Annotated in this window: 117 protein-coding genes, 8 pseudogenes and 1 riboswitch (2 of these 126 running past the window's edge); of the genes and pseudogenes, 90 read left to right on the top strand and 35 right to left on the bottom strand. The window is 39.9% G+C overall.

Annotation, left to right across the window (positions count from 1 at the left end; genetic code table 11):
• Positions 1–415, top strand: the 3' end of a protein-coding gene (ppdK, locus tag EHLA_RS08150) for a pyruvate, phosphate dikinase (RefSeq protein WP_096240195.1). The gene continues 2,213 nt to the left of window position 1, outside the view; the window shows 415 of its 2,628 coding nt (coding positions 2,214–2,628); its start codon lies beyond the left edge, outside the window; it ends in the stop codon at positions 413–415.
• Positions 416–641: 226 nt separating this feature from the next.
• Positions 642–866, top strand: coding sequence for a hypothetical protein (locus EHLA_RS08145; RefSeq protein WP_096240193.1), 225 nt, complete (start codon positions 642–644; stop codon positions 864–866).
• A gap of 244 nt (positions 867–1,110) precedes the next feature.
• Here EHLA_RS08145 and EHLA_RS08140 read toward each other — a convergent pair whose 3' ends face one another.
• The 4 genes from EHLA_RS08140 to EHLA_RS08130 all read right to left on the bottom strand — a co-directional run bounded on the left by EHLA_RS08140 (position 1,111) and on the right by EHLA_RS08130 (position 4,380).
• A complete protein-coding gene (locus EHLA_RS08140) occupies positions 1,111–2,334 on the bottom strand; it encodes an IS256 family transposase (RefSeq protein WP_416791028.1) in 1,224 nt (407 codons plus the stop codon).
• Between the two features lie 143 nt (positions 2,335–2,477).
• Complete coding sequence (locus tag EHLA_RS16225) at positions 2,478–2,627, bottom strand: hypothetical protein (protein ID WP_157908566.1); 150 nt, start codon at positions 2,625–2,627, stop codon at positions 2,478–2,480.
• 26 nt (positions 2,628–2,653) lie between these two features.
• Positions 2,654–3,967: a glucosaminidase domain-containing protein gene (locus EHLA_RS08135; RefSeq protein WP_096240189.1), complete on the bottom strand. Its 1,314-nt coding sequence runs from the start codon at positions 3,965–3,967 to the stop codon at positions 2,654–2,656.
• Entirely contained in the window at positions 3,967–4,380 is a 414-nt protein-coding gene (locus EHLA_RS08130) for a phage holin (RefSeq protein WP_096240187.1), read from the bottom strand. Before EHLA_RS08130 ends, EHLA_RS08135 begins: the two co-directional genes overlap by 1 nt.
• 117 nt (positions 4,381–4,497) lie before the next feature.
• On the opposite strand from EHLA_RS08130, the gene EHLA_RS16620 reads away from it, so the two are divergent.
• Both EHLA_RS16620 and EHLA_RS08125 read left to right on the top strand, forming a co-directional pair.
• Positions 4,498–4,845 (top strand): transposase, encoded by a 348-nt coding sequence (locus EHLA_RS16620; protein WP_229097941.1) that lies wholly within the window; start codon positions 4,498–4,500, stop codon positions 4,843–4,845.
• Positions 4,835–5,653, top strand: a complete 819-nt coding sequence (locus tag EHLA_RS08125; protein WP_242970654.1) for an IS3 family transposase — start codon at positions 4,835–4,837, stop codon at positions 5,651–5,653. Before EHLA_RS16620 ends, EHLA_RS08125 begins: the two co-directional genes overlap by 11 nt.
• A gap of 64 nt (positions 5,654–5,717) precedes the next feature.
• Here EHLA_RS08125 and EHLA_RS08120 read toward each other — a convergent pair whose 3' ends face one another.
• The 5 genes from EHLA_RS08120 to EHLA_RS08100 all read right to left on the bottom strand — a co-directional run bounded on the left by EHLA_RS08120 (position 5,718) and on the right by EHLA_RS08100 (position 9,674).
• Positions 5,718–6,158 (bottom strand): SH3 domain-containing protein, encoded by a 441-nt coding sequence (locus EHLA_RS08120; protein ID WP_096240186.1) that lies wholly within the window; start codon positions 6,156–6,158, stop codon positions 5,718–5,720.
• 170 nt (positions 6,159–6,328) lie between these two features.
• On the bottom strand, positions 6,329–6,832 hold the full coding sequence (locus tag EHLA_RS08115) for a putative ABC transporter permease (protein ID WP_096240184.1): 504 nt from the start codon (positions 6,830–6,832) through the stop codon (positions 6,329–6,331).
• Between the two features lie 65 nt (positions 6,833–6,897).
• Complete coding sequence (locus EHLA_RS08110) at positions 6,898–7,722, bottom strand: ExeA family protein (RefSeq protein ID WP_330399951.1); 825 nt, start codon at positions 7,720–7,722, stop codon at positions 6,898–6,900.
• Positions 7,709–9,127 (bottom strand): DDE-type integrase/transposase/recombinase, encoded by a 1,419-nt coding sequence (locus EHLA_RS08105; protein WP_096240180.1) that lies wholly within the window; start codon positions 9,125–9,127, stop codon positions 7,709–7,711. The genes EHLA_RS08110 and EHLA_RS08105 overlap by 14 nt, the downstream gene beginning before the upstream one ends.
• Before the next feature lie 73 nt (positions 9,128–9,200).
• A complete protein-coding gene (locus EHLA_RS08100; RefSeq protein ID WP_123864850.1) occupies positions 9,201–9,674 on the bottom strand; it encodes a DUF6431 domain-containing protein in 474 nt (157 codons plus the stop codon).
• Here EHLA_RS08100 and EHLA_RS16615 point away from each other — a divergent pair.
• Positions 9,643–9,990: a transposase gene (locus EHLA_RS16615; RefSeq protein WP_229097941.1), complete on the top strand. Its 348-nt coding sequence runs from the start codon at positions 9,643–9,645 to the stop codon at positions 9,988–9,990. The genes EHLA_RS08100 and EHLA_RS16615 overlap by 32 nt on opposite strands.
• Positions 9,980–10,798 (top strand): IS3 family transposase, encoded by an 819-nt coding sequence (locus EHLA_RS08095; RefSeq protein WP_242970654.1) that lies wholly within the window; start codon positions 9,980–9,982, stop codon positions 10,796–10,798. The genes EHLA_RS16615 and EHLA_RS08095 overlap by 11 nt, the downstream gene beginning before the upstream one ends.
• An 83-nt stretch (positions 10,799–10,881) precedes the next feature.
• On the opposite strand, the gene EHLA_RS17125 is transcribed toward EHLA_RS08095, so the two are convergent.
• Together EHLA_RS17125 and EHLA_RS08090 are read right to left on the bottom strand one after the other, a co-directional pair.
• The gene (locus tag EHLA_RS17125) at positions 10,882–11,067 is read right to left on the bottom strand and encodes a DUF6431 domain-containing protein (RefSeq protein WP_420313765.1); all 186 of its coding nucleotides are present in this window, start codon (positions 11,065–11,067) and stop codon (positions 10,882–10,884) included.
• A 486-nt stretch (positions 11,068–11,553) separates the two neighbouring features.
• Positions 11,554–12,030: a DUF3800 domain-containing protein gene (locus EHLA_RS08090; RefSeq protein ID WP_157908565.1), complete on the bottom strand. Its 477-nt coding sequence runs from the start codon at positions 12,028–12,030 to the stop codon at positions 11,554–11,556.
• 162 nt (positions 12,031–12,192) lie between these two features.
• On the opposite strand from EHLA_RS08090, the gene EHLA_RS08085 reads away from it, so the two are divergent.
• The 18 genes and pseudogenes from EHLA_RS08085 to EHLA_RS07995 all read left to right on the top strand — a co-directional run bounded on the left by EHLA_RS08085 (position 12,193) and on the right by EHLA_RS07995 (position 28,226).
• Complete coding sequence (locus EHLA_RS08085; RefSeq protein WP_207653484.1) at positions 12,193–12,558, top strand: Ig-like domain-containing protein; 366 nt, start codon at positions 12,193–12,195, stop codon at positions 12,556–12,558.
• A gap of 551 nt (positions 12,559–13,109) precedes the next feature.
• Entirely contained in the window at positions 13,110–13,493 is a 384-nt protein-coding gene (locus EHLA_RS08075; protein ID WP_242970696.1) for an acyltransferase, read from the top strand.
• A 4-nt stretch (positions 13,494–13,497) separates the two neighbouring features.
• A complete protein-coding gene (locus tag EHLA_RS08070; RefSeq protein WP_008393853.1) occupies positions 13,498–14,337 on the top strand; it encodes an aldo/keto reductase in 840 nt (279 codons plus the stop codon).
• A 791-nt stretch (positions 14,338–15,128) separates the two neighbouring features.
• The gene (locus EHLA_RS08060; RefSeq protein WP_096240170.1) at positions 15,129–16,094 is read left to right on the top strand and encodes a ParB/RepB/Spo0J family partition protein; all 966 of its coding nucleotides are present in this window, start codon (positions 15,129–15,131) and stop codon (positions 16,092–16,094) included.
• Positions 16,095–16,108: 14 nt separating this feature from the next.
• Complete coding sequence (locus tag EHLA_RS08055; RefSeq protein ID WP_173854276.1) at positions 16,109–16,894, top strand: ParA family protein; 786 nt, start codon at positions 16,109–16,111, stop codon at positions 16,892–16,894.
• Positions 16,884–17,795, top strand: a complete 912-nt coding sequence (locus EHLA_RS08050; RefSeq protein WP_096240166.1) for a ParB/RepB/Spo0J family partition protein — start codon at positions 16,884–16,886, stop codon at positions 17,793–17,795. The genes EHLA_RS08055 and EHLA_RS08050 overlap by 11 nt, the downstream gene beginning before the upstream one ends.
• Positions 17,796–17,873: 78 nt before the next feature.
• Positions 17,874–18,872: a DUF6017 domain-containing protein gene (locus EHLA_RS08045; protein WP_015514765.1), complete on the top strand. Its 999-nt coding sequence runs from the start codon at positions 17,874–17,876 to the stop codon at positions 18,870–18,872.
• 9 nt (positions 18,873–18,881) lie between these two features.
• Positions 18,882–19,178: a hypothetical protein gene (locus tag EHLA_RS08040; protein WP_096240164.1), complete on the top strand. Its 297-nt coding sequence runs from the start codon at positions 18,882–18,884 to the stop codon at positions 19,176–19,178.
• A gap of 7 nt (positions 19,179–19,185) precedes the next feature.
• On the top strand, positions 19,186–19,590 hold the full coding sequence (locus tag EHLA_RS08035) for a hypothetical protein (protein WP_096241593.1): 405 nt from the start codon (positions 19,186–19,188) through the stop codon (positions 19,588–19,590).
• 134 nt (positions 19,591–19,724) lie between these two features.
• Positions 19,725–20,702, top strand: coding sequence for a choloylglycine hydrolase (gene bsh, locus EHLA_RS08030; protein WP_005347230.1), 978 nt, complete (start codon positions 19,725–19,727; stop codon positions 20,700–20,702).
• Between the two features lie 38 nt (positions 20,703–20,740).
• The gene (locus EHLA_RS08025) at positions 20,741–21,421 is read left to right on the top strand and encodes a GTP pyrophosphokinase (protein WP_005360232.1); all 681 of its coding nucleotides are present in this window, start codon (positions 20,741–20,743) and stop codon (positions 21,419–21,421) included.
• 35 nt (positions 21,422–21,456) lie between these two features.
• The gene (gene cls / locus EHLA_RS08020; protein ID WP_096240161.1) at positions 21,457–23,016 is read left to right on the top strand and encodes a cardiolipin synthase; all 1,560 of its coding nucleotides are present in this window, start codon (positions 21,457–21,459) and stop codon (positions 23,014–23,016) included.
• Positions 23,017–23,305: 289 nt separating this feature from the next.
• Positions 23,306–24,739 carry a phospholipase D family protein gene (locus EHLA_RS08015; RefSeq protein ID WP_055195602.1) on the top strand — a complete coding sequence of 478 codons (1,434 nt, stop codon included), beginning with the start codon at positions 23,306–23,308 and terminating at the stop codon, positions 24,737–24,739.
• Entirely contained in the window at positions 24,718–25,428 is a 711-nt protein-coding gene (locus EHLA_RS08010) for a response regulator transcription factor (RefSeq protein WP_055195604.1), read from the top strand. The genes EHLA_RS08015 and EHLA_RS08010 overlap by 22 nt, the downstream gene beginning before the upstream one ends.
• Positions 25,428–26,471: a HAMP domain-containing sensor histidine kinase gene (locus EHLA_RS08005; protein WP_096240159.1), complete on the top strand. Its 1,044-nt coding sequence runs from the start codon at positions 25,428–25,430 to the stop codon at positions 26,469–26,471. The genes EHLA_RS08010 and EHLA_RS08005 overlap by 1 nt, the downstream gene beginning before the upstream one ends.
• Before the next feature lie 31 nt (positions 26,472–26,502).
• Positions 26,503–27,552 carry an FUSC family protein gene (locus tag EHLA_RS08000; protein ID WP_096240157.1) on the top strand — a complete coding sequence of 350 codons (1,050 nt, stop codon included), beginning with the start codon at positions 26,503–26,505 and terminating at the stop codon, positions 27,550–27,552.
• A pseudogene (locus EHLA_RS16090) lies at positions 27,537–27,620 on the top strand (CDP-alcohol phosphatidyltransferase family protein); the annotation flags it as partial. The gene EHLA_RS08000 and the pseudogene EHLA_RS16090, both read left to right, overlap by 16 nt.
• Before the next feature lie 132 nt (positions 27,621–27,752).
• Positions 27,753–28,226, top strand: coding sequence for an erythromycin esterase family protein (locus tag EHLA_RS07995; RefSeq protein ID WP_242970695.1), 474 nt, complete (start codon positions 27,753–27,755; stop codon positions 28,224–28,226).
• A 286-nt stretch (positions 28,227–28,512) separates the two neighbouring features.
• Here EHLA_RS07995 and EHLA_RS07990 read toward each other — a convergent pair whose 3' ends face one another.
• The 5 genes from EHLA_RS07990 to EHLA_RS07965 form a co-directional block, all read right to left on the bottom strand.
• Positions 28,513–29,664, bottom strand: coding sequence for an IS91 family transposase (locus EHLA_RS07990; protein ID WP_005343049.1), 1,152 nt, complete (start codon positions 29,662–29,664; stop codon positions 28,513–28,515).
• Complete coding sequence (locus EHLA_RS07985; RefSeq protein WP_005343052.1) at positions 29,657–30,508, bottom strand: tyrosine-type recombinase/integrase; 852 nt, start codon at positions 30,506–30,508, stop codon at positions 29,657–29,659. The genes EHLA_RS07990 and EHLA_RS07985 overlap by 8 nt, the downstream gene beginning before the upstream one ends.
• A 541-nt stretch (positions 30,509–31,049) precedes the next feature.
• Positions 31,050–32,201: an IS91 family transposase gene (locus EHLA_RS07980; protein ID WP_096240156.1), complete on the bottom strand. Its 1,152-nt coding sequence runs from the start codon at positions 32,199–32,201 to the stop codon at positions 31,050–31,052.
• The gene (locus EHLA_RS07975) at positions 32,194–33,042 is read right to left on the bottom strand and encodes a tyrosine-type recombinase/integrase (protein ID WP_096240155.1); all 849 of its coding nucleotides are present in this window, start codon (positions 33,040–33,042) and stop codon (positions 32,194–32,196) included. Before EHLA_RS07975 ends, EHLA_RS07980 begins: the two co-directional genes overlap by 8 nt.
• Before the next feature lie 1,152 nt (positions 33,043–34,194).
• A complete protein-coding gene (locus tag EHLA_RS07965; protein WP_096240153.1) occupies positions 34,195–34,644 on the bottom strand; it encodes a GNAT family N-acetyltransferase in 450 nt (149 codons plus the stop codon).
• Positions 34,645–34,939: 295 nt separating this feature from the next.
• On the opposite strand from EHLA_RS07965, the gene EHLA_RS07960 reads away from it, so the two are divergent.
• Positions 34,940–35,980, top strand: a complete 1,041-nt coding sequence (locus EHLA_RS07960) for an ATP-binding protein (protein ID WP_096240152.1) — start codon at positions 34,940–34,942, stop codon at positions 35,978–35,980.
• Positions 35,981–36,099: 119 nt separating this feature from the next.
• On the opposite strand, the gene EHLA_RS07955 is transcribed toward EHLA_RS07960, so the two are convergent.
• Genes EHLA_RS07955 through EHLA_RS07945 form a run of 3 tightly spaced genes read right to left on the bottom strand, consistent with a single transcriptional unit; the run spans position 36,100 to position 38,984 of the window.
• Positions 36,100–37,536, bottom strand: coding sequence for a M20/M25/M40 family metallo-hydrolase (locus tag EHLA_RS07955; protein WP_096240151.1), 1,437 nt, complete (start codon positions 37,534–37,536; stop codon positions 36,100–36,102).
• Positions 37,537–37,540: 4 nt separating this feature from the next.
• A complete protein-coding gene (locus EHLA_RS07950; protein ID WP_096240150.1) occupies positions 37,541–38,218 on the bottom strand; it encodes a hypothetical protein in 678 nt (225 codons plus the stop codon).
• 19 nt (positions 38,219–38,237) lie between these two features.
• Positions 38,238–38,984, bottom strand: a complete 747-nt coding sequence (locus tag EHLA_RS07945) for a DUF5058 family protein (protein ID WP_096240149.1) — start codon at positions 38,982–38,984, stop codon at positions 38,238–38,240.
• Between the two features lie 474 nt (positions 38,985–39,458).
• Here EHLA_RS07945 and EHLA_RS07940 point away from each other — a divergent pair, with 474 nt between their 5' ends.
• From EHLA_RS07940 to EHLA_RS07920, 5 genes and pseudogenes are all read left to right on the top strand, one after another.
• Entirely contained in the window at positions 39,459–39,743 is a 285-nt protein-coding gene (locus EHLA_RS07940; RefSeq protein ID WP_096240148.1) for a hypothetical protein, read from the top strand.
• A pseudogene (locus tag EHLA_RS07935) lies at positions 39,721–39,873 on the top strand (linear amide C-N hydrolase); the annotation flags it as partial. The gene EHLA_RS07940 and the pseudogene EHLA_RS07935, both read left to right, overlap by 23 nt.
• A pseudogene (locus EHLA_RS07930) lies at positions 39,870–40,352 on the top strand (sensor histidine kinase); the annotation flags it as partial. The pseudogenes EHLA_RS07935 and EHLA_RS07930, both read left to right, overlap by 4 nt.
• Positions 40,353–40,383: 31 nt before the next feature.
• Positions 40,384–41,448, top strand: coding sequence for an FUSC family protein (locus EHLA_RS07925; protein ID WP_096240147.1), 1,065 nt, complete (start codon positions 40,384–40,386; stop codon positions 41,446–41,448).
• A complete protein-coding gene (locus tag EHLA_RS07920; RefSeq protein ID WP_006427153.1) occupies positions 41,438–42,010 on the top strand; it encodes a CDP-alcohol phosphatidyltransferase family protein in 573 nt (190 codons plus the stop codon). The genes EHLA_RS07925 and EHLA_RS07920 overlap by 11 nt, the downstream gene beginning before the upstream one ends.
• A 177-nt stretch (positions 42,011–42,187) precedes the next feature.
• Here the strand turns inward: EHLA_RS07920 and EHLA_RS07915 are convergent, their stop codons facing one another.
• Together EHLA_RS07915 and EHLA_RS07910 are read right to left on the bottom strand one after the other, a co-directional pair.
• The gene (locus tag EHLA_RS07915) at positions 42,188–42,712 is read right to left on the bottom strand and encodes an ImmA/IrrE family metallo-endopeptidase (RefSeq protein WP_242970694.1); all 525 of its coding nucleotides are present in this window, start codon (positions 42,710–42,712) and stop codon (positions 42,188–42,190) included.
• Positions 42,713–42,795: 83 nt separating this feature from the next.
• Positions 42,796–43,254 (bottom strand): helix-turn-helix domain-containing protein, encoded by a 459-nt coding sequence (locus tag EHLA_RS07910; RefSeq protein ID WP_096240145.1) that lies wholly within the window; start codon positions 43,252–43,254, stop codon positions 42,796–42,798.
• Between the two features lie 214 nt (positions 43,255–43,468).
• Here EHLA_RS07910 and EHLA_RS07905 point away from each other — a divergent pair, with 214 nt between their 5' ends.
• From EHLA_RS07905 to EHLA_RS07850, 13 genes are all read left to right on the top strand, one after another.
• On the top strand, positions 43,469–44,791 hold the full coding sequence (locus EHLA_RS07905; protein ID WP_096241590.1) for a DNA repair protein: 1,323 nt from the start codon (positions 43,469–43,471) through the stop codon (positions 44,789–44,791).
• Positions 44,792–44,805: 14 nt separating this feature from the next.
• Positions 44,806–45,222: a hypothetical protein gene (locus tag EHLA_RS07900; RefSeq protein WP_242970693.1), complete on the top strand. Its 417-nt coding sequence runs from the start codon at positions 44,806–44,808 to the stop codon at positions 45,220–45,222.
• A gap of 234 nt (positions 45,223–45,456) precedes the next feature.
• Positions 45,457–45,684, top strand: coding sequence for a hypothetical protein (locus EHLA_RS07895; protein ID WP_005334838.1), 228 nt, complete (start codon positions 45,457–45,459; stop codon positions 45,682–45,684).
• Positions 45,685–46,303: 619 nt separating this feature from the next.
• The gene (locus EHLA_RS07890) at positions 46,304–46,987 is read left to right on the top strand and encodes a sigma-70 family RNA polymerase sigma factor (RefSeq protein ID WP_096240141.1); all 684 of its coding nucleotides are present in this window, start codon (positions 46,304–46,306) and stop codon (positions 46,985–46,987) included.
• Between the two features lie 448 nt (positions 46,988–47,435).
• Positions 47,436–52,697 carry a SpaA isopeptide-forming pilin-related protein gene (locus EHLA_RS07885; protein WP_096240138.1) on the top strand — a complete coding sequence of 1,754 codons (5,262 nt, stop codon included), beginning with the start codon at positions 47,436–47,438 and terminating at the stop codon, positions 52,695–52,697.
• Positions 52,698–52,765: 68 nt separating this feature from the next.
• Positions 52,766–52,912 carry a hypothetical protein gene (locus EHLA_RS16365; protein ID WP_162290843.1) on the top strand — a complete coding sequence of 49 codons (147 nt, stop codon included), beginning with the start codon at positions 52,766–52,768 and terminating at the stop codon, positions 52,910–52,912.
• The gene (locus tag EHLA_RS07880) at positions 52,899–53,177 is read left to right on the top strand and encodes a hypothetical protein (RefSeq protein WP_055297478.1); all 279 of its coding nucleotides are present in this window, start codon (positions 52,899–52,901) and stop codon (positions 53,175–53,177) included. Before EHLA_RS16365 ends, EHLA_RS07880 begins: the two co-directional genes overlap by 14 nt.
• Positions 53,178–53,741: a PcfB family protein gene (locus tag EHLA_RS07875; protein ID WP_055163285.1), complete on the top strand. Its 564-nt coding sequence runs from the start codon at positions 53,178–53,180 to the stop codon at positions 53,739–53,741.
• Complete coding sequence (locus EHLA_RS07870) at positions 53,738–55,561, top strand: VirD4-like conjugal transfer protein, CD1115 family (protein ID WP_096240136.1); 1,824 nt, start codon at positions 53,738–53,740, stop codon at positions 55,559–55,561. Before EHLA_RS07875 ends, EHLA_RS07870 begins: the two co-directional genes overlap by 4 nt.
• A 127-nt stretch (positions 55,562–55,688) precedes the next feature.
• Positions 55,689–55,847 carry a Maff2 family mobile element protein gene (locus EHLA_RS07865; RefSeq protein ID WP_096240134.1) on the top strand — a complete coding sequence of 53 codons (159 nt, stop codon included), beginning with the start codon at positions 55,689–55,691 and terminating at the stop codon, positions 55,845–55,847.
• 155 nt (positions 55,848–56,002) lie between these two features.
• Positions 56,003–56,275, top strand: coding sequence for a helix-turn-helix domain-containing protein (locus EHLA_RS07860; protein WP_002593556.1), 273 nt, complete (start codon positions 56,003–56,005; stop codon positions 56,273–56,275).
• The gene (locus tag EHLA_RS07855) at positions 56,235–56,612 is read left to right on the top strand and encodes a TnpV protein (RefSeq protein WP_005335912.1); all 378 of its coding nucleotides are present in this window, start codon (positions 56,235–56,237) and stop codon (positions 56,610–56,612) included. The genes EHLA_RS07860 and EHLA_RS07855 overlap by 41 nt, the downstream gene beginning before the upstream one ends.
• 29 nt (positions 56,613–56,641) lie before the next feature.
• Positions 56,642–57,604: a DUF3658 domain-containing protein gene (locus EHLA_RS07850; RefSeq protein ID WP_005335911.1), complete on the top strand. Its 963-nt coding sequence runs from the start codon at positions 56,642–56,644 to the stop codon at positions 57,602–57,604.
• A 61-nt stretch (positions 57,605–57,665) separates the two neighbouring features.
• On the opposite strand, the gene EHLA_RS07845 is transcribed toward EHLA_RS07850, so the two are convergent.
• A complete protein-coding gene (locus EHLA_RS07845) occupies positions 57,666–58,472 on the bottom strand; it encodes a helix-turn-helix domain-containing protein (RefSeq protein WP_008372835.1) in 807 nt (268 codons plus the stop codon).
• Between the two features lie 482 nt (positions 58,473–58,954).
• Between EHLA_RS07845 and EHLA_RS07835 the strand changes: the two genes are divergently transcribed.
• The 35 genes and pseudogenes from EHLA_RS07835 (at position 58,955) to EHLA_RS07660 (ending at position 94,195) form a co-directional block, all read left to right on the top strand.
• Complete coding sequence (locus EHLA_RS07835; RefSeq protein WP_002304353.1) at positions 58,955–59,143, top strand: hypothetical protein; 189 nt, start codon at positions 58,955–58,957, stop codon at positions 59,141–59,143.
• A complete protein-coding gene (locus EHLA_RS07830; protein WP_005335900.1) occupies positions 59,140–59,481 on the top strand; it encodes a DeoR family transcriptional regulator in 342 nt (113 codons plus the stop codon). The genes EHLA_RS07835 and EHLA_RS07830 overlap by 4 nt, the downstream gene beginning before the upstream one ends.
• Positions 59,474–59,770, top strand: coding sequence for a DUF3847 domain-containing protein (locus EHLA_RS07825; RefSeq protein ID WP_005335898.1), 297 nt, complete (start codon positions 59,474–59,476; stop codon positions 59,768–59,770). Before EHLA_RS07830 ends, EHLA_RS07825 begins: the two co-directional genes overlap by 8 nt.
• A gap of 317 nt (positions 59,771–60,087) precedes the next feature.
• Positions 60,088–60,285 carry a helix-turn-helix transcriptional regulator gene (locus tag EHLA_RS07820; protein ID WP_002595107.1) on the top strand — a complete coding sequence of 66 codons (198 nt, stop codon included), beginning with the start codon at positions 60,088–60,090 and terminating at the stop codon, positions 60,283–60,285.
• 2 nt (positions 60,286–60,287) lie between these two features.
• Positions 60,288–60,704 carry a hypothetical protein gene (locus tag EHLA_RS07815; protein WP_002595106.1) on the top strand — a complete coding sequence of 139 codons (417 nt, stop codon included), beginning with the start codon at positions 60,288–60,290 and terminating at the stop codon, positions 60,702–60,704.
• Between the two features lie 103 nt (positions 60,705–60,807).
• Complete coding sequence (gene mobQ / locus EHLA_RS07810) at positions 60,808–62,382, top strand: MobQ family relaxase (protein WP_002595105.1); 1,575 nt, start codon at positions 60,808–60,810, stop codon at positions 62,380–62,382.
• A 66-nt stretch (positions 62,383–62,448) separates the two neighbouring features.
• Positions 62,449–63,093 carry a CHC2 zinc finger domain-containing protein gene (locus EHLA_RS07805; RefSeq protein WP_002595104.1) on the top strand — a complete coding sequence of 215 codons (645 nt, stop codon included), beginning with the start codon at positions 62,449–62,451 and terminating at the stop codon, positions 63,091–63,093.
• Positions 63,062–64,399: a virulence-associated E family protein gene (locus EHLA_RS07800; RefSeq protein ID WP_007047420.1), complete on the top strand. Its 1,338-nt coding sequence runs from the start codon at positions 63,062–63,064 to the stop codon at positions 64,397–64,399. Before EHLA_RS07805 ends, EHLA_RS07800 begins: the two co-directional genes overlap by 32 nt.
• Positions 64,400–64,640: 241 nt before the next feature.
• Positions 64,641–64,838 carry a hypothetical protein gene (locus EHLA_RS07790; RefSeq protein ID WP_002595102.1) on the top strand — a complete coding sequence of 66 codons (198 nt, stop codon included), beginning with the start codon at positions 64,641–64,643 and terminating at the stop codon, positions 64,836–64,838.
• Positions 64,839–66,509, top strand: coding sequence for a recombinase family protein (locus tag EHLA_RS07785; protein WP_005335872.1), 1,671 nt, complete (start codon positions 64,839–64,841; stop codon positions 66,507–66,509). It abuts the gene before it with no gap.
• An 89-nt stretch (positions 66,510–66,598) separates the two neighbouring features.
• Positions 66,599–66,682: pseudogene (locus EHLA_RS07780) on the top strand (Maff2 family mobile element protein); the annotation flags it as partial.
• 19 nt (positions 66,683–66,701) lie between these two features.
• On the top strand, positions 66,702–67,574 hold the full coding sequence (locus EHLA_RS07775) for a VirB6/TrbL-like conjugal transfer protein, CD1112 family (protein ID WP_015514791.1): 873 nt from the start codon (positions 66,702–66,704) through the stop codon (positions 67,572–67,574).
• Positions 67,575–67,596: 22 nt separating this feature from the next.
• Positions 67,597–67,986 carry a PrgI family protein gene (locus EHLA_RS07770; RefSeq protein ID WP_055163308.1) on the top strand — a complete coding sequence of 130 codons (390 nt, stop codon included), beginning with the start codon at positions 67,597–67,599 and terminating at the stop codon, positions 67,984–67,986.
• Complete coding sequence (locus tag EHLA_RS07765; RefSeq protein ID WP_242970765.1) at positions 67,937–70,024, top strand: VirB4-like conjugal transfer ATPase, CD1110 family; 2,088 nt, start codon at positions 67,937–67,939, stop codon at positions 70,022–70,024. Before EHLA_RS07770 ends, EHLA_RS07765 begins: the two co-directional genes overlap by 50 nt.
• 718 nt (positions 70,025–70,742) lie before the next feature.
• Positions 70,743–72,671 (top strand): group II intron reverse transcriptase/maturase, encoded by a 1,929-nt coding sequence (gene ltrA, locus EHLA_RS07760; RefSeq protein WP_242970684.1) that lies wholly within the window; start codon positions 70,743–70,745, stop codon positions 72,669–72,671.
• A 94-nt stretch (positions 72,672–72,765) separates the two neighbouring features.
• Positions 72,766–73,182: pseudogene (locus EHLA_RS07755) on the top strand (VirB4-like conjugal transfer ATPase); the annotation flags it as partial.
• A complete protein-coding gene (locus EHLA_RS07750) occupies positions 73,169–73,627 on the top strand; it encodes a hypothetical protein (RefSeq protein ID WP_055183032.1) in 459 nt (152 codons plus the stop codon). The pseudogene EHLA_RS07755 and the gene EHLA_RS07750, both read left to right, overlap by 14 nt.
• Positions 73,628–73,678: 51 nt before the next feature.
• A complete protein-coding gene (locus tag EHLA_RS07745) occupies positions 73,679–75,922 on the top strand; it encodes a CD1108 family mobile element protein (protein ID WP_096240129.1) in 2,244 nt (747 codons plus the stop codon).
• A gap of 26 nt (positions 75,923–75,948) precedes the next feature.
• Positions 75,949–76,257, top strand: coding sequence for a DUF4315 family protein (locus tag EHLA_RS07740; RefSeq protein WP_005334805.1), 309 nt, complete (start codon positions 75,949–75,951; stop codon positions 76,255–76,257).
• Positions 76,232–76,972 (top strand): CD1107 family mobile element protein, encoded by a 741-nt coding sequence (locus tag EHLA_RS07735; protein WP_096240127.1) that lies wholly within the window; start codon positions 76,232–76,234, stop codon positions 76,970–76,972. Before EHLA_RS07740 ends, EHLA_RS07735 begins: the two co-directional genes overlap by 26 nt.
• A gap of 72 nt (positions 76,973–77,044) precedes the next feature.
• Positions 77,045–79,156 (top strand): DNA topoisomerase 3, encoded by a 2,112-nt coding sequence (locus EHLA_RS07730; RefSeq protein WP_096240124.1) that lies wholly within the window; start codon positions 77,045–77,047, stop codon positions 79,154–79,156.
• 28 nt (positions 79,157–79,184) lie between these two features.
• Positions 79,185–80,234, top strand: a complete 1,050-nt coding sequence (locus EHLA_RS07725) for a DUF5688 family protein (protein ID WP_096240122.1) — start codon at positions 79,185–79,187, stop codon at positions 80,232–80,234.
• 81 nt (positions 80,235–80,315) lie between these two features.
• Complete coding sequence (locus EHLA_RS07720; RefSeq protein ID WP_096240120.1) at positions 80,316–82,337, top strand: YodL domain-containing protein; 2,022 nt, start codon at positions 80,316–80,318, stop codon at positions 82,335–82,337.
• Positions 82,334–82,594 carry a transposon-transfer assisting family protein gene (locus EHLA_RS07715; protein WP_096240118.1) on the top strand — a complete coding sequence of 87 codons (261 nt, stop codon included), beginning with the start codon at positions 82,334–82,336 and terminating at the stop codon, positions 82,592–82,594. The genes EHLA_RS07720 and EHLA_RS07715 overlap by 4 nt, the downstream gene beginning before the upstream one ends.
• Entirely contained in the window at positions 82,584–83,468 is an 885-nt protein-coding gene (locus EHLA_RS07710) for a YodL domain-containing protein (RefSeq protein WP_096240115.1), read from the top strand. Before EHLA_RS07715 ends, EHLA_RS07710 begins: the two co-directional genes overlap by 11 nt.
• A 3-nt stretch (positions 83,469–83,471) precedes the next feature.
• A complete protein-coding gene (locus tag EHLA_RS07705) occupies positions 83,472–83,747 on the top strand; it encodes a molecular chaperone (protein WP_096240113.1) in 276 nt (91 codons plus the stop codon).
• A gap of 507 nt (positions 83,748–84,254) precedes the next feature.
• A complete protein-coding gene (locus tag EHLA_RS07700) occupies positions 84,255–84,470 on the top strand; it encodes a hypothetical protein (protein ID WP_096240111.1) in 216 nt (71 codons plus the stop codon).
• Between the two features lie 36 nt (positions 84,471–84,506).
• Positions 84,507–86,375: a hypothetical protein gene (locus EHLA_RS07695; protein ID WP_096240109.1), complete on the top strand. Its 1,869-nt coding sequence runs from the start codon at positions 84,507–84,509 to the stop codon at positions 86,373–86,375.
• The gene (locus tag EHLA_RS07690; protein WP_096240107.1) at positions 86,359–87,225 is read left to right on the top strand and encodes a hypothetical protein; all 867 of its coding nucleotides are present in this window, start codon (positions 86,359–86,361) and stop codon (positions 87,223–87,225) included. The genes EHLA_RS07695 and EHLA_RS07690 overlap by 17 nt, the downstream gene beginning before the upstream one ends.
• Positions 87,209–87,946 (top strand): DUF6339 family protein, encoded by a 738-nt coding sequence (locus tag EHLA_RS07685; protein WP_123864849.1) that lies wholly within the window; start codon positions 87,209–87,211, stop codon positions 87,944–87,946. Before EHLA_RS07690 ends, EHLA_RS07685 begins: the two co-directional genes overlap by 17 nt.
• A gap of 2 nt (positions 87,947–87,948) precedes the next feature.
• Positions 87,949–90,705 carry a DNA-directed RNA polymerase subunit alpha C-terminal domain-containing protein gene (locus tag EHLA_RS07680; RefSeq protein WP_096240103.1) on the top strand — a complete coding sequence of 919 codons (2,757 nt, stop codon included), beginning with the start codon at positions 87,949–87,951 and terminating at the stop codon, positions 90,703–90,705.
• Positions 90,706–90,726: 21 nt separating this feature from the next.
• Positions 90,727–91,713, top strand: coding sequence for a hypothetical protein (locus tag EHLA_RS16505; protein WP_197702349.1), 987 nt, complete (start codon positions 90,727–90,729; stop codon positions 91,711–91,713).
• A complete protein-coding gene (locus tag EHLA_RS16500; protein ID WP_197702348.1) occupies positions 91,683–92,339 on the top strand; it encodes a hypothetical protein in 657 nt (218 codons plus the stop codon). Before EHLA_RS16505 ends, EHLA_RS16500 begins: the two co-directional genes overlap by 31 nt.
• Positions 92,340–92,437: 98 nt before the next feature.
• Positions 92,438–93,412, top strand: a complete 975-nt coding sequence (locus EHLA_RS07670; protein ID WP_096240101.1) for a DNA cytosine methyltransferase — start codon at positions 92,438–92,440, stop codon at positions 93,410–93,412.
• A 351-nt stretch (positions 93,413–93,763) separates the two neighbouring features.
• Positions 93,764–94,195: a hypothetical protein gene (locus tag EHLA_RS07660; protein WP_096240099.1), complete on the top strand. Its 432-nt coding sequence runs from the start codon at positions 93,764–93,766 to the stop codon at positions 94,193–94,195.
• 130 nt (positions 94,196–94,325) lie between these two features.
• On the opposite strand, the gene EHLA_RS07655 is transcribed toward EHLA_RS07660, so the two are convergent.
• Genes EHLA_RS07655 through EHLA_RS07630 form a run of 6 tightly spaced genes read right to left on the bottom strand, consistent with a single transcriptional unit; the run spans position 94,326 to position 98,051 of the window.
• Positions 94,326–94,604 carry a helix-turn-helix domain-containing protein gene (locus EHLA_RS07655; RefSeq protein WP_096240097.1) on the bottom strand — a complete coding sequence of 93 codons (279 nt, stop codon included), beginning with the start codon at positions 94,602–94,604 and terminating at the stop codon, positions 94,326–94,328.
• A 4-nt stretch (positions 94,605–94,608) separates the two neighbouring features.
• Entirely contained in the window at positions 94,609–95,022 is a 414-nt protein-coding gene (locus tag EHLA_RS07650) for a dUTP diphosphatase (protein WP_096240095.1), read from the bottom strand.
• Positions 95,012–95,791 (bottom strand): FAD-dependent thymidylate synthase, encoded by a 780-nt coding sequence (locus tag EHLA_RS07645; protein ID WP_096240093.1) that lies wholly within the window; start codon positions 95,789–95,791, stop codon positions 95,012–95,014. Before EHLA_RS07645 ends, EHLA_RS07650 begins: the two co-directional genes overlap by 11 nt.
• Positions 95,778–96,104, bottom strand: a complete 327-nt coding sequence (locus EHLA_RS07640) for a hypothetical protein (RefSeq protein ID WP_029471619.1) — start codon at positions 96,102–96,104, stop codon at positions 95,778–95,780. The genes EHLA_RS07645 and EHLA_RS07640 overlap by 14 nt, the downstream gene beginning before the upstream one ends.
• Positions 96,105–96,133: 29 nt before the next feature.
• Positions 96,134–97,687 carry a relaxase/mobilization nuclease domain-containing protein gene (locus EHLA_RS07635; protein WP_096240091.1) on the bottom strand — a complete coding sequence of 518 codons (1,554 nt, stop codon included), beginning with the start codon at positions 97,685–97,687 and terminating at the stop codon, positions 96,134–96,136.
• The gene (locus EHLA_RS07630; protein WP_096240089.1) at positions 97,665–98,051 is read right to left on the bottom strand and encodes a plasmid mobilization protein; all 387 of its coding nucleotides are present in this window, start codon (positions 98,049–98,051) and stop codon (positions 97,665–97,667) included. Before EHLA_RS07630 ends, EHLA_RS07635 begins: the two co-directional genes overlap by 23 nt.
• 381 nt (positions 98,052–98,432) lie before the next feature.
• On the opposite strand from EHLA_RS07630, the gene EHLA_RS07625 reads away from it, so the two are divergent.
• From EHLA_RS07625 to EHLA_RS07595, 7 genes are all read left to right on the top strand, one after another.
• Positions 98,433–98,858 (top strand): GNAT family N-acetyltransferase, encoded by a 426-nt coding sequence (locus EHLA_RS07625; RefSeq protein WP_054705468.1) that lies wholly within the window; start codon positions 98,433–98,435, stop codon positions 98,856–98,858.
• Between the two features lie 31 nt (positions 98,859–98,889).
• Positions 98,890–99,267, top strand: coding sequence for an SdpI family protein (locus EHLA_RS07620; protein ID WP_003864540.1), 378 nt, complete (start codon positions 98,890–98,892; stop codon positions 99,265–99,267).
• Between the two features lie 110 nt (positions 99,268–99,377).
• The gene (locus EHLA_RS07615) at positions 99,378–99,905 is read left to right on the top strand and encodes an LPXTG cell wall anchor domain-containing protein (RefSeq protein ID WP_096240087.1); all 528 of its coding nucleotides are present in this window, start codon (positions 99,378–99,380) and stop codon (positions 99,903–99,905) included.
• A gap of 92 nt (positions 99,906–99,997) precedes the next feature.
• A complete protein-coding gene (locus EHLA_RS07610) occupies positions 99,998–100,321 on the top strand; it encodes an LPS biosynthesis protein (RefSeq protein ID WP_096240085.1) in 324 nt (107 codons plus the stop codon).
• 264 nt (positions 100,322–100,585) lie between these two features.
• A complete protein-coding gene (locus tag EHLA_RS07605; RefSeq protein ID WP_003864535.1) occupies positions 100,586–100,762 on the top strand; it encodes a helix-turn-helix domain-containing protein in 177 nt (58 codons plus the stop codon).
• Between the two features lie 118 nt (positions 100,763–100,880).
• Positions 100,881–101,870 carry a helix-turn-helix domain-containing protein gene (locus EHLA_RS07600; protein ID WP_096240083.1) on the top strand — a complete coding sequence of 330 codons (990 nt, stop codon included), beginning with the start codon at positions 100,881–100,883 and terminating at the stop codon, positions 101,868–101,870.
• A gap of 1 nt (position 101,871) precedes the next feature.
• Positions 101,872–103,263, top strand: coding sequence for a tyrosine-type recombinase/integrase (locus EHLA_RS07595; RefSeq protein WP_173854274.1), 1,392 nt, complete (start codon positions 101,872–101,874; stop codon positions 103,261–103,263).
• Between the two features lie 332 nt (positions 103,264–103,595).
• On the opposite strand, the pseudogene EHLA_RS16085 reads toward EHLA_RS07595, so the two are convergent.
• The 5 genes and pseudogenes from EHLA_RS16085 to EHLA_RS07575 form a co-directional block, all read right to left on the bottom strand.
• Positions 103,596–103,835: pseudogene (locus EHLA_RS16085) on the bottom strand (IS4 family transposase); the annotation flags it as partial.
• Positions 103,836–103,956: 121 nt separating this feature from the next.
• The gene (locus EHLA_RS07590; RefSeq protein ID WP_242970654.1) at positions 103,957–104,775 is read right to left on the bottom strand and encodes an IS3 family transposase; all 819 of its coding nucleotides are present in this window, start codon (positions 104,773–104,775) and stop codon (positions 103,957–103,959) included.
• Positions 104,765–105,112: a transposase gene (locus tag EHLA_RS16610; RefSeq protein WP_229097941.1), complete on the bottom strand. Its 348-nt coding sequence runs from the start codon at positions 105,110–105,112 to the stop codon at positions 104,765–104,767. Before EHLA_RS16610 ends, EHLA_RS07590 begins: the two co-directional genes overlap by 11 nt.
• Positions 105,113–105,201: 89 nt before the next feature.
• Positions 105,202–106,341: pseudogene (locus EHLA_RS07585) on the bottom strand (IS4 family transposase); the annotation flags it as partial.
• Between the two features lie 979 nt (positions 106,342–107,320).
• Positions 107,321–107,674, bottom strand: a complete 354-nt coding sequence (locus tag EHLA_RS07575; RefSeq protein ID WP_015530645.1) for a cupin domain-containing protein — start codon at positions 107,672–107,674, stop codon at positions 107,321–107,323.
• Positions 107,675–107,814: 140 nt separating this feature from the next.
• On the opposite strand from EHLA_RS07575, the gene EHLA_RS07570 reads away from it, so the two are divergent.
• The 3 genes from EHLA_RS07570 to EHLA_RS07560 all read left to right on the top strand — a co-directional run bounded on the left by EHLA_RS07570 (position 107,815) and on the right by EHLA_RS07560 (position 110,482).
• Positions 107,815–108,135: a winged helix-turn-helix transcriptional regulator gene (locus EHLA_RS07570; protein ID WP_096240080.1), complete on the top strand. Its 321-nt coding sequence runs from the start codon at positions 107,815–107,817 to the stop codon at positions 108,133–108,135.
• 431 nt (positions 108,136–108,566) lie between these two features.
• Positions 108,567–110,045, top strand: coding sequence for a DNA methylase (locus EHLA_RS07565; protein ID WP_096240078.1), 1,479 nt, complete (start codon positions 108,567–108,569; stop codon positions 110,043–110,045).
• The gene (locus EHLA_RS07560; RefSeq protein WP_096240076.1) at positions 110,045–110,482 is read left to right on the top strand and encodes a hypothetical protein; all 438 of its coding nucleotides are present in this window, start codon (positions 110,045–110,047) and stop codon (positions 110,480–110,482) included. Before EHLA_RS07565 ends, EHLA_RS07560 begins: the two co-directional genes overlap by 1 nt.
• A 429-nt stretch (positions 110,483–110,911) precedes the next feature.
• On the opposite strand, the gene EHLA_RS07555 is transcribed toward EHLA_RS07560, so the two are convergent.
• Both EHLA_RS07555 and EHLA_RS07550 read right to left on the bottom strand, forming a co-directional pair.
• Positions 110,912–111,388, bottom strand: a complete 477-nt coding sequence (locus EHLA_RS07555) for a pyridoxamine 5'-phosphate oxidase family protein (protein ID WP_096240074.1) — start codon at positions 111,386–111,388, stop codon at positions 110,912–110,914.
• A gap of 135 nt (positions 111,389–111,523) precedes the next feature.
• Positions 111,524–111,856 carry a hypothetical protein gene (locus tag EHLA_RS07550; RefSeq protein ID WP_005350571.1) on the bottom strand — a complete coding sequence of 111 codons (333 nt, stop codon included), beginning with the start codon at positions 111,854–111,856 and terminating at the stop codon, positions 111,524–111,526.
• A 95-nt stretch (positions 111,857–111,951) separates the two neighbouring features.
• Between EHLA_RS07550 and EHLA_RS07545 the strand changes: the two are divergent.
• Positions 111,952–113,430: pseudogene (locus EHLA_RS07545) on the top strand (IS1634 family transposase); the annotation flags it as partial.
• 270 nt (positions 113,431–113,700) lie between these two features.
• Positions 113,701–113,776, top strand: a riboswitch (cyclic di-GMP riboswitch).
• A gap of 174 nt (positions 113,777–113,950) precedes the next feature.
• Positions 113,951–115,343 carry the beginning of a response regulator gene (locus EHLA_RS07540; RefSeq protein WP_096240071.1) on the top strand. It continues 1,460 nt past the right edge of the window, so the window shows 1,393 of its 2,853 coding nt (coding positions 1–1,393); the start codon lies at positions 113,951–113,953; the stop codon falls past the right edge of the window.

The raw sequence follows: 115,343 nt of genomic DNA, 5'->3' as shown, positions 1-115,343 counted from the left end.
CGAAGTTGGTACTATGATTGAGATTCCTCGTGCAGCATTATTAGCTGACGAAATCGCTAAAGAAGCTGAGTTCTTCTGCTTTGGTACAAACGACTTAACACAGATGACATTCGGTTTCTCACGAGATGATGCTGGTAAGTTCTTAGACGCTTACTATGATGCTAAGATTTTCGAGAACGATCCATTTGCTAAACTTGATCAGAATGGTGTTGGTAAGTTAATGGATATGGCAGTTAAATTAGGAAAAGGTCAGAGACCTGAATTACACTGTGGTATCTGTGGAGAACATGGTGGAGACCCATCATCCGTAGAATTCTGTCATAGAATTGGATTAGATTACGTTTCCTGTTCACCATTCCGTGTACCTATCGCAAGATTAGCAGCAGCACAGGCAGCGATAAGCATGAAACATTAATCAAAAATCCTTTATTTATCGGGGCATTTACTATTCCAAGAAATCTTACAAAAGATACTCTTGAGTATTATTATAAGAATTCTCAGTTTAATATCCCCGATAAAATGGAAATAAAAGTCTACTTAATATAAGGGATAGGAGAACATTCTATCCCTTATATTTTTAATTTATTAAATAAATTCCATTCCAGATGTACCTTAATAAATAAAAGAATGGAGAACATAATATGCCTAGAAAACCTAAAAGTGTATATACTAGAATTGAAGAAAAAACTGCTCAAATAAATAAGTTAAAAGAAAAAATATCTATATGTGAAACAGAGTTGATTGCATTAAATAAAGAACGGGAAAGTATTGAAATGGAACAGATTTTTTCTGCCGCAAAGGAGAAGAATCTCAGTTTTCAAGAAGTTCTTGATTTAATATCACGTTCAAATAAAAGAATTAAATAATTTTAAATCGTAAAAAATAGGGAAGAACCGAAATAGATGGTAGTGTAAATTATTCTGTGTAAACCTCTCAGATTGATGATAAAATCATAGGTTTATAGAATACAAAAATATAATGTAATGGGCTGAATGGCATACTTTGCTATTCAGCCTGTTGTTTATTTCGTAGCATGGATTCTATTGCATGTCAAGGGCGCCCGAGAAAATCGGGCGTTTATTTACCCTTGATATGCGATTGAATCTGTGCTTAATCGATATCCTCTGGCTGGATCCGATCCCCAAAATAAATGCATAACTGATCCAGTGTCAGACCCCAGTCCCAAGCCTTTCCGGTCCATTTTTTTGTAGCATCCATCATTGCCAGATAGAGCATCTTGAAAAGTGCATCATCCGTCGGAAAAATAGTCTTGGATTTCGTAACCTTGCGTAGCTGGCGGTTAAAATTTTCGATGGAATTTGTAGTGTATATTAATTTACGTATCTCAGATGGATATTTAAAATATGTGGATAATTGTGTCCAGTTATTTCTCCAGGATCCAATGGAAGCAGGGGATTTTTTGCCCCATTTTTCTTCCAGATCTTCCAAGGCTGTGAGTGCAAGATCTTCTGTATCCGCTTTGTAAACCAGCTTTAAATCCGCCATAAATGGTTTTAAATCTTTGTAAGAGATAAATTTTGTAGAATAACGGATCTGATGCACAATACACCTTTGGATCTCCGCCTGTGGGAATACTGCATGAATTGCATCCCCGAATCCGGTCAATCCATCTACGGATACGATCATGATATCTTCCACACCTCTGTTTTTTATCTCGTTGAGAACGGACAACCAGTATTTCGCACTTTCATTTCCTCCTACCCACATGCCGAGAACCTCACGTTTTCCATTCAGTTTAACACCTATAGCAACGTAAACCGCTTTTTTTACCGTTCGATTGTCTTCTCGAACATGGAAATGTACCGCATCCATAAAAACAATGGCATATTTTCTTTCCAGCGGCCGATTTTGCCATTCTTTTGCGATAGGAAGGATTCGATCTGTCATATGTGATATCATTTCTGCTGATGCATCCACACCATAAACATCTTTGAGATGAGAGGAGATATCCCTTGTCGTCATTCCCTTCGCATACATAGAGAGTACCTGATCTTCAATGTTTGAGATATCTGTCTGATTCTTTTTCACAATCTGCGGTTCAAAATCTCCCTTTCGATCTCGTGGTATATCCAGATCGATCGTTCCCATTGAAGAGGTGACTGTTTTAGGACTATAACCATTACGGCTATCGTCTGTCTCTTTGTTCTTGTAGTCATACTTGGAATATCCAAGGTGATCATCCATTTCAGCTTCTAACATACCTTGCAGCGTTTCGCCTAACAAATCCTTGAGCATGTCCTGGATATCCTGAGCATCCTTTGGTTGATAGTGTTCCAACAAGCTGTTGATGAACGCTTTGCGTTCTGGATCCATTTTTCTTCTTCGTGCCATAAAAAATCCTCCTGAATTGATATTTATTTTAACATCAATCCAAGAGGATATACAGCTCTTTTAGAGTTTACACAGAATTAATTACAGTCTCAAATAGATTCTTCCCTTAAATATTAATGTATATTTTATCTAATTGACAATAACTTACCTGCCTTTTTACAAGACTCTAAAAACTCTTGTGAGACTTTATTCTTGTTAAATTTTTTAATAAATTCAGCAGATTCCTTAGTTTTAATGATAGTCATTCTATTTATAGGTTTTGTTACTGCTGCCATATATACTATCCCCATTTTCTTTTTACTTAATTGATATTTACCCCTGCAATACCCTCAGCAATCAACTTACCAATCTTATCATAATTCTTACCAATCTTATAGTCAGATTTTGAATCACAGAAGAAGGATTCTACTAATGCTGATGGGCAATCTGTTTTCGTTAAGAAATATAACTGTGCCGTTTTAACACCTCTATCTGTAAATACCGTACCTAATTTTTTATCAATTCTCTGGGCAATTTCCTTACCTTTAGAACTCACATAATATACTTCACATCCATGTGCTTTACCGTTTGCACAATTCAAATGTAATTCGATAGCCATATCATATTTATGTCCATTAATCTTCTCAAGCTTATATGTCTTTTCAGAACTTTTGCTTGTATATTTCTTTTCTGGAACATTAATAATGTCAACTGTGCATCCAACTTTTTCAAGATATTTCTTGATATATGGCGCAAGCTTTTTATTGTATTTATATTCATTTACAACACCACTGGCAGAAGTACATTCACCATTTTTTAAAATACTATGTCCGATGCTAAGTGCGATTTTCTTATTCACTTTTTTATTTGAAGTAACAGGATTTGCTGTATTTACAGAAACAGTGGTAGATGTAGAAACTTTTTTAACAATACCCTTCTTTAAATAATTACAAGCCTGTTTATTCGCAGTATTCTTTACAGGAAGTCCAACTTGTTTGAGATATGCTTTGAACATTTCAGCAGTTTTTGTACCCCAAATTCCATCCGTAGATAACTTATCTAAATTTCCCTTATAACAAGCATTTAATCGCTTTTGAAGCCACTGAACATCAATTCTATCAGATTTATTTGATACAGCAGTAGGAGTAACTGTGAGTACATCATATTGTGTCAATTTATATTTTTCAATAAGATTACATAACATATTCGCATAATTACTATATGAGCTATATCCTGCATTTTGTAAAGCTTGTGTTGCTTTCTTATAATTACATTCACCAACTACTTTACTATAAGTTAAATTCTTACCATCTACTTTTCTTGTCATTAAATAAAGACTATGATCCGTAATACTATCTGCATAAGAATCATATTTTCTAAACACAGACGTCTTCCATACAAGCTTTCCATTTATCTCTTCTTTAGATTTAACAGTATATGTTTTACCTGTCCATCCGTTCTTTTTAATGCCAAATAATGCATTTGCTTTTTTAGCCAATTCACTTGTACCATAACCTGATTCCAAAATGGCTTGAGCAGTTGTAATAGAAGCTAAGATATGGGAAGTCTGCATATCTTTTTTTGCAGACTCTCCAATCACTTTAATAAAATTTTTCTGTTTTTCAGTAAGTGCCATTATTCATCACTTCCTTCATCAATCTCATCATCCACATCATCTTCTGGTACTTTTTCAATATCATCAAAATCTGCTTCTGTATCTAAATCTGTTTCGGAATATCTTGCAATAAAATCCTCTAATTCAGAAATAGTGATTCTTCCGTCTTTAAGGATTTTCATAATATCATCAGCTACCTGCGCAGGGTGAGTAATACTTTGATTTTTATACCAAGAATAAATAATGCCGACAACACCAACAATAGCAGTGACCCATGCGGCAATTTCATTTTCATTGATATTGATTACAGGTTTCCCCATAATATTTAACACATAATTCACCATCGTAAAAATAAGAACAACAGCACTGACATATGTACTCGCCTTAATATCTTTTACATTAATCTGTTCTAAAAAATTCTTTACTTTATTCATGATAATTCCTCCTAAAAACAAAAAAGTATAATGGTCTCATAAATTAAGACACTTTTTCGGACAGTTTTTAATGAATCTGATATACTTAAACCAGTATGAAAGAAAGGATCCATTATCATGTCCAGACAAAGAAGAAATTTTAATGCCAAATTCAAATCAGACCTTGTAATTGAGCTGCTTAAGGGTGAGAAAGATCTCAATACCCTTGCAACTGAAAATAACATCCAACCAAATCTGCTCCGCAACTGGAAAAAAGAGTTCTTGAACAATGCTTCGGTTGTGTTCGACGACAAGCGTGAGGAAAACCTCAAAGAAAAGCTTGCCGAAGAGCGTAAGGAGAAAGCGGAGTATGCCAAAAAGGTTGGTCAGTTAACCATGCAGGTTGACTGGCTCAAAAAAAAATCTGAAGAAATTTGTGGACCTGACTACGAGAGTAAGTTTAGTCCAAAACCTTTTGACGACTAAGGAAATTCCGGCTTCTGTTGGCGCCAGGTTGCTTGACATCAACCGTACAAGCATTTATTACAAGGGTGCCCCTATTTCAGATGAGGAACTGGCCTGCAAAGAGATCATTGATCATCTCCATACAGATAATCCCACTTGGGGCGCAAGACAAATGTCTGCACAGTTAAAAACCCGTGGTTACCAGGTTGGACGCCGCAAGGCAAGACGCTACATGAATGAGATGGATATTTACCCGATTTATCCAAAGATGAATCTTTCCAAGCGAATGCAGCAGGCGAAAGTATGTCCATATCTTCTTCGTAATGCGGTCATAGACAAACCAAATCAGGCATGGTCTATTGACATTACATATATTCCGATCAAGCGCGGATTTCTGTATCTGACAGCCGTGATCGACTGGTATAGCCGTTGTATTGTCGGCTGGGAAGTGGATGACACACTTGATACCAGAATGGTTATCAGTGCCCTGAAAAAAGCTTTCAAAGTGGCAAAACCTCAGATCTTGAATTCAGATCAGGGTTGTCAGTTTACAAGTCAGCAATACATTGACTTTGTAAAGGAAAACGGTATCCGCCAGAGTATGGATGGAAAAAGCCGCTGGGCAGACAACATCATGATTGAGCGCTGGTTCCGCAGCTTCAAGTATGAGGAAGCCTATCTGACACAGTACAACAACATCAGGGAAGCAAGGGCTGCTATCAGACAGTATATCCACACCTACAACTTTGAGCGACGCCATTCTGCACTTGATTACCAAACACCGGCTGAATGCTACTATCCGGCAATGTTGATGCCATATGTAGCTTAGCATATATTGGATCTGGGGAGTGCTCCACTGTTCTCTCCATGTTCCTTGTAACTTGTCCACCATATCAGTTCATTATAAAAATCTTAGATTTTTGTCTTGACAACTGAGCCACTATATCCGCAGGAGATTTCAAAATTCCTCTAAATTGCAAAGCGATAGTAGCAGCTGCCATAGAACATCCATGTTTCTGACAGAACGCACCAAATTTAGTTTGCTGTGGAATCTTAATCCTTCGTGAAGCTCGTCCAGATGCAATAACCGCTAACTTAGGATATTTCGCATTATCTCGACCTTTTACCTTTAGAACTAAACCTCTAAGATATCTGCCGTTAATAAATCCTTGATGTCCATTATATGTCGCTTTTACAAATGGAACATTATCTTTCCAAATGATTTTAGTTCCGATAATTGTAACATCTGTATTTGCAGGAACAATATATTTAACAGGCGCAGTTTTAGAAGCCGACTGTCGAAGATTAATTCGAGAAATTGTTTGTAAAACCATAATAATCACCATCCTTTATATAATAAAAAAGACTCTACCAAAAAGTAGAGCCATTAAATCATTATTTATTTCTATATCCAACTCTTTCAAGATCCTTCACCAATTCCTTTTTCACATCTTTCGCAATCTTCTGTATGAATTTATCCCACAATCTTTTCAGCATACCCACATCACCTCCATTTATATCTCGGCTTTTCTTCGCCAAACCATTTCCATCTAATAAAATCATCAACAATAATAGCAATCGCACTTAACGGTAAAAACAACAGAGCAAACTGCGGACAAGTCTGACCCAAAATATTTCCCGGCAAATCGCTATAATCCCATACATTCAACCCAAGCCAAAGATTTACAATACACCCTGTAATAAACTCAGCACTTAGTATAAACGCTTCAACTCTTAATACTTGTTTCCAGAACGGATAATCCCATTCAACTTGTTCATTCTGTAACCCTGCGTAAATAAAGCAGATTCCTCCGCATATAATCATGCTATAGTGAGAATAGCCGCGCCAGAGGATTTCAATGCCGTAATATGTATAACCTCCAAGCAGAAAGAGTATAAGGTATTTAATAAAGATTTTAATGTTATGCGTTTGAATCACCTGCTTTCTGAAACATAAAGTGTTAATGATTTCATGAGCTGTCACCAGACTGCTCACACGAATTGTCATCAGATTGCTTAACTGCCTGTCATAGATAATGGTGGATTCGCCGCCCGAAAACGGGCGGCTGACTTTTACTTAGTTGTGACCGTGAGCATTTCATGCTCTACTACAAACTTGATCATATAGTCATCGACCAGACGTCTCTGCTGTTGGAAGGCATACATCAGTGCCTTTTCGCAGATCCGGTTGATCATACGGGGAATTCCGGCAGATGCCTTGTGGATCTCATCCACTGCTTTTTCAGTAAAAACCTCCTGAGAACATCCAGAATACGCCATATGACTTCCGATGTACTGTTCTGTTTCCGATCTGTCCAGATGTGGAAGCGTACAATACATATCGATTCTCTGGCGAATAGCAGCGTAACGCTGTAACTTCAGTTTGTTTTCCCAAAGTTCTGTCTGCCCGACAAGGACTACTGCCATGGGACTGACAGAATCAAATTTGTAATTCAAAAGAAATCGGAATTCTTCCAGCGTTTCTTTTTCCAATAGATGAGCTTCATCAAGGATACAGACAACTTTCTTGTGCTGTACTCCACGGATGATTTCAATTTCCTGCTGTAGCTGGCGTTCGGAATCTCCCCGATAAAACCTTGATTCCAGACCGAGCTGATCCAGCAGCCCCTTATAAAACCATCTTGGAGTCAGCTTTGAGTCTGAAAGATAAAGAACGATGTAATCCTCTTTAGGAAGCTCTGAGTAAAACCGGCGGATCAGCGTTGATTTCCCACATCCGGAATCAGCGGTTACAACCGCAAACATCTGGCGGTCTGCCACATAGGATAAACGCCCTAATGTCTCGCGAAAAGCAGATGATTCATACAGCTTTTCAGGCGGAACATCACGGACAAAGGGTGTGTGTTCCATACCGAAGAATGCCTCATACATTGTCATTCGCCTCCTTCCGATAGGATGCAAATGAAATCGCGTCAGCTATGTGACGCTGTGTCTGTGCATGGCGGTTTTCTAAAGCATCAAGAAAACGGGATGTGCTCGGTTTCTGTTCCTGCATGGATGCCGGTAATACGGGACGTTTGTCACAGTATGAGCTGATTTTTATAGGCTGTGCTGTAAAAGGTTCATAGCCTGGATAAGAAACCGTGATCGTTTCAGGCGCGGCAGGGTCATAAGAAATTTCAACTTTATGCCCAATCAGTGATGGTTTTGTCTCGTATTTTATTCCGCGGAAACTGATACATCCGCCTTTGTCAACTTTGCGTTCTTCGTGATGAAGGAAAGCTTCCGCTACGACTGAAACATCCAGGAAAGTGAGCGGGCGGCTGTCGCGGTTCCACTCCTGAAGAGGTGTGATCCCTTCTTCCGGGACCGCAGCTCCAAGGCTTTCATAGTACTCACTGATCCCTTCATGAGATTTCTTGTGATAATACTCGTCTGCGAAGATCTCCCAGAGACGGTTTAATTCATCCAGGCTTTTGATACCCTTCAGCTTCGATTCGCGGATAAAATCATCCACGACCTGGTGGAACTTTTCGATCTTGCCTTTGCTTTTTCCGCTTCTCGGCTTTGCATGAATGACACGGATGCCGAGTTTGGAAAGGGAAAAACGGATTTGCTTTGCGATATACTGTGATCCGTTATCAAAGTAACAGGCATCAAAAGTTCCGTGACGCAGGATCGCCTGGTGAAAGGTATCCTCGATGATCGCTTCTTCCTGATTATCATAGAACCGGGAGAATAGCAGCCGTCTGGAATGGTCATCAATAGCCGAGGACAGATAGGTCTGTACTTTGGCACCGTTTTTTCCAATAGGAAGTTTGGGACCATACTTGATATCTCCCTGGATCAGCATCATGCGGTGTGGTTTGCAGAAGCGTTTCGATGAACTCTCACGGGCTTCTCTGTACATCTGCATATGTTCACGGCCAAACCCTGCTTTATAAAGATGTCTTTCCAGGGTTGGGCGTTTTAATACCCCCGGTGCTACAAAGCCTTCTGCTTCCAGAATGAAGATGATCTGTGCAACAGACCGTTCCGGGACCTCTTTCCTGAGCTGGATTGCCTGTTCCAGAAGAAAATCGAAATTGTCCGGAAGTCTCTGGGATCTGTGTTTTTGCCGGTCTGCCGGTTTGAGTCCAGAGAACTGGCTTTCTGCATATGCTTTCTCGTAACGATAAAGAGAGCGGACGGAGATGTTATTCTCCTGTGCAATCTGCCTGCGCAGCTGCAGACGTTTTGCGTCATCCATATCTTCCCTGAGAAGGGGAGATATAAGCTGAAAGCGTTTGAGTGCTTCCTGTTCCTGCCACTGTTGTTTCATAAGATTTTTGCTTGTATTCATAGTATAGCGACCTCCTTTGAGACCACTATACAGAAGCAGCCGGTGACAGACGAACCAAAGTAGGTGCACAGTGCTACCAGGGGATCGGCACCAGGAATCCCCCGCTGTTATAGATCAGGCGGAGAATGATCTCCAGCCAGCTTTGATATTTTTTTCGTATAGCTTCGAGCAGTGAACCTTTGGAGAAGAGGACTCCTTCCCCAAGTCTGAAGATACTGTAGCCGGCACTTCTAAGGTAGCCTTCTATGTTGGTCAGATTGACCTGCAACCACAGGAGCCAGCGCTGCATGGTCTGCATGGACGGATAGTCCTCGGAATCAGCATCTTCAGGAGTGACAACTCCATCAAGAACTCCTGATATAACCTCAGTTTCATAATGCTTATACGGGGAGAGGCAATCCGGAAGTTCATTATGATAGGAATGTATAATGGTCTCATAAATTAAGACACTTTTTCGGACAGTTTTTAATGAATCTGATATACTTAAACCAGTATGAAAGAAAGGATCCATTATCATGTCCAGACAAAGAAGAAATTTTAATGCCAAATTCAAATCAGACCTTGTAATTGAGCTGCTTAAGGGTGAGAAAGATCTCAATACCCTTGCAACTGAAAATAACATCCAACCAAATCTGCTCCGCAACTGGAAAAAAGAGTTCTTGAACAATGCTTCGGTTGTGTTCGACGACAAGCGTGAGGAAAACCTCAAAGAAAAGCTTGCCGAAGAGCGTAAGGAGAAAGCGGAGTATGCCAAAAAGGTTGGTCAGTTAACCATGCAGGTTGACTGGCTCAAAAAAAAATCTGAAGAAATTTGTGGACCTGACTACGAGAGTAAGTTTAGTCCAAAACCTTTTGACGACTAAGGAAATTCCGGCTTCTGTTGGCGCCAGGTTGCTTGACATCAACCGTACAAGCATTTATTACAAGGGTGCCCCTATTTCAGATGAGGAACTGGCCTGCAAAGAGATCATTGATCATCTCCATACAGATAATCCCACTTGGGGCGCAAGACAAATGTCTGCACAGTTAAAAACCCGTGGTTACCAGGTTGGACGCCGCAAGGCAAGACGCTACATGAATGAGATGGATATTTACCCGATTTATCCAAAGATGAATCTTTCCAAGCGAATGCAGCAGGCGAAAGTATGTCCATATCTTCTTCGTAATGCGGTCATAGACAAACCAAATCAGGCATGGTCTATTGACATTACATATATTCCGATCAAGCGCGGATTTCTGTATCTGACAGCCGTGATCGACTGGTATAGCCGTTGTATTGTCGGCTGGGAAGTGGATGACACACTTGATACCAGAATGGTTATCAGTGCCCTGAAAAAAGCTTTCAAAGTGGCAAAACCTCAGATCTTGAATTCAGATCAGGGTTGTCAGTTTACAAGTCAGCAATACATTGACTTTGTAAAGGAAAACGGTATCCGCCAGAGTATGGATGGAAAAAGCCGCTGGGCAGACAACATCATGATTGAGCGCTGGTTCCGCAGCTTCAAGTATGAGGAAGCCTATCTGACACAGTACAACAACATCAGGGAAGCAAGGGCTGCTATCAGACAGTATATCCACACCTACAACTTTGAGCGACGCCATTCTGCACTTGATTACCAAACACCGGCTGAATGCTACTATCCGGCAATGTTGATGCCATATGTAGCTTAGCATATATTGGATCTGGGGAGTGCTCCACTGTTCTCTCCATGTTCCTTGTAACTTGTCCACCATATCAGTTCATTATAAAAATCTTAGATTTTTGTCTTGACAACTGAGCCACTATAATGGCAGTTTTTACATCTGAAACGTCGTATCATCAGACGCTCCTTACGTCCGCCTTCTTTCCTTCGGATACGTACGCGTGAATCCCGGTAGGCAAGAATCCCCTGACATCTGGGACATATATGGCTGGTCACACTGCTCTCAACAAAAAACACCTGAATTCCCCTTGAGGGTTAACGTATAGTCTGATATAATAACCATGGTTTTAGCGACCAGGTCTCAGAGTACACGACTTTCCAGGGAAGGTGCTCTGAGACTTTTTTCTTTCTGTAAACTAATGACAGTATACAGAACAATCCAGAGACACGCAAGCTAATCATTATTACGCTATTTTAAGAGGTCAATAACAATAAAGAAATTGATTAATATATATATATATATATAGCAAATAAAGATAAGAAATTGTATGATTAATAAGAAATGAACATGAATAAAACTATATTAAACATTCTTATAACACAAAAGAGCCACCTAATACGGTGACTCTCTTGGTATAGGGTTCGATTACAGCTATATACTTATTAGTATATTCGAGCTTTAGGCTCTAGTTTTGATACATGACAAAGCATGACAAAACCACCTCCCAATCCCTACACATATATTAATATATGTAATTACTTTTGTCAATATGCTTTTTTAAATTATGGCATATATTTTACTCCATAACGGTCTTGATTTCCATCTACTCCTCCATAGCGATAATATTTCAATTTATTTATTAAGGTTTTATCTGAATCTAATTGTTCAAATCCTGCGTGTTCTCTAGCAAAAGCATTAGGGATAAAATCTGCTATTTGCAAACCTATATTGTTTTCTTCTTTCTTTATGAAATTGATTCCCAACAAATGATCGTCCATTGCCTGTTTAGTAATATACATTGAACCCATCAGTTTTATTTGATAAAATTTAGAGGTAATTCGTTCATTGTCTATTTCACTAATATGCTCATATACAATTCTACCTTTAGCGTTATGAAGAGCTAAGAAATGACAGTAATTTTCTAACATCAGTTGCAATGTTATTAAATATTTATTTGTTTCATTTCTAAATTTAACAGGACAGTTATTAGGAGTTGGTTTTATTATGTTATAATGTTTTTTCATGTAATCTACATTCATACTTCCTCCTACAATTTTGATTTTTTGACAATCAAATACTTTAGAAAACCTCTTTTCCCCTGTACTGAAAGTTGGGATAAAACTATAAGTTGTAATATTTGCCACCAAGTTGTATATCGGAAAATTATTCCTGCTCTTGGACATGATATTAGTGATTGGATAGTGGTAAATAATCCTACATCTTCACAGAATGGACTTAAAGAAAAAATATGTAATAGATGTGGAGTTGTTTTACAATCACAAACTATCCCCAAATTAATATCTACATCCAAGCTTAAATTAACCCCTACATCTAAGCTTAAATTTAAGAAAAAATCCATTACAATTAAAAAAGGAAAATCCATAAAACTTAAATATACAAGAAAACCTGTAAACGCTCAGGATATATTGTCTTGGAAATCATCCAAACCAAAAGTTGTAAAAATTCTCAAAAATGGTAAAGTAAAGGGGATCAAAAAGGGAAAATCTGTAATTACATTAAAAACGAATACTGGAAAGAAAGCTAAAATTACGATAAAAGTTAAATAATAATCTATTGATAGGGGTTCAAAAAAAGAACTCCTATTGTTATCTAATTTTATTTATTATAATAATTCAGTATCATCAAAGATCATAATCCAAAGCATAAATTAAAATATCCCCCATCTGAACATTAACAGAATAGCCATCTATAGGAGCAATTCTGAAATCTATAGTATCTCCCTCGGATAAATATAGTATATAGTTGTTTAAATAAGTCATTGTATAATTAACTGGGGTAGTATAACCTGATGCATATGCTGCGTATCTATCTCCATTTTTAAATAACGCAACTTCAACTCTCTTATTTCCAGTTGGAGAATTAACATGGAGGCGAGTTTGAAAACTATATACTCCATTCCCATTTATTTTAATTTGATAGTCTGATTTCTTGTCATAAGGAAATACGTGTTGATGTAAGAACTGCGTCAATAAAAGAAAGTACAGAAGGGCAACGTCAGACAAAAATATTATTTCAGATTAATCATACAATGCCTTTTACTGATGAATATAATCATTTATTAAAGGAATTGTTTGGAAATAACCTAGGAGATGGGAGTATGATATCACCACCGCTTAATGGAGCATGTGTTGGAAGCGTAAAGATTGGCAGGAATGTATTTATCAATTGTAATCTTCTTGCAATGGCAAGAGGTGGAATAACAATTGAAGATAATGCTATGATTGCTGCAAATGTACAGCTTATTTCCAATAATCATGATCCATATGATTTGTGTACTCTGACTTGTAAGCCTGTTCTGATAAGAGAATATGCCTGGGTAGGAGCTGGAGCTACGATACTTCCGGGAGTATGTATCGGAAGACACGCAATTGTGGGAGCTGGATCTGTAGTGACAAAGGATGTACCGGATTATGCAGTAGCAGTTGGAAATCCGGCAAAAGTAATAAAAATGTTTGATAAAGAAAAATTTCAGGAGGACTAAAAAGATGGAAAATATGAAGTTGAATAACAATTTGGAATGTCCAATGCTTGGACTAGGAACTTTTATGTTATCACCAGAGGATGCCTACACAAGTACATTAGAGGCATTAAAAATGGGATATTCCCTAATTGATACAGCAAATGCTTATGTAAATGAGCGTGCAGTTGGAAGAGCAATCAAGGATAGTGGAATTGACAGAAAAAATATATTTCTATCAACAAAAATATGGGCTAGTGAATATGAAAATGAGAATACTGTAGAAGAAACTCTAGAAAGACTTGGTGTTGATTATGTGGATTTACTTTATATACACCAGCCTGCAGGCAACTGGCTTGCCGGATACAGAATGCTTGAAAAAGCGTATAGAGAGGGCAAAGCAAAATCCATTGGTATCTCGAATTTTGAAGGAAAATATATGGAAGAGTTGGAAACAAAGTGGGAAATTGTACCTCAGTTTATTCAGGTGGAAGCACATCCATATTTCACACAGAAAGAACTTCGTGTAACTTTAGACAAATATGGAATTAAGCTTATGAGCTGGTATCCGCTGGGACATGGAGATACAGCATTAATGAATGAGTTGGTATTTGCAGGACTTGGCAAAAAATATGGAAAAACACCTGCACAGGTTATTCTCCGTTGGCATACTCAGATGGGATTTGTTGTAATTCCTGGAAGTAAAAATGCAGAACACATTAAGGACAATATGGATATCTTTGATTTTGCATTAACAGATGAAGAAATGGAACAGATTGCAAAGCTGGACAAGAATGAAAGATATTATCACCGCACGGATGAACAGCTTGTACAGTTTGCAAACTGGAAACCAGAGTTTGAAAAATAATATGGGGAAAATAGTATGAGCAAAAATGATGTATGGCTGAATCAGTAAAATGGGGAAGTACGGAGCAACTGCTTCAATCTTTTTATCTAGAAGTAGCAGTAAGTAAATCCGAGTAAAATATGGTCAAAAAATCATCGACATCCAACCCCATGCACGTTATAATATAGTTAATCTAATAAGAAAACCAAGTGAGTATTGTTGCGATGCCGAATCGTAATCGTGGCCAACCAAGTGAACTCGATGGAACGCAATAGTTACATCCTCCGGTTGCTCCGAGCATCGGACGAGCACCGAAAGATGATTTACTAAGATGAATTCGGGTTTTCTTATTTTGACATGAAATGACAGAATAGTTAGTAAAATCAAGGCTTTCCTTGACTTGTATTAACTCAAAATTATATAGGTTTCCTGTGCGGACGCGAACTCCTAAGCGAGGGGTCGGAGGTTCAAATCCTCTTGGCGACGGGCTTCAAAGCGTTCGAAAATGTTAGCTGGATTAGCTGACAACGAACGCTTTTGTTATTTTCAAATCACGTTCGTGACACAAAATTCCATTCAAAATGATCAATTTCCAGCTAACGCAATCCGATTTTTGTTAGCTGACAGCTAATCAAAATTACCGGTTTGCAAACATAGGTTTTAAGAAGTCCAGCTAACATTTGGGTTCCGCTCCGTTGTCACCCCTTATTCGGGGATGTAAATCAGAGAAAAGGCGGGAAAAGAAACAATCTCTCCCAAACTTGCAAACATGAATTAGCTGAAACAGTATTCAATTCTATTAGCTACAGCTAATGGTCAAACAGCAATGTCTGTTTGGAACTTTACTATCTATAAAAGTTCCAGGCAGGCATTTTTTATTTCCTGAATCCTGGAGGAAAGGAGTCGAGATGAATGAGCCAAATAGACAATCAGGAGAAAACGAAGAAAGAATCATAGAAATTGAGATTGAGCGTCTTCGTCCGTTCAAAGAGCACCCGTTTCAGGTAAAAGATGATAAGGAAATGTTTCTTTTGCAGGAAAGCATTGAGAAGTATGGAATTTTAAATCCGCTAATCGTCAGACCAGTACCGGATGGATACTATGAGATCATATCCGGTCACAGAAGAAAACATGCTGCGGAGAAACTGGGATACCGTAAAGTACCGGTAATCATCCGGGTATTAAGTGAAGATGATTCCATCTTGAGCATGGTAGATTCCAATCTTCACAGAGAACGGATTAGTTACAGTGAAAAAGCTTTTGCTTACAAACTGAAGAATGACGTATTAAAAAGAAAAAGTGGTCGAAAAAAGAGCCAAGTTGACCACAAAAAAACAAGAAAACGTTCGATAGATATTATCAGTGAGGATTGTGGTGATAGCCCAAAACAAGTGCAGCGTTATATTTCACTGACAAAGCTGATACCGGAAATGTTGCAGAAACTGGATGATGAGATTATTTCTTTTTGTCCGGCTGTAGAGATAGCTGCATTGAGTGAAAAAGAACAAAGAGAACTGCTTGTAGCAATGGAGTATGCACAGGCAATCCCATCACTCTCACAGGCCCAGAGGATCCGGCAACTGAGTAAAGAAAAACAGTTGTCACTGGAAAAGATGGAAGAGATCATGTGTGAAGTGAAAAAGGGTGAGATCACAAGAGTGGCATTCACAAACGAGCAGTTGCACAAGTATTTTCCAAATTCTTATACACCGGCAATGATGAAACGGGAAATACTGGCACTGTTGAAATTATGGAAAAAAGAATCATGGGAAAGTTAAAGGAGGAAGAAATCATGTGTAAAGTTATATCCGTAGTAAACCAGAAAGGTGGCGTCGGAAAGACCACCACAACCGTAAATGTAGGCATTGGACTGGCAAGAGAAGGTAAGAAAGTGTTGCTGATCGACGCGGATCCACAGGGAAGTTTAACCGCAAGTCTTGGATATGAGGAACCGGATGATCTTCGCATCACATTGGCAACGATCATGATGGATGTCATCAACGAAGAAGAAATCTCTCTGGAAGATGGGATTTTACATCACCAGGAAAATGTAGATTTTCTCCCGGCAAATATTGAGCTTTCCGCACTGGAAGTAACGATGGGAAATGTTATGAGCAGAGAAATGATCATGAAAGAATATATCGATGCGATACGATGCCGATACGATTATATCCTGATCGACTGTATGCCGAGCCTTGGTATGATAACAATCAATGCACTGGTCTCTTCCGATTCTGTGTTGATACCTGTGCAAGCCGCATATCTGCCGGTGAAAGGACTTCAGCAGCTGATCAAGACCATTCTTACAGTAAAGAAAAGACTGAACCGGAAACTGGCGATTGAGGGCATTCTCCTGACCATGGTAGATTTCAGAACCAATTACGCAAGGGATATTGCATCGAGAGTACATACAACCTACGGAAGTCAGATCGAGGTATTTGAAAATGTGATCCCGATGTCTGTAAAAGCTGCTGAGACCAGTGCAGAGGGAAAAAGCATCTACATGCACTGCCCGAAAGGAAAAGTTGCCGAAGCATATAAGAACTTAACACAGGAGGTTTTGAAAAATGAAAAATAGAAGTGGCGAAAAGATTAAACTGGCAAGCATTGATGAACTGCTGGGTGTGGTAAATGAAGAATCTGCAATGGAGATAGAAATCAGTAAGATCCATCCGTTTAAAAATCATCCGTTCAAGGTGCTGGATGATGAAAAGATGCAGGATCTGGTTGAAAGTGTAAGGATCAATGGAGTACTGACACCGGTACTGCTTCGAATGGATGATAATGAAGAATATGAAATGGTATCCGGTCATAGAAGAATGCATGCAGCACAGCTTGCAGGACTTACGACTATTCCGGCAATCGTAAGAGAATTATCGGATGATGATGCCATTGTGGCCATGGTGGACGCTAACATTCAGCGAGAGGAACTGTTGCCAAGTGAGAAAGCTTTTGCTTATAAGATGAAACTTGAGGCAATGAAAAGACAAGGAAGCAGGACAGATATAACTTCTGGTCAAAATGACCAGAAGTTGAAACCAGTAATATCGAGAAATATACTTGCAGATCAAGTTGGAGAAAGTTCTAAGCAGATTCAGCGTTACATCCGACTGACAGAGTTAATACCAGAACTTCTTGATCTGGTAGATAACAAAAAGCTTCAGTTCACGGTTGCCGTAGATATTTCCTACATCGATAAGGAAGTACAGGAATGGATTTATGAATATATCAGCGACACCGGATTTATCAAGCCAAAACAGATTGCAGCACTCAGAAATCAGCTGAATGATGGACCAATCAATCAGATCCAGATGTTATCAATTTTCAATAACTGTGTGATGGCAAAGAAAGTATCCAGGTCTCTCACTTTCTCAGAAAAGAAACTGACAAAGTACTTTCCGGATGATTATACAGCCAAAGATATGGAGCAGGTGATTGAATCATTATTAGAAAAATGGATGCAGGAACAGTCCTATTAAGGATAGAAAAAGCTAAGAAAACAAAGTCAAAGAAGTTTAAAAAGAGGACTTCTTAGCAGAAAATGAAAGGAGGAAATTATGGAGAAAAAAATGACATTTAATTATTTTTACGGTACCGAAGCTGATCAGTTCAGCTTCTACCGCATACCAAAAGCATTATTTACAGACAGTTACTTTAAAGATTTATCGAGCGATGCTAAAATTTTATATGGACTGATGTTGGATCGAATGTCTCTTTCCATCAAGAATCAGTGGTTTGATGACAAAAACAGAGCATATATCTATTTTTCCATCGAAGATATCATGGAATTACTGAACTGTGGCAGAAATAAAGCCATCAAATCCATGAGAGAACTGGATGACGAAACAGGAATTGGTTTGATTGAAAAACGCAGACAGGGATTTGGAAAGGTGAACGTTATCTACGTGAAAACCTTTATGCCCGAGAAAACAGATGAGAAAAAATTTGAAGAGGAATTAAAGAAGTTTAAAAAACAAACTTCTTTGGAAAATGAGGAACCTACAGAAGTTTACAATTCAAACTTCATGAAGTCCCAAAATCAAACTTCTAGAAGTCCCGAAAACAAACTTCAAGAAGTTTACATTTCAAACCCTAATAATACTAATCTTAGTGATACTGAAATGAATGATAATAAATCTAATCATATCATATCTGTGGATGAGAAAAGATTTGATAGCGATAACCGCTCTGAGGATTATCAGGCTTATGAAAACCTTGTCAAAGAGACCATTGATTATGAATCACTGGAAGTAACCCATCATGACGATATGCGGCAGGTAGATGAAATCGTGAACCTGATTGTAGAGACTGTGATGTGTAAAAATGACAAGATCTTGATTGCCAGCAACTGGTATCCGGCATCACTGGTGAAGAAAAAATTTCTGATGCTGACCTATTCACATATCGAGTATGTCTTACACTGTATGAGTGGTAACACCACAAAGGTGAAGAACATCAAGAAATATTTATTAGCAGCCCTGTTTAATGCACCGTCAACGATGAACGGGTATTATCAGGCAGAGGTGAACCATGATATGCCAGGACTGGCAAGATAGGAGGTGCACATGTTTATTTTAAAACTTGCTGGGAAGATATTATTACTGCCGGTATGGCTGATCCTTTTTGTGATCGGCCTGGCAGTAAAGATGACAGTACAGACTTATGCGGTTGTCAGAGGGATCCTTGGGTTTATATTCACTTTGTTGATTATAGCGACTGCATACTGTTACCATGACTGGGCACAGGTTGCATTTCTGTTTTCGCTGAGTGTAATTCTGTATCTGATCCTTTTTGCAGGAGTGTTCGTAGATACTGTACTGGACATGACAAGAGAACGTATTATTGATTTTATTATATCGTGAGGAGGACATGAAAATGAGCGAAAACAATGATTATATTCAGTTACCACCACTTAAAAAAGACACACCGTCCGATGTGATAGCATTTATGTGGGAGTACATGAAAGTACCGGAGGATTCAAGAGAAAAAGTTAAGAATCTGCTTAAAGATGCAAATGAAAATGGCGTAAAATTAAGTCATCAGGCACCAACACTGTATGATGTTGTCCCAAAAGAAGAAATTGCTGAATTTGAAGAGCTTATGCGCAAAACCATAGCTGACATTGTATCAGAAGCCAGTAGCGTTGCCTGTTGGGTGTATGTGCAGAAATATGTGAAGCACAAAACCCTAAACGAAATGCTGCAAGAATTGCCAGACGTAGGTCAATTCATCCTAGCTATGGATACCTGGTTTGAAAAACTGATGGAGAAATAATCTAGGAAAATAGTTTAAAGTTTACATGTTATGATCATGTATGAAGTTGGAACAAAATAAAAGAATTGTGATATAATATTGTTCAAGAAAAAGCTCATTGACATATTTCAATCTATTTAGGAGGATAAACGATCATGTGTACAGCAGCAACTTATAAAACAAAAGATTTTTACTTTGGACGAACCCTCGATTATGAATTCTCTTATGGTGATCAGATAGTAATTACACCACGTAATTATGCGTTTAATTTTCGCCATGTTGGCGATATGAAAAATCATTATGCAATTATTGGAATGGCTCATGTTGCTGAGGATTATCCTTTGTATTATGATGCTATGAATGAAAAAGGAGTGGCAATGGCAGGACTGAATTTTGTCGGAAATGCTGTTTACGCCGCGATTAAGCCAGATGTGGAAAATATTGCACAGTTTGAATTTATTCCGTGGATTTTAAGTCAGTGTTCTTCTTTAGTTGAAGTTCGCGAGCTTCTTGAACGAATTAATATTGTTAATACTCCTTTCAGCGAGCAATTACCATTAGCACAATTACACTGGATCATTTCTGATGAGAATGAGTCAATTACGGTAGAATCTATGTCAGATGGTTTGCATATTTATGATAATCCAGTAGGAGTGCTTACGAATAATCCGCCATTTCCACAGCAGATGTTTCAACTAAATAATTATATGTATTTATCTCCTAAACAGCCCAGAAATACTTTCTGCGAAAATTTGGCTCTTGATGCATATAGTAGAGGTATGGGAGGATTAGGTCTTCCGGGAGATCTCTCATCTTCCTCACGCTTTGTACGTGTAGCTTTTACAAAGGTAAATGCAATTTCAGGTGAATCAGAGGAAGAAAGCGTTAGCCAATTCTTCCACATTCTCGGATCTGTGGATCAGCAACGAGGATGTTGCGAAGTAGCGGATGGAAAATATGAAATCACATTGTATACGTCGTGTTGTAATGTTACAAAAGGTATTTATTATTACAATACTTATGAAAACCATCAGATCAGTGCAGTAGATATGCATGTAGAAAATCTGGATAGTGATAAAATGATTTGTTATCCAGTAATTCAAGGAGAACGAATCAACTATCAAAATAAATAATGTTTTGAAATCAGGGATGAGGTAGAAAGGAAAGTTCCATGACAAAAGATGAAGTAAAAAAACTCAGGATGAACAGTCCGGAATCACTACAGTTTTTAAATAATGCTACAAAATTTTATAATTTAATGATGATGTATCGTTGTGCTATTCGGGAGATACAAACTAAACTTGAGGTTTTGGATGATGAATTTTCAGTTGAGAACAATCGAAATCCTATTTCTTTTATAAAAACAAGAATTAAGCAGCCCAATAGTATTTACGATAAACTACAGAAGATGGGATATGAATTTACAACAGAAAATATACAGACATATCTCAATGATGTAGCAGGCGTTCGAATAGTTTGTGCGTTTATTGACGATATTTATATGATATCAGATTTGATTACCCAACAGGATGATATTAAAGTTATTGAAATAAAAGATTATATAAAAAATCCAAAATCGAATGGTTATCGAAGCTATCATATGATTGTTGAAATACCAGTATTTTTTGCTAAGGGTAAAACACCTATGCGTGTAGAATTACAGATTCGAACCAATGGTATGGATTTCTGGGCAACATTGGAACATCAACTTCGCTATAAAAAAGGAATTGAAGAAATGCCTGGCTATGATGAGATAAGTGAAGAATTACTTCATTCTGCAAGAGCTATCATTGAAGCAGATAATGAAATGCAGAGAATAAAAGACAAAATTGGTATGTTCCACGAAATTTAGGGTGAAAACTGAGCAAGTAGGAAGGTGGAATATATATGAAACAAGATACTTTAGAAGGCAAAGCAAAAACAAAAAATGGGGTAAAACGGCTGTGTTTTTCCATAATCTGCATTCTTCTGGAAGTGATTTTTATTATTACTATCGTAACACGCTTGAATGAATATGCAGAAATCATAAATTTATTTACAAGGATTTTGAGTGGGATCTTGGTTTTGGGATTGTACGCATCAAATAAGACATCCTCTATGAAAATGCCTTGGGTCATCTTAATTCTAATTTTCCCAATTATGGGTGTAGGCCTGTATTTGTTGATTGGTTTGAATGGTGGCACACATAAAATGCGTGAGCGATACGCAGAAATTGATAGCAAATTGTTACCAATGCTTCCGGACAGTCAGGAGTGTTTGAGCAAAATAAAAGAAACAATTCCGAAAGCAGGAAATATAGCAAGTTACATACAAAGAAATTCGCAGTATCCAATCTATCAGAATACGGACATTGTGTATTTTGATAAAGCAGTGAAAGGACTAGAGGCACAGCTTAAGGATTTGGAGAAAGCACAGAAGTTTATCTTTATGGAATATCATGCGATAGAAGACGCTGAAGCATGGCATAAGATTCAAGATGTTCTGGAAGAGCGAGTAAAAGCAGGTGTGGAAGTTAGAGTATTCTACGATGATATGGGTTCTATAGGCTTTATTAACACAGATTTTGTGAAAAAGATGGAAGCAATAGGAATTCATTGCCGTGTATTCAATCCGTTTATGCCAGGTTTAAATCTGTTTTTGAACAATCGTGATCATAGAAAAATAACAGTTATTGATGGAAAAGTCGGATTTACAGGTGGATATAATCTAGCAAACGAATATTTTAATTACACACACCCGTATGGACAGTGGAAAGATACAGGTATTCGTTTAGAAGGAGATGCTGTTCAGTCGCTTACGGTGACATTTTTGGAAATGTGGAATGCAGTAAGTGATAAGGATGCTAATGATTCTGATTTTAGTAAATATCTTTTCCATTATGATTATGCGGCACAGCAAACTGGGTTTGTTCAACCTTATGCAGACAGCCCTATGGATAATGAGCAAGTAGGAGAAGAAGTTTATATCAGTATGATAAATAAAGCTGAAAAATATTGTTGGTTTATGACTCCATATCTAATCATAACAGATGAAATGACGCATGCGTTATGTCTGGCTGCTAAGCGAGGGGTAGACGTAAGAATTATCACACCTGGTATCCCTGATAAAAAATTCATTTATAATATAACTCGTTCTTTTTATCATGGATTAGTTAAACATGGTGTTCGTGTTTATGAGTGGACTCCTGGTTTCTGCCATGCAAAAATGAGTGTGGCAGATGACTGTATGGCAACTTGTGGAACAATTAATCTGGATTATCGAAGTTTATATCACCATTTTGAAAACGGCTGTTTTATGGCAGATTGTCAGGCAGTTGTGGAAATAAAAAATGATCTGATAAGAACGATGGGAGAATGTCGTGATGTGACAGACCAATATCAAACCGGACGAAGTGCATATTTGCGACTGGGACAATTATTTATGAGATTATTTGCTGGATTGCTATAAGAATCTGATGAAACGACCTTTCAAAAAACAGTTGATTTAGAAGTTAACTGTTTTTGAAAGGCCGTTTTTGCTATATCTAACAGTCTGTTGTACAAAGAAGATTTTGCATGGATAGTGATTAATACAACGGAGTAAGAAAAGCTCCTTCATATATTAGAATAAAAATATGACTGTTTCATTAAAAAGAAGCCGGTCATATTTTTTATGAAAAATAAATTTTGTTGAGGTTAAATTGAGATTGACTTTGTATTGTATAAGTATGAAATAAAAAGGAATCAGGTGATGTACAATGAAAAAGCATAAAATATGTAAAATCCTTCTTGTTATACTGGCAATTTTTTTATGTGTGGCTTTTTATGAATTGCTCGGAATCTGCGTTGCATATAAAAAGCAGCCGGAAGTGTCCAATACAACCAAAAAAGAAACAAAAAATGGGTCATGGAACGAATGCAGTGAAAATACAGAACGGGCAGTAATCATAGAAAAGAATCCAGAAGCGCTTTTACAAAGAGTGCGTTTGATTAAGAATGCAAAAAAGGAAATTATTCTTTCTACTTTTGCATTTCAATCCGATGAAAGTGGAAAATTGATTTTAGGAGCACTGCATGATGCGGCAGACAGAGGTGTACATATTCGTCTGTTAGTAGATGGAATGGAGAGCTGGATTGATATGGAAGGAAATCCGTATTTCTATGGATTATCTTCCCATGAGAATGTTGAAATTAAACTGTATAATAAGGCCAATCCGTTGAAACCGTGGAAAATGATGGGTAGAATGCATGATAAATATTTGATTGCAGATGGAAAGAGATATATTCTTGGGGGAAGAAATACATACAATTATTTCCTGGGTGATTTTCCGGGACATAAGAACTATGACAGAGACGTGTTAGTGGTTTGCGATGAACCTGAGAAAGAAAATTCAGTTAACCAGTTGTCAGAGTATTTTGAAACCATATGGAATCAGGAAGACAGTGATTATTTTCATGACAATAAAAAACTGGCAAATAGAAAATCTGTAAAGAACGCAGTTTTAGAGCTGCAGAACGGCTATCAGAAATATTTTGAAGAGAATAAGGAAAGAATCTGCGATACTGATTACACGGACGAAACTTTTGAGACAGAAAAGATTGCATTAGTGTCAAATCCTATTCACACAGGTTCCAAAGAACCAGTAGTGTGGTATCAGTTGGGAGAATTGATGAAAAATGCAAAAAATCGTGTGAAGATCCACACGCCATATATTATCTGTAATGATATGATGTATAATACATGGGAGGAGATTGCAGAGAACGTTTCAGATTTTTCTATCATGACAAATTCAGTTGCGAATAATGGGAATCCATTTGGGTCTGCCGATTATGCGAAAAACAGAAATAGAATCTTAAGTACAGGAATTAATATCTGGGAATATGAAGGCGGTTATTCATACCACGGAAAAAGTATTCTGATTGACGATGATCTGTCTGTAATCGGTTCCTTTAATATGGACATGAGAAGTGCATATCTGGATACGGAACTGATGCTTGTAATACGCAGTAAAGATATTAATAAACAGTTGGAAGAGGGCATGATGGAATATGAAAGAGTGTCCCGCCAGGTATTGGAAGATGGAACCTATCGTGATCCATATCATGTAGAGCCAATCGAATTAACAAAGAAACGTCAGAGAAAAATATTTTTGGTACAGCATCTGCTTGGATGGGCAAGGTATCTGTTTTAATAAGGAGGAAGGAAAACGTGTTTCAAATATTGATTGTAGAAGATGATAAAGAATTAAGCCAGCTATTCCAAAAAGTGCTTGAGAAGAATGGATATCAAGTCAAAAGTGCATCGGATGGAGCACAGGCATTAGAAGTATTGGATAAGGAATATATTGATCTGATCATTTCTGATATTATGATGCCGGTTATGGATGGCTATGAACTGGTGTCAGAACTTCGCTCAGCAGGATATCAGATACCAGTGCTTATGATCACTGCGAAAGGTTCCTTTGATGATATGCGCCAGGGATTTCTTTCGGGAAGTGACGATTATATGGTAAAACCGGTAAATGTGAATGAAATGGTTTTAAGAGTCGGAGCACTGCTTCGCCGTGCACAGATACTGAATGAACACAAAATTGTGATCGGTTCAACAGAGTTTGATTATGATGCAATGACGGTTACAACTGATAAGGAAAGTCTTGTTTTGCCTAAAAAAGAATTCCTGCTTTTATATAAGCTTGCAACTTCGCCAGGCAGAACATTTACAAAACAACAGTTGATGGATGAAGTATGGGGATACGAGACGGAGGCAGACCCACATACGATAGAGGTACATATAGGAAGAATCAGAGAGCGTTTTAAAGATAACCCGGATTTTGAAATTGTAACAATGCGTGGAATTGGATACAAGGTGGTGAAAAAATAATGGAACAAAAGAAAGAAAAAGGATTGCGGATCCGATCCTGTCTGACTGGTGCAATCTGGCTGGCACTTGTATTTTCAACAGTTATATCTGCTTTATTATTTGCTTTTTTGAATCATTTTTTTAATCTGCCGGGCAGCATACCTGTGCTTGGCTGGCTTTTGATTTTCAATACATTGATTGCAGGGCTGATCACTTCCTTTATTAATGCAAAGTTACTGGAACCAATTACTAGGCTTAGTAAAGCAATGAAGGAAGTTTCTCGGGGAGATTTTGAACAGCATTTGGAAACGAACAGCCGTATAGCAGAAGTTGGAGAATCTTATCAAAGTTTTAACGTTATGACAAAAGAACTTCGTGCAACAGAGGTGCTGCAGATGGATTTTGTATCTAATGTTTCTCATGAGTTTAAGACCCCGATTAATGCCATTGAAGGATATACAATGCTGCTTCAGGGAGAAGAACTGTCTCCGGATCAAGAGGAATATGTAGAAAAAATCTTATTTAACACCCAAAGACTTTCCGGATTGGTTGGTAATATTTTGCTGTTATCCAAGTTAGAGAATCAGAATATACCAATGAAAAAAACAGAATATCGTCTGGATGAACAGATCCGCCAGGCATTTCTTTCATTGGAAACAAAATGGACAGAAAAAGAAATTGGTTTTCAGGTAGAATTGGAGGAAGTTAAATATACTGGGAATGAAGGACTTTTTATGCATATCTGGATAAATCTTTTGGATAATGCGATTAAGTTCAGCCCTTCAAAGGGGATAATTACGATGTTTCTGAAACAAGAACAGGATTCTGTTAAGTTCATTCTGGAAGATGAAGGACCAGGAATAGAGGATGATGTAAAATCCAGAATATTTGACAAGTTCTATCAGGTAGATGGATCTCATAAAGCAGAAGGAAATGGCCTAGGTCTTGCACTTGTAAAACGGATTGTAGATAGTGCCGGAGGAACAATCAAAGCAGAAAACCGTGAATATGGTGGATGCAGATTTGTTGTAGAGCTTCCAATACAGAAAGATGAGGCCATATAAGTTTAAGAAAAACAGATAGAGGAGGAATTACATGACATTTTATCAGGAATTGCAGTTAAATCAGGCAGGTTCTAAAAATCTGTTGAAAAAGAGTGAAACAGTGAAAGAAAAATCATATCATATGTGGGTATATCTGGTGAAGATAGCTGTTACAATGGCATTTTGTTTTTTATTTGTTACTATTTTCAGTATCTTATTTGGAAATGAGAATAGTATTGTGGGTGTAGTAGTTTTATTATGCCTTATGGTATTTCGGAATGCGGATCTGGGGATCCACACCGGACAATCTACGATGCTTTTGGCTTTGTTCTTTGTAATTATGACTGTATGTCCGCATTTAGCAAATCAGTTTTCACCGGTATTGGGAATGCTGTTAAATATTGCGGCACTGGCTGTGTTGATTCTGTTCGGATGCCATAATCCATTCATGTTTAATCAATCTACATTGGTTCTTGGGTATCTGCTGCCATATGGTTATGATGTTACGGGAAAAAGCTATCAGACGCGATTAGTCGGAATGGCTTTAGGTGCAGCACTTACCTGCTTCGTATTTTATCGAAATCATAAAAACAAAACTTATAAAAGAAATCTGAAAGATCTGATACAAGAATTTGATATCACTTCTTCCAGAACAAAATGGCAGATATGTCAGATTTTATGCGTACCGATTGTCCTTTGCATTGCAGAACTTTGTAATATGCCACGTGCAATGTGGGCTAGTATTGCGGCCATGTCCGCGATTTTGCCGTTTAGGGAAGATATGCACTACAGAGTCCGTAAAAGGATTGTCGGAAATATTGCAGGTGTTATATGTTTTACAGTATTATATTTTCTGCTTCCTTCGTCAATCTATGCATATATAGGAATTCTTGGTGGAATCGGTGTAGGATTTTCAGCACAATATGGCTGGCAGGCAGTATTTAACACATTTGGTGCTTTAGCCATTGCTGCAGAGACTTATGGACTACAAGGAGCGGTTAGTCTTAGAGTGATTCAAAATGTTTTTGGTGTTGTGTTTGCTTTAGCATTTTGTGTTATATTTTATTGGTTTATGTCTAAAAAAAAGGAAAGTGCGCTATAATGATGGTCATATTGGTCGCTCTGTATATTATCCAGAATACCAGGACTCTTAAGGGAGAGACTGTATAAGCAATTTTATATTGCAATGACTAGAAAAATATTTAGGAGAACTGATTCATTATAAAGGGCTATCAGATATGAAGAATAAAAAGACAAGAAGAGTTTTTAGCTTATGCTGAACTCGTGGAAAATATAAAGCAGATGGTAAAAAATAATGGTGTTAGGGCGTTTGCCCTTGAAGGTGACTACGGCGGCTGCGGGCAGGTAAACCGATATATACACGGCGGTGAGGGGACAGCACAGGAAGCAGCTGCAGCGATTGGATTTTCCATTTATAGAACGGAAGAGATGGCAGAACTTATCTCCTATATGCGCCAGTACAATGAAAGTGAAAAGCGTACAATTCAGGTGTTTTATTCCCATGACCCTTTAGCAAAGGCGGCAAAACTGGCGGGATTTGATATTTGTTGGTTGGATTTTACTAAAGTCCCGGAAAATTCTGAACTGGGTAGGCAGGCTTCTGAATACACCTATATGGGAACACTTGGAGAAAGCTACTCAATCATTATGCGATTTCTTCCTCCAAGTTATCGAATGTTTCAACCTCCTGCGGTGCTTTATGATAGTATGATATTTGTAACGGATGCGAACCCTACAAAAATATTAGAAGAATAGCGTATGCAAAACTTCTTTAGGCTACAATCAATAGCAGCGTAAACGAAAAAGCAGTCTTGAAATATAGAAAAACTGCCCTTTCGTTTGCGCTGCGTTTGATTTTGCCAAAGTGAACAAAGTAAGCGTCTGTGTAGCCGATCTGTATGGACTTTCAATTCTTGCTCTTTTCACGAAGATTATGAAGTTCCTGTGCGGATTGTAAAACTTCAGGTTGTTTTTTGCAAAATCAAGGCACGACAAATAGACCTCATCGCTGAGGTTTTTGAAAAAATATAAATAGAGCTCTTTAAATCCGTAGAGGTATTCTCTGCTGTGGTTTGCCAAGATGTCCGCCACAACATTTACAAACAGTGACATTGATACCATAGAGTGTTTCAAGTATCTGGGGTGCTTCCATATCTTTAAGTTTTGAAAGATATTGTTTGCAGCCAAGCAGGTTTCGGCATAATGTAATGTGCTTGGTCTTGCTTCTGGTACAAAGTAAACCGTAGTGTCTAATTCTTACGAAGCGCTTTGGCGGCACATGCATAAGAAATCTGCGGATAAATTCGATTCCGGAAATGGTATATTCTTTCCATTTACCTTCTTCACGATAATCCTTCACATAGTAAGTAACAGTATTTTCGTCCATGCGAATGATACGATGATTGCTGATGGCAATTCTATGTGTATACTTACCGAGATAGTTAATGACAGACTGTGCCCCATTGAAGGTTTTCTTGCAATGGGGAATCCAGTCTTTTTCATAACAGGTATTCAGCAATTCTTTGAAAGCATAATGATTGCGATATTTTTCACTACTCCCATGAAACTGAAGCTTCTTCTCATTCCACAAGCGTTTCAGCTCATCCATATATTTACCACGGAACAGCTTTGACAAAATTTTTACCGGAAGGAAGAATTCTTCACCTTTATCACGCCACTGATTTTTAGCAGTCAGTCCACCGCCAAGAAGGATAACATGAATATGAGGATGATAATTCATTTCAGATCCCCAGGTGTGTAACACACAAATATATCCCACCCTTGCACCGAGATGCTTTGTATCGGCTGTTAACTCATTGATAGTTGCAGAAACAGAATGATACAGTGCATCATACAGAAGTTGCTGGTTGCTGTAGATTAAAGAGTTTAATTCCTGTGGGACTGTAAATACCACATGGAAGTAAGGAGCTTCGAGAACATCTTCACGACGTTTATCCATCCATTTTTCTTTTGGGAGCGCCTGGCACATGGGACAGCATCTATTACGACAGGAATTATAGTGAATCTGTGGATGTCCACAGTCTTCACAGAATTGTACGTTAGCACCATAAGCTCCGGTTTTGCAATTGATAATACAATGAGCCACCTTTGCTTGCTGAGGAGAAGGAGAATACTGCTCTAAATAGAGTGGATAAAACCGGTGAAATATATCCTGTACTGTAGGATTAACCATTTATTTCACCAGCTCTCTTATCAAAAGGGCTCTGAACACCTAATAATGCCTTGTTGCTAACATGAAGATAGATTTCGGTGGACTTAGGGGAACGATGTCCTAACAAGGTTTGAATATATCTTATATCAACACCATCTTCCAAAAGATGAGTTGCATAGCTGTGTCGCAGAGAATGCATGCGTATACTGTGTGGAAGGCCGGCAATCTTTAAAGACTTTTTGAAAACAAGTCTTGGACCGGAAGTTGTGAGATATTCACCAGTCCACTTGTTGGGAAAAAGAATTCCGGTAGGTCTTCCACAAGTGAACCAATATTCAGTAAGAATATCGAGAGCTCTCTTGGACAATAGTGCATAACGAGCTGTATGAGTTTTAGAGTCTCGTATATAAATCTGCATATTTTTTCTTGAAATATCTTCATAGTGCAAATGTAATACTTCTGAAATGCGTAAGCCGGAGGAATACATGATTGCAAAAATAGCTTTGTATTTTAAATCTTCCGTTGCATTTAAAAGTTTCTCAACATCATGAAAAGAAAGAACTTCCGGAACAGCATAATCGTTAATGGCTCTAGGTACTAAGTTATCATCCCATAGCTTACCTAAGACACGTTTATAAAAAAATACAAGCGAACCATTGTTATTGTTAAGTGTAGAAGCTTTGTCTCCTTTGCCTTGTAAATGGAGAAGATAATTTCTGGCATCTTCGCAAGTCAGTTCTTCGGGATTTTTTTGGATGTAATTCAAAAAACGAGAAACATTTTTCTGGTAAAGCGTAATAGTTTTAGGCTTAAGATTTCTAAGCTTTCCGACATCTTCGATTTTATTAATATATGATTCGTACATAAAAAACCTCCATGAAATAAAAGTAGTAATAATAACAGTAACTACCTATCATGGAGGCGCATTTGCAAAATAAAACTGCTTGTGAAAGCAGCCTAAAGATGATATTCTTTTCATAGGCAGTTGCTGGGACTAAGCCCGTGTTTGAAGTTTGTTTTTAGGTCGTGCTTTAACAATACTATCTTGGGACAATCCTGTCACTGCCTTTTTTAGAAAAAGTAGAAAACTGCGCCACAGCCTTGGCAGGCCATCGCGCAGCGATTTTGTTCAATTCTTTAGGTTACAATCGCTGATGGTGTAAACGAAAAAGCAGTTTTGACATTGCAGTGAACTGCCCCTTCGTTTACACCATTTGCGATTTGACCTAATTGAACAAAGTGAGCGTCCTGTTAGCTGTATACTATGGACTTTCAATTCTTTGTTCCCATTCATGAGTATATAGGATTTTCAGTATGAAAGCTACAATAATTCATGGACTCCCGGAAAATAGGCATGACAATAAAACCTCAGAAACTGAGGCATTTGAAAGTATGGAAACTGCTCTTTAGCAGCGTAGCGGTATTTTCATCTGCGGTTTTCCAAGATGTCCGCCACATGCTTTACACACACAGACTTTGATGCCGTAAAGATGTTCCAGTACTTCCGGCATTTCCATGTTACGAAGCTTTGAAAGATATTTCTTGCATCCAAGGAGATTTCTGCAAAGAGTGAGCTTCTGATTCTTAGTACGGGAACACAGCAGCCCATAGTGCCTGATACGGACAAAACGCCTTGGTGGTACATGCATGAGGAACCGCCGGACAAACTCCACACCGGAAATGGTCAGTTCCTTCCACTGCCCCTCATTACGGTAATCCTTTACTGAGAATGTAACGGTATCATCATCCATGCGGATAATACGGTGATTGCTGACAGCAATGCGGTGAGTATACTTGCCAAGGTAATTAATTACTGACCCGGCACCATTGAAAGTCTTTTTACAATGAGGGACCCAGTCCGTACCATAACAGGAATCCAGGAGTTCCTTGAATTCATAATGGTTACGGAACTTTTCGGCAGTACCATGAAAAACCAGCTGATCCTCTTCCCACAGTTTTTTCAGCTCCTCCAGATATTTTCCGCGGAACACTTTGGAAATGACTTGAATGGGAAGAAAGAAATTTTCTCCTTTGTCCTTCCATTGATTGTCAGAGGTCAGACCGCCACCGAGCAGAATGGTATGAATGTGGGGATGAAAATTCATTTCAGAGCCCCAGGTATGTAAGATGCAGATGTATCCAACCTTTGCACCGAGATGTTCCCGGTCGGCAGCCAGTTCGCTGATGGTTGCAGAAGCTGCATGGTATAAGGTATCATAAAGAAGCTTCTGGTTGCTGTAAATGACCGGATTTAAAAGATCGGGAACAGTAAAAACCAGATGAAAATAGGGAGCATCAAGGACATCCTCCCTGCGTGCGTCCATCCACATCTCTTTGGGAACGGCCTGACACATGGGACAGCAGCGGTTGCGGCAGGAATTATAATGAATCTGTACGGAACCACAATCCTCACATATACATACATTTGCACCATAGGCACCGGTTTTACAGTTCATGATGTTATGTGCAACCTTTGCCTGTACAGGGGAAGGTGAATACTGATCGAGGTATGCCGGATAAAAACGGTGAAAAATATCCTGTACTGTGGGTTTATCCATTGACTGTACCATCCTTTTTGTCAAAAGGGCTACGGATGCCCATAAGGGATTTGTTGCTGACATGAAGATAAACTTCTGTGGATTTCGGATCACGGTGTCCAAGCAATGCCTGAATATTCCGCTGTTCCACTCCCTGCTCCATAAGGTGAGTGGCAAAGCTGTGACGGAGGCAGTGGGGTGTGACACCGGATAACCCGGCAGCCGCTGCAGAACGGCGGATCACCTGTTCCAGTGTACTTACGGTAAGATACTGTCCTGTAAACTGATTTGGAAACAGAATGCCTTTTGGCCTTCCTTTCCGAAACCAGTATTCCGTAAGAAGCGCAAGGTTTCTTTCAGACAGAATGGTATAACGGTCCATCCGGTTCTTTGTATCCCTGATATGAATCTGCATGTTAGTGCGGGAAATATCATCATAGTGAAGATGGATCACTTCGGAGACCCGCATTCCAGAAGAATACATGGTGGCAAACATGGCTTTATATTTCAGGTCATCCGTAGCATCAAGAAGCCGCTCTACTTCATCAACAGAAAGTACGGTAGGGAGCTTGTGCTCTATCATCATGCGAGGAACGGTGATATCATCCCACAGAACATGAAGTACATTCCGATAGAAAAAACGGATGGCAGAATTATAAAGATTAAGCGTGGTTGCTTTCAGGCCATCGTCCTTCCGGGCAAGAAGAAAGCCTCTGACATCCTGACAGGTAAGTTCTTCCGGGTTCTTTCCCATGTAGTTAAGGAAATAGGAAACATAGTTTTTGTAGCAATCGATAGAACGCTCTTTAAGGTTACGGATCTTTCCGGCCTCTTCAAGCTGTAATAAATATTTTTCGTACATAATAAATCCTCCATGTAAAGTCAGTAATCTCAGGTATCACTGCTTACATGGAGGTGCATTGGAATAATAAAACCGCTTGCTAATTAAGCGATAAGGTGTTAATCTTGTCATAGGCAGTGGTAATGTCGATCCTGTTTGATTGTTGGTTGTGGTGACTTAACAATACTACTATTAGGACTTGGTTTCCACTGCTTTTTGATTTAGAGAAAGAAAAACTGCGCCACAGCCTTGGCAGGCCATCGCGCAGCGATTTTGTTCAATTCCAGTTTGTCGAGATGTTTCAAGTAAGTGTAAAAAGCTACGCTGAGAGGATGCCGCGGATTGCTGTTTGTTCCGGGCTACGGCACTAACAGCTTCTAAGCAGCTCTGCCGATGGGCTGGTTCTTGACGCACCGCTGCGGACGGCCATCCATGGCCTATCCTCGCTAGCCCCGGCCATCCGTGGCCGGGCTTGCTGAGAACGAAGACCTGCCAAGAAGCTGTAAGCACCTCCGGAGTCACAATCTGCAATCCGCGACATCCTCTCAGCTTGGTTCTTGGCTGTATGTATTTGTAAAAATCCTGACTTCACTCCCATAGCTCACTTCGTTCGCAAATATAAGTTGCACATAATCAAAAGTAATCTTTGAAATATAACATAATGAGCATAGGGATTATAATATCCTATATTCAATCTCTAAAATAATCTTAATGCTACAACATAATGAATCTAAGGATTAAAATATCTTATAACCTCCCTATATCTAAGAGCAAAAGTAATCCTTGCAGAGTCATATAATGAACATAGAGATTAAAATCTCTCATGCATAAGCTAAAAAATAATTCTTACCATGCAATATAACAAGTACAAAGATTAAAACATCACCTGCGAGCGTAGCTCGCTACTGTAGTGAAGTCGGAATTCTGCTTGCATCGCAAAAATTTTTCCTACGAATATAGATTGTGTAAATGGCGGGGAGAGGTGGATGTGATTCTCGAGGACAAAATTGCAACTGCCCCGTTAAGAAATCGGCCGGTAACGCCCGGTCGATTTTAGAGGTTGACTTGCAATTTTTCTGAGAGAATCAGCATCCGCCTCTCCCCGCCCTACCACAACCTATATCCATAAAAACACCCGCAAGCAGAATCTCGACAAACGGAAATTTATGAATCTTAATTCTTATCCATTTCTTTGGTCATAAGACGATATTCGGACATCCCATATCCACTCTTGTGATATGCTTCGATAGCGGAAGTATTTTCCATCTCCACCTGAAGCTTAAATCTTACCGCCTCCCGGTATGTGTCTTCAAGAAACTTGAAATATACGGAGGCATATCCCTTTCCTCTTGCCTTTTCCTTAAAGTAAAGATCTTCTATCCAGATGCAGAGACCGCCATATTCCGTGGTGTAATTCTTGGAAATCATGGAATATCCAATCACAGAATCATTTTCTTTCAATACATACCCCTCTATGAAGGGATTATCCGATATGCAATCGTCGATATCTTGCGTAAGAATTGCATCAGACGATTTATGAATGACCGCAGAGGAAGCGTAAAATACTTTCATCATGCGAAATACTTCCTCTTTGTATTCGTTTGTTAATTTAATGATTTGCATTTTCCTCTCCTTGTCAAAAACAACCTCATTTTACCTATTTTCTGCAAAATTGTTCATTCTCTTTGTGCCACTTCTACCACTTTGTAAAGAAATTCTCTTGCGATTCCCTATATTTGCATTATACAGGAAGTTCTTCTGCAAAGTAAAGATATGCATTTTTTATAAGCATGTGAGCATGTATCTCGGATCACTAGAATATTGACAAAAAGTTATATAAACTTATATAATAAAGAAAAAGTTATATAAACTTATATAAGACTATATAATATAATAAAAGTTATATAAGGGGGCAAAGATGAGCAATCCATTTACATTGTCATTCGGGAAAAAACCAGCACAGTTTATATCACGTATCACGCAGACAAATGAAATTGTTGAGAATTTCAGAGCAGATGTGCCATCGAATCAAATTTATATGCTTACCGGAGTCAGAGGTTCCGGTAAAACGGTGATGATGACAACTGTATCAAATATAATTGCAGAAGATAATAATTGGATTACGCTTGAACTCAATCCAGCCCGGGATCTTCTGCAAAGTCTTGCCGCAAAATTGTATGGAATTCCGGAGCTTCATACGCTTTTTTTGAAGGCAAAATTTGATTTTTCCGCATTTGGGCTGGGGGTATCCATTGAGAATGCAGCTCCTGTGACAGATATAGAAACGGCAATTTCCCTTATGCTGGGAGTGTTGAAAGAAGAGGGAAAACGTCTGCTCATTACCATAGATGAAGCCACCAATAGTGATAACATACGGGTATTTGCCAGCTCTTTCCAGATATTCCTCAGGCAGGATTACCCTGTATTTCTTTTGATGACCGGTCTCTATGACAATCTCTACGATTTGCAGAATGAGAAATCCCTCACCTTTTTGTATCGTGCACCCAAAATAGTGCTGGATCCTCTCAATTATACGGCAGTTAAGAAGCATTACATGGACATTTTCGGGTTAAGCGTACAGGATGCAGAATATATGGCACTTCTGACAAAAGGTTATCCATTTGCATTTCAGGTTCTGGGGTATCTTTATTGGGAGAACAGAGAGCATATGACCATTGAAGAAATTCTCCCTGAGTATGACCAGTATCTCGAAGAATATGTTTACAGCAAAATCTGGTCAGAAATGTCGGAGCTGGATAAAAAAATTGTTTACGAAATGTCGGTTAGTGGGGAAACAAAGATAAAAAATATTCGGGAAAAACTTGGAATGAAGTCAGAATTATTTTCCGTATATCGTGACCGGTTAAAAAGAAAAGGGGTTGTCAATACGCAGGAATATGGACATTTGTCACTGGCACTACCCCGGTTTGATGACTTCGTGAAGGCTCGCCTGATTTAATGAATTATGAAAAAGCTTATGGGAATGTCTCGCTCAAAATTGCGCGAGACACTCCCACTTAACATACTATCACACCACTATTCCCTCAGAATCCGTTTTATTCAGCAAGCGTTTGTGCTTCATTGGCATCGTCCGTGGAATTTTATCAAATTCTGATAAAAGCGAACTGCTCCCGGAAGACAGTCATACTCAATATTTTCATCCAGTCCATGCATGCCCTTCATCTGCTCAGGTCCGTAGATCACCGGTGCAAAACGGATACAGCTTTTGCAGACCTGCTGGTAAACAAAGGCATCCGTAGCTCCCGTCACCACATAAGGACTTGCTGCCAGTCCCGGAAATGTCTCGTCAATCACATGCATCACCACTTGGAATGCCTCTCCATTCAGATCCACCGGCTTGGAATAATCATTGGAATAAAGCACCTCGGTCTTCAGACCATGCTTCTTTGCAACTTTTTCCACAAGCTCCAGACTTTCCTTCTCGCCCTGATGCGGGATAAAACGCATATTGGCACCAAGGGTTGCCTCCTGCGGAATCACATTGTACGCATCGGAACCGGACTGTTTGGTAAATGCAATGGTCGTTTTCAGCATTGCGCCGGCCTGTGCACTGATTTTTGGAAGCACCACCTTTAACAGTGGTCCAAACAGCCATAGATTTCCCAACACAAATTTCAACCCAAAGGATGCGTATGGTGCGAGAGTTTTAAACATTGCAGCCACTTCCGGCAGTATTTTCTTTTTGAATGGTGAATGATGCTCCATCTCATTTACGAAGGAGGCCAGCCTTGCAATTGGTGTATTTTGCGCCGGGGCGCTTGCATGTCCACCGGTACTTCTTGCAGTAAATTTCACATCTGCCTTACCCTTTTCAAATACACCTACCATGGCAAAGTTGCCTGGAATTCCGCCGATTGGCTCCGTAATGATTCCACCACCCTCATCACATACAAGGAAAAGCTCAACACCACGGTTTTGCAGTTCTTTTACAATCTTTGGTGCGCCATCACCGGCCCATTCCTCTGTGCAGGAGGAAGCCAGATACACATCCATTTCCGGCACATAATTTTCTGCCAGCAATTGTTCCACAGCCTCAAAAAATGCCATCAGTGAGCACTTCGTGTCTGCAGCACCTCTGCCCCACACCTTACCATCGGCAATATCTCCCGAAAATGGTTCGTGTGTCCAGGTTCCCTCTGCCGGAACAACATCCTGATGACTCATCAGAAGAATTGGTTTTTTACTGCTTTTCCCCTTCCAGTAGTAGAGCAGATTGCCGTCAATCTCTGTTTTTTCCAGATGGTTGTGCACCAGAGGGAAAAGCTCTTCCAATAGCTGGTGGAACTGTAAAAATCGTTCTCTGTCCGCTACATGAGGGTATGAGGTGGTGTCACACTGAATCATTCTGGACAGTTTTTTCGCCAGACGAAGGGTTTCTTTTTCATCCTCCTTCGGAACATAATCCGATTTTTTTGACGGTGTCATCAGCGTATGCAGTACGGCGATGAGCAGTAAAGCAATGATCAGAACAGGTATTAACAATAAATATTTCATTTTCTTATTTCCTTCCCTTTTTATATGTTAAGTAAGCCACCCCAATAGCGATAGCACCCGATGGAATAATCATAAAACTTGTGGAACCGATCAGGCTCGGAAGTAGCACAAAGAGCACACTCATGATCACCAGCGGAAAAAGGGCAATTTTCATATTTCCACGATAATATTTGTATGCCATCGCTCCAAATAATGCAGGAACCACATTCTCAAATGCAGGCTGCAGCACCGGGTTCTGCAGAATTGGCTGAAGAGGTACCAAAAGAAGCACTCCCAGTGCCAGAACAAGGATCGTCACCAGAGACGAGGTTGCGATGGAAATGGTGGAAATAATCTCATTTTCCGGAGTTCCGCTTTTGGCATCCACCATATCCCTTGCATTCATTGCGCAGGGAATCTTCATGTTGATGAGATTACCGGTGATAAATGCAAGATATCCTCCGCCCGATCCAAGCATCGGAGTATAAATCAAAAATTCCGCAACGCTGCTCACCAGCCAGACTAAGCCAACTGACAAAAAGCCGCCTGCCACAGCTTTCAGATCCGGAAATGCTCCCAAATATTTTCCAATCAGAAACGGCGCAGCCAGAAGCATAAGCAGCACGATTGTGCTGGTAATCCGCCCGATTACATGTGTGCGTTTCCTGTAATTTTCCCATAAATCCATATTTTTCTCTTCCATATCGTTTACCTTCCTTCCATTATAATAGCGCAACAAATACGGCTGCTGTCATTCCAAGTAGCATACTTCCTGCCAGAGAAAAGCTGTCCAGCCAGGCCACTTTCTTTTTCTCGATAAAGAACGTAAACACTGCCATGACAACCGCCGACACAATCATAACGATAATCGGTATGTAATCCCCGGTAAATGTAAATACCCCATTTTCAGATACAAACTGTCCCAGATAGCGTCCCACATAAGTGCTGACAAGACCAATAAACATTGCTTTCATGGCCATATCCCCAAATCCTGCCCCGGAACTGTTCTTCTGGTCACTGAGTTTTCTGGTGTATTTTTTGTTAAAGAAAATAGAAAGCACCATTCCCCAGATGATGCATACGCTCATCAGAAGCGCAATCGTTGTAAAGGCAGTGGGTGTCATTTCCGCGGCGGACAGGGATGACATTCCTACCTGCTCTGCCGCTGCCTCTGCAATCTGCGTCTCATAATGAAGCGCACCGATCACCGATAACCTAAGCCATGGCCACGGTGTTCCCAGACAACCGGACAAGGCAATCACACCAAGCAGAATTCCCACACTGGGCAGTATGGAAAAGGTGATACTTGATATAATCGCCCGATTCATATTTGTGGTATCCATGCCGATTGCCTTTCCCGCCCGATAAGCCCGCACAAGGAAAATGATACAGACAATTGCAACAAATGCCACAATGCATCCGCATATAGCATACATTGGTATGCTGTTCAATTGATTCAAAATAGACATATAGATTTCCTCCTAAGTGTATTGTTTAACTTTATTTTCTTTACTACTTGCTTACTAATTATACAGGCATGGCGTAACTTCTTCAACGAATGTTTCCGAAGAAGGTAATGGAATTTCAAGTTAGATAAATAAACATTGGGATATATGGTTAAAATCAACAAAAAATCGGCGGATATGACAAATAAATTGACAAAACTGTATAATTTTGATATAATAACAATATTCTAATAGGAAGGACTTGACAGCTATGGCAAAAGAAATTAGACTTTGCACAGCACAGCACAGCACAGCACAGGCTGTTTTCTGCCGTGTTTTAATTTAGGTTCTTTTATAAATCTGAATAGGTATCGTAGCGTCTTCTGACATATTTTAGTATGTTAGAAGACTTTTTTTGTTTGAAGCAGTTTGGTGAGAAACTGATTTCATTGCACAAAAACATGGTCGTAAATAAATTTTAAAAGCGAGGGTATCATTATGGAATTAAAAAGCATAAAAAATGAAGAGAAATTTATGAATTCAATTATGTTTCTGACAAATGCTGTAGTGCCAATTGCTGCATTTGCTTTTGTCATGTTATTCATTAACGGCAATAATAAAGATTGTATGGTTTTGATTATGATTTTGTTTGCCGGTTTAACAAAATTATTTGAAAAGAAATTGGAGAAATATGCAAAATATATATATGCATGCATTATACCTGTATGTGGTGCAATAACTATTGCATTTGCAAACGATCATGTGTACAGCAGCAACTTATAAAACAAAAGATTTTTACTTTGGACGAACCCTCGATTATGAATTCTCTTATGGTGATCAGATAGTAATTACACCACGTAATTATGCGTTTAATTTTCGCCATGTTGGCGATATGAAAAATCATTATGCAATCAGAATATACCAATGAAAAAAACAGAATATCGTCTGGATGAACAGATCCGCCAGGCATTTCTTTCATTGGAAACAAAATGGACAGAAAAAGAAATTGGTTTTCAGGTAGAATTGGAGGAAGTTAAATATACTGGGAATGAAGGACTTTTTATGCATATCTGGATAAATCTTTTGGATAATGCGATTAAGTTCAGCCCTTCAAAGGGGATAATTACGATGTTTCTGAAACAAGAACAGGATTCTGTTAAGTTCATTCTGGAAGATGAAGGACCAGGAATAGAGGATGATGTAAAATCCAGAATATTTGACAAGTTCTATCAGGTAGATGGATCTCATAAAGCAGAAGGAAATGGCCTAGGTCTTGCACTTGTAAAACGGATTGTAGATAGTGCCGGAGGAACAATCAAAGCAGAAAACCGTGAATATGGTGGATGCAGATTTGTTGTAGAGCTTCCAATACAGAAAGATGAGGCCATATAAGTTTAAGAAAAACAGATAGAGGAGGAATTACATGACATTTTATCAGGAATTGCAGTTAAATCAGGCAGGTTCTAAAAATCTGTTGAAAAAGAGTGAAACAGTGAAAGAAAAATCATATCATATGTGGGTATATCTGGTGAAGATAGCTGTTACAATGGCATTTTGTTTTTTATTTGTTACTATTTTCAGTATCTTATTTGGAAATGAGAATAGTATTGTGGGTGTAGTAGTTTTATTATGCCTTATGGTATTTCGGAATGCGGATCTGGGGATCCACACCGGACAATCTACGATGCTTTTGGCTTTGTTCTTTGTAATTATGACTGTATGTCCGCATTTAGCAAATCAGTTTTCACCGGTATTGGGAATGCTGTTAAATATTGCGGCACTGGCTGTGTTGATTCTGTTCGGATGCCATAATCCATTCATGTTTAATCAATCTACATTGGTTCTTGGGTATCTGCTGCTATATGGTTATGATGTTACGGGAAAAAGCTATCAGATGCGATTAGTCGGAATGGCTTTAGGTGCAGCACTTACCTGCTTCGTATTTTATCGAAATCATAAAAACAGAACTTATAAAAGAAATCTGAAAGATCTGATACAAGAATTTGATATCACTTCTTCCAGAACAAAATGGCAGATATGTCAGATTTTATGCGTACCGATTGTCCTTTGCATTGCAGAACTTTGTAATATGCCACGTGCAATGTGGGCTGGTATTGCGGCCATGTCCGCGATTTTGCCATTTATGGAAGATATGCACTACAGAGTCCGTAAAAGGATTGTCGGAAATATTGCAGGTGTTATATGTTTTACAGTATTATATTTTCTGCTTCCTTCGTCAATCTATGCATATATAGGAATTCTTGGTGGAATCGGTGTAGGACTTTCAGCACAATATGGCTGGCAGGCAGTATTTAACACATTTGGTGCTTTAGCCATTGCTGCAGAGACTTATGGACTACAAGGAGCGGTTAGTCTTAGAGTGATTCAAAATGTTTTTGGTGTTGTGTTTGCATTAGCATTTTGTGTTATATTTTATTGGTTTATGTCAAAAAAAAAGGAAAGTGAGGCGACCGTACATGCAGAGTGAAGTGAATCAGGAAGAAAATTTGAATAGAATTATTACGGTTCCTAATCTTCTTTCTTTTTTTCGGCTTTGCCTGATTCCGGTAATTATATGGAGCTATTGTGTAAAGAAAAATCCTCTGTTAGCTGGAGAAATCTTATTGCTGTCTGGTCTTACGGATCTTGCTGATGGATATATCGCAAGAAGATTCCATATGATTAGTAATTTGGGAAAAATACTTGATCCGGTGGCCGATAAGCTGACACAGGCAGCGATGTTAATCTGTCTGTTTACTCGGTTTCCGCATATGCTTCTTTTAATCGTAATAATGGCAGGTAAGGAGCTGTATATGGCAGTCAGTGGATGTCTTGTGATACGAAAGACAGGAAAAGTACACGGTGCAGACTGGCATGGAAAGATAGTAACCTTTTTATTATATGGAACTGCAGCGGTGCATATTATATGGTTCCACATTACACCTATGGTATCAGATCTGTTGATTGGTTTGTGCGCTATAATGATGGTCATATCGGTCGCTCTGTATATTATCCAGAATACCAGGACTCTTAAGGGAGAGACTGTATAAGCAATTTTATATTGCAATGACTAGAAAAATATTTAGGAGAAGATAGATATAAACAGTAAGTCAAACACACAAACTATGGAGTCTTTAGTCGGTTTAATAAAATTTTAGATAGAAAATAAATCATTATAAAAAGATCCTGTTCATACTATGATATATAGAACAGGATCTTTATTTACTTTATTTCGCCAGGAAATTACTCTGTATCTCCATAGGCATATGGTAAGCCTGGCCTCGTTTTGTCAGGCTGTATAGTTTAAAGCTCATGAGTTCCGGAGTCGCATTCAAAGAGCTGCAGAGTCCGAAATAATCCAGGTCTTCGTTCTGAACCATATCTTCGATCTCCTCATCATTAATCAGAAGATCGGCAGCAAACAGATTGGCCTGGTATTCTGTATTATCCGTCATATTGTAGAGGGTATCATCTTGCATTGGAGCCATTTTCAGCTGGGAACGATGCAGGATGATATGCCCTAATTCATGGGCGGCAACGATCATCTTTTCTTCTTCTGAAAGGAAACTGTTGATCATGACATAGATTGTCTTACAGCTCATAAAACAGTATCCTTTCAGTGTCTTATATCTGGAAGTTTCACCGACCACAATGTTCATCTGATCCATGATCTCAAATGGATCTCGGGTTCCATATTTCTTGATTAATTTCTTTGTTTCTGTATATATGTAAGTGTTTCTCAAATAAATCACCTCAAAAGTAAAAAATAAAAAGGGCAGAAATATCCTTGTAACTATAAGGTAACAGATTAGGTGTACAATAATCCCGCCTTCTATTATTTTTCCTCTTGGTTTTTCAGATATTTTTTCGGTGTAAATTTCTTTGCACGTCTTTTGGAATCCAGATAAAGGCTCTGGATCTCATCCATAAAAGCTATTTTATCTTCGTCTGTCAGTGATCCACCAGCAAACATAGCTGCAGCCTGTTCCAGAATCTGCTGAGCCTGTTTGGCACCGCGGTTACCAAACTGTTCGGATGCCTCTGTGATAAAAGCTTCATTCTCACTCATGAGATAAGAAACATCACACTGTAATGCATCTGCCAGTTTCTGATACAGAACATTTTGTTTTGGGAAACGTCCTTCTACTTCCCAGGATCGAATGGTCCTATATGAAACACCAACCATGCTGGCCAGTTCCTGCTGACTCATCTTTTTTTCTTTTCTTAATGATCTTACTTTTTCACCGAATGTCATAAACATACCTCTTTCTAAGCCTTGTCTTATAAGTTTCATTAGCCGCTTCAAGGCAAAACGGGAAATGTGTCTCCTAAAAAATAAAAATTAATCTTGACAAAGGGAAATATCTCTCCTATAATGTGAATCACAGATAAGGGAAACATCTTTCCTATAAGATACACAATATTTCCTCTTTTGTCAATGAATATGTGGAATGAATTTCCTATATTTTAAAGAAAACAGAAAGGATGCACAGTCATTGACAGTTAAAATGGGATACATGTTACAAAAAGAGGAAAGACGTATGGGAGGTGACAATGTGAGTCAGGATCAGACTTCTATTATCTGTATTGATCTAAAGTCCTTTTATGCTTCTGTAGAATGCGTAGAACGTGGACTGGATCCGTTTAAAGCAAACCTGGTGGTTGCAGATCCGACCAGATCAAAGTCAACAATCTGCCTGGCAATCACTCCAGCTATGAAGTCTCTTGGCATCAAGAACCGGTGCCGGATCCATGAGATACCGGATTGTGTGAAGTACATTACAGCCATGCCGAGGATGCAGTTGTACATGGATTATTCCGCAAAGATCTATGGAATCTATCTGCGGTATATCTCAAAAGAAGATATCCATGTGTACAGTGTTGATGAGTGTTTTATTGATGTGACAAACTATCTGCAGCTTTATCATCTCACTGCAAAAGAAATGGCGGTAAAGCTTATGCAGGCAGTCATGGAGGAAACTGGCATCACTGCAACTGCAGGTGTGGGAACCAATCTGTATCTTGCTAAGATCGCAATGGATATCGTAGCAAAGCATGTGGATGACCATATCGGAATCCTGGATGAATTCTCTTACAGAGAGAAGCTATGGGATCATAAACCATTAAGTGACTTCTGGAGGATTGGATCCCGGACTGAAAAAAAACTGGCCGGTTATGGAATCCATACGATGGGCGATATTGCAATGGCTTCTTTAAGATCCGAAGACTGGCTGTATAAGATGTTTGGGATTGATGCAGAGCTGTTGATCGATCATGCATGGGGCTATGAAACATGCCGGATGAGTGACATCAAGAACTATCATTCGGAAGAGCACAGCCTTTCAAATGGTCAGGTGCTGATGCGAAACTATTCTTTCGAAGATGCACTTGTGATCGTAAGGGAAATGACAGACAACCTGGTCCTGGATCTGTTTGAAAAGGGACTGGTGACAAGTTCTATCACCTTATGGATTGCATACGACCACAGGTATGAGCATGAGGTATCTAAAGGAACCGTAAAACTTGAAAGAGGAAGTAACAGTTCCAAAAAAATCATAGATGCAGTGGCAGATTTATATCTCAGGATTGCAGACAAATATACCGGAATCCGAAGAATCGAGGTGTGTGCGAACAGGGTTGCTCCTGAAAGTTATGTGCAGTACAGCCTGTTTGATGATCCCAAACAGACCGATAAGGAACGGCATTTACAGGAAGCAGTATTGAATGTAAAGCAGCGTTATGGAAAGAATGCGATCATGCGTGGATCCAATCTGCTGGAGTGTTCCACCTATAGAGAACGCAATGAACAGATTGGTGGTCACCGTGCTTAGAGGAGGTGCAAAAAGTGCTGGCAAGTGCATATCAACCGTATTTATATTTACCAAGACCGGTTTCCAGGAGGCATCCCATGGATGTAGGACGCAGGGCAAAACAGTTTGCTCCATTTGCGGCACTTCGTGGACTGGATGAAACGATCCGGCAACAGGAAATCATTTACGAACCAAAAAGAGATTTATCTGAGGAAAAGAAAAATGAGCTGGATATGAAATTAAGAATCCTGGCATATGGAATGAAGATACAGGCAACTTATTTTCAAAAATCCTGGAAGGATCCATTAATTGGTCAGTACCATACATTATCTGGAACCGTAGAATTTTTTGATCCATCAGTCCACTTACGGATCGATGATACTGAGATTCAGATCCAGGACATCTGTGATCTGACTGGGGATGTATTTGAAACTATAGAAATATCATGTTAATTAATCACAGCGGAATTTTTTATACTGGAAAGAGTGAGTGGTAGCTGGTGGAAGGATAAAAAAGGATGCACAGATTGACAAAGCAGATCTGATCAGAATAGAAATCGTGCTGTTCGTGCAGCTTTGGCACTTACGGAATGGATGGCATGATGCTCATAAGGCGGATTTGATTTCCCTTTGGTCCGTTGAGTAATAAATGGAGAAATATCTTATTGCTTAAAGGAGGAAGCCTATATGGGATCAGGTGCTATTAAATGGCATGTACACTGCTCTGTATGTGGAGCATTTATTGAAAAGAGCGCACAAAGCGATTCAGAAGTGGAGTGCAAAAAATGTCGCAGTACATTGGAAATATTTGTAAAGGATGATATGGTGTCGGTTCGTCCGATCCACATCCGAGATGAACAATTAAAGTCCAGGATGCGGACGTATTCCCGAAAGATGATGAATCAGGGATCATAACAGAATAGAATGAGCTGTCTGTAGTAAGCGTTGGATTTGGCAGGAACCATCAAGAACGCACCAGACAGCAAGAGTTTGTCAAGGAGCTGAACCTGACTGGAATCACTAAGAGCCCGGCAAAACATTTACGGATACACTGCAAGATCAGAAGTATTTTCTGGTTTTGGAGATTGTTGAAGTATTTGTTTTGTCGGGCTTTTTTGACGTATTTCGAAAGATTTTTAAATTTTTTGTCGTACCCCACTGTAAAACAGGCTCTCAGCGTTTCGTTATATAGAGGTTGAATTCTTTTTTGCAAAAATAATTGTAAATAGAGATTTTGATAATATGACACAAAGGAGGAAACAAAGATGACTGAAATCGAATACCAGGAATTTGTAAGGCATTGTCCTTACGATGCTATGGGCGATTATTCCATGTTTCGCAAAGAGCAAACAGAGAATAAATCAGAAGGTGCACATAGCAACTGAATAAGCCAGGCAATCTGGCAAACCTAATCTAAACGCAGATACATGCGTTACAAAGGAGTCACGGACTCCCGTTCAAAAAAAACGGGTGAGTTCGTGATCTCTTGTGCTGCAGTTCTTTATGTCTGTGCAGGAATTTTATAAAAGATGGAATGGACCACCCGGAGCCGAAAGGCAGAAAGGTGGTCATTATGTTGACATTAAAAGAACTGAAGAAAATCGTGAAAGTTGCTGATATGGAGAAAAGAATCCCAAGCGTGAAATCCTTGAAAGAACACAAAGTTGTAGTAAAAGAAATGATCAATGCAGATACAACGATCTCTGTTTATGATCACGGATATGTGCTTTATACAGCGGGAAATCAATCAACCGTATTTCCGCTTCATAGTTGTGATGACTATGAATATGTGAGTGTAACTGGCGATAACAAGGAATTCAATAAAGAGTTCTTTGATAACGAGAACTGGTATATCCGTCTGCTGATGGAGGCTGAAGACCGTATGACATACAGCCAGAGCAAAATCAGCACCAATCATGGTGTATTTTCTAACAGCGATGTTACAGATGATGCGGAGATTATGAGAGGATCTTCAAAAGATTTTGTTGACGATGTTATCGACAGAGAAATTCTGCATGCGCTGATCAAGGAATTGACAGAGAGGCAAAAGATGGTACTCAATCTGGTTTATTTCGAAGAAATGCGTCAGCAGGATGTCGCAGATTATCTGGGAATCAAACAACAGAGTGTAAATGACCTTCTGAACAGAGCATTAAAAACGATGAAAAAAAGGCGGAAAACGAAGAATTTTAAAAAAATTTCAAAAAAATTGAATTAGACCACTGTAAAACAGGCTCTGAGCGTTTCGTTATATGAAGGGTTTGCATAGAACACCTTCATGTACCTTGAAAAATGAATAGCCTGCCCGGAGTGATATTTGATTTGAACATGCATAGAGCGAAAAGCTGCGTGTCTGCCAGAAGAAAACGTATCAGAGATGGAAACTGATATAGGAACGGATCCGGGAAAGAAAACAGGAAAACGCTTAAATCTTAAATCAAAATAAAATGTCTGAATCTAAAAAGAGGATGACAGTAGAAATCATGTGGCGGTATTTGTGACAAACAGGTACCGCCATATATTTGTGCTGTTATCTCAGCTTGTGCTGACTGTCCCAAATAGCACAAATTTCAGGAAAGGAGGCGATCATCTTCGTATAAAAGATAATATGCAGAAACTAACAGATAACCATACACAAAAGAATCAGAAAGGAAGGATTTAAGAGAATGAACGTGAAAAAGAAAGCACGCAGGGTGATGTCCGGTTTACTGACTGCAGTAACGGTTCTATCGACGGTACTCTCTCCCGCTGTTGCCTATGCTTCTGATGATGCTGGATCTGTAAAAAAGATTCCGTATTATGAGGAGATCAAGGATCAGTTGGATGAAGATGAAGTGGTAACTGCAAAGGATTATGAGATCAAGGTTGGAGACAATTTCGATGTAAAGAGTGATTATACCGGTCTTACGATCCAGGATGACAGCAAAGTAAAAGTTACATTTCAGGAAGCAAAAGATGCGGACGGGAATGATTTTTCTACCGATTATGCCAATTCCTATAAGGCAGTCTATTATGTAGAACCACAGACAACGGATCACCCAACCTACCAGATCAATCGAAAGATCGTGGTAAAAGAAGCGGATCAGCAGAAAGATTCGCAGTCAGAAAGTTCTTCTGATCAGGATGCTGGTTCTTCCGATAAGACAGAAACTGAGGATTCTGAGGCTGACTCGTCTACAGAGGAAACTGGTGCTGCTGAAACGGAGAGCAAAACAGAACTGACAGAAAAAGAATTTGATGCAGAGATCGAAGCAACTGAAGACCAGGAGACCGTTGATCCGGAAACAGGGATCACACTCTCTGAGGTCATGCAGGAAGCGGTTGACCAGGAAGTTGCTCTTGCAGATCTTGAAGCAGGCGAAAGTATTACTTTCGATATGCCAATGATGCTTGCTTCTGGTGAGACAGGAACAAAATCAGTCACCGTCACAGCCGGTTCCTGGTACTATTACGCAGATTATGGATTAGGTTCTTATCTGACTTGTCCATATTATGTGAAATGGGGAAGCATCAATGCGACAGCATACTGTGTTGAACCATCAAAAAAAGGACCGGGAAATGGAACTTATACGATCCAGAAACTTGCCGATGGAAAGACACTTGCAAAGGTCTGCTATTACGGAACAAAAGCAAGTGATGAGAATGGTTTCTTCGATGAGAAACATCCGAATTTTCCAGCAGGAAAGAGATTCATTATTACGCATCTTGCAGCGGCTTATGCAAATGGATCCAGTGACTGGGCATCCGGAACCAATGCAACAGGAAAGAACCTGGCAATGGAGCTTTACAATTATTGTGTAAATATGCCGGACATTCCGTCTGTAGATATGAGCTTTTCCGAATCTAATGTAAAGGCTTATGTGGAAGGAAACAGCCAGCGAACAAGCGTGATCACATTCAAAGCAGATAAACTGCAGACAATCACATTTAAGTTGCCAAGCGGTGTAAAGCTTGTAAATGTGACAACCGGTAAAACCAGTGCTGCAGGAGCAAGTGTAGAAATCAGTGGAGGTACACAGTTTTATCTGACAGCACCACTTGATCAGGCAGAGAGCGTCAGTGCTACATTTTCTTCTCAGATGAAGGGAAGTATTGATAAAGAATACTCTGCTTACAAGATTGTGACAGGATCCGGAACACAGGATCTGGCTCTTGTTTTCGGTGAAGGTGTCGGAAATGAGAAATATGTGGATTTTAAAGTAACCTGGACAAAAGAATGTAAGGTATCCATTGTAAAGAAAGACCAGGATACAGGCAATGCACTGGCTGGTGCAGTGTACGGGATCTATTCCGATGCTGCATGTACAAAGCTGATTGCAGAGATGCCTGCAACAGATCAGAATGGTGCTTCACAGCTCACAATGGAAAAGACACAGGAAGTTGTTTATCTGAAAGAAATCTCTGTTCCAACAGGATATCAGATTGATACAAAGTCTTATAATGTGACTCTTGCTATCGGAAAGACAACGACTAAAAATGTAACAGACAAACGTGTAAATGCAAAGATCAACATTGCAAAACAGGATGCTGAGACAGGGAATGCAGCACAGGGGGATGCAACGCTGGAAGGTGCAGTATATGGCCTTTATGCAAGGGAAGATATTGTTCATCCGGATGGAAGAACCGGAACGATCCATAAGAAAGACAGCCTGATCACATCCCTGACAACGGATAAGAATGGCGAAGCTTCTGTATCGGATCTCTATCTTGGAAAGTATTATCTGAAAGAGCTTAGTGCTCCGGTGGGATACGTACTGGATCTGACAGAACATGAGGTGGACTGTACTTACGAAGGTGCTACTGTTCCGACAGTAGAAAGAACTTCTGTATGTAAAGAAACCGTCATCAAGCAGCCGTTCCAGATTATCAAGGCAGCAAACAACGGGAAGACCGATGCAGACCTTCTGCAGGGAGTTGGTTTTTCGGCATGGCTTGTCAGTGATCTGAAAGTAAAAGCAGATGGAAGTTATGATTTTGATTCAGCCAGACCAGTTGTACTGACTGCAGATGGCCAGACAGAAATGTTTACCGATGAAAAAGGATATGCAAGATCGATTCCGCTTCCATATGGAACTTATGTGGTAAGAGAGACCACAAGCAAACACAACTATGCACCGGTCGATGATTTTGTAGTGAAGATCACAGAGAATTATCCGGATACACCGCAGACATGGCGAGTGCTTCTGGATAAAGAATTCAAAGCAAAATTAAAGATCATCAAAAAGGATGCAGAAACACAGAAATCTGTACTCCTGGCTAATACTGAGTTCAAGGTATACGACCTGGATAATCAGAAATATGTGGAACAGACAACATCCTATCCGAAGCCAACGGTACACAAATCCTATTTCACAAATGAGGAAGGATACCTGGTACTGCCGAGAAATCTGAAACCTGGTAACTACCGGATTGAGGAAGTGACGGCACCCGATGGGTACACAATATCCAAAAACTATGTGACAGTTGCAGTTGATACAGATACTGCTTATCTGACCGATCCTGTCACAGGAGATGCAGTCATTGATGTGGAATATACCAATGCCCCGGTCAAAGGTCAGTTAAAGATCTATAAACAGGGTGAAGTGTTAAAGAGATTTGATAAGGACTTCCAGTATGAAATGGCTGGACTTGCAGGTGCTGAATTTGAAGTCTATGCGGCAGAGGATATCTATACTGCCGATCATCAGGTAGATGCAGATGGACAGAGAACTTTGTATTTTGCAAAGGATGCACTGGTGGCAACCGTTACAACGGATACAGATGGTTATGCAACTGTAAAGAATCTTCCACTTGGCAGATACTATGTCAAAGAGAAGAATGCACCGGACACTTATGTGTTAAATACGGTGCCGGAAAATTTCGAATTTGCTTATGCAGATCAGGATACTGCAGTAATCGAGAAAGAAATCTCTGTCACAGATGAACGACAGAAAGTGTCGATTACGGTCGAAAAACAGGATGCTGAGACAGGCAATACAGTAGCTGGAGCAGTATTCGGTATTTATAACACAAAAGACATCCAGACGAAAGATGGAAAAGTGATCGTCAAAGCAGATACTTTTTTACAGGAAATGACTTCTGATGAAAAAGGTCAGGCAGCATGTACACTGGATCTTCCACTTGGAAGCTATTATGTAAAAGAACTGAAAGCACCAGATGGATTCGTATCTTCGGATGAAGTACTGAGATTTGATGCTTCTTATCAGGGGCAGGATGTACAGACAGTAACATTAAAATCCGTAAAGAAGAACCAGCCGACAACTGTTGAGATCACAAAATCAGATGCAACAACCGGTGTAGAACTGGATGGAGCTTATCTGAAAGTAACGGATAAAGATGGAAATGTAGTAGATAGCTGGACATCTTCCAAAGATGCACCGCATGTGATTAAATATCTGAAAGTGGGTGAGACTTATACCCTACATGAAGAGTTTGCACCGCATGGTTATCTGGTAGCCAATGATGTGACATTCACAGTCAAAGATACCGGAGAGGTTCAGAAAGTGGAAATGAAGGACGAGGTACCGGTTGGTGAACTCATCATCAACAAAAAGGGAGAATTTCTGGATTCTGTTACACTGGGCGATAAGGTCAAAGGTGTGGTGGAACACATTTTCAACTATGTAACCGGAAAGCTGACAGATGTTACTTTTGAAGTCTATGCTGAGGAAGACATCAAGGCTGCCGATGGCGTCAGTGACGATTACTATAAAAAGGATGAACTGATTGCAACGATCAAGACAGATGAAACCGGTATTGCAAAACTGGAAAATCTTCCACTTGGTAAATACTATGTGAAAGAAACAGGAACTGCTTACGGTCATGTACTGGATGGTGAAATCCGTCATGTAAATCTGACTTACGTGGATCAGAATACACCGGTTGTAGTCTATGACAAAGACTGGCAGAACAACCGTCAGAGAGTAGAAGTCAGTGTACTTAAGAAGGAAAAAGATTCTGACCGTACACTGGAAGGAGCTATCTTTGGATTATTTGCCAAAGAAGACATTAAGTCTGAGACAACTGGTAAAGTCCTGATCGAAGCCGATGAGATCATTGAACTGAAATCTACGGATGAAGAAGGAAAGATCACATTTGTTGCAGATCTTCCAATAGGAGCCACTTACTATGTAAAAGAACTCTATGCACCGGATGGATTCGTAACCAACGATGAAGTAAAGGAATTTACTTTTGAGTATGCAGGTGAGAATCAGCCGACTGTAACCTATGATTTTACCTTTGAGAATCAGCCAACCGTTGTAGAATTTACCAAATCCAGTCTGACAACCGGAAAAGAACTTCCAGGATGTAAGCTGAAAGTGGTAGATGCCGATGGAAATATCGTGGATGAATGGACTTCCGGTAAAGAAGCACATGTGATCCGTGAGCTGGCTGTCGGAAAAGAATACGCACTGGTTGAAACAAAACCGGCCGATGGTTATGTGACAGCTGAAAGCGTGAAGTTCACCATCAAAGATACTGCCGATGTGCAGAAAGTTGAGATGAAGGATGATGTGACGAAGGTGAAAATCTCCAAACAGGATATCGCCGGAAAAGAACTTCCGGGAGCAAAACTCACGATCCTTGATCAGGATGGAAAAGTTGTGGAAAGCTGGACCAGTACAGAGAAAGCACATTACATCGAAATGCTTCCAATCGGAAAATACACTCTCCGTGAAGAAACAGCACCGGATGGCTATCTGGTTGCAAAAGATGTGGAATTCGAAGTAAAGGATACTAGTGAAGTACAGCATGTAACCATGGTAGATGAGGAAAAACCGGCAGAAAAGACACCGGAAGGTGGAAAACCTGTCAGTGATTCACCAAAGACTGGGGATAACACCAATCTGTGGCTGTGGTTTATGCTTCTCGGCATTGGTGCGACTGGTACAGGAGTCCTTGCATTTATGAGAAAAAAGAAACACTAATCAAATAAGAATGAGCGTTCATGGAAACCGAAAGGAATCTGTGGACGCTTTTTTAGATGGGAGAAACCATGAGAAATATCATTATTTTTGTTGCTCTTCTGGGAGCAGCGGCAATATTTACAGTTTTGTATTGTCTCATTGCTGCCGGAAGTCAGGCAGAGAAAAAACTGACAGAAATCATGAGAAAAGAGGAAGAACAGAATGAAGACAAATAAAGATCTGATCATAGAACCAAATGCAGCTATAGAAGGAAGAAAGTACAGCGAAGAAAAGCCATGGTCCTGTAAGTACTGTTACTGGTGGGGAGGCAAAAAGAAAGGCTGTAACTTGAAGCAGTGCCATTATCTGCTTCCTGAAAAGAAAAAAGCGGTAAAAACAACACCATGTGGTGGCTGTCCGTATGGAAAACATGTTCCATGCATCGGATATTGTATTGCCCGTCTTCATTCTGAAATGAAAGGAAAGAAAGGACGTGGGTAATTGCAGGAAGAAGTAAATCAGAAAGTGATCAGCCTGAGCATCCAGGGAGTCAAGATCACTGCCAGTGTGCTAAAAGCAGCCCTTCGGAAGTTCCTGGAAATGGACAACCGGAGGAAACAGAAAGCAACGCAGGTGAAAATGGCTGAAAAGACCGGACGGGCCCAGGAGAAAGGAAGGGAAAAAGCCCGAAAAAAGATTGAAAAGAAAAAGCCACATGGAAAGCAGACCATCAAGCAGCTGAATGCACAGGGAGTACAGCTTTCCAACATAAAGATCACAGATGAAAATATCAAATCCTTTGACCGTGTGGCAAGAAAATACGGGATTGATTACAGCCTGAAAAAAGAAGTCGGTGCGGATCCACCGAAATATCTGGTCTTCTTTAAGGCTAAAGATGTGGATGTGATGACAGCGGCTTTCCGGGAATATGCCGGAGTAGAACTGAAAAAGAAACAGGTGAAGAAACCATCGGTCAGAAAGAAACTGCAGAAATCTGTAGAAAGAAAAGCAAAGCACCGCCAGCGTGTGAAGCAGAGACAAAAATCCAGAGGTCAGGAACGATGATGCGGGAGAAATTACAGAAGATCCAGATCAAACGGCTGGTGATCTTAAATCTCCCATATTTCTTTATCTTCTATGTAGCAGATAAAGGATCCTGGCTGTACCGGCATTGCCTGGGAGAAAGCATGGTCCAGAGACTTGGCGTGATGTTAGTCAATTTTCGACTGGCATTTTTAAGCTGGCTGCCAAGTATCGCTTTGCAGGACCTTACAGTAGGTGTTCTGGCTGCAGGTGCATTAAAACTGGTTGTCTACTATCGTTCTAAAAACGCAAAGAAGTTCCGGCAGGGTGTGGAGTATGGATCTGCAAGATGGGGAAACAGAAAAGACATCGAACCCTTCATGGATCCGGTTTTTGAAAACAATGTCATCCTCACAGAAACAGAACGTCTGACCATGAACAGCCGACCAAAAGCTCCGAAGTATGCCAGAAATAAGAATGTGATTGTTATCGGTGGTTCCGGATCCGGAAAGACAAGATTCTATGTGAAGCCCAATCTTATGCAGATGACGGACCACGTATCCTATGTGGTCACCGATCCGAAAGGAACGATCATCGTTGAATGCGGGAAGATGCTGGTAAATGGAGGATACCGGATCAAGGTATTAAATACGATCAACTTTAAAAAGTCCATGCATTACAATCCGTTCCATTATATCCGGAGTGAAAAAGATATCTTGAAGCTGGTCAATACCATTATCGCAAATACCAAGGGTGAGGGCGAAAAATCAACGGAAGATTTCTGGGTCAAGGCCGAACGTCTATTGTATTCTGCACTGATCGGATACATCTGGTATGAGGCACCAGAGGAAGAACAGAACTTTTCTACTTTGTTGGAATTTATCAATGCCAGTGAGACCAGGGAGGATGATGAAGAATTTAAAAATGCAGTGGATGAATTGTTTGAAGAACTGGAAGCAGAAAATCCGGAACACTTTGCAGTAAGGCAATATCGCAAGTACAAGCTTGCGGCCGGCAAAACTGCAAAATCGATTTTGATTTCCTGTGGTGCCAGACTTGCACCATTTGACATTCAGGAACTAAGAGAAATCATGTCGTATGACGAAATGGAACTGGATATGATCGGTGATCAGAGAACAGCCATGTTTGTCATCATCAGCGATACCGATGATACATTCAACTTTGTGGTAGCGATCATGTACACCCAGCTCTTTAACTTGCTTTGTGATAAAGCGGATGATGAGCATGGAGGCAGGCTCCCTTATCATGTACGGCTGCTTCTTGATGAGTTCAGCAATATCGGACAGATTCCAAAATTCGACAAGTTGATTGCTACGATCCGAAGCAGGGAAATCTCCGCTTCTATCATCTTGCAGTCACAATCTCAGCTGAAAACTATCTATAAGGATGCTGCTGAGACGATCACAGGTAACTGTGACACCGTTCTTTTCCTAGGCGGAAAGGAAAGCTCCACACTGAAAGAAATATCAGAAACCCTGGGAAAGGAAACCATTGATCTTTATAACACATCAGACACCAGAGGCAGCAATCGGTCCTATGGACTGAACTATCAAAAGACTGGAAAAGAACTGATGAGTAGAGATGAGCTGGCGGTCATGGATGGAGAAAAATGTATCTTACAGCTTCGTGGAGTCCGGCCGTTTTTAAGCAACAAATATGACATCACAAAGCACAAACGGTACAAAGAGCTTGCCGATTTCAATAAGAATAATGCGTTTGATGTCGAAAAATATCTGGCACACCGACTGGTGATGTCGAAAGATACAGAATTTGAAATGTATGAAGTAACTGTAACACAAGAAGATGTATCAGCGATTGAAGCTGAGGAAGGTGAGGACTGATATGAAAGAAAGAATTCGAGCACCCTGCTACTACTGATAAGGGTACAAAAAGGTCTGAATAAAAGGGAAAGGAGTAGAGCCAAACGCTTACAGACCATAAGAAAAGCGTTTGTTCATACATTTGATTATGGCTTTTTTTAGCAGTGCAATCAATATCCTTCAGACACTGGTCGTTGCAATCGGTGCCGGTCTTGGTGTCTGGGGTGTAATCAACCTGATGGAAGGTTATGGAAACGACAACCCGGGTGCAAAATCCCAGGGAATTAAACAGTTCATGGCTAATTAAAGGGAACAAAAAGAAAGGGAATGCACAATCCAGACGGTATCAGCGGCAGGCTACAAGAATAAATTGTGATTTCACAAGATTGGTGTTATAATAAGAGAAAAGTTCCTGCCGGGGCAACCGCCCCGGTGGTATGGATAGAAAGGCAGGAAAACAATATGCACATCAGCTATAAACCACTCTGGCACACACTGTTAGAGCGTGATATGAGAAAAGAGGATTTAAGGCTTGCTGCTGGTATGACAACAAATATGATTGCCAACATGAGCAAAGAGGGAAAGCACATCAGCATGGATACATTAGCCCGTATCTGTGAAACTCTGAATTGTGAGATTACTGATGTGATTGAGTTAGTACCAGACGAGCCTGCTTCCACAGGAGGTAAGGAACATGAGCGAATTGAAACCAAGAATAACGGAAAACGGAATTGATTATATCCTTGTCGGAGATTACTACATTCCAGGCTTGAAACTGCCGGAGGAACACCGCCCTATCGGAAAGTACGGACGAATGCACCGGGAATATTTAAGAGAAGTCCACCCAGCCAGATTGAATACATTGATACTGACCGGAGAATTGTTGACATATCTTGCAGACCTGAATGAACAGGCACAAAAACGGTTAGACACTATCATGGAGCAGATGAAAGCTACCGAGGGCGTGACAGAGGAATTGAAGTGTACCCGACAAATGGAATGGGTGCAGCGTTGCAATAACATTCACAACAGGGCAGAAGAAATTGTTTTGTATGAGATGATTTATTCATAACGGGAGCAATTAAATCGGAGGTATATAAGATGATTGAAATTGTATTTGGTGAAAGTGCCTGTGGAAGTTTGAAAATTGCCCAAACTTACGGCAAGGGAAAGTATAGAGGAAGTGCTGTTTCAATATTTATGAGGCACGAAGACGGGAGTGTTCCATCTTCAGATGAAATGAAAAAGGCACAGCTTCAAGCACAGGAACAAGAACGCATTGCTTGGGAGAATGCTATTCCATTGGGAGGCAAGAGCAGTGATGTTTATTGTTTTGATATGGCTCTTAGTGTGGGAGATATTTCTGATAATGGAATTGGCGAACAGCGGAAAAATATTTTCAAGAAAATGCTGTCTGTCTGCTTTGTAGAGGATTTAGATTATCAGGTTGAAGAAAAAATACAGAAAATTAAAACTACATTGACCTCAGTGATTGAACGATATGTAGCTGGGGAAGAAATTCGCATTTGGTATAGCTATAATCCAGATGAGCTTTGTGGTATGTATTGGCTTATGAAACAACTTCAACCATTAAACTGCCAGACAACAATTTATTTGGTTAAGTTACCTACATGGGAATATGGAAAAGAAAATACTATGACATCCAAAATAGCATGGGGCGAGGTCTCTCCTGGCGAATGGGGAAACTATATAACTCTACAAGAGAAAGCTAATCCTGTATTTCTTTCAGCTTGTACTATGAAATGGAATCAACTTCAAAATGAAAATGCACCTTTGCGTGCAATGTTAAATGGTAAATTGCAAAGCGTTTCAGAAGATATATATGATAGTTTCATTCTTCGTGAAATTGCGGAACAGCCAGAGCAATTCAAAATGGCTATTGTCATAGGTAATGTTTTAGGAAAATATCAACTTGGAATTAGTGATGTATGGATTTCCAATCGCATTGATAAAATGCTTGAAGATGGTGTGTTGGAAATTATACAGGACGCACCAAAGGGAGAAACAAATTATCGCCGAATATTAAGAAAACGAATGAAATAATAACCACAGCACAAACCGCTGCTACATGGAATCCAACAAACCATGCAACAGCGGTTTTCCTTTACCGTTTTTTCCTCTGGCTGATAGGCGTTCCCATTTTCTTTGATTTTTTGAGAATACGAATGAACCAGCGAAATTCTTCTTCTGACAGGTTTTTATAGTTGATACCAAGCTGCTTGCAGTAAAGGATAACCAGTTTTTCATCTCGACTGCCCTTGAAATTTTCGACCGCTTCCAGATTTTCTTTCAGTTCATCGGCAACGGTAGTTTGGGGCGCACTCTCGCTGTCCTTTTTGTGGAATTCCCGAATATCCCGGATAATCAGGTTGAGGTCATCCAGAACCATGTGACTGAAATACTCATCATCACTGATATGTGCGGCTTGCAGCACCTTCAAATGCGGGTCATCTTCGCCGGGGCGATACCGTTCAATAATTTCATGCCGGACGGTATCAACAAGGGAGTTGAGATTTTGGATTTGCATGGTGGCAATCCCGTCCACATAAATCTCAATGTCCGCAAGAAACTTGATAAAGTCCTTATGGGTGGCAAGTTCGCAGAGCAGACGGTTGTTAATCCGACCGCTTTTCAGCAGTGCCACCATCTCATCGTTCAAATGCAGCTCCGTCAGTGGCGTGTTGATCTGCTCCCTGTTCTCTGTCCGGCACAGCAGATAATCGACGGAAACCCCATAGAAGTCTGCCAGCGTGATAAGGTTGCCATGATTGATTTCCTTATAATCCTCTTTTTCATAACTGCCAAGGGCTGATTTAGAAATGCCCGTCAGCTTTGATAGTTCTTCCAGATTTAAGCCTTTGTCTTTGCGGAGTTCCCAAAGGCGTTCCTGTATGCTTGTTGCAACTTTCATGGGCGCACGCTCCTTTCCGGTGGTTTTATTTCTGCCGTTTAACTGGATTATATCACACTTTCCGCAATCGTGGAAATTTCTGATTTTCCCCCTGATTCCTACTTTGTGGATATACGGCACAGGGCACAAAAATGTTCTATGATACAGGTAGTTCATCGATGGATTATTCCAATCGAATGACCAGCCTGTGTGGGATATGCTTCCCCGGCGATGTAGCGCCATGACTTTTGGCAGGGATATGGAGGAACCCTGACCGAAACGAGCGTACCAAAGGGAGCGATACGCCGCTGTGAGATTCAGGGGAGGAACGACACCGGGGAGAACTGGCGAACTGACACCGAAATGATACCGAAACACGACAATTTGATAGGGAGATAGTCTACCCTATCGCTGAGACTTCGGGAGATTTTAAGCGGCTCTATGGCTGTAATTTTGCCGAAAATCGCCCCGAAACCATACACGAAAACGGGAGGAAACGTAACATGCCGAGAATGAGCAAAAAGCGGAAGCATGAGCTTTCCTTTTACCTCAATGACCGGGGGCGTGTCACTTACAACGAATTATGCCGGAAATGCCAGCATGGGTGCAAGCAGAGCTTCCGGGCGGTTGTGATTGACTGCCCCCGTTATTTATCCAAACGAGCAAAGAAAAAGGAGGAACACACCGAATGAATTTTGAATTTATGACGATAGACACACCATTGCCGCCCTGTATGCCATTTCCCAGAGCGTTGACAGGATTTCCAGTCAGCAGCACCGCAAAGGTCATGTACTGCCGGATGTTGGACGCTATGCTTTTCAGAGGGCAGGCGGACGAGAACGGGATTCTTTTTGTCTGCTTCCCTATCACAGCCATTGCCGCAGTCCTGTCCCGCAGCCTCATGACGGTCAAGCGTTCTTTGAATGAACTGGAAACCGCCGGACTTATCATGCGGGTGCGTCAGGGCGTGGGAGAACCGAACAGGATTTATGTGCTGATACCGGGAAAGGAGGGCGCTACCCTTGCCTGATACCTCAAAGCTGGGAAAGCTCAACCGGGAGTTGGAGAAAAGCGAAAAGAAACTGCGGAAAGCCATCAATGATGAAAAGGCATTGCAGCACCAGTTGAAGCAGCTTACCCGAAAGGAACGGACGCACCGGCTCTGTACTCGTGGCGGTATGCTGGAAAGTTTTCTGCAAGAGCCGGAACGCCTGACGGACGATGATGTCATGCTGTTGCTGAAACTCATTTTTCACAGGCAGGACACGCAAGATATATTGAAAAAACTGCTGGAACGGGAGAAGCCGGAAACCCCTTAGTTTACTAAGGGCGCAATTATACACCACCCAGAGGTTGGTGCATTGCGTTCTCCGAAGGCTCCTTGCAGGAGGGCTGTGATTTTCCGCAGCCACGGTCTGCTCCAAATCAAACAGGGGACGCTACACTTCCCCTGCGCTGGCTGCCGCCAGCTACCCTTTTGTGGACTTGCCATCTGGGGACACCTTGCGTTGCAAGCTGTTCCCAGCCGATAAGTTTCATAAAATATAATGCAAATGGAAAGCTAACTTGACATAAAAGAACTATGTGATATAATGGAAGCATGGAAAGTTAACTTTCCATAAGAGAGGAGGATGACATGAAAAATCGCCTGGAAGAATTACGAAAGCAACGAGGCATAAAGCAAGAAGATTTAGCAAATGCATTGGAAGTATCACGACAGACCATCGGCTCTTTGGAAAACGGACGCTATAACCCATCTATTCAGTTGGCATTTAAGATTGCCAGATATTTCAACATGAGTATTGAAGAAATTTTTATTTACGAGGAGGATTGATTATGAAAAAAAGGTTGTTGATTTTAATGACAGTTACAGGAATGATTATTCTACTGGGAGGATTGCTAACATACGGTTTGGGAGTACATGAAATAATACCTGTGCCACGTCCCGACTTAATAGTAGTAGGTACATCTCTCATTGGAATTTTGCTGATTGTATCTGGTGTGTGCGACTTGTTCGTTAAGAAAACCAAAGAAATGGAAATAGAGGAAAATGACGAGAGAAATATTTCGCTTAGTAATGCTGCTATGGCAAGTGGCTTCAAGGTAATGAATGTTACGATTGCTGTTTCTATTTTTGCTTTGATTTTCACCGGATATATGACAGTAGTCCCATGTTTCACTATTATTGGGGCTTATGCTATTGGACAAATTGTATTTATTGTGCGACTTTGGTACTTGCACAAAACTATGTAAATGTATTACTAAATACCCGCCGCCCCCAGCGGCACAACAAGCAGGAAATCTGAAAAGGTATCCTGCTTTTTCTATGTCCAAAAACGGAAAGGAGGAACACAAAATGCCCTGTCCACACAACGAAATCTCTATTGTGCAGCGCAGCCACCGCCAGTCTGCGGTTGCCGCCGCTGCTTACCAGAGCGGCGAAAAGCTGTTCTGTGAATATGACCAGGAAGTAAAACACTACCCGGAAAAGCGTGGTATCGTCCACAATGAAATCCTGCTCCCGGCAAACGCTCCCCTGGAGTACACAGACCGCAACACCCTCTGGAACGCTGCCGAAGCTGTTGAGAAGCAATGGAACTCCCAGCTTGCAAGGCGGTGGGTGCTTTCCATTCCCAGAGAGATACCGCCCGACCAGTACGCCGCCCTTGTACGGGATTTCTGCCGCCAGCAGTTTGTTTCCAAAGGAATGTGCGTGGATTTTGCCATCCATGACAAAGGGGACGGAAACCCACACGCCCATGTCATGCTGACCATGCGGGCAATGGATGAGCGTGGGAAATGGCTTCCCAAGAGCCGCAAGGTCTATGAACTTGATAAGAACGGGGAACGAATCAAGCTCCCGTCCGGCAGGTGGAAAAGCCACAAGGAAGATACGGTTGACTGGAACGACCGCAAATATGGCGAAATCTGGCGGCATGAATGGGAGGTCATCCAAAACCGCTATCTGGAAGCCAACAACCGCCCGGAACGAGTAGATCTCCGTTCTTACGAAAGACAGGGGCTTGATATTATCCCTACCGTCCATGAAGGGGCTGCTGTCCGGCAGATGGAAAAGCGTGGGATTCAGACGAACATCGGCAACCTGAACCGAGAAATCAAAGCCGCCAATAGTTTGATGAAGTCCATCCGGCAGCTTATTAAAAATCTCAAAGGCTGGATTGCGGAGCTTAGCGAAAAGCGGAATGAACTGCTTGCCCAAAAAGCTGCGGAGGAAGCGGTCTTTCTTCCCAATCTGCTGATGAAGTATATGGAGATACGAAAGGCAGAACGGAGCAGCTGGACACGGGCGGGACAAAGCCGGGGGACTTCCAAAGACTTAAAGGCAGTCAGCGAAGCCCTGTCCTATCTCCAGAGAAAGGGACTTTCCACCGTGGAGGATTTGGAAAACTTTATAGAAACGTCCGGGAAATCTGCCGCCGACTACCGAAAGCAGATGAAGCCAAAGGAAACCCGCAGCAACGTGATTGACGCTATCCTTGCCGCCCGGACGGACTGTAAGGAATGTAAGCCCGTTTATGAGAAATACCAGAAGATATTTTTCAAGAAAACTAAGGAAAAATTCAAGCTGGAACACCCGGAGGTTGCCCGGTTTGAGAAAGCCAGTGCCTACCTTGCCAAGCACCCGGACGATAAGGACAGCACGAAAAAGGAGCTTTTGCAGGAACAGGCGAAGCTTGTGGACGAAATCGCAGACTTGAAAGTACCGTTGACCGAGGTGCAGGAAGATTTGAAGAAGCTGTGGGACATCCGCTACTGGGTACGGAAAGCCACACCCGGCACAGAGGAAAGCAAAGAGCCGCCCAAGAAGCAGCCCCTCAAAGAAGTCTTGCAGGATAAGGCTGACGAGAAGAGAGCACAGAAAAACGCCCCGGCGCAGACGAAACACAAACAACAGGATATGGAACTTTAACAGGCACTTGCCATTTTCAGATTGAGAATGATAAGTGCCTTTTCTTTTTTACAAGGAGGAATTGATTTGAATGTATTTGAAGCTGTGAAGCAGTCCGTTACGACAAGACAGGCTGCGGAGCATTACGGAATCCGGGTAAACAGAAACGGGATGGCTTGCTGCCCGTTCCACAACGATAAGACCCCCAGCATGAAGCTGGACAAGCGTTTCCACTGCTTCGGATGTGGTGCAGATGGGGATGTGATTGATTTTGTAGCTGCCCTGTACGGGCTGGGGAAAAAGGAAGCCGCCGCACAGTTGGCGAGTGACTTCGGGCTTGCCTATGAGGACTGGAAGCCACCGGGCAGGGCAAGGAAGCCCAAGCCCCGGCAGAAATCCCCGGAAGAACAGTTCCGGGAAGCAAAGGCACATTGCTTCCGTGTCCTTGCCGATTATCTACACCTCTTACGGGTATGGAAAACCGACTATGCCCCGCACTCCCCGGAGGAAGCGTTTCATCCCCGGTTCGTGGAAGCCTTGCAGAAGCAAGCCCATGTGGAATATCTGCTGGATGTGCTGCTGTTTGGGGATACGGAGGAAATCGCTTCACTGATTACGGAACATGGAAAGGATGTGATACAGCTTGAACAGCGAATGGCAGAGCTTGCCGCCGCAGACGCAGCAAGAACTAAAAAACACCATGAACGCCATGCAGCCGCCCCAGAGCGTTGAGGAAGTAAAGGCAACTCTGGAAACCACCGAGAAAGGCGGTGTCCGCCAGAGCATACGGAACTGCCTGACCGTATTCCAGCGTGACCCGGTGCTTGCCGGGGCAATCGCCTATAACATCCTGACCGACCGAAAGGACATCATAAAGCCCATCGGTTTTCACAGAGAAAGCACAGCCCTGACCGATACAGACATGAAGTATCTGCTTCTCTATCTGGAGGAAACCTACGGGCTGACCAGTGAGAAAAAGATTGAAACCGCCATCGGGATTGTGGCGAATGAGAATAAGTACCACCCCATCCGGGATTTTCTGAACAGCCTTGCATGGGACGGGACGGAGCGCATCCGCTTCTGTCTGCGGCACTTTCTGGGGGCGGATGTGGACGATTACACCTATGAAGCCCTAAAGCTGTTTCTTTTGGGGGCGATTACAAGGGCATTTAAGCCCGGAAGCAAGTTTGAAATCATGCTGTGTCTGGTAGGCGGTCAGGGGGCTGGCAAGTCCACCTTCTTCCGTCTGCTGGCAGTCCGGGACGAGTGGTTTTCCGATGATTTGCGGAAGCTGGACGATGATAACGTGTACCGCAAGCTGCAAGGTCACTGGATAATTGAAATGTCGGAAATGATGGCAACCGCCAATGCCAAGAGCATTGAGGAAATCAAGTCTTTTCTAAGCCGACAGAAAGAGGTTTATAAGATACCCTATGAAACCCACCCGGCAGACCGTCCCCGTCAGTGCGTGTTCGGCGGTACTTCCAACGCCCTTGACTTTCTCCCCCTTGACCGTTCCGGCAACCGCCGATTTATCCCGGTCATGGTGTACCCGGAGCAAGCCGAGGTTCACATTTTGGAGGACGAAGCCGCTTCCAGAGCCTATATCAGCCAGATGTGGGCGGAAGCAATGGAGATTTACCGAAGCGGCAGGTACAAGCTGTCATTCAGCCCAGCCATGCAGCGGTATCTCAAAGAACACCAGCGGGATTTTATGCCGGAGGACACCAAAGCCGGGATGATACAGGCTTACCTTGATAAGTACACCGGGGAAACGGTCTGTTCCAAGCAGCTCTACAAGGAAGCCTTAAATCACACCTTTGACGAGCCGAAGCAATGGGAAATCCGGGAAATCAACGAGATAATGAACCAGTGCATTACCGGGTGGAACTACTTTTCCAATCCAAGAATGTTTGCGGAATATGGCAGACAAAAGGGCTGGGAGCGTGAAATCCCGGCAACGGACACCGACAACCCGCCCGAAAAATCTATGGACGGTTTTGTGGAGGTCACGGAGCAGATGGAGCTTCCATTCTGAAAATGACAGCCCGTTGCCGACTTCGTTGCTATCCCGTTGCCGAGCCGGTTGCCGGGGAAAAACCCATAACTGCGGGCTTTTCTCCCCTATGACAACCAAAACAACAGAAAAATAAAAGAAAAGTATAAATAGTAACCACCGCCAGATTGAGATTGTTTGCAAGGTCTTTTGAAGCCCGTTGCCGGACTTCGTTGCCGACACCCTCTGTCTGGCTATTTTCATGTATGGAGGATAACTGCCTATGGCAAAAAACAAAACAGAGATTCATGTGACCACTGTATTTGACGGGGAGCTGGACGCCACCGATGTGTTCGTCAGCCTGATTTCCCAGAAATACGGCAAGACAAATACAAAAGAATATCTTGCTAAAAAGAAAGAATTGAAGTATAATGAAGATGAGGTTCAAAAGAGCCGGATACCGTCTGGATTGTGTGGGTAAATGGCTATGATGAACGAAATGGAATACAGAACAATCGGTTCGGCACTTGCCGGGGGCTATCGTGCAGCGGTCTATTGCAGACTGTCAAAGGACGATGACCTGCAAGGCGAAAGTGCCAGTATCGCAAACCAGCGTGATATGCTGGAAAAATACTGCGAAAAGCAGGGATGGGAGGTTGTGGCAGTCTATCAGGACGATGGCTTCACAGGTCTTAATATGGAGCGTCCTGATTTACAGAGAATGTTGAGATCCATTGAGCGCAGGCAAATCAACCTTGTTATCACGAAAGACCTCAGCCGACTGGGGCGTAACTATCTGCAAACCGGGCATTTGATTGAGGACTTTTTCCCAAGAAACGGGGTGCGCTATATCGCCATGAATGACGGTATCGACACCTTACGGGATAACAACGACATTGCCCCGTTCAAGAATATCCTGAACGAGATGTACAGCAAGGATATTTCCAAGAAAGTCCATTCCTCTTATCTTCTGAAAGCGCAGAAAGGACAGTTTACCGGGTGTCTTGCCCCGTTTGGGTATCGGAAAGACCCGGAGGACAAAAACCATCTGCTCATTGACGAGGAAACCGCCCCGATTGTGCGGCTGATTTTCGGATATGCCCTAAACGGTCATGGTCCGAACTATATCCGCAGACGGCTGGAGGAAGAAAAAATCCCCTGCCCCACATGGTGGAACCGGGAACGGGGGCTTCGCAATACCCGCACCAAATGGGAAAAGAAAGACCCGGAAAACGGGCGGTATATGTGGGACTTCTCCGTTATCAAAGACCTTTTGATGAATCCCGTCTACACCGGGGCGATTGCTTCCCAGAAAAAAGACTACCGCTTCAAAATCGGCACGATTGGGGAAAAGAAACCGGAGGACTGGGTTGTGGTTGAGGGACAGCACGAACCGCTGATTGACCGCATGAGCTTTGATATTGTGCAGAACAAGCTGAAATCCCGCCAGCGTCCGGGGCAGACCAATGAAATCAGCCTGTTTGCCGGACTGATAAAATGCGGCGAGTGTGGGAAGTCGCTGACGATACGCTACACAAACGCAAAACATCCCCAGCGGATTTACTCCTGCAAGACCTACAATGCCTTTGGAAAGAACCACTGCACCCAGCACCGGATTGATTATGACACCCTTTACAGTCATGTGCTGCGGAAAATCCGGGAATGTGCCAGAGCTGCCCTGATGGACGGAGAAGCGGTTGCCGACCGCCTGACCAATACCTGTGAAGCCGAGCAGCGGGAACAGCGGGAAGCAATGGAACGCTCCCTTACAAGGGACGAGGAACGGATTGAGGTTCTGGACAAAATGGTAATGCGGCTTTATGAGGATATGATTGCAGGGCGTATCAGTGAGCAGAACTTCAACACCATGCTGGAAAAGACGCAGACCGAGCAGACGGAGCTTAAAACAAAAGTGTCCGAGGGCAGAAAGCGGCTGTCCGATGAAGTCCAGCTTGCCAATGATGCAAAACAATGGGTGGAAGCCATTCAGGAATACGCCAACATCACAGAGCTGGATGCAGCCACCCTTAACCGCTTAATCAAAGAAATCGTCGTGCATGAGCGCATTGACGAAGATAAAACAAGACACATTTCTATCGAAATTCATTTTAATCTCAAACCCATCCCGGAGGTGGAACAGGTCACTGCCTGACCTGTCCCGCCTGGATGGTTCTCTTAAAAACACCATATAGATTTTTGTACGCCGCCGCCCGCCATCGAGCAGAATTTTACACCTAATTGGGGATAAAACAGCTGATGAGCGGTGGTGGTGTTATCCTAATCGGAACACAGCTGATCCCGCTTCTGAGTGGATTATTTGGTTAAGAGAAAGGAGTAGAGATCCATGTTCAGTCAGATTTTTGATGCGATTGAGGAATGGATGAGGGAACTCTTAACCGGGATGATCACTTCCAACCTGGACACGATGTTTACTGATGTCAATCAAAAGACCGGTGAGATCGCTACCCAGGTTGGACAGACCCCTCAAGGGTGGAACGGCAGCATATTCAGTATGATCCGGAACTTATCAGATTCCGTGATCATGCCGATCGCAGGTATTATTATTACACTCGTACTCTGCTACGAATTGATTTCTATGCTGACCGAGCGTAACAACATGCATGATATTGATACCTGGATGTTTTTCAAGTACTTCGTAAAAATGTGGATCGCTGTATATCTGGTGAGTAACACATTTACGATCACAATGGCGGTATTCGATGTGGGCCAGCACGTAGTTAATTCTGCGGCCGGTGTTATCACAGGAAGTACCGCCATTGATATTTCTTCGGCATTGACGGATCTTTCCGCAACACTGGAAAGTATGGAAATCGGAGAACTTGTTGTATTGGCGCTGGAAACCCTTATCGCCGGCTTCTGTATGAGAATCCTGTCTGTACTGATCACAGTGATTATGTATGGACGTATGATAGAGATTTACCTATATACCTCAGTTGCGCCGATTCCATTCGCAACTATGAGCAACAGAGAATGGGGACAGATCGGCACAAATTATTTCAGAGGACTCTTTGCCCTGGCTTTCCAGGCATTTCTGATGATGGTATGCGTTGCAATCTATGCAGTGCTTGTTGCAGGTATCCAGTATTCAGATAATCTGAGTTCTTCATTATTTGGCGTTATGGCTTACACAGTAATCTTATGCTATAGCCTCTTTAAGACGGCATCCTTAAGTAAGTCGATATTTAACGCGCACTAAATTACAGAAAGGAGTGAAAATCATGGCATATGTCAGCGTACCGAAAGATTTAACGAAGGTAAAGAATAAAGTAGCATTTAACCTGACCAAAAGACAGTTGATCTGTATCGGGATAGGTGCTGCAATGGGAATTCCAAGCTATTTCCTCTTGCGTAATGTGATGGGAAACAGTAATGCAGCAACAGTCATGGTGCTTTTGATGTTACCGGCATTTTTATTTGCCATGTACGAAAAAGACGGGATGCATCTGGAAGATGTTCTGATGCATATGATCAGGGTGAAGTTTCTTCGTTCACCCGTTAGAAAATATGAAACTGAAAACTATTATGAGACAGATCCGGAACAGATCAGACAGTCTCCGGATACAGGAAAACCGAAAGGAGGAAAAACGGTTGCGAAAAAAGAAAAATAAGAAAACTGTCGCAGATACCGGATACAAAAAAGTAGACAGAAAAGAGAAAAAGAAAAAAGAAAAGCAGGAGGAAAAACGCAGGCAGAAAAAACTGTCCGTCCAGCAGTCGATCGCTTATAAGGAAATGGGAAGAGATGGAATCTGCAGGGTACAGGGAAAAACTTATTCTAAGTGTATCCGCTTTTATGACATCAACTACCAGCTGGCTCAGAATGAAGATAAAAATGCAATCTTTGAAAACTGGTGTGACTTCCTCAATTACTTTGACAGCAGCATCCATTTTCAGCTGAGCTTTATCAACCATAAGAGCAGCATGAAGGAGTTTGAGCAGGTCATCCGGATCCGACCACAGGAGGATGCTTTTGATGATGTCCGTATGGAATACGCAAAGATGTTGAAACAGCAGCTGGCAAAAGGAAACAACGGTCTGGTGAAGTCAAAATATATCACCTTTTCCATCGAAGCGGATAATATCCGGGAAGCAAAGCCAAAGCTGGAACGTATTGAATCAGATATCCTGAACAACTTCAAGATCCTTGGAGTTCCGGCATATCCGCTGAATGGCGTGGAACGTCTGCAGATACTGTATGAGACTTTCAATCCGGATATCATGACAGACTTCCAGTTTGATTATGGTTCCATGATCCGGACAGGACTCAATACAAAGGATTATGTGGCACCGACCAGTTTTGTATTCCGAGACAGAAATACGTTCCAGATGGGAAATACTATCGGGGCTGTCTCTTATCTGCAGATCCTGGCACCGGAGCTTACGGATAAGATGCTGGCAGAATTTCTGGATATCGATAAGAACCTGATCGTCAACCTGCATGTCCAGTCTGTGGATCAGATGAAGGCAATCAAGCTGGTAAAAAGCAAAGTGACGGATATCAACCGTATGAAAATCGAAGAACAGAAAAAAGCAGTCCGGGCCGGATACGACATGGATATCATCCCATCGGATTTGAATACTTATGGAGGAGAAGCCAAACGTCTTTTGGAAGATCTGCAGTCACGAAATGAGCGTATGTTCCTTGTAACAGCGCTCTTTTTAAATACTGCAAAGACAAAACAGGCACTGGATAATGCCATCTTCCAGACGGCCGGTATTGCACAGAAATATAACTGTGTGCTGAAACGTCTGGATTATCAGCAGGAAGAAGGATTGATGAGCAGTGTTCCGTTGGGAGTAAATCATATCCCAATCAAGCGGGCTCTTACGACTACCAGTACAGCAATCTTTGTTCCGTTTACGACACAGGAACTTTTTATGGCAGGAGAATCCTTATATTACGGATTGAATGCACTCAGTAACAACATGATTATGGTGGATCGTAAAAAGCTGAAAAACCCGAATGGTTTGATCCTTGGTACGCCTGGATCCGGTAAATCCTTTGCAGCAAAAAGAGAAATCACCAACGCTTTCTTTGTTACGAAGGATGACATTATCATCGGAGATCCGGAGGGCGAGTATTATCCACTGGTCCATGCACTTGGCGGACAGGTAGTACACATTTCACCGACCAGTAAGGATTATATCAATCCAATGGATATCAATATGGATTATTCCGATGATGACAATCCACTTGGTGTAAAATCCGATTTTGTCCTGTCCTTATGTGAGCTGATCATGGGAAGCAGGGATGGCATTGAAGCAGAGGAAAAATCAGTGATCGACCGTTGTCTTCCACTGGTGTATCAGAAGTACTTTGCAGATCCAAAACCGGAAAATATGCCGGTCCTTGGTGACCTGTATGATTGCCTCAGAAAGCAGAAAGAACCCCAGGCCCAGAGAATTGCAACAGCACTGGAAATCTATGTAAATGGATCACTGAAAGTATTCAACCATAGAACCAATGTGGAACTGAATAACCGTATTGTCTGCTTTGATATTAAGGAACTTGGAAAGCAGCTGAAGAAAATCGGAATGCTCATCGTCCAGGATCAGGTATGGAACAGAGTTACGATTAACCGCGGCATCAAATCTACCAGGTACTATATCGATGAATTCCATCGGACGAGACGTTCCGCTTGTTGAATAGACAGCGGGGTCAGTAGCCGTCCATAAAAAGAAAAGCTACTGATACAACTGATATGGTGTTGTTCAAATGAAGGGGTAACGCCCGGAAGGGACACACACAAACTCCCTACAGCGTGATAGTTGTGCAAGAACTATCGGGTTGTCAAAAGTTAGGGTGAAGAGCAAAAAGCAGGTCCTAACAGGTAAGGCTGAGGAAAGATTCACAGAGGTGTGGGTTGCCTGTGATTATGTAGTGAAGCTGTATATGGTGAGTATCCACGGAAGTGGGGACGAACTGACGATTTAAAGAGTCTAAAATTCGAATGCGTTGAAAAGCGTATGCCAACGGTTTGGCGCTGATTACCGAAAAGTAACTGGGTGGAAGTGAAAGTCGGAGCATTGTTACAGGCAATGGAAATCAGCAGGCTCAAAGGAAGCACCTAAGTACAGTATATTGCATCATATTGGAACGTCGAAAGCAACGAACAGCGAGCAGTTGCACATGCTATGACCTGTTGGTAAGGAAAACACACTGTATAACTTACCTTTATCGTTGTGAGAGCGGAGGCACGAGCGATGAAGCTTCTGTAATGGGAGTGGAGCAACAGCCTCTAGTGGGACGACTGGTCAGTCTGCCAGTCGACAAAACAAGTGTAATAAAGTAATGCAGTTAACATTCATAGGTTCGAGTATGACTAAGAGAAACAAGTCTTGCGAGAGTGAGGTGATGTTGACTATGCAAAGAAAGGAATTGTTAAAGAAAAGTGCTATCCGATATGCTGAGTACTACGGCATGGTCGAAGTACAGGACGCATTATATGCGGATAGTGCGAGCGAAAAGATTTTCACGAATCTGATAAGTATTATCGGTTCAGATGCCAATATCAAAATGGCATACCGCAATCTCAAATCAAACAAAGGAAGCAGCACACCTGGTGTCGACGGTAAGACCTTTAAGGACTTAGCTGAGATGTCAGAGGAAGCATTGGTTCAATGTGTTAGGGACAAAATTCTTAACTATCAGCCTAAAGCGGTGAGAAGGGTATATATCCCAAAGCCAAATGGGAAAATGCGACCATTAGGAATCCCTACGGTATTAGATAGGATTGTACAACAAAGCGTGTTGCAGGTCATGGAGCCTATATGCGAAGCCAAGTTTTATCGGCACAGTTATGGTTTCAGACCGAATCGTAGCACTAAGAATGCCGTTGCCGTGTGTTACAAACTGGCGCAGGTGGACGGATTCCACTATGTAGTTGATGTAGATATCAAGGGATTTTTTGATAATGTCGACCATGGAAAGCTACTAAAACAGATATGGACGATGGGAATACGTGATAAAAGGCTGATTTCCTTAATTGGAAAAATGCTAAAAGCTCCAATTGAAGAAAATGGGGTTAGAACGGTACCCGACAAAGGCACGCCACAGGGCGGTGTACTTAGTCCCTTACTGGCAAATATTGTGCTGAATGAGCTTGATTGGTGGATAGCCAGTCAATGGGAGGAAATGCCTGCAAAGCATCCTCTGAAAAGCGATATTTATATGAATAAAAATGGTACTCCGAATAAAGGGAATCTGTACAAGAAGTTGCGACAGTCCAGATTGAAAGAGTGCCACATAGTGAGATATGCGGATGATTTTAAGATATTTTGCAGGTCGTATTCTGATGCTTCCAAGCTAAAGCATGCGGTCGAGCAATGGCTAATGGACAGACTAAAGCTGGAAACATCTCCAGATAAGTCACGAATTACGAATCTTACCAAAGGCTATAGCGACTTCTTAGGCATAAAATTTAAACTTTACAAGAAGGGAAAGAAATGGTCTATCAAGTCTCATATGACTGACAAAGCCATCAATTCTCAACGAGTGAAGCTGAAAAATGCCATGGCGCAGGCCTGTAAATCTCACGAGAGTGAACAATCACAGCACGATGACCTCATCAGATACAACCAAGCAGTCGTAGGTATGCATCAGTACTATAACATGGCTACTATGATAAATTCAGATGTTCACAGACTGTTCCCGTCGATTGACATAACCATGAAGACGAGACTGAATAGTCGGGCTGACCTCTCCAAGGAAAAACCGCCGACATTGAAAGGTGCGATGGACGAATATTTCTATCAGAAATATGGGGAGTCCAAACAGGTTAGATATATCAATGGTATGATTGTCGTTCCTGTAGCATACTGTAGGACGCAAAATCCAATGTTCTACCGAGTGGACACCAATCGTTACACCCCACAGGGACGTGAACGTATTCACCGCATGCTTGCTAAATCTGAATATGGAGAAACGCTGTTGAAGTTGAGTAGAGATAACGACACGAATCATAGTATCGAATTCTGTGACAACCGCCTATCAAGATTTGTGGCATCAAAGGGTAAGTGTGAACTCTCAAAGGTGTCTCTTGCGTTTGAAGATGTGGAATGCATATATCTTAATCCACCAAGCCAAGGTGGTACGGATGAATATGCAAACCTCAGAATCGTACACAAAGATATAAAGAGCCTTATCTATTCTAATGACGTGAAAATCATCAAGTCCCTCATCGATTTATTCGATTGTAGGGGACCTGCCAAGATTGCAAAGCTCAACAAATGGAGAGCTAAAGCAGGATTGGAAGCAATTAACCTTATAACAATTAACCAGACTTTGAAGTGACTGTATTAGCAATAAAGACTTATCCCATGGAACGCCGTGTGCAATGAAAGTTGCTTGCACGGTGTGGCTCGGGGCGAAAGGCGTGAAAGCGTCTGACCTATCGAGATTTCTGCTCAAAGAAGAACAGACAGCAGCTTATTCCGTAGAAATCTGGAAGAGATTCAGAAAATGGGGAGGCGTACCGACTGGAATCACACAGAATATCAAAGATCTTCTTGCCAGCAGGGAAATTGAAAATATCTTTGAGAACAGTGATTTTATCCTGATGCTGAACCAGGCTGCAGGTGACAGACAGATCCTTGCAAAACAGCTGAATATTTCCCCGTATCAGTTGTCTTATGTGACGAATTCCGGGGAAGGAGAAGGACTTCTTTTCTATGGAACAACAATTATTCCATTTAAGGACAAGTTCGATAAGAACTTGAAGCTGTACAGTTTGATGACTACAAAACCGGAAGAAGTTGAAAAACGAGAGAAAGAAATGGAGGCGGAAAAGCATGAAGGAAATTGATAAGATCCGAATCAGGCAGTGGAATCAGGATAATCCTTACATTCAGATGAAAAATCTGGAAAATGCACAGCCTGGATACCGTGTTCATACAGTCAATGATGATCATCATCTGTATGAACTTCCGCTGGAAACACAGAACATTATCCTTGATTGGGTATTCTGGAACTTTTATCCGGCACAGAAGATCTATCCACATCTTACCAGTGATGATCTGAAAGAAGTTTTGTATAAACGTACCCAGATTCATCTGTACAATAATCAGTTTAAGGAAGCTATGCTGATCAATGGTTTCTGGCCGAGAGATCCGAGTGAATTGAACTGGGTATTTCATATCCAGGCGAGCTCTCCAGCAATCAGGACACAGGCAGATGGTTATCCTGGTATCCCGATTATAGGACGCCAGGAACTGAATGAGTACAGAAAGAAAAGTTGTGCCAGGAGGTGATGACCTATAGCTGGAAAAGAATTTAAAGGCAAGGATAAAAAGGTCGCAAAGATGACCAGGGAGGGTTTGACAGAAGAAAACCTCCGTGATGGTAGTGTAAAAGATATCAGTCACAGGAGCCGGGGGCGACCGGAAAATAAAGAAGAATTTGTTCCGGAACGGGAACGAAAAAAGACTGAGGGCGAAGATTCAAAATCAGGAAAAGGTAAACGACTGCAAATGGAAAAGATCCGGAAATCTTCTGTCCAGCAGGAAGCTGTTGAGGATACAGTTGAAGTCACACCGGAAGAAAAAGTATCCGGATATCGAAAGAAACTGCATCGTCATGAAAAAATCCCAGATGATGATAACAATCTGAACAGCCAAAAGAAATCCATTCGGAAGAAGCAGCTGCAAAAACAGATGACCAAAGAACAGGCAAAAGCAGGAAGATTATCCTTTGATGATGAAGGAAATCAGATGGTGAAAGGTGCTGGCATGAAACCGGGAGGGACAGCCGGGAAGTACATTGCCACACAAGCTGCTATATCTGGCATGAAAGCAGTCACTTCCGAAGAGGAAGAAACAGATGAAAATGCAGGTGTGGAAAGTGCCCGACTTGCAGAGCGTGAAACAGAAGCTGCGTTACGTGGTCTGCGTCATGCTCAGATCCGGAGCAAACGAACGGATGTGAAAACCCATCGCAGAGGATATCGTGAGGCTACCGTAGAAAAGAAATTGAAATTTGGTTCTGCAGAAAGTATGGAAGGAGTCAAACATGCAGAATCGGTAAAGAATGCTGAGCAAAAGAGACATTTCTATAACCGCTTCTTCCAGAAAAAACGATATAAGGATGCATACCGGGCAGCCAAAGCCGGAAAATCCGCTGGCAGTCTGGGTGGAGCAACAACCATTGCCGGTGTCGAGAACATGACGGTAAAAGCAAAGATTGCCTTGAAAGAGATCATAAAGCGTAATCGTGCCATGTTCGCAGGCATCGGTATTTTTGCGCTTCTTTTTCTAGTCATAGCGGTATCTCTGGGGAGCTGCAGTGCTTCTATCGAGGGTGCTGGATCTGTGATCGGTATCACAACGTATCCAAGTTCAGACGAGGATATCTATGCTGCCGAAAATCAATATGCTGCTTTGGAAAGTGCCTTGAACCAACAGATCAATGAGATGGAACGAAGACATCCAAATTATGACGAGTATCAGTACAACATTGCTGAGATTGGTCATAATCCATACCATCTTATCTCGTATCTTACTGCAAAATATGGGGACTGGACGTACTCAGATGTTGAAAATGAACTGCAAGCTCTTTTTGAAGCACAATATCATCTGAATACAGAAGGTCGAACAGAAACGGTGACAGAAACCAGAAATGTTCGAGTCGGAGAATCATTAGGACAGGTAGTGACAAGCGGATATTGTAATTGTCGAATCTGCTGTGGTGTATGGTCAGGCGGACCAACTGCCAGTGGTGCATATCCAACTGCAAACCATACCATTGCTGTAGATGCTTCCAATCCATTTGTGCCGATTGGCACTAAGGTAGTAATGAATGGTGTGGAATACACAGTTGAGGATACCGGAGCCTTTGCACGATATGGTGTGCAGTTTGACGTTTACTATGATAACCATGCTGCCGCTTCTGCTCATGGACATCAGACCTGGGAAGCCTATATCGCAGATGACAATGGCAGTCAGGAAGTAACGGTTACCAGTACAAGCACTAAGAAGATTCTATATGTGACACTGACAAATGGAAGCTTTGACGCTGTGGCAAGAGCCAATCTGAATGCGGAGCAGCTGATCATCTATAATGCATTAAATACGACATATGGAAACAGAAATTATCTGTGGGATGTAAACAATGTGACCAGTGGATCAGGCGGTAATGGAATGAGCTATGAGATTCCACCGGAAGCACTGCAGGATGAAGAATTTGCCCGAATGATCCGGGAAGCAGAAAAATATCTGGGAGTGCCTTATGTATGGGGTGGCTACTCTCCGTCGGGATTTGACTGCTCAGGTTTCGTATCTTATGTCATTAACCACTGTGGTAATGGCTGGAACTATGGACGATTGACCGCGGATGGATTAAGAGGCGTATGTACTTATGTATCACCGGGAGAAGCAAAACCAGGAGATCTGATCTTCTTTCAGGGAACGTATAACACATCTGGTGCAAGCCATGTGGGTATCTATGTCGGTAACAATATGATGATCCATTGTGGGGATCCGATCCATTACTCAAATATCAGCACATCCTACTGGCAGCAACACTTCATGTGCTTTGGAAGACTGCCATAAATGGGTGATTGAAGGGAGGTGAAAGTTTGAATAAAAAGATTAAAAAATATCTGGATGAAATTGCCAAGACAGAGAAAAAGATCGCGGATCTGCAGCAATATCTTAGGGGTGTCCAGGCTGCATTAAAGCAGGAAGAGGACAATGAGATGATCAGGTGCATCCGTGGTATGAAGATGGATAATGATCAGTTATATGATCTTTTGGATGGTATCCAGAGTGGAAAAGTTAAATTTCAGGTAAGCAGGGAGTCTGACGATGAAGGTTCAGGCTCCTTTGTATTCACAGAAGAAAATAAGGAGGAATATCAGAATGGTGAAATGGAAGAAAATGAATAAGAAAATAGCAGGACTGCTGTTGGGAGTCATGATGCTTTTTACAGCATCAACCACAGCATTTGCCTATGTGGATGAATCGGCAGAGGCATCCAAAGTAGAGACAACTCAGACGGAACAGTCAACAGACAAAGAAGAGAAAAAGGACGAGGCGACAAACACAAACGAGGTGCTGCCGGAAGATGGAACAGACAAGGGAACTGCATTTACGACACCTGGCAATGGTGAAGTCAAGGATGACATTACCGATGATTCCACAAAGGAATTTCTTACGGTTACAACGAAGAATAACAACACTTTTTATATCGTGATCGACCGTAGTGCCACATCACAGAATGTCTATATGTTATCCCAGATTGATGAGAATGATCTGTCCGAATTTCTGGATAAAGACAGCACTGCTACTGTCGTAACACCACAGCCAGATAAATCAAAGGTAGTGCTGGATGAAACAAATAATGAGGATGTAGACAAGGAAGCTACTGTTGATCTTGAGAAAACATCATCTGCAAAATCTAATATGGGTGCAATGGCAACTATCCTGATCCTGGCACTCGGCGGTGTGGCAGCATACTACTACTTCAAAATCTATAAGCCAAAGAAGGAAGAAGAAGAGGATGATCAGCCGGAAGGCTTAGAAACAGGGGACTTAGAGACTGTAGAAGATGATGAAGAACTGGATGACGAGCCAGAAGATTTTGAGGATTCAGAAAAATAAATAAAATTTTTTTAACGGAGAGCCTGTAAAATGCAGTCTCTCCTTTTGTATATGTGAAGGAGGTAATACATCATGTATTTAGTAATTGCAGAAAAACCAAGTGTATCAAGAGCAATCGCAGAGGTGATTGGAGCACAGGAACGAGAAGACGGATATTTAAGAGGAACCGACTGTATGGTCAGCTGGTGTTTCGGACATCTGGCAGAATATGTTTCACCGGATTTCTACGATGAAAAATTTAGTCAGTGGAGATATGAAGATCTCCCGATCATCCCGAAAGACTGGAAAGTTACAGTCTCAGAAGATAAGAAAGATCAGTTCTATATCTTAAAAAGACTGCTTAATAGTCCGGAAATTGAATACGTCGTAAATGCCTGTGATGCCGGACGTGAAGGAGAATTGATCTTCAAACATGTCTATGACTTGTCTGGAAGTAAAAAGCCGGTGAAACGATTATGGATCAGTTCTCTGGAAGATTCCGCAATCCTTGATGGAATGCAGCATCTGAGATCCGCGGAGGAATACCGACATCTGGCCGAAGCTGCTGTATGCCGTTCTCAGGCTGACTGGCTGGTAGGAATGAATGCAACAAGAGCTTACACCACAAAGTACTTCAAAAAGCTGACAGTTGGAAGGGTTCAGACACCGACACTTGCCATGTTGGTGGAACGTGCCGGACAGATCAGCAATTTCCAGAAAGAAAAGTATTTCAATGTGGAACTGGATTGTGATGGAATTCCGGCTATAAAGCCAAAAATCTTTGATCCGGATAAGGCAGAACAGTTAAGAAGCAGATGCCAGGGAAGTGAAGCTAGTATCAGCGCAGTAAAAGAAACAGAAAAGAAAGTAAAAGCACCAAAGCTTTATGATCTGACCACACTGCAGAGAGAAGCAAACCGTATCTACGGAATGACAGCCAAACAGACACTGGATACCGCCCAGAGCCTGTACGAAAAGAAACTGATCACTTATCCAAGAACGGACAGCCAGTATCTGACCGAAGATATGGAACAGACCGCAAGAAATGTGGTTCGTCAGATTTATGAGAAATATCAACTGACAGGTCCGTTTGATCAGCCGGAGCAGCCAGATGTGAAGAAAGTCATGAATAACAGTAAAGTGACAGATCACCATGCAATCATCCCAACGATGGAGCTTGCATCCTGTCATCTGGGTGAACTGAAATCCTGGGAAGAAAAGATCCTGTTTCTAATCGCAGTCCATACAGTCATGGCAATGAGTAAGGATCACATTTACCAGGAGACAGAGATTGAAGTGGAATGCCAGGGAGAAATCTTCAAAGCAAAAGGAAAAACCGTCCTGCAGGATGGATGGAAACTCTTTGAAAACTGCTTCAAAAATAAGGATCGCATGGCAATCGTAGATCCGGATCAGGAAATGAAAGAGAGAATGCCGAAAGTAACCCAGGGACAGACTTTCTATGCTGTAGCTGCAGAAAAGACAGAACATTTTACATCGCCACCAAAACCATACAGCGAAGATACTCTCCTTGCGGCAATGGAAACAGCTGGAAATAAGGAATTCGATGAAGATACGGAAAAGAAAGGATTAGGAACTCCGGCAACAAGAGCCGGTATCATCGAGAAACTGATCTATTCCCAATATGCTACCCGAAAAGGAAAAAAGATTCTTCCAACAGATGATGGAAAAGTCCTTGTGGAGATCCTGCCAGACTTTCTGAAATCTGCAAGTATGACTGCAGAATGGGAAAATCAGCTGCTCTTGATGGAGCATGGAGAGATTGCACCGGAACAGTTTATGACTGGGATCAAAAACATGCTGACCATGATGCTGAATGGATGCGATGCGATTTCCGAAGAAGAAACAAGAAGATTTCAGACCAGAGAAAGCATTGGAACATGTCCGGTATGTGGAAGCCTGGTATATGAAAGCAAACCCAACTTCTATTGCAGCAACCATGATTGTCACTTTGCGCTCTGGAAAGATAACCGCTATCTGCAGAGCATGGAAAAAACCATGGATAAAAAGATGGCTGCAGAACTTCTGAAAAACGGAAGTGTGCATGTGAAAGACCTGTATTCCAGAAAGAAAAATATGTACTTTGATGCAGATCTCCATATGGATACAGATGAAACCGGAAAGGTGAATTTTTCTTTATCCTTTCCCAAAAAGAAACCAAAAAACAAAAGCAAAAAGAAATAAGAAAACAGATTAGAGGAGGAAACGAAGAATGAATTTTAATGAATTTGTAAATGAAGTAAAGGACAATATCAGACTCTTTTTACCAAAGGATTATGAGAATGCCGAGGTATCCGTTATGGATTACCAGAAATTAAACACTACTTATAAGGGCCTGATGGTGAAAAAGGAAGACGAAACGATCACTCCGACCATCAATATGAATCAGCTCTATAAAGCTTATCAGGATCAGCCGGGAGTAACGATGGAAAGCGTATACAGAAGAATCGCAGATGTCGTTGTGGAAGCACCGATCCAGGTGAATCTCAAATCCATCTTGGATTATGACATTGCAAAAGATAACCTGTTTATCCGTGTATCATCGGCAGAGAGAAATAAAGATATGCTTGCGAATGTTCCGCATCAGTTAAAGGAAGATCTTGCGATCACCTATCATGTGGCCGTCAGCATGGATGAGGAAGGATTGAGTTCTATGCTCATCAAAAATGATTTGCTCAAACAATACGGCATTACAGCAGAACAGCTTCACGAAGATGCAATGAAGAGTTCTCCGCGTATTATGGCACCTGAAGTATCTTCTATGGGTGCAATAATGGAGGAATTGGTCGAGAAAGATCTGTTCATGATGTCACCGGAAGAAAGAGAAATGCTACAGGAATCTATTAGAGAATCCACACAGATGCCATCCTTTTTTGTAGTGACAAATCAGCAGAGAATCGATGGTGCCGGTGCTCTCTTTTATCCGGAAGTGATGGACAATCTGGGAGAAATTCTTGGACAGGATTACTTTATTCTCCCGTCATCAATCCATGAAATGTTGGTTCTTCCGGATAATGGAGAAGTCAGTGCAGATGAATTAAGGATGATGGTCACAGAAGTTAATGAGACTCAGGTAGCACCTGCAGAACGCCTTACCAATGATGTCTATCACTTTGATACAAAGGATCACGTCTTTGAAAAAGCTGACAGATTCACAGAACGTCAGAAAGAAAAAGAAGCACAGGCTGCAAAAACAGAGAAAACAGGAAAAGAACAGCCAGATCAGAAACCGAAAACAAAGAAGCACGATATGGAACTCTAATAAAAAAAATCATCTCATCAACTAATAAAAAGCCCTGCGGCATAAGCACAATGTCGTGGGGCATTTTTGGAAAGGAGTATTATGACAGAACAAAATAAAACTACTACAATTCCACTGCCGGTCCAGGGAAAAGATATGGACAGCATTATGCAGTCACTGGAATCCGGTGTGGAAGAACTTTTTACAAGTAACCGCTATCAGGAATTTCTTAAAACCATGGCAAAGTTTCACAATTATTCCTTTAATAATACAATGCTGATCGCCATGCAGCGACCGGATGCCACACTTGTTACCAGCTACAAAAACTGGCAGTCCATGGGTAGACAGGTCATGAAAGGTGAAAAAGGAATTACGATCATCGCACCAGCACCATATAAGAAAATGAAGGAAAAAGAGGTTCTGGATGAAAATCAGCGACCAATCATGGGAACCGATGGAAAACCTAAGACTGAAAAAGTGGAAGTTACGGTTCCACATTTTAAAGCAGTTACGGTATTTGATATTGCTCAGACATCCGGGGAACCAATCCAGACACTAGCACCGGAATTATTGACTGTAGCTGTACAGGATTTTGATTCTTTCATGCAGGCTATTCAGAAAATATCCCCAGTACCGATACGATTTGATGAGATCGATGGCAATGCCAATGGATATTATCACAATGCAGATAAGGAAATTGTGATCAAAAAAGGACTCAGTGAAAGCCAGACCTTAAAGACTGCTATTCATGAAACAGCCCATGCAAAATTGCATGACAGGGAAATCATGGAAAGCCTTGGTGTAGAAAAAGACCGATTGACAAAAGAGGTCGAGGCTGAATCCGTTGCTTACTGTGTGTGCTCTTCCTTTGGTTTGGATACATCGGATTATAGTTTTCCTTACATTGCAGGTTGGAGTAGCAGCCGGGAAATGAAGGAAATGAAAGCATCTATGGATGTGATCCGCAAGACAGCTGGTGAAATGATTGATCAGCTGACAGAAGAACTGGAAATCAGTCTTGAAGAAAAACAGAAAACAGAATTACATGAAAAATACGGAATTCTGGTAGATACACTGGAAGCAGCCGGATACCACTATGATTATCGGGAAAGCGAACCGGGACATATTGTACTGGCGCCGGATGGGACGCATGAAATTGCCGGCTATCTACAGTTTGAATCATGGGGAGATATCCAAAACTGGCTGGAAGACACGATTACAGAAGGGACGGATATTTCGGAGAGAGTTGATCGGGCTATGTACCCATTTAAGTATGATTATACCCTAGAGGAAGAAATGTTCAGAGGTAATGGTGACCGCTATGCGATTTATCATGTGGATGAAGACACACCGGGAAAACAACATTTATTTATGAATATGGCAATGGTCAAAGAAGATGGCATTACAATCGATGCAGCAAATTATAAGTGTGTCTATTCTGGCAGATTACATGAAAATGAAAAGCTGGATGATTTGTATGCCGTATTCAACGATAATCCACCGGCAGATTATAAAGCACATTCTATGTCGGTCAGTGATGTTATCATTACAAACCGTGGTGGGGATATGCAGGCATATTACGTGGATCGATTTGGATTTGCAGAACTTCCAGAGTTTGCAGCACAAAGAGAAAAAATACTCGATATTGTCCCGGAAATAGAAAATGTGGATTATGAAAATGATCTTACATGTATCAGCTTTTATGCGGCTGAATGTGCTGAATTTCCTGTAATGGGTGAAGTACATTATGACCTGACATTACCGGAAGCCTTGGAAGCTTATGAGAAAATCCCATCAGAACGTATGCATGGACTGAAATGTGTTGGCTTTGATCTGAAAGACGGAAGTGATTATGAAGGAATGCAGAGTCTGATGATTGAAGGAAAAATACAGAAAGAATTTTTGAATTCGATTCCTGGATTTAGAGAAAATTCTTATGTGCAAAATGCAATCAGTCGTGTGGAAAAGTACTTGGAAGAAAGACATCTAAATGTGGAAAATCCTCTGAAATCCAATAAGAAAGTGGATAACGAAAAAAATATAAGCGAAGAAAAAAACGAGAAGGAGCTGAATATACAGATGAAACCAATACCGAAAAAGAAAAGGGGGGAAATGAGCCTATGAGAAATGTAAACCTGGAAGAAAACGAACTGACTATTACTGCTATCTTCCAGCAGCACACAAAGGAAGAAACAATCCAAACACTGAAAGAAGCTTTGGAAGTTTTGGAACAGGAAGAAAGTGATACTGAGAATGATGAAATGATTGAGATCATCAATTCTACAGTTGGAAAATTACAGCAGATCGAAGACAAATACTACTATTCTCTGGATCTGAATTATTATCTGAATAACTTGGAGGACGATGCCTATGAAGCTTAATCAATTTGCAGTCTACCGAGTAGATCAGCAGACAGCAGGAAAAGCACTGTGGCATCTGCCATATCAAGAGGCAAGACAGCATAATGTGTCGATTACTGTCGAAAATTACCGATTAATCTCGATTCATGAAATGCAGGAAAATGAAAAAGTCGCTGACATCTGGAAACGGACGAAAAATCAATGCGAAGTCAGTGACGTGCTCGTATTGAACAAGAATGGAGAAATCAGCTGCTACTATGTAGATGAGAACTATCCACAGTATCTGGCTGGATTTATTCGTATCAACACATCCGGTGCACTGATCACTATGGAAACTGAGAATTATCAGATTGATGGGAAAAAGGGGAACTGGATTGCAACAGACACCATCATTATTGATGGAAAACAGTTTTATTTGATGGAACATCAGGTATACCGAAATCAGGCCCAGGGTGTTATCCTGGATGCCTATGGAAAAATGGTTGTCGAAGAATGTAAGAAATTCGATGAAAAGACAAAACAAAAGATTCATGATTACATCCAACAGCAGGTACCGCTAAATCCGGTCGAACAGCTAAAACAAGATGGTAAAATCCGTCTGGAACATTACCAGAAATTCTACCAGAACGGCACTTATGAACGAAGCAGAGAATCTGGTACAGAAGCTAACTATGATATGGTGGACGGTCTGGTGAATAATCAGAAGAAGAACCTGGAAAAAATTTCTGATGCACGCAACAACAAACAGACGTCCCAAAATCAACAAAATAATAAACCTAAGAAACGAAGGTCCGTAATCAAACGACTGCATCAGAAACAGATTGCCATTGCTCGCCGGTCCGGAAAGCCGATACCAAAGTACCTAGATCAGGAAATGGAAAGAAAGCGGGGATAGAATATGCGAAGGTTAAAGTGTGAAAAAGAAACGATTATTCTGACCAATGAAGATGACGGATTCTATGATGTGTATACCTTCAACCAGAGCTTGCAGAAACGGTTACGAGTCTTTGCTGAGAAGTATCCGGATGATTGCTGGTTGAAAGAATCTTCGGAGGATGGAAGTGAAACGTATATGATCAAAAAGGGAAGATTATCTTTAAAACTGGTTCCGCCATATAGCACTTCAAGAAAAATGCAGGCAAAGGATATCAGCAAGATGAAAGAACCTTCATAGGACGCGATTTAAGAGAAAAATGCTATGTGTAGACATGGAAAAATGAAAGCAAAATACGTTAGATGATAAAGTGTATAGGCTCAAAAGGGAAAGTGCCCTTTTGGGCCTTATTTTGTGCTTTTTTATAATAGATACCACAAAGACAGAAAGAGAAAAAGTCAAAAAACATTACAGCCCTTTATAAATCAATTTCCTGAATATATGTCGCTGGTGGAAGAATTAAAAGATTGGGCCGTATTTCTTAGAATATAGAAAGTGTAGCTTCGAAGGAGTGTGACTTATGAAAGATTCTCAAGGCGAAATTTGCTCTAGTTATCACGAAAAGGATCTATGCAAAAAGCCTTCTACTTATCTGGTGTTTTTGGAAAATAGGAGTCCTGTACTACTAAATAAAAAGTTTTTCTTACTATATTTCCACAATATATTGACTATATTTATAAAATGTAGTAATCTTAGAACGACATATATACAAAATATTTCGGAAATGTATTCGTGGAGGAGACTTTTATGGAGTCTAAAAGAGACAAATTTATTAGATTAGCAGAAAAAAGAATGGATAATATTTTAAAAGGTATTGACTTAATGGGCAATTTATCAAATTCAAACAATTATGAGTATACTCAAGAAGACTTGAATAAAATAATAAGAACATTAAAAAGTGCAGTTTCCGATTTAGAGCATAAATATAATGTTGCTGGTGGTACTAAAAAATTCAAGTTATAGAGTGTATGCGTGCACAACGTGTTTAGGAGGAGTTATATGATTCAGTGGAGATTTCCATCAAACGATCATGGTGAAAATAAAGGGATAAATGATTCTGGTGTTGCTACATTCAGGGGTACACCCTTAAAATCTCTGGCGAGGGAGATTTGTCAGAATTCATTGGATGCAACAAGAGATAAAACGGTCAAAGTAGAATTTAATGTATTCTCAATACCTACACAAAATGTTCCAGGAATGAATGTACTAAAAGATGCATTTAGAAGATGCTTAGATTTCTGGGGCACACAAAAAGCAATAACCACGAAGGAATTTTATACCAATGCAATCGATGTTTCACAAAAGGAAAACTGTTCTTTTTTACGAATAAGTGATTTTAATACAATTGGACTTACCGGTACCACGGGAGAGATAAATACAAACTGGACTAATTTAACCAAGTCATCCGGTGCCTCTGATAAAAAAGGTACCGCAGGAGGTTCATATGGAATTGGAAAATTTGCTCCTTTTGCATGTTCTGATTTTTCAACCGTGTTTTATAGTACATATAACGAAGATGAAGAAGTTGCATATCAAGGTGTATCACGATTAGTTACATTTAGAAGGGATGATGATGAAACAACACAAGGTATTGGATATTTTGGCAATGAGAAAAATACTCCTGTAAGAGAGCAGTTGTTTTTAGAGCCAGGTTTTAACAGATCTACTGGAAACTATGGAACAGATATTTATATAGCTGGATATAAATTTGCAAATGGAGATTGGCAAAAAGATATTATAGTTTCTATTCTTGATGGATTCTTGGGAGCAATTTGGAACGAAAAGCTTACAATTCAAGTGGGCGATAAAGAGGTATCAAAAAACACTTTACAAGATTTAATTGAGATTTATAAAGATGATCTCACAGACTATACAGAAAAGTATTATTCCGTTCTTATGTCATCCGAAACAAAGTGGATTGAAGAAGATTTTTTGGGACTTGGTCTTGTTAGATTAGGAATTCTTGTTGGAGATCCTGAAGCTCCGAGAAGGATTGCAATGATTCGACAAACAGGAATGAAAATAATGGATAAAGATCATTTGCCTGGTCATGCACCATGTGTTGGAATTATGTTTATCGAAGGGGATAAGATAAATGAGAAGTTGAGAGTAATGGAAAATCCGGAGCATACTCTTTGGCAACCAGATAGAGCAAAAAATCCCATAGCAGCCAAAGAATTGCTGAAATCACTCAATAGATTTATCAAAGATGAAATAGAAAAAATAATCTCCACAGGTGGCGGAGAAGAAATGGATGCTGTTGGCGTTGGAACATTTTTACCAGATATATCGGATGATTCCAAAGACCAGGTAAAAGAAGAAGTTGTGAGTGATAAGGTTGTTGAGGTCGAAGTGAATATCGCATTAAAAAAGACTAAATCTGGACAAGAACCTGGAAATATCAAATCTGAAGAAGGAGAAGATTCTGGTGGACATATGGAACCAGGTGGAAATGAAGAAGAATGGTTCCATCCAGGTGGTCACACCTACGATCCAAAGCCACATGATCCGCAACCTGCTCATTTAGAAGAAGGTGGTGATGAACCAAGGCCTATTAGAAAAATGGTATCACTAAAAAAATTTATTCCAGTATGTGTAGATAAAAACAAAGGGCAATATATGTTTATGATTGTTCCTAATGAAAGCATATCAAATGGATCAATTGAAGTATATTTATCTGCAGAAACTCAAAATTATAAAGCTCCAATAAAAGGCGTGACTGTAATCGGGGGAAATCAAGTGACATTAACAGAAAATATAATTAGTGGAATTGAATTTGTAAAAGACCAGACAATTCGTCTTAAAGTCGAGCTTGATTATTTTGAGATGTGTGCAATGGAGGTGAGTGCATATGCAACTTCGAAGTAAATATTTCACATATCCTGTTATTTCAGAAGATACTTTTTTTTACGAAAATAGTTTCTTCACATCAAGTGTTGAGCAAACGCTGGATGGATATAATATAAAACTCAAATTGAAAGCCACATTAATTAATCCAGAGCTTGAAGATATGGTAAAAACGGAAGATGTTTTATATGCGCATCATATTGAATGTACACAAACTTGTTTTAGAAAAGTTGTACTGACAAATGAATCTGAAAAAGAATTTATTTTAAGAGATGGCGATGTAAACGGGCTTGTTCAAATATGTTCATTTTTGGTAGCAAATAAGGATATTAATAAGTATTCAAACAAATTATTTTCTTCCGATTTTCGTGGCTTCCGATTTGATATTGAAAAAGGTTGCATTATGGCCGTTGGAAATCAGGTAAATCTTAGAATTAACAAGATTCGAGATGACCTTGCGAACACAGCATCTATTTTTTCAATTGTACCAAGTAGAGATGAAACTATAACTAATATAAAAGTTGATATAAGTGGAAATAAAATAGTTGTTGTCATCCCGCAAGAAACATTTTCCATTTATTCAAATATGAGTAGTAGTCTTGATATTCAGCCGGTAATGCACTCAATGCTTATTATTCCGTCTTTAGTATATGCATTGACAGAGGTAAAGGATTCACGAACACATTTATATGACTATGAAGATTATAGATGGTATAGAAGTTTACGAAAAGCTGCAGAAAAAATGAATGTAAAATTTGACGAAGAATGCTTAGCGAATATGGATCCTTTTGATTTTGCACAAAAATTGCTGGATAGCCCAATTCCTAAAGCTGTCAATTATTTAAGAGGTGATAATGATGAAGAAGATTAAATTTCTAACGGAAGATAGCATTGAAATGCTCAAGAAAAATTCTGAATCATTGTATAAAGAAGTGGTGTTCACTGGTGAAAAGACTTTGGAAGCGTTCTTGGGTAATGCGGGAGAACTAAAAGAAACTGCGTTTGAAATAGAAGATTTTGTTTTAGAAATGGGACAGCCTTCTGGAAAAGAGCCATTAACAGACGCGGAAAATGCACAGCGTGTATATACTCACATGAAAGCACTGTCGGATTCGCAAGCATCTGATGAAAGAATATGGTTGGCTTATACCCTGCAGGAACAACTGGATTATATGAAATATCGATGGAAAGCAAATTCTTCTCAAGATATGTTAAATAGATATTTCTTTAATTACTCACGAAATCGTTCTTTATTTAGAAATGGTATGGCAAGATTATGGTGGATAGGTCGTATTACTTATGATGAAAAACGTACAGATCCATTTGAATTGACAAAATTTTTATGTAATCATCAGGATTTTATAGAAACTATATGTGGTCGTAGTACATTTAATAATCCGATTGTTCAAAAAGCTACATTAACTGCTTTGTTTGATCTACTTAAAAATAGAAAAGCAGATAATCGTGAAATAATTCGTGAAGTAGCAAAATATGTTAATCTATTAGCAGGAACATATCTCTTAGATATGTTATCGTACAAGGAGGTATACGATAAAGTATACAAAAAGATTGCTGAATTGGTAGGGGAATAGAAATGATTTGTAGTGTCTGTGGAAGCGAATTTAGTGTTGAAAAATTTGATATATGTCCATATTGTCTTACTCCTGTAGTGGTAGAAGACAACACAAATAATGAGGTGTCGGAAGTTCTTAATGAGGCTGTTTCTACTGAACTTACAAGTACCATCGAGAAAAATATGAATATTGAACACTCTTCCACAAAAAATATTGAACTCGATGATGAATACGAAGTTACTGAAGCTGATCTCATTGAAGAATCTGAGGAAATTGATTCTCCGGATATTATGATTGATGAGATTGGTTTAAGTGTTCGTGCAAAAAATGCTTTTAGAAGAGCAAATATTCACACGCTTAACGGGCTGATTTCATTTTTGGAAAACAATAGTATTTCGGATTTGAAAAATATAGGTGCGAAGACAGTTCAGGAAACAGAAGCATTAATAGAAAAATTAGGTATTGATGGACATAATTCTTCCCAGGATATTGTAAATAAAGAATATACAGATTTGGAAAAACGTATATTTGAAAATATGTCCTTGGATGTAGATTTCTTAAGCGTAGATGCATTAGTCGAATTAGGGCTTTCAAAAAAAATAGTATCAAGTTTTATAGATAGTAATATTAAATGTTGCCAAGGATTACGAAATTTATCGACAAAAGAATTATCTATGATTGTTGGTAAAAGGTACATAGATCGGTTGACAGCGGTAGCAACGTTACTGGAACAAGATTTAATGTCTTTACTAAAGTATGTTTTGGACAATTCTAGATTATCCAGAGAGTACAAGATATTTCTTAGAAGAGCAAGAGGTGAAACACTTCAAGAAATTGCAGATAATCCGGGGCCACAAGAGAGTTCTATTACCAGAGAAAGAGTTAGACAAATTGAAAGAAAATACATGAAAGGTATCTTACCTTTTGTGAGAGAACTTTTATTTATTTTAAAAGGTTCTAATAATTGTATTGGTGTTCAAGATATTTTGGATATTTTTGATGATGACGAATATGATCAGATTTTATTGTATGTTTCTAAATCATGTGACGAGTTTGAGTATCTTGATTTTGCCGATATGTTTGTTGATAGGAATCAAGAATATTCTGTTGAGGAAAAACTTTTAGAACTGCTTAAGGATTTCGTTGCGGATGGAACTGATTTAAGTGAAAATAGAGAGGATCTTGAAACTGCTCTTGCGGAAACAAAGTTAGATTATTTAGACAAGAATTCCATTACTAATCTTCTTAAGAAGAACAATTATACCTTCTATGGTGATTTTGTCGTAAAAGGAAAAGCTAGCTATGCTCAAGCGTGTATGCACATAATCCGAACAAAATTCATAGATGGAATTAAACTATCTCAAAGTGAATCTGAACAATCTGAAGATCTTATTACATTGAGAAGAATCATAAGTGAGAAATATAAAGGCTTGTCGGTTCCAGCAAGTGACAGAGCTTTAAGCTCTACACTGATTCGTAATGGGCTGATTTTAAGAGGCCGTGGGATGTATATTCCACAGGAAAATGTTACGCTTGATGAGGATCTCTTATCAGAGATAAAGAATTTCATAGATGAATCTGATACAAATAAGGTTTTTTATAATGAAATTTACTCAAATTTTGAAGGTGCCCTAAATTTCATGTGCGGTATAGATAACTACAATTATCTTCATGGTGTACTTGCAATGAGATATCCTGATTCATATGAATATAATAGAGACTATTTGTTGAAAAATGGTGTAAAAGATGAGCATGCTGATAGCATTGCAGATCGAATTTATGCCTTCATCTGTAGGATGGGTCGACCTGTTAGTAAAAAAGAATTATTCCAAGAGTTTAGAGGATTTAGCAATATTATGCTTATTATGCCGTTTGTTAATGATTCTAGATTGTTACAGTGGGAATATAATTATTATTCATGTACAGGAATACTTGATATCACAGAAGAAGATTTATTAGTTCTTAATAATTGCCTTTGTGAATTATTTGAAGAAAACAATGGATACGCAAGTGATGGTTTACTATACGAAAAAACTCTAGACAGATGTCCTGATTTTCTTGAAAAGAATCATATTTCATCAGAGATGAATTTGCATTATATAGTTGCGAAAATGTTTGATTCGACAATGGACTTTAAACGACCTCATATAAGCAAAAAAAATCGTATTAACCTTTTGTCAACAAAGAATGTCGTGATGTATTTAATGAACTATCCTGACCGATTTACATATCAACAGTATATTTCATTGTGTGATAAAATGAAATGGTCTCGAGTAACAGCAAGTGCCGTTCTTGTTGATATTGAAGAGGATTATGCTAGATTATCGATAGATGAATACATCAAAAATGAATTACTGGTCGTTTCAGAGTCAACTGTTTCAGAGTTGAATTCTTTGATTGCGGATAAAATAGAAAATGGAGTTCTTTCGTTGATAAACATTGATTTAGAGGGGTTCCCTGATTGGGAATATCCATGGAATGAATTCATACTTGAAACAGTAATCAAGAAAGAGCTTTCTGATTATGAAGTGATTCAACCAATAATGAAAGATAGACGTTATCAGAGAGGTATTGTTGTTCGTAAAGAAGAGAATATTAATTCTTATGCCCAAATAGTAGCAAAAAGAATGACTGAAACCGGTAATCATAAGATGTCAGAAAGTCAATTTTTGTCATTTTTAGTTGTAAATAATCTTGCTCGAATGGCTATTCCAAATGAATTGACCAACTCTGAATATATTAGAAAAGATGGAGAATTCTATTGTACTATCATTTAAAGTAAATGGGGTGAAACGATTATGTGGGAGGACTTACCTAGTTCCAAAAAAAATGAATATAAGCGTCTGATATTGGCCTTTGCCAGTTTGACAGAAATGTTTGCACAAAAAGTAACCGATAACGTAGAAGAAGCTGCACCTATTATCAATTCAAAATTTCAAGAAACTGCATTTCAGAGAGCCTTTAATGCTTATGCAGAAGATATTGGTAACACATCATATGACGCTTCTTTAGAACATAATGGTGAAAAATATCTGGTCGGAATAAAAACTTTTGGAATATCATCAGGTGATCAAAAGGTTGCACAGTTTAAAGCTAAACATGATGAGTGGTCTGATATTATTGATGAAATAAAAAGACATGCGAATGATGCTGAAGATAAGGCTACTGTTGATTCATTAAATGAAGTTCTATATATGAAGTTGGCCCGTCGTATTGCAAAAATACGAAATGCAAGAATCGATTCCTCTCGTGCAAATATTAAAGGATTTAAAGCGGGTGAAGATGATACTCATGTACACTCTGTTTATCATGTTTTGATGCCTTCAAGTAGAAATGAAGACGCAAAAATATATGTTGGTGAAACTTCGTATGACAAAATCAATCTTGAAAATCTTTCTATATTGGGGTGTACGGGCAAAAAGAATCCTACAAATTTTTTCTTTACAGATGGAAAGCATGTGTACAAATATACCTCTGCAGATAGTCAATTGCATATGAATTTTGATAACAGAAATATCGTATGTGATGAGTGGAATGTAAAATACGCCGATGATGCACATGCTATTTTTGGAAAAATTGCGGATATGGTTTATCCTAAGTCACCAGACTTAGATGACAATTCTAACATATTAGAGATTGAAGATGATGTCGAAGAATTGGAGGTAGAAGATACATACTGTTGGACTATCTGGAATAAAAATCAAGAAACAGAATTATTCTCAGGCTTTAATAGTTTTTTGGCACAGGATCCAAGATGGGAAAAGATCAGCGTGAAAAGCGAATAAGTAAAATTTGCTCTGAATATGAGGATCAGATTGATTCAAAAGTTTTATTTGAAATCAAACAAGGAATGACGACATTTCTGCTTGAGCCTGCATCATCTGTTGATGAAAAAGCACAGAAGGTTAGATTGAGGGAATACTTAGTTAAAATTGCCAAGGCTACCGGTATATTTGATTTGGAGAAAGATCTTTATAAGTCGTTATATCGTCCAATGGATGAAATGTATATTCCGATTCCAGATTCAGCACAATTTCATAAAGAACATCCTGATTTTTTTGGACCAGGATTTGGAACGTTGAAACCAGGAACCAATAAATTAGCTTTACCCAAAGAGCAACGTTGCTTTAATTTGGTCTTTGAACCATCAGGGGATGTCCTGCCAGTATATATAACACAAGACAATGGAAAAGCAATTGAATCGACTGAAAAACAAACTTATTTAGGGGAATGGATTCTTCGCGGAATATTTCAGCTAGATGAGTATGAACCTCTTACATCCAAACGATTATATGAACTAAATATCAATGGACTTCGATTTACGAAATACAAAGGTTCCGACGATATTCATATGGAATTTATTTGGATTGATGAAGAAAATCCGCCAAAAGGATTTATTCCGAGAAAATAGAGATGGCATTTTGCCATCTTCTATTTTAAAATAATAAATTGCAGCGCGCCGCGATTATGATATACTATACACATAAAAACTATTTGAGGAGTGATGAAATGTTTAAATGTGCATCCTTTTTTGCTGGAGTTGGTGGAATTGATTATGGATTTGAAAGTACAGGTGACTTTAAAACAATATATGCAAATGAATTTGATTCATATCCAGCAAAGACATTTGAATTAAATTACGATATTAAAGTGGATATTAGAGATATTCATGAAGTAAAAAGTGAAGAAATACCTGATTTTGATATTATGCTAGCAGGATTTCCTTGCCAGGCATTCTCCATTGCTGGATATAGAAAAGGTTTTGAAGATGAAAAAGGTAGAGGAGAATTATTCTTTGAATTAACAAGAATATTAGAAGATAAAAAACCAAGATTTGCATTCTTTGAGAATGTAAAGAATCTAGTTGGTCATGACAATGGAAACACATTCAGAGTGATATGTGAGCAGTTAGATTTACTAGGATATAAATACACTTATCATGTATTAAATGCAATGAACTACGGTAATGTAGCTCAAAACAGAGAGCGAATCTATATTGTTGCATTTAGAGAAGAACGAGATTTCGAAAGATTTCAATGGCCATTATCAATTCCATTAACATCAACCGTAAAAGATCTTATTGATTTTGAAACAAAGATTGATGAAAAGTATTATTATACGCCTGGAAAGTATAAGGGAGAAATATATGATGCTTTAGTTGAAGCGATGCGTGATGACGATCCTCTTCATCCAGCCATCTATCAATGGAGACGGAAATATGTTCGCAAAAATCAATCCGGTGTTGTTCCTACCCTTACTGCGAACCAAGGTGAAGGAGGTCATAATGTTTGTCTAATTAAGACGAAACATGGTATTCGAAAAATGACTCCACGAGAATGCTTTAATACTCAGGGCTTTCCCGAAAACTATATTCTGCCTAGCGATATGAGCGACGCAAGATTATATAAACAAGCAGGTAATTCTGTTTGCGTTTCTGTTATTTCAAGAATAGCTGAGGAAATTGCAAAAGTTACAAAAGACTAGGGGGACTTCAGACGGCAGATACCAAGCATCCAGATGCTGTAACATCAAGATGTGATAGATGTGACAGTACCACACTTAGTTGAGTGGTGTCTGCCGTCTTCTAGTTTATATTGATTGATGTTGTGACACATTCGGTTACTGGTGTTACGAATGAATTATCTGAAATGATAGAGAAACTACCGAAAGAAAAGCAACAGAGAATTATCAATGCAGTGAGAGCATTGGTGGAATAAATACGTGAATAAGAAGATGGAAGGGCTTATTGCTCTTCTTTTTTTATTTGGTTTAACGTGAAATAATATGATATAGTAGTTCTAAAGACTTATATATAACTCTAAGGAACTTAATAAAATGAATAAAAAAAATATAACACTTGTATTTGTTGCTATCGTTTTTTCGATTATTGTTGGAATGATAATTGGGAAAAGCTTATTAAAGTATAAAGAAGGTGAGCCAGATGTAGTTGGCAGTTTTTCTATGAATAGAGATGAGAATCTTACAGTAGTTGCTAACAGAAAAAACATTTCTGATAAAAAAGAAGCATTTGCAAGACTGCTTTTAAAAATGTACAAAGAGAATTCATTTCATTCAATAAAATTTTCTACAGATCATGGATATGCAACCAGCCTTGATATGACCGTATATTCTTGGAAAGAAGATATCGAAAATGGAAAATCCATTATGCAGATAGAATTTAGACCGATTGAATATGGAAAAGATTATGATATTGTTCATAATCCGGATAAATATGTGCTTTTTATCGATGGAACAGAAATAAAATGAAATATATAGATATGCAGATAAAGCGCAGAAAAAGAGGATTGCTCAACACAGGAGGATATTTTCAATTACCCTCAAAATGATAAAAGCGAGGCAACGGAAAATCCGTTGCCTCATTTCAGTATTATGACAATTAATCTAGTTCCGCCCCTAATTCATACCTCCAATATTCCGCCGCCTCATACTCCCTGGGTTCTGAGAGTACCGGTACGGTAAAGAGTTCAACTGGAACGCCGAGTGTTGATGCGAAGAGTTTCATAAGATCTTCTTTCGGTGTTCGGACATCGCTTTCGTACTGAGCAATCCGGACATCAGCACAGCTGTCAGAAAATCCGACAGCTATGCCGAGTTCTTTCTGGGTGAGATGATTTTTCTGTCTTAAGTGTTTTAATTTTCTTCCAAATGTAATCATAGTATTATTCTCCTGTGCTTCCGAATGACCCGGTTCCTCGTTCTTCACCAAGGTCCAGGACAAAGTCTGCAATCACGACCGGTGTAATCACCAGCTGACCGACGCGTGTGTCTTTATGAATGGTCTGAGAAGATATGCTTACGTTGCTGATAATGGCATGGATCTCACCACGGTAACCGGAGTCGATCGGTGGAAGTTCGCATACCAGTCCTTTTGCTGCCATGCTACTTCGTGGAAAGACATATCCGGCAAATCCATCCGGTATGATGAGACCGAATCCAAGTGGAATTCTTGCAACCTCACCTGGTTTTAATACGCAATCATAAGGCATGAATACATCAGCACCGGCATCATTTTCATGTGGCCGGAAGGGATGATGATCTGCTTTCAGACCAAAGTCAATCAGTTTAATCTTTATGGTTGCTCACCTCCTTCCTGATGAGCAATGGATAATCAGTTTTTAAAATATCTGACGGCATCCAAAGTTTCGAAATAGGATTCTGGCAGGACATCTGTTTTTCCATACAGCTTCCTCTTTGACAGAATGGACCGGTCAGATCCGGTGCAAAAAGAATCGGGCTTAATTTGTACAATCTTTGCCAGATATAGAGCATCACGATCCTGGTTTCATCCGTATTTCTTCTGCAGGTTCTCTGGCCGATCATATGTTTCCACTGGTAAGGTGTTGCACTGATGATCAGTACGTTTCGAAGTCCCTGAGGTGTAGCATATCCGGCTGAATCATGATCAATGCCTAAGGTACAAAGCTCTGCATAATGATCCAGATCTGACTGACAGCTTTTCTTGTAAATATCCTGGATTTCTTTATCTGCTTTCATGATTCCATATGGAATAGCAAATGCAGCATGACTGGAATAATTGCTGTACTGCAGAGATGCACTCATGTACTTTACTTCGTTCTGATGCCTTGTGATCTGTGCCAGGAAGCGTCTGCTTGCACCAACAACAGCCACGGTAATGACCATGAATTTCTGTACTGTTGGATGGGGAAGTCCTGCAATGTTTTCTACGGTCTTCTGACTGTAGGATTGATGGTAAAGATCCATCAGATCTGCCATGTTCTGGATCGTATGACCGTGTTGTGTGAGCCTGGCAGCAAAGACCATATTCTGTTCTGCTTCCCGGATCCCATAGCAGTTCAAGATGGCTGTTTCAATGTGATCCATAGGCCTGTTCCTCCTTTACCAGAGCTTTTAAAAGGATCAGATAATTGATGCAGTCTGTAATCTTTTCATCCCACTGTTCCATATCAAAATGTAACAGAGTGGAATAACACATATCGTAAAGGGATACGACATGTTTCGACATCATACCAGCCAGTGCTGCTTTTGGATCACAGTTCTGTAAAGCGGCAGCAATCTTGAATGCACTGAGGCGATCAATATTGTCACCGGTATATTCTTTCTTTTTATGTGCCAGAATATCGGCACATTTTCTCATCTGAAGTTCAAATACAACATTAAATTCTTCTTGTGTCATGTGATAGTTCCTCCTTTGTTTTGTGATAGTTATCGTTCGAGATCTTTGGTTTTTGATCTCACTGGTTCTGGAATCTGCATCTGAAGAATGGCATCAACATTCTGATCGGCAGTATCCAGATTTTTTAATTTTTCTTTCAAGCTGCTTATTGCTTCTTCTTCGGAAGCTATCTGCTGTTGCAGTTTTTCTTTTTGTAAAGTCAGAGTTTTTAGGCTTGTCATCTTTCCATCCTGATAAAAGGATCTCAGCCAATCTCTGGCTTCTTCATATTTCTGAATTTCCTTCGCATGTTCTTTTCGGTATTTTCCTTTGTACTTTGCTTTTGAAAATTGGGAATAAACTTCTTTATTTGCATAGTACTGGCCGGTATAACGGATCTGATCTTTGAGGATCCTTAGATCGGACCGATGCTGAGCAAACTGTGTCTGCATTTCCTTCAGTTCCTGCTTTGATGCAAGCAGTGTATTTTTCAGATCTGACTGCGTATCAAATCCATGTTCCTGCACATAGATAATGGTATTTGCCATTTGCTGCAGATTAGTAAGTTTTACCCGATGAGCATAGGCTGGGCTCTGCATTGCTTTCACATTTGTCTGGAGATTTACAACCAGGCGCAGGTGAGATCTGACATAGAGGATGGCCAATGGATCCTTGCGTAAGAAGGTCTGTTCCAGGTGTGCTTTTCCATATCGTGTTCCCAGTGCACGTTCAGTAATCCGCTTCTGTCGATCAGGATGAAGATAGCTGTATCTGCCACGATGCTCAATCACAGAGATCTGAAATTGTTCCAGAAGTTTGGATTGGAATTCATCAAAACTATTGGATGTGGCAGCGCATTCATCAATCGCATTTCGCAAATATTCTTTCTGTGTAAGGAACACGGCGGATGTTGGTTTGAGACCATCTTCGATAATTTTCTGATTGATTTCATCCAGTTTTTGCTGACCATGTTTCTGTGCTATATATTCTTTTTGAGTAGTTTTTCTTTCAGCTGGAACAAGAAGATCTATCTGGTGAAATCCTTCTTGTTGACACCGTTCCATGACTGTTTTCTTGAATGCGTTCATGAATTTATCGGTGGAACGATGCTTGTAACCGGCAGCTTCCTCATGTGGCTTATCCATATACGGCTGCCTTTCCACTGCAGTCTTCCTCACACTGTTTATGACGATGTGGGTATGGATATTTCCGGACTCATTGTGACCGTCAGTATGAGTAACCACCAGTGCCTGATATCCAGGAAACATCTGCTTTGCAAGTTCCAAACTGATTGCTTGTGCTATTGGTCCGGTAAGTCCATTTTCTGTAACATCGGCTGGATCGTAGCTGATAATGTAGTGGTGACTTTTGATATCTGCACGTTTCTTATTCTTGTGAAAATAAGCATTTGTCAGTTCACATTCCTTGTCAAAAGACATCGGATCACAGTTCAGCCCATCCATATAAAATTCTTTTCGAAGGATGCTTCGACCAGATTCATCTACAATCTTTTTTCCGGTTTTCTCATCGTGTTCAAACAGAAGATAATTGATAGCAGATGAGTAATTTGCATTTCTGCTTTTAATATGCTTTACGATTGCCATTCATACCACCTGCCAGTTTCAGTACTTCTTTTCTCAGCTGAAATAAGTCAGTGATGCACTGATGGATTTCATTTTCTATAGCACGTGACTGACTACCACCACTGTTAAAATGCTTGGCGATCTGATTGAGATTCGATCCGATCTTTCCATATTCACTGACCAGTTTTCTGAGATCGTTCATGTCTGCAACAACTTCAATCTGATGATTGATTTGCTTCTCAAGCAGAAGTTTTCTCAGATATTCAGATCGTGAGATTGAAAAACAAGCAGCTCCTTGATCCAGCAAATTGAGTTCGACATCTGTCAGTCGTACTGCAACAAAATGTCTGTGATTTAGTTCTTTATCTTTGTTTTCTGTTCTCATATTCCTCCTTTCGCTACGACTATTCCTCCCACCGGGAGTCACGTATTTTAATATCGGCTGTCCCTTCCGATATTAGAAGTAGTGCTGTGAACACCTTTAGGTGGAACCAACAGACAAGTGAAACGTCTGTTATGAAGAGGGTATGGGGAGATCCCCATCAAGATAAATCCCATAGGATGACAGGATGCCAATCGGCAATACTGTTAAACATGGGTGGATCTTGCTCTGTATGTGTACCCCTCTATATAACGAAACGCTCAGAGACTGTTTTACAGTGGGGGAAAAGAAAAAATATCAAAAAAATGATGATTAATGGTGAGCTTGTGATAGAATGAAAAAAAGAGAAAAGCATAAAGGATGTAGTTGTGGAGAAAATTTGTTATGATTAGAAAGTTGCTGAACGGAGATATCGATAGAGTTGCTGACATATGGTTAAAGACAAATCTGAAAGCACATTATTTTATTTCCAATCAATACTGGAAAAGTAATTATGAATTAGTAAAAGAAATGATGTCACAATACGAAGTTTATGTGTTTGAAGCAGATAAAATGATACAAGGATTTGTAGGACTAAATGATAAATATATAGAAGGTATTTTTGTCTCCGATGAAATGCAGTCATGTGGCATAGGTAAGCTTTTATTAGATTATGTTAAGGATAAAAAAGTTAGCTTACGATTAAATGTATACCAGAAGAATGCCAGAGCAATTTCTTTTTACCAAAGAGAAGCGTTCATTATTCAATGTGAAGGCTTGGATGAAGCTACTGGTGAAAAAGAGTACACTATGCTATGGAAACGAAAATAGAAATCGGGATTTGTAGTAAAGGAGGTTTACAATGGGGTTTTGGATTTTTATGTTGATTATGGATTTGCTTCTTCCTTTTACGATGATTGGTTTTGGAAGATATTTTATGAAAAAGGCTCCAAAGGAAATAAATTCAGTATTTGGATATCGGACTTCGATGTCTATGAAGAACAAAGACACATGGGAATTTGCTCATAAATATTGTGGTAAAGTCTGGTATGTCTGTGGAATGGTTATGTTGCCGATAACAGTAATATTCATGCTTTTAGTGATTGGAAAAAATGAAGATTGTGTTGGGAGTATAGGAGGAATTATCTGTGGTGTTCAACTTATTCCTTTAATTGGGTCTATTCTCCCAACAGAAATAGCATTAAAAAAGAATTTTGATAAGAATGGAACAAGACGATAAATGCCATTTTTTGAAACTGAGAAATCGGGATTGACCGAGTTCTTTGAGTGAGATACACTTCTTGGACGAAGGGAAGGAAGAAGGAAAAAGTACTTTAGAGGTATTATGGAATGAGTAATAAATTGGTTGAGCACAAAGAATCAAAAGAAATATTAACTGGAAATCAAAAGAAAATTTTGTTTTGGATTTGTTTCATTATTTTAAGTATAGCTTTCATTACAGTCTGGATAAATATACTTTTGACATCTAAAGCATTTAATACACAAATGGAAGAGATGGTACTGGGAGAAGATTACTATATGGAGGATATTGTGATTACAGGTAAAAGGGCTGAAGATGCTTCGGTTGATACGATATCTCAGAATTATTTCTTCTACTACAACAATGGAAAAGTGAATGATTATCACAAGCGAATGCAAGTACCGGGATTTGTATATTCGGAATATAATGTAGGAGATTCCATAGCTGCATATACCACAGACCATGTTAGTTATTCTTATTACAAGTATGGGATTCTTCCGGATACAGGGTATACAAACAATGAATTAATGAAAGTGGCTGGCGTATTGCTTGGAATTGGAATATTTTTATTGGCTTTGTTTGGGGTGTTAAGTAAGAAAATGAATTACAAGAAGTAACCAACTTCCCGTTTATTGGGAAGTCGCAGAGAACGAAAAATCGGGATTTATCAGAAAATGAGGAATAGTTGAAATGGAGGCGCTATAATAACATGAAGATTGAAGGGAACCAGAAAGAACTGGATGCAATGGTAGAATTTCATAAGGGAAACCGTGTCGAGGGGCTGAGATTGCAAGAAGAATTTGCAGCGGAATTTCGTAAGGAGTATAAAGACAAAGATCACTGTCCTTGCCTGAAAGCCTGTCGTTATCACGGAAACTGTAAGGAATGTGTAGCAATCCACAGAGCGCATCAGGAACATGTTCCTAATTGTATGCGATCATTGATTAATAAAAAATTGAAATTGATGTCAGAATTAACAGAGCATACCTTGGCAAATGAAATAGAAGCGCCACATGAGATTTTAAGAAAATAGGCAAGTCAAATTCAAGTTTGTTGAATTAAAAATGAAATAAAGTTCCAGTAATCATAGAGTGTATGGATTCAATTCCATATGCTCTTTTTCTTTACTTAATTTCATGAAAAATGTAAAAATCTAATGTTACGAGTTGCATTAAAGAAAACTCGTAAGAAAAAAGTAAAAAAATTTGCTTTTGACCACTGTAAAACATGCTCTGAGCGTTTCGTTATATGAAGGGATAATTTTTCTTTCATATTTCAAAGAAAAGAGGATAAAGAAATGTCAGAAAAAAGATGTTATACAGTTCAAGAGTTACAGGAAATCTTAGGAGTCAGCAGACCTACTATTTATAACCTTTTAAAGAAAAAGGAATTCCGGTGGATCCAGTTGGATGGCGGAAAGTATCGCATCTCTAAGAAGAGTTTCGATGACTGGCTCGATAACTTGGAACAATAAAAACAGGGTGTTGATCAGGCAGATTTTGTCTGCATCGACATCCTAAATTTTTATCTGGATTTGAGATATGATATAAGAAAAAACACTAACACTAAAAAAGACAGGAAGTGAAGAATAAATGGCAACAGCAATTATGAAACAAAAAGAAGTTCCGGAAATGGACGATGTAGAAGAGATCATTTCAAAGATATCAGAAGACAGTCCTTACAAACGGCGTCCGACACAAAAGAGAACCTGGATGACCGTGCCGGAAATGGGAAAGCTGCTGGGATTAAAAAAGACAGATCGATACTGGCTGGTGCATAAAAATGTTTTTGAATCTAAAGAGATTGCCGGAAAGATACGAATCAATATTGCCAGCTTTGAAAAATGGTATGCCAATCAGATTAAATACCATAAAGTTACCGGAGAAGAACCGGGGAAAGAATTGAAATCCTGGTCCTATTCTGTTAAGGAAGTCGCGGATCTGTTGGGTGTTGATGAATATCTTGTTTATGATTTACTCAAGAAAAATCAAATGGAAGCTGTTATTGTCGATTACTGGAAACGAATACCAAAAGAATCTTTTCAGAATTGGTATAAAAGCCAGTCCCGGTATCGAACAAAGGAAGACAGAAAAAAAGACGCTCTTTTGGAAAATGCAACTATTACGATGCCTGAGATGGCACAGCTGCTTGGAACAACCAGAAGCGCAGTATATACAATTCTTGATAATCCGAAGTATAGTCATTTTTTTGAATTCATTGTGATTGCAGAAAAGAAAAGGATCACAAAAGAGAGTTTTCAAAAATTCCTGGAAGGTCAGGACCGTTATAAGCTGGATCCATCGAATGATTATGAAGAACTTGCACAGGAACAGAATATTGCCCTGGCTAATTTCCGGCGGAAGAAATTATCACAAACCGGAATACGAGGAAGCAATGGAAATATAAAATATCTTACTTTTGATGAAGCTTCCTATCTGGCAAAGGTCAGCAGAAGCATGATTAACAAGTGGGCGGATAAAGGGAAGTTCACAGTAATAAAAGTTGGCAGTCGAGTAAGGATCTGTCGGGATGAATTTGAGGACTGGATGGAACAAAGAGATTTGGAAAGGAGCATGCAATAATATGGCATCTATAAGAGAACGAAACGGAAAATTTAATGTAATCTATTCTTATACGAATGAAAAAGGTGAGAGGAAACAGAAGTGGGAAACCTATGAAACGAAAGCCGAAGCAAAGAGAAGAAAAAAAGAAATTGAATATAAAAAAGAGATGGGATCATTTGTCGTCCGTAAATGCAAAACACTGGACGAGCTTATTACAGAATATGTTGCACTTTATGGCAAAGAAAACTGGGCGCTTTCTACATATGAAGGAAATGTCTCTCTTATCAATAACTATATTCTTCCGATCATTGGTGATACGAAACTCTCAGAGATCAATACCAGATTCATCGAAAGATATTATCAGAGTCTTTTGAAGAGACGTGCAGTTATCAATCCATTGAATAAAACCAGTCGAAATGAATTTGTATCTTCCAGTACGGTCAGGGATATTAATAAGCTGCTTAGAAACTGTTTTGAACAGGCAGTGAAATGGGAGTTGATGGAGAAGAATCCTTGCACCCATGCGACTGTACCAAAACATAAATCACAAAAAAGAGACATCTGGACAGCGGATACATTAATGTATGCGCTCAGTGTCTGTGAAGATGAGCGATTAAAGCTTGCAATAAATCTATCCTTTTCATGTTCCTTACGACTTGGTGAGCTGCTTGGTCTTACCTGGGATTGTGTAGATATTTCTCCTGAGGCAATTGAAGAAAACCGTGCATATGTCTTCATCAACAAAGAATCACAGCGTATAAGAAAAGAATCGTTGAATGCATTGGATGGAAAAGATGTGTTGTTGGTATTCCCGACAAATCATAAGAAGAATTCTACGGTCCGTATTTTGAAAACACCGAAGACAGAAAGTAGTGTGCGTAAGATATTCTTACCAAAGAGTGTCGCTAATATGCTAGTAGACTGGAAAGCTGAGCAAGATGAAATGAAAGAAATTCTTGGTGATGAATATATGGACTATAACCTGGTTATGGCAAGTACCTTTGGGCTTCCTCTAGGAGATGGAGCAATACGTGGTCCTTTAAAAAAACTGATCGAGGACTATAATCTCCCACCGGTTGTATTTCACAGTTTTCGTCATAGCAGCGTTACTTATAAGCTGAAATTGAATGGTGGAGACATCAAGGCGGTACAGGGGGATTCCGGTCATGCTCAGGTCAATATGGTTACGGACGTGTACTCTCATATTCTGGATGATGACAGAAGGAAAAATGCAGAGCTTTTTGAAGAAGCATTTTATGAGAAAAAGAATCTGGATCCACAGATGCATGTACAGCAGGAAAATAATAATGTACCTGTTGCTGATGAAGTCGATCCAGAACTTCTGGCAAAAGTGTTGGCTAATCCAGAGATGCGGGCATTGCTCAATTCACTGCCGAAGACGATGAAGTAATGAAAAATAGTGTAATTTTAGTGAAAAAACGATTCGCAACGACATAAGAAATAAGTATCGGAATAATAATACAAATAAAGCTTCAAATGAATCAATAAATGAATCAATAAGTGAATCTTTAAATTCAGATGAAGCAGTAATAATAGCTATGATTAAAACGAATACACAAATAAGTCAAAAAGAAATGGTTACTGGAAAGTTCTATAAATTTGCCAGTCAAAAACGCATGGACAAACCGTCTCGTATGCGTTATATTAATTACTAAGACTTCCCATACCCCAAATGGGCTTCGCACCTTGAAAATTCAATATTTCAGCTAACAAAATAGCAATTTATGCCATCGCAGTCCCTGGATGGAGTGCATTACGCAGATATTCTGGCAGTCTGGATTCAAAATCAGCAATAAGGGCAGAAAGCTGCTCGTCACTCAGCTTCAGGATTTCCTGAAGGCTCGCCATTAAGGCATCCATCAGGATGCCAAGTGATCTGCTGAAAGTAATATCTGCCATTTCATCAACGAGAAAAAAGAATAGCTCTCCCAGCGTTCTCTGGTCTTCGTTCTGCCGTTGTTCCGTTGTATAGTGGCTCAGTTGTCAAGACAAAAATCTAAGATTTTTATAATGAACTGATATGGTGGACAAGTTACAAGGAACATGGAGAGAACAGTGGAGCACTCCCCAGATCCAATATATGCTAAGCTACATATGGCATCAACATTGCCGGATAGTAGCATTCAGCCGGTGTTTGGTAATCAAGTGCAGAATGGCGTCGCTCAAAGTTGTAGGTGTGGATATACTGTCTGATAGCAGCCCTTGCTTCCCTGATGTTGTTGTACTGTGTCAGATAGGCTTCCTCATACTTGAAGCTGCGGAACCAGCGCTCAATCATGATGTTGTCTGCCCAGCGGCTTTTTCCATCCATACTCTGGCGGATACCGTTTTCCTTTACAAAGTCAATGTATTGCTGACTTGTAAACTGACAACCCTGATCTGAATTCAAGATCTGAGGTTTTGCCACTTTGAAAGCTTTTTTCAGGGCACTGATAACCATTCTGGTATCAAGTGTGTCATCCACTTCCCAGCCGACAATACAACGGCTATACCAGTCGATCACGGCTGTCAGATACAGAAATCCGCGCTTGATCGGAATATATGTAATGTCAATAGACCATGCCTGATTTGGTTTGTCTATGACCGCATTACGAAGAAGATATGGACATACTTTCGCCTGCTGCATTCGCTTGGAAAGATTCATCTTTGGATAAATCGGGTAAATATCCATCTCATTCATGTAGCGTCTTGCCTTGCGGCGTCCAACCTGGTAACCACGGGTTTTTAACTGTGCAGACATTTGTCTTGCGCCCCAAGTGGGATTATCTGTATGGAGATGATCAATGATCTCTTTGCAGGCCAGTTCCTCATCTGAAATAGGGGCACCCTTGTAATAAATGCTTGTACGGTTGATGTCAAGCAACCTGGCGCCAACAGAAGCCGGAATTTCCTTAGTCGTCAAAAGGTTTTGGACTAAACTTACTCTCGTAGTCAGGTCCACAAATTTCTTCAGATTTTTTTTTGAGCCAGTCAACCTGCATGGTTAACTGACCAACCTTTTTGGCATACTCCGCTTTCTCCTTACGCTCTTCGGCAAGCTTTTCTTTGAGGTTTTCCTCACGCTTGTCGTCGAACACAACCGAAGCATTGTTCAAGAACTCTTTTTTCCAGTTGCGGAGCAGATTTGGTTGGATGTTATTTTCAGTTGCAAGGGTATTGAGATCTTTCTCACCCTTAAGCAGCTCAATTACAAGGTCTGATTTGAATTTGGCATTAAAATTTCTTCTTTGTCTGGACATGATAATGGATCCTTTCTTTCATACTGGTTTAAGTATATCAGATTCATTAAAAACTGTCCGAAAAAGTGTCTTAATTTATGAGACCATTATATTGCGAGTAGCATATATCTGGTAAACACAATTGCTACGTGAGCAGTTAGTGCATCATAAGATAAACTGTGACACTCTCCAATCAGGTTGAGCATGGACTTACAGGTTTTGAAGAAAACTTCAATCTGCCAGCGTTTTCCATAAATCCGAATGATTTCTTCTTCGCTAAGAGATGTATCAGTGCAGATGAAAGCAAGCCAATCCTTACGATTAGCCTTATTTCGAACACATACGATTTTGGCAGGGATTGGATTTTCTTTTCCTACGATGACATCAACAGAAAGAAGATATTTGGATCTGCCACGACGCTTTTTGTTCTTAGAATAGATTTCCTTGATGTTAAGCTGCTCGTCATTGTAGGTATACTTGATCCGACTGCTTTTCTTGATCATGGCAATCACATCCATTCCTTTGCGCTTGATTGCCGTAATCTGAGCAGGATTAGAGAACCAGGAGTCGAAAAGAACGTATTCCGCAGATAATCCGGCAGAAACGGCTGTATCAAGCAGTGTCAGCATTGCTTCAGGGGCCTTGGTCTGGGCAAGTTTGCGACGTTTTCCGGCGAGAGTTCTCTTATCAAATGCTTTTACCGGGCCGATGATGTTTGATTCCTTTGACGAAGCAAGAAGACAGCTATTAACAGGAATAAGCGTATTTCCATCGCTCCAGCTAAGTGTCAGCATACGGTATCCCTTTTTGTAATTCATCCCAGTATGGTCAAAGACTTTAGAACCCAATTCAGTTTTTTTACAACTGGTACGATTGAAAAGACTGTCATCAATGATGAATACATTCTTACGAGAGGCATCGGTAAGATCCTTGATCCCATTGTTAACGATGTCTGCGGCAAGGAGTGACGTAAAACGAAGCCAGTTTGTCTTAGCAGAATTCAGAAAGCGATAGAAGGTATTTTTAGAGAAATCTTCCTTGAAAGAACCGGTACGCTGCTGCATATACATACTTCTTCCGATGAAGATGTTTCCGAGTTTGTATTTCAGAAGAGAAATGGAAGGAACACCTTTCTCCTTGGTCCCATTACATTGCTTCAGTAACTTTCCAACATGATGCTTTGCAAAAAATTTCTGAATACAATCAAGTAAAGCTACCTCATCCGTATGGTTCTGTGCTAAAATGGACATGGCATAAATCTCCTTTTCTATTTTGGTTTCTGGACAATTCCATTATACCAAAGGATTGTATTTATGCCTTTTTTATTGGCTGAAATATTGGATTTTCAAGGTTCAGCACACCTTATTGGTGTGGGAAGTTTGAGTTAATTATAGACAAGAAAATATCTTGTACTTACGATAGGAAGTTTAATTGAATACTGTTTACCATGATCGAACGTACGAAGCATGGTGGTCATATAACAGATGTCGATGGTAATATCAAGGCATTCCCCGATTATTAGCTGGAGCAAACAATCAGCTAACTTTCAGAGCTTTACAGAGCTTGGCAGAGGGGGTATTCAGAATAACTCGAATTGAATCGGAAACAGTTTTATATAGTGTCCCACTTGGGTTTACCTTACCTCAGATTGACAGAGAGTGACAATAGGTTGGAGCTCTCCTAAGCGAGGGGTCGGAGGTTCAAATCCTCTTGGCGACGGGCTTCAAAGCGTTCGAAAATGTTAGCTGGATTAGCTGACAGCTAATCAAAATCACCGGTTTGCAAACATGGGTTTTAGAAAGTCTAGCTAACATTTGGGTTCCGCTCTGTTGTCACCCCTTATTCGGGGATGTAAATCAGAGAAAAGGCGGGAAAAGAAACAATCTCTCCCAAACCTGCAAACATAAATTAGCTGAAACAGTATTCAATTCTATTAGCTACAGCTAATGGTCAAACAGCAATGTCTGTTTGGAACTTTACTATCTATAAAAGTTCCAGACAGGCATTTTTTATTTCCTGAATTCTGGAGGAAAGGAGTCAAGATGACTGAGCCAAACAGACAATCAGAAGAAAAAGAAGAAAGAATCATAGAAATTGAATTTGCTTTCAGGATTATGACAAACTGCTTAGTGTATTGAAAAATTGAGAAATCGTAAAATTGAAGAAAAAAGGAATGCACAGTTCTTAGCTTATCGGGAACTGTGCATTTTTGTAAATAAATACTTTTAATTAGCCGATTACGGCATCCTCTGCTGTAAAATGTTTCAGAGAATTTTCTTTTACCTGAATGCAGATATAAGTAATTCCGGAAATATCGGATGCAAAAAACTGACGCTTTGCAGCAGGTGCGATTTTTATCCAGTCTCCAGTTGAAAGGCTGATTTCTTCTCCATCAATTATGGCCTTGCCGTTACCTGAAAGAATTCCATAGATTTCTTCATTTTCTTTATGAGAATGAACAAATGGGACATTTGCTCCTGCAGGTAGTTCGTTTAAACTGATTTCTGCACCTGTTAAAGACAACTTTTCATGCAGCTCAATTCGGTTTTCCTTTCCAATAGTTGTTTTTGTGTAATTTGCTATAATAACCTCCATAGTTAATTTGTAGTTTCTGGTTGCTTGGTATTAGTATAGTGTGAGACACATACAAAAACAAGTACGCACCTTTTTGTAACTGTGCACTCAAAAATGAATGTGTTACAATAGACTCGGAGGTGAGAATTATGCGAGCAAAAGAAGAATTACCGGAATGCCCAGTTGCAACAGCAGTATCTCTCATCGGAGGAAAATGGAAATTGCTGATTTTGCGTAACTTGAAAGAGCGTCCATGGAGATTCAATGATATAGATGGTATTTCACAAAAGGTTTTGATAGATAGTTTAAGACAAATGATGAGTGATGGGCTGGCATATCGCCACGATTACCATGAGCAGCCACCGAGAGTTGAATACGGCTTAACGGAACTCGGAACAAAAATGCTTCCAATTGTTAATTCACTTGCTGACTTTGGTAACTACTATAAATCAATTATTGAACAAAATTAAGGACGTTAGTATTTGAAAAACTCGAACAATTCCAGTTTGTAGAGGACTTAATGAATCCTTGTAATATTGGGCGTTGCATGAATGTTAATTTGCGTTGCTTGATGTATTGAGGGCTAATCAGCATACTAGTTTTATCAAACGAAAGGAGTAGCTAGAGATGATTGGTAAAACGATACTTTACACTGGTAGGTGCAGAAAAAATGCGACAGTATCGGAGAGTTTTGATTGCCAGGAAGAAGAAAGGATAGATTTATTGCCGGAAGTCACAGATAAAAGGTGGCTTCCGGCTTTTTTCATGCCCTATATTTATTATCAATAAAGTTATCAATGTTTTGTAATTTAGAATATGTTAAGAAGTATGGGATATTTGTGGATAAAAGAACATACGTATGGTATACTAAATCAATAATATTGTTATTTTAAGGAGGGGGATAGATTTGGATAAGATATATGCTGCGATTGACTTAAAATCATTTTATGCATCAGTGGAATGTGTGGAAAGAGGCTTAGATCCTCTCACAACAAATCTTGTTGTTGCCGATAAGAGCCGTACTGAAAAGACCATATGTCTTGCCGTTTCTCCTTCTTTAAAAAAATATGGTATTCCAGGACGTCCTCGCTTATTTGAAGTAATACAGAAAGTGAAGAGGATTAATAAGGAAAGACAGGAATCTGCTCCGGGGCATAAATTTATAGGACAATCCTTTCATTCAGATAAATTAAGTGATCCTTCGGTTGCACTGGCATATATTACAGCACCTCCGAGAATGTCATTGTATATGAAATATAGTACACAAATATATCAGATCTACCTTCGGTATTTTGCTCCAGAAGATATTCATGTATATTCGATTGATGAGGTTTTCATTGATTTGACAGGATATTTGACAAATTATCGGATGGGGGCAAAAGAATTAATTTCTAAAGTGATACAGGATGTATTAAAAGAAACAGGGATCACAGCTACTGCAGGGATTGGTACGAATCTATATCTTGCAAAGATCGCAATGGACATTATGGCAAAGCATGTGTCGGCAGACGAGTATGGGGTGAGAATTGCTTATCTTGATGAGATAACATATCGAAAGAAATTATGGGAACATCAGCCGATTACAGATTTCTGGAGAGTAGGGAAAGGCTATGCCAAAAAGCTTGCTGCATATCAGATTTACACGATGGGAGACGTTGCCAGATGCTCTGTTGGAAAAGAAAAGGAATATCATAATGAGGAATTACTTTATAAACTATTTGGCATTAATGCCGAGTTATTGATTGACCATGCATGGGGATATGAATCTTGTACGATTGCAGATATAAAAGTATATAAACCAGAAGCAAAAAGTATCGGTTCCGGACAGGTATTATCTTCTGCTTATTCATCAGAAAAGGCAAAAATTGCAGTTTTAGAAATGGCGGAACAGATTGCATTTGATCTTTTTGAACAGAAGCTTGTTTCAAAGCAATTTGTCCTTACAATAGGTTATGATAGGGATAATCTACAAGGACAGGAATACAGTGGGGAGGTTGCAACAGACCGTTATGGAAGAAAAATCCCCAAACACGCACATGGTACGATTAATCTGGATATACCAACTTCTTCACTAAAAGAAATTACAATTGCTGTTTCTAGTCTTTACGACAGGATAATTGATAAGGAACTCCTTATCCGGCGGCTCACATTATCTGCTACTAAAGTTATGCCAAAAGAGGGACAGGTATATCAGCAGTTAGATCTGTTTACTGATTATGAAGCATTAAAGAAAGAACAGGAAAAGGAACGTAGATTACAAAAATCTATTCTTGATATTAAGAAAAAATACGGAAAAAATGCAGTTTTGCGAGGGTTAAGTTACGAAGAAGGTGCAACAACAAGAACGAGAAATGGACAGATAGGAGGGCATAAAGCATAATGGGAAAGTATGACGATATTATCAACCTTCCGCATCATGTATCAAAAAAACACCCCCAGATGCCTATTGCAGACAGGGCAGCTCAGTTTGCTCCATTTGCAGCTTTAACTGGATATGGAGAACAGATTAAAGAAACTGCTAGAACTACGGAAGAATTTCATCAGGTATCAGGACGAGAAAAAGAAGAGCTAGATCAGAAATTACAGATATTACAGCAAACCCGATATAAACATCCTCTAATTTTCATATATTATTTTGCACCAGATGCCCGAAAACAAGGTGGACATTATAATAAAACAACAGGATGTGTAAAAAAGATAGATGTAATAAATGAGAAGCTTATGATGATAGATGGAAATGAAATTGCATTTAAACATATAAAAGAAATACAGGGTGATTTTTTTCTTTCAATTATGGAAAGTGAAAACATTACATGAAGCCAGAATATTTTCCAAATACACTCTAATCCGAACAAATGCCAACTTTATGTGGATAAAAATGAAAATGAATAAATCAGTATTACAAAGGGGGAGCATGACGATAGTTCCCTTTTATTTTATGCAAAATATTTTCTGAAATCTCTTTTTGAAAATAAATTATAAGAAATTATTATATATTATATATATTTTTTTATTTTTATTGACTATATTAATATTATTCAGTATAATTTTATTGTAGGGAGGGGAGATAATATATATTCTTCTACAGGAATTTCTGCCTAGAAATTGTCTATTTTCTCAGCAACATATTTCTTCTCTTTCATTGTTTAACCCCCTCTTTCATCAACTGCTTTTCCTTTTAAAATACACTAATTGAGTTTTTTATCAAGCGATTGGCAAACAATACTTTTTAAACAAAAGAAAAAATTATGATTCTTTTACCAGCTTTCCTGTCATGTGCTCTGGTATTAACTCTAAGCATTGTACTCTTTTACCAGCATTTTCTATTTCTTTTTGAATATATTCTTCATCATCTGTAAACTTAAAGCAAAGTTCTCTACAAATAGACAGAGATTTTTCCTGTTCTTCAACCAAACGAATTCTTCCAAAAATAATAACACTTTTTATATTTAATGCCCATTCCCCTTCTTCTCGGTATCCCTCGTCATAAACGCAAAAAGATGCTTTATCACATTCTTTTATTGCATCAATCTTATGTCCTTCCTTCGCTCCATGAAAATAAATTCGATTCTCCTCCTCACAGTACCAGTAATCAATTGGAATACCATAAGGATAACCGTCCTCACCTAATATTGAAAGAACACCTCTTGGCTGACTTTTTAACACCTCTATACACTCTTTTTGTTCTAACTGCTGTTTAAATCTTCTCATCTTTCGAAACATAACTTTATTTCCTTTTTCTAACTAATTATGACAATTCTGCAAGTTTGATGTCCATGAACTTTTACTCTTTAAATACTTTTTAAAACACCTAACAATTAAATCACCAAGGAGTTCTAATTACTTTTCAAACACATTCTAGAGAAACTCTTTTCTCAAATGTTCTTTAGGAGGTTCTATCTCATTAGCAAGAGTATGTTCCGTTAACTCAGAAAGTATCTTAATCTTCCTATTCAACATCGGCCGCATACAGTTTGGAACATGTTCCTGATGAGCCCTGTGAATCGCCACGCATTCCTTACAATTTCCATGATAACGACAGGCTTTCTTACAGGGACAATGATCTTTATCTTTATATTCTTCACGAAACTCTGAAGCAAACTCCTCCTGCAGTTTTAATCCTTCTGCTCTGTTTCCTTCATGAAATTTCTTCATAGCAGCAAGTTCTTTGGGATTATTCTCAATAACCATAGTAGCCTCCTATTACTTTGCTAATTTTTCTACTTCAAAAATATTATAACATACAATCGGGAGTTTGACAGTTACATATCGCAAAAAATAGTCGCAGGCCGCTGGACTATGATAAACAGGTCTTTTTCCGTGGAGGTTATCTCTTTCCACAGTCTGTTTATTATCAGCTGCAGATGAATAAAGTCTGTAGGAAATTAAAACAAAAATATAAATTTAAATACGATATCAATGCGATCCTTTCTGATCTGATCTATACAAGGATCCTGGATCCATGCAGTAAGCGTTCTTCATTCAGGATAGCACATGAGTTTTTAGAAAAGCCTTCTTATGAGCTTCATGATGTATACAGGGCATTAGATGTTCTTGGCAGCGAATGTGACCTTATTCAGGCTGACGTTTACAAAAACAGCCACTTTCTTGGAAAAAGGAATGACAAGATCTTTTATTGTGACTGTTCCAATTATTACTTTGAGATCGAACAGGAAGATGGAATTAAAAAGTATGGAAAAAGCAAAGAACACAGACCCAACCCGATCATTCAGATGGGCCTGTTTATGGACGGGGATGGGATTCCCCTTGCTTTCTCCCTCTTTTCAGGGAATTCAAACGAACAGACATCCCTGAAACCATTAGAGCAAAAGATCCTTGAAGATTTTGAATGTCAGAAATTTATTTACTGTAGCGATGCAGGTCTGGGATCCGAATCTATCAGGGAATATAACCATATGGGGGAACGGGCCTATATTGTGACCCGGTCTATTAAAAAGCTGAAAAAAGAAGAAAAAGAATGGGCTTTAAGCCCGCAGGGATTCAAAAGGGTATCTGATGACAAACCTGTTGATATCTCAAAACTGCCCGAAGACGACAAAGGACTTTATTACAAAGACGAACCATATACCACTAAAAAGTTACAGCAGTGTTTGATCATTACTTATTCCCCTAAATATGCCTTTTACCAGAAATCCATCCGTAGCAAACAGATAGAACGTGCACAAGCGGTGCCGGATTCCGGGAACACAAAAAAGAACCGCAGGAACCCAAACAATCCAGCCAGATTTATTGGAACAACAGCAGTTACAAAAGAAGGTGAGACTGCCAATATCCAGCATTATCTTGATGAACATAAGATTTCTGAAGAAAGCCAGTATGATGGACTTTATGCAGTATACACGGACCTGTTAGACGATGAAGTCAGCGATATTTTAAAAGTAAGTGAAGGAAGATGGCAGATCGAAGAATGTTTCCGGATCATGAAAACAGACTTTTCCGCAAGACCTGTTTATCTGCGGGATGAAAACCGGATCAAAGCACATTTTCTGATCTGTTTTCTGGCATTAATGATCTATCGTTTCCTTGAGAGAAAATTGAACTATAAATATACTTGTGAGGAATTATTAGATACATTAAAAGCAATGAATTTTGCAGAGATTCAGGAACAAGGATTTATAGCTTTATACAAACGGGAAGCCATTACTGATGATCTTCATGAAGCCTGCGGCTTTCGAACGGACTATCAATTTATAACGAAAAGCAGAATGAAAACAATCCAGAAAAAAAGTAAAAGAAAAGAATAAATTACCATACTTTGTGACAATGAGAAAAATCGCCACAGCTCAGTAAATACAAGGGTTGCAGCGATTTTTTCTTTTACAAACTGTCAAAGACGGGAGCAGGAAACAGTAATGTCAATGCTTCGTGGACTTCGAAAGTAGAAGAACAGTTCGAGTATATGTATCGGCTGTTCTTTTTTGATTTTCGGGTGTTAAAACGGTAATGTTTTTCTTGTATACAGTAGAGAACCATAGTATAATAAAACCAGTTTTTTTGCAAAAGTTTAAAAATAATAAGGAAATCGACAAACCAGATGAAAGTCTGGGACGCAAAGCTACTGGGCCTGTAAAATGGCAGCCAGTTGCATGAAATGAGGTGCACTGTCTGTTTGGCAGTGCTTTTTTATGGTAGAGCACTTGAATAAGTAATACAGAAGCTGTTTGGAAAAATATTGTGAAAAATAGCGGGGAGGTTATTGACAATTAATGAATGTAAAATTAAAATCTGGAAGCAAGCAATTGTAGCCTAGAGGATGGGAGAAAGATGAAGAAGTGCAAATTAGTACAGAATATAATGAATTTCAAATTTTGTTACATTATATTTTGCACAATTATATGTTTTATTGTTTTATCCGTTCCTACATTTGCCAAAGAAAACTCTGACAATGTTATCCGGGTAGGATCTTTTGAAGAAACTTATAATACCGTCAATGAAAAGGGGGAAAGAAGAGGATATGGTTATGAGTATCTTCAAGATATAGCAGGTTATGCAGGTTGGAGCTATGAATACATAACAAGTAATTGGGAAGATTGCTTTACACAGTTGGAAAATGGAGAGATTGATATTCTTGGTGGCATTTCCTATACAGACGAACGTGCTGAAAATATGCTTTTTTCCGATATGCCTATGGGGGAAGAGAAATATTACATCTATACGGATGCATCCAATATGGATCTTACAGCAGGAAATCTGGATTCTTTTGAGGGAAAAAATATTGATGTGTTGAAAGATCATATACCGGAGGATCTGCTTAACGAATGGGAGTTAAAGTATGGTCTGCATACGCAGCATGTCAATGCTTCTAATACCGCAGAAGTTATGGACAAACTGTCGAAACATGAAATTGACTGCTTCGTTTCAGTAGAAGAATCCCGTTGGGAAGAATCAGATATTTCGCCTGTTACAAGTATTGGAGAGGCAGAAATCTATTTTGCCATAAATCCCAAACGTCCGGATATCAAAAAAGCACTGGATAGTGCTATGCGCAGAATCAAGGATGACAATCCATTTTACACTGATGATCTCTACAGGCGTTATCTTTCTGCACAGAGCAGCTCGTTTCTTTCAAAAGAAGAAAGGGAGTGGATCGGGCAGCATGGAGCAATCAGGATAGGGTATCTGAATCATGATGGAGGTATCAGTAGTGTAGATCCATCAACAGGCAAATTGACAGGTGTTATCACAGATTATGTGGATCTTGCAGAAAATTGTCTGCAAGGTCAGACTCTGGAATTTGAATTAAATGGATATGATACAAGAAGTGAACTGCTTCAGGCATTGCAGGATGGAAAAATAGACCTGATTTTTCATGCAAACCAGAATCCATACTTTGCAGAAACAAATGGATTTGCTTTGTCGGATACTCTATTGACTCTCAATATGGCAGCAATTACGGCAAAGGATTCTTTTGATGAAAATAAAGAGAATATAGTTGCCGTTGAAAAAGATAATTTTGCATTGAAGGCATATCTTTCATACAATTATCCACAATGGGAGATTATAGAATATGGGACATCAGATGCAGCAGTAAAAGCAATGCAGAAAGGGGAGACGGATTGTATTGTAAGAGATTCAGGTACTGTTTCAGACTATTTGAAAAATAATAAGCTTCATAGTGTTTTCCTGACAAAAGAAGCTGATGTTTCATTTGCTGTTC

This window comes from Anaerobutyricum hallii (assembly GCF_900209925.1).
Lineage (GTDB): Bacteria > Bacillota > Clostridia > Lachnospirales > Lachnospiraceae > Anaerobutyricum > Anaerobutyricum soehngenii.
This window is presented reverse-complemented; position numbering and strand designations above follow the sequence as displayed.

Excerpts from the sequence above, each read along its gene's own strand:
- EHLA_RS08145 (WP_096240193.1), top strand. The coding sequence starts at position 642 with ATGCCTAGAAAACCTAAAAGTGTATATACTAGAATTGAAGAAAAAACT.
- EHLA_RS08140 (WP_416791028.1), bottom strand. The coding sequence starts at position 2,334 with ATGGATCCAGAACGCAAAGCGTTCATCAACAGCTTGTTGGAACACTAT.
- EHLA_RS16225 (WP_157908566.1), bottom strand. The coding sequence starts at position 2,627 with ATGGCAGCAGTAACAAAACCTATAAATAGAATGACTATCATTAAAACT.
- EHLA_RS08135 (WP_096240189.1), bottom strand. The coding sequence starts at position 3,967 with ATGGCACTTACTGAAAAACAGAAAAATTTTATTAAAGTGATTGGAGAG.
- EHLA_RS08130 (WP_096240187.1), bottom strand. The coding sequence starts at position 4,380 with ATGAATAAAGTAAAGAATTTTTTAGAACAGATTAATGTAAAAGATATT.
- EHLA_RS16620 (WP_229097941.1), top strand. The coding sequence starts at position 4,498 with ATGTCCAGACAAAGAAGAAATTTTAATGCCAAATTCAAATCAGACCTT.
- EHLA_RS08120 (WP_096240186.1), bottom strand. The coding sequence starts at position 6,158 with ATGGTTTTACAAACAATTTCTCGAATTAATCTTCGACAGTCGGCTTCT.
- EHLA_RS08115 (WP_096240184.1), bottom strand. The coding sequence starts at position 6,832 with ATGACAATTCGTGTGAGCAGTCTGGTGACAGCTCATGAAATCATTAAC.
- EHLA_RS08110 (WP_330399951.1), bottom strand. The coding sequence starts at position 7,722 with ATGACAATGTATGAGGCATTCTTCGGTATGGAACACACACCCTTTGTC.
- EHLA_RS08105 (WP_096240180.1), bottom strand. The coding sequence starts at position 9,127 with ATGAATACAAGCAAAAATCTTATGAAACAACAGTGGCAGGAACAGGAA.
- EHLA_RS16615 (WP_229097941.1), top strand. The coding sequence starts at position 9,643 with ATGTCCAGACAAAGAAGAAATTTTAATGCCAAATTCAAATCAGACCTT.
- EHLA_RS08090 (WP_157908565.1), bottom strand. The coding sequence starts at position 12,030 with ATGAATGTAGATTACATGAAAAAACATTATAACATAATAAAACCAACT.
- EHLA_RS08075 (WP_242970696.1), top strand. The coding sequence starts at position 13,110 with ATGATATCACCACCGCTTAATGGAGCATGTGTTGGAAGCGTAAAGATT.
- EHLA_RS08070 (WP_008393853.1), top strand. The coding sequence starts at position 13,498 with ATGGAAAATATGAAGTTGAATAACAATTTGGAATGTCCAATGCTTGGA.
- EHLA_RS08060 (WP_096240170.1), top strand. The coding sequence starts at position 15,129 with ATGGTCAAACAGCAATGTCTGTTTGGAACTTTACTATCTATAAAAGTT.
- EHLA_RS08055 (WP_173854276.1), top strand. The coding sequence starts at position 16,109 with ATGTGTAAAGTTATATCCGTAGTAAACCAGAAAGGTGGCGTCGGAAAG.
- EHLA_RS08050 (WP_096240166.1), top strand. The coding sequence starts at position 16,884 with ATGAAAAATAGAAGTGGCGAAAAGATTAAACTGGCAAGCATTGATGAA.
- EHLA_RS08045 (WP_015514765.1), top strand. The coding sequence starts at position 17,874 with ATGGAGAAAAAAATGACATTTAATTATTTTTACGGTACCGAAGCTGAT.
- EHLA_RS08040 (WP_096240164.1), top strand. The coding sequence starts at position 18,882 with ATGTTTATTTTAAAACTTGCTGGGAAGATATTATTACTGCCGGTATGG.
- EHLA_RS08035 (WP_096241593.1), top strand. The coding sequence starts at position 19,186 with ATGAAAATGAGCGAAAACAATGATTATATTCAGTTACCACCACTTAAA.
- bsh (WP_005347230.1), top strand. The coding sequence starts at position 19,725 with ATGTGTACAGCAGCAACTTATAAAACAAAAGATTTTTACTTTGGACGA.
- EHLA_RS08025 (WP_005360232.1), top strand. The coding sequence starts at position 20,741 with ATGACAAAAGATGAAGTAAAAAAACTCAGGATGAACAGTCCGGAATCA.
- cls (WP_096240161.1), top strand. The coding sequence starts at position 21,457 with ATGAAACAAGATACTTTAGAAGGCAAAGCAAAAACAAAAAATGGGGTA.
- EHLA_RS08015 (WP_055195602.1), top strand. The coding sequence starts at position 23,306 with ATGAAAAAGCATAAAATATGTAAAATCCTTCTTGTTATACTGGCAATT.
- EHLA_RS08010 (WP_055195604.1), top strand. The coding sequence starts at position 24,718 with ATGGGCAAGGTATCTGTTTTAATAAGGAGGAAGGAAAACGTGTTTCAA.
- EHLA_RS08005 (WP_096240159.1), top strand. The coding sequence starts at position 25,428 with ATGGAACAAAAGAAAGAAAAAGGATTGCGGATCCGATCCTGTCTGACT.
- EHLA_RS08000 (WP_096240157.1), top strand. The coding sequence starts at position 26,503 with ATGACATTTTATCAGGAATTGCAGTTAAATCAGGCAGGTTCTAAAAAT.
- EHLA_RS07995 (WP_242970695.1), top strand. The coding sequence starts at position 27,753 with ATGGTAAAAAATAATGGTGTTAGGGCGTTTGCCCTTGAAGGTGACTAC.
- EHLA_RS07990 (WP_005343049.1), bottom strand. The coding sequence starts at position 29,664 with ATGGTTAATCCTACAGTACAGGATATATTTCACCGGTTTTATCCACTC.
- EHLA_RS07985 (WP_005343052.1), bottom strand. The coding sequence starts at position 30,508 with ATGTACGAATCATATATTAATAAAATCGAAGATGTCGGAAAGCTTAGA.
- EHLA_RS07980 (WP_096240156.1), bottom strand. The coding sequence starts at position 32,201 with ATGGATAAACCCACAGTACAGGATATTTTTCACCGTTTTTATCCGGCA.
- EHLA_RS07975 (WP_096240155.1), bottom strand. The coding sequence starts at position 33,042 with ATGTACGAAAAATATTTATTACAGCTTGAAGAGGCCGGAAAGATCCGT.
- EHLA_RS07965 (WP_096240153.1), bottom strand. The coding sequence starts at position 34,644 with ATGCAAATCATTAAATTAACAAACGAATACAAAGAGGAAGTATTTCGC.
- EHLA_RS07960 (WP_096240152.1), top strand. The coding sequence starts at position 34,940 with ATGAGCAATCCATTTACATTGTCATTCGGGAAAAAACCAGCACAGTTT.
- EHLA_RS07955 (WP_096240151.1), bottom strand. The coding sequence starts at position 37,536 with ATGAAATATTTATTGTTAATACCTGTTCTGATCATTGCTTTACTGCTC.
- EHLA_RS07950 (WP_096240150.1), bottom strand. The coding sequence starts at position 38,218 with ATGGAAGAGAAAAATATGGATTTATGGGAAAATTACAGGAAACGCACA.
- EHLA_RS07945 (WP_096240149.1), bottom strand. The coding sequence starts at position 38,984 with ATGTCTATTTTGAATCAATTGAACAGCATACCAATGTATGCTATATGC.
- EHLA_RS07940 (WP_096240148.1), top strand. The coding sequence starts at position 39,459 with ATGGAATTAAAAAGCATAAAAAATGAAGAGAAATTTATGAATTCAATT.
- EHLA_RS07925 (WP_096240147.1), top strand. The coding sequence starts at position 40,384 with ATGACATTTTATCAGGAATTGCAGTTAAATCAGGCAGGTTCTAAAAAT.
- EHLA_RS07920 (WP_006427153.1), top strand. The coding sequence starts at position 41,438 with ATGCAGAGTGAAGTGAATCAGGAAGAAAATTTGAATAGAATTATTACG.
- EHLA_RS07910 (WP_096240145.1), bottom strand. The coding sequence starts at position 43,254 with ATGAAACTTATAAGACAAGGCTTAGAAAGAGGTATGTTTATGACATTC.
- EHLA_RS07905 (WP_096241590.1), top strand. The coding sequence starts at position 43,469 with ATGGGATACATGTTACAAAAAGAGGAAAGACGTATGGGAGGTGACAAT.
- EHLA_RS07895 (WP_005334838.1), top strand. The coding sequence starts at position 45,457 with ATGGGATCAGGTGCTATTAAATGGCATGTACACTGCTCTGTATGTGGA.
- EHLA_RS07890 (WP_096240141.1), top strand. The coding sequence starts at position 46,304 with ATGGACCACCCGGAGCCGAAAGGCAGAAAGGTGGTCATTATGTTGACA.
- EHLA_RS07885 (WP_096240138.1), top strand. The coding sequence starts at position 47,436 with ATGAACGTGAAAAAGAAAGCACGCAGGGTGATGTCCGGTTTACTGACT.
- EHLA_RS16365 (WP_162290843.1), top strand. The coding sequence starts at position 52,766 with ATGAGAAATATCATTATTTTTGTTGCTCTTCTGGGAGCAGCGGCAATA.
- EHLA_RS07880 (WP_055297478.1), top strand. The coding sequence starts at position 52,899 with ATGAAGACAAATAAAGATCTGATCATAGAACCAAATGCAGCTATAGAA.
- EHLA_RS07870 (WP_096240136.1), top strand. The coding sequence starts at position 53,738 with ATGATGCGGGAGAAATTACAGAAGATCCAGATCAAACGGCTGGTGATC.
- EHLA_RS07865 (WP_096240134.1), top strand. The coding sequence starts at position 55,689 with ATGGCTTTTTTTAGCAGTGCAATCAATATCCTTCAGACACTGGTCGTT.
- EHLA_RS07860 (WP_002593556.1), top strand. The coding sequence starts at position 56,003 with ATGCACATCAGCTATAAACCACTCTGGCACACACTGTTAGAGCGTGAT.
- EHLA_RS07855 (WP_005335912.1), top strand. The coding sequence starts at position 56,235 with ATGAGCGAATTGAAACCAAGAATAACGGAAAACGGAATTGATTATATC.
- EHLA_RS07850 (WP_005335911.1), top strand. The coding sequence starts at position 56,642 with ATGATTGAAATTGTATTTGGTGAAAGTGCCTGTGGAAGTTTGAAAATT.
- EHLA_RS07845 (WP_008372835.1), bottom strand. The coding sequence starts at position 58,472 with ATGAAAGTTGCAACAAGCATACAGGAACGCCTTTGGGAACTCCGCAAA.
- EHLA_RS07835 (WP_002304353.1), top strand. The coding sequence starts at position 58,955 with ATGCCGAGAATGAGCAAAAAGCGGAAGCATGAGCTTTCCTTTTACCTC.
- EHLA_RS07830 (WP_005335900.1), top strand. The coding sequence starts at position 59,140 with ATGAATTTTGAATTTATGACGATAGACACACCATTGCCGCCCTGTATG.
- EHLA_RS07820 (WP_002595107.1), top strand. The coding sequence starts at position 60,088 with ATGAAAAATCGCCTGGAAGAATTACGAAAGCAACGAGGCATAAAGCAA.
- EHLA_RS07815 (WP_002595106.1), top strand. The coding sequence starts at position 60,288 with ATGAAAAAAAGGTTGTTGATTTTAATGACAGTTACAGGAATGATTATT.
- mobQ (WP_002595105.1), top strand. The coding sequence starts at position 60,808 with ATGCCCTGTCCACACAACGAAATCTCTATTGTGCAGCGCAGCCACCGC.
- EHLA_RS07800 (WP_007047420.1), top strand. The coding sequence starts at position 63,062 with ATGAACGCCATGCAGCCGCCCCAGAGCGTTGAGGAAGTAAAGGCAACT.
- EHLA_RS07790 (WP_002595102.1), top strand. The coding sequence starts at position 64,641 with ATGGCAAAAAACAAAACAGAGATTCATGTGACCACTGTATTTGACGGG.
- EHLA_RS07785 (WP_005335872.1), top strand. The coding sequence starts at position 64,839 with ATGGCTATGATGAACGAAATGGAATACAGAACAATCGGTTCGGCACTT.
- EHLA_RS07775 (WP_015514791.1), top strand. The coding sequence starts at position 66,702 with ATGTTCAGTCAGATTTTTGATGCGATTGAGGAATGGATGAGGGAACTC.
- EHLA_RS07770 (WP_055163308.1), top strand. The coding sequence starts at position 67,597 with ATGGCATATGTCAGCGTACCGAAAGATTTAACGAAGGTAAAGAATAAA.
- ltrA (WP_242970684.1), top strand. The coding sequence starts at position 70,743 with ATGCAAAGAAAGGAATTGTTAAAGAAAAGTGCTATCCGATATGCTGAG.
- EHLA_RS07750 (WP_055183032.1), top strand. The coding sequence starts at position 73,169 with ATGAAGGAAATTGATAAGATCCGAATCAGGCAGTGGAATCAGGATAAT.
- EHLA_RS07745 (WP_096240129.1), top strand. The coding sequence starts at position 73,679 with ATGACCAGGGAGGGTTTGACAGAAGAAAACCTCCGTGATGGTAGTGTA.
- EHLA_RS07735 (WP_096240127.1), top strand. The coding sequence starts at position 76,232 with ATGGTGAAATGGAAGAAAATGAATAAGAAAATAGCAGGACTGCTGTTG.
- EHLA_RS07730 (WP_096240124.1), top strand. The coding sequence starts at position 77,045 with ATGTATTTAGTAATTGCAGAAAAACCAAGTGTATCAAGAGCAATCGCA.
- EHLA_RS07725 (WP_096240122.1), top strand. The coding sequence starts at position 79,185 with ATGAATTTTAATGAATTTGTAAATGAAGTAAAGGACAATATCAGACTC.
- EHLA_RS07720 (WP_096240120.1), top strand. The coding sequence starts at position 80,316 with ATGACAGAACAAAATAAAACTACTACAATTCCACTGCCGGTCCAGGGA.
- EHLA_RS07715 (WP_096240118.1), top strand. The coding sequence starts at position 82,334 with ATGAGAAATGTAAACCTGGAAGAAAACGAACTGACTATTACTGCTATC.
- EHLA_RS07710 (WP_096240115.1), top strand. The coding sequence starts at position 82,584 with ATGAAGCTTAATCAATTTGCAGTCTACCGAGTAGATCAGCAGACAGCA.
- EHLA_RS07705 (WP_096240113.1), top strand. The coding sequence starts at position 83,472 with ATGCGAAGGTTAAAGTGTGAAAAAGAAACGATTATTCTGACCAATGAA.
- EHLA_RS07700 (WP_096240111.1), top strand. The coding sequence starts at position 84,255 with ATGGAGTCTAAAAGAGACAAATTTATTAGATTAGCAGAAAAAAGAATG.
- EHLA_RS07695 (WP_096240109.1), top strand. The coding sequence starts at position 84,507 with ATGATTCAGTGGAGATTTCCATCAAACGATCATGGTGAAAATAAAGGG.
- EHLA_RS07690 (WP_096240107.1), top strand. The coding sequence starts at position 86,359 with ATGCAACTTCGAAGTAAATATTTCACATATCCTGTTATTTCAGAAGAT.
- EHLA_RS07685 (WP_123864849.1), top strand. The coding sequence starts at position 87,209 with ATGATGAAGAAGATTAAATTTCTAACGGAAGATAGCATTGAAATGCTC.
- EHLA_RS07680 (WP_096240103.1), top strand. The coding sequence starts at position 87,949 with ATGATTTGTAGTGTCTGTGGAAGCGAATTTAGTGTTGAAAAATTTGAT.
- EHLA_RS16505 (WP_197702349.1), top strand. The coding sequence starts at position 90,727 with ATGTGGGAGGACTTACCTAGTTCCAAAAAAAATGAATATAAGCGTCTG.
- EHLA_RS16500 (WP_197702348.1), top strand. The coding sequence starts at position 91,683 with ATGGGAAAAGATCAGCGTGAAAAGCGAATAAGTAAAATTTGCTCTGAA.
- EHLA_RS07670 (WP_096240101.1), top strand. The coding sequence starts at position 92,438 with ATGTTTAAATGTGCATCCTTTTTTGCTGGAGTTGGTGGAATTGATTAT.
- EHLA_RS07660 (WP_096240099.1), top strand. The coding sequence starts at position 93,764 with ATGAATAAAAAAAATATAACACTTGTATTTGTTGCTATCGTTTTTTCG.
- EHLA_RS07655 (WP_096240097.1), bottom strand. The coding sequence starts at position 94,604 with ATGATTACATTTGGAAGAAAATTAAAACACTTAAGACAGAAAAATCAT.
- EHLA_RS07645 (WP_096240093.1), bottom strand. The coding sequence starts at position 95,791 with ATGGATCACATTGAAACAGCCATCTTGAACTGCTATGGGATCCGGGAA.
- EHLA_RS07640 (WP_029471619.1), bottom strand. The coding sequence starts at position 96,104 with ATGACACAAGAAGAATTTAATGTTGTATTTGAACTTCAGATGAGAAAA.
- EHLA_RS07635 (WP_096240091.1), bottom strand. The coding sequence starts at position 97,687 with ATGGCAATCGTAAAGCATATTAAAAGCAGAAATGCAAATTACTCATCT.
- EHLA_RS07630 (WP_096240089.1), bottom strand. The coding sequence starts at position 98,051 with ATGAGAACAGAAAACAAAGATAAAGAACTAAATCACAGACATTTTGTT.
- EHLA_RS07625 (WP_054705468.1), top strand. The coding sequence starts at position 98,433 with ATGATTAGAAAGTTGCTGAACGGAGATATCGATAGAGTTGCTGACATA.
- EHLA_RS07620 (WP_003864540.1), top strand. The coding sequence starts at position 98,890 with ATGGGGTTTTGGATTTTTATGTTGATTATGGATTTGCTTCTTCCTTTT.
- EHLA_RS07615 (WP_096240087.1), top strand. The coding sequence starts at position 99,378 with ATGAGTAATAAATTGGTTGAGCACAAAGAATCAAAAGAAATATTAACT.
- EHLA_RS07610 (WP_096240085.1), top strand. The coding sequence starts at position 99,998 with ATGAAGATTGAAGGGAACCAGAAAGAACTGGATGCAATGGTAGAATTT.
- EHLA_RS07605 (WP_003864535.1), top strand. The coding sequence starts at position 100,586 with ATGTCAGAAAAAAGATGTTATACAGTTCAAGAGTTACAGGAAATCTTA.
- EHLA_RS07600 (WP_096240083.1), top strand. The coding sequence starts at position 100,881 with ATGGCAACAGCAATTATGAAACAAAAAGAAGTTCCGGAAATGGACGAT.
- EHLA_RS07595 (WP_173854274.1), top strand. The coding sequence starts at position 101,872 with ATGGCATCTATAAGAGAACGAAACGGAAAATTTAATGTAATCTATTCT.
- EHLA_RS16610 (WP_229097941.1), bottom strand. The coding sequence starts at position 105,112 with ATGTCCAGACAAAGAAGAAATTTTAATGCCAAATTCAAATCAGACCTT.
- EHLA_RS07570 (WP_096240080.1), top strand. The coding sequence starts at position 107,815 with ATGCGAGCAAAAGAAGAATTACCGGAATGCCCAGTTGCAACAGCAGTA.
- EHLA_RS07560 (WP_096240076.1), top strand. The coding sequence starts at position 110,045 with ATGGGAAAGTATGACGATATTATCAACCTTCCGCATCATGTATCAAAA.
- EHLA_RS07555 (WP_096240074.1), bottom strand. The coding sequence starts at position 111,388 with ATGTTTCGAAAGATGAGAAGATTTAAACAGCAGTTAGAACAAAAAGAG.
- EHLA_RS07550 (WP_005350571.1), bottom strand. The coding sequence starts at position 111,856 with ATGGTTATTGAGAATAATCCCAAAGAACTTGCTGCTATGAAGAAATTT.